General features: G+C 67.5%; 96 protein-coding genes and 1 pseudogene (1 of these 97 only partly in view). 38 read left to right on the top strand and 59 right to left on the bottom strand.

Going from position 1 to position 111,355, the window contains the following annotated elements; translation table 11 throughout:
* Positions 1–85 (top strand): annotated as a pseudogene (locus NJH59_RS17900) (RNA-binding protein); the annotation flags it as partial.
* Between the two features lie 256 nt (positions 86–341).
* On the opposite strand, the gene NJH59_RS17895 reads toward NJH59_RS17900, so the two are convergent.
* The 4 genes from NJH59_RS17895 to NJH59_RS17880 all read right to left on the bottom strand — a co-directional run bounded on the left by NJH59_RS17895 (position 342) and on the right by NJH59_RS17880 (position 6,806).
* Positions 342–2,564 (bottom strand): TonB-dependent receptor, encoded by a 2,223-nt coding sequence (locus tag NJH59_RS17895; protein ID WP_253087106.1) that lies wholly within the window; start codon positions 2,562–2,564, stop codon positions 342–344.
* Between the two features lie 241 nt (positions 2,565–2,805).
* Positions 2,806–5,244, bottom strand: a complete 2,439-nt coding sequence (locus NJH59_RS17890) for a TonB-dependent siderophore receptor (RefSeq protein ID WP_253087105.1) — start codon at positions 5,242–5,244, stop codon at positions 2,806–2,808.
* Between the two features lie 84 nt (positions 5,245–5,328).
* Positions 5,329–6,303, bottom strand: a complete 975-nt coding sequence (locus NJH59_RS17885) for a FecR domain-containing protein (protein WP_253087104.1) — start codon at positions 6,301–6,303, stop codon at positions 5,329–5,331.
* Positions 6,300–6,806: a sigma-70 family RNA polymerase sigma factor gene (locus NJH59_RS17880; protein WP_043860201.1), complete on the bottom strand. Its 507-nt coding sequence runs from the start codon at positions 6,804–6,806 to the stop codon at positions 6,300–6,302. The genes NJH59_RS17885 and NJH59_RS17880 overlap by 4 nt, the downstream gene beginning before the upstream one ends.
* A gap of 132 nt (positions 6,807–6,938) precedes the next feature.
* On the opposite strand from NJH59_RS17880, the gene NJH59_RS17875 reads away from it, so the two are divergent.
* On the top strand, positions 6,939–7,385 hold the full coding sequence (locus NJH59_RS17875) for a GNAT family N-acetyltransferase (RefSeq protein ID WP_043860196.1): 447 nt from the start codon (positions 6,939–6,941) through the stop codon (positions 7,383–7,385).
* Positions 7,386–7,464: 79 nt separating this feature from the next.
* On the opposite strand, the gene NJH59_RS17870 is transcribed toward NJH59_RS17875, so the two are convergent.
* From NJH59_RS17870 to NJH59_RS17860, 3 genes are all read right to left on the bottom strand, one after another.
* On the bottom strand, positions 7,465–8,016 hold the full coding sequence (locus NJH59_RS17870) for a DUF4174 domain-containing protein (RefSeq protein ID WP_043860195.1): 552 nt from the start codon (positions 8,014–8,016) through the stop codon (positions 7,465–7,467).
* 243 nt (positions 8,017–8,259) lie between these two features.
* A complete protein-coding gene (locus NJH59_RS17865; RefSeq protein ID WP_054916068.1) occupies positions 8,260–10,620 on the bottom strand; it encodes a DNA polymerase II in 2,361 nt (786 codons plus the stop codon).
* A gap of 54 nt (positions 10,621–10,674) precedes the next feature.
* On the bottom strand, positions 10,675–11,889 hold the full coding sequence (locus tag NJH59_RS17860; protein WP_253087103.1) for an MFS transporter: 1,215 nt from the start codon (positions 11,887–11,889) through the stop codon (positions 10,675–10,677).
* Positions 11,890–12,006: 117 nt separating this feature from the next.
* Here NJH59_RS17860 and NJH59_RS17855 point away from each other — a divergent pair, with 117 nt between their 5' ends.
* The 5 genes from NJH59_RS17855 to NJH59_RS17835 all read left to right on the top strand — a co-directional run bounded on the left by NJH59_RS17855 (position 12,007) and on the right by NJH59_RS17835 (position 15,612).
* Positions 12,007–12,960 carry a LysR family transcriptional regulator gene (locus tag NJH59_RS17855; RefSeq protein ID WP_253087102.1) on the top strand — a complete coding sequence of 318 codons (954 nt, stop codon included), beginning with the start codon at positions 12,007–12,009 and terminating at the stop codon, positions 12,958–12,960.
* 36 nt (positions 12,961–12,996) lie between these two features.
* Complete coding sequence (locus tag NJH59_RS17850) at positions 12,997–13,683, top strand: hypothetical protein (protein WP_043860192.1); 687 nt, start codon at positions 12,997–12,999, stop codon at positions 13,681–13,683.
* A gap of 83 nt (positions 13,684–13,766) precedes the next feature.
* Positions 13,767–14,465: an AzlC family ABC transporter permease gene (locus NJH59_RS17845; RefSeq protein WP_043860191.1), complete on the top strand. Its 699-nt coding sequence runs from the start codon at positions 13,767–13,769 to the stop codon at positions 14,463–14,465.
* Positions 14,462–14,785 (top strand): AzlD domain-containing protein, encoded by a 324-nt coding sequence (locus NJH59_RS17840; protein ID WP_054916070.1) that lies wholly within the window; start codon positions 14,462–14,464, stop codon positions 14,783–14,785. Before NJH59_RS17845 ends, NJH59_RS17840 begins: the two co-directional genes overlap by 4 nt.
* The gene (locus NJH59_RS17835) at positions 14,782–15,612 is read left to right on the top strand and encodes an AraC family transcriptional regulator (protein WP_054916071.1); all 831 of its coding nucleotides are present in this window, start codon (positions 14,782–14,784) and stop codon (positions 15,610–15,612) included. Before NJH59_RS17840 ends, NJH59_RS17835 begins: the two co-directional genes overlap by 4 nt.
* Before the next feature lie 69 nt (positions 15,613–15,681).
* Here NJH59_RS17835 and NJH59_RS17830 read toward each other — a convergent pair whose 3' ends face one another.
* Genes NJH59_RS17830 through NJH59_RS17810 form a run of 5 tightly spaced genes read right to left on the bottom strand, consistent with a single transcriptional unit; the run spans position 15,682 to position 20,123 of the window.
* Positions 15,682–16,434: an ABC transporter permease gene (locus tag NJH59_RS17830; RefSeq protein WP_058541148.1), complete on the bottom strand. Its 753-nt coding sequence runs from the start codon at positions 16,432–16,434 to the stop codon at positions 15,682–15,684.
* A complete protein-coding gene (locus tag NJH59_RS17825; protein ID WP_043860187.1) occupies positions 16,434–17,633 on the bottom strand; it encodes an ABC transporter substrate-binding protein in 1,200 nt (399 codons plus the stop codon). The genes NJH59_RS17830 and NJH59_RS17825 overlap by 1 nt, the downstream gene beginning before the upstream one ends.
* Positions 17,599–18,447, bottom strand: coding sequence for an ABC transporter ATP-binding protein (locus NJH59_RS17820; RefSeq protein ID WP_043860186.1), 849 nt, complete (start codon positions 18,445–18,447; stop codon positions 17,599–17,601). Before NJH59_RS17820 ends, NJH59_RS17825 begins: the two co-directional genes overlap by 35 nt.
* Positions 18,444–19,511 (bottom strand): acyl-CoA dehydrogenase family protein, encoded by a 1,068-nt coding sequence (locus NJH59_RS17815; RefSeq protein WP_229589295.1) that lies wholly within the window; start codon positions 19,509–19,511, stop codon positions 18,444–18,446. The genes NJH59_RS17820 and NJH59_RS17815 overlap by 4 nt, the downstream gene beginning before the upstream one ends.
* Before the next feature lie 51 nt (positions 19,512–19,562).
* A complete protein-coding gene (locus tag NJH59_RS17810) occupies positions 19,563–20,123 on the bottom strand; it encodes a carboxymuconolactone decarboxylase family protein (protein ID WP_253087101.1) in 561 nt (186 codons plus the stop codon).
* Between the two features lie 106 nt (positions 20,124–20,229).
* Here NJH59_RS17810 and NJH59_RS17805 point away from each other — a divergent pair, with 106 nt between their 5' ends.
* The gene (locus NJH59_RS17805) at positions 20,230–21,141 is read left to right on the top strand and encodes an AraC family transcriptional regulator (protein ID WP_253087100.1); all 912 of its coding nucleotides are present in this window, start codon (positions 20,230–20,232) and stop codon (positions 21,139–21,141) included.
* 127 nt (positions 21,142–21,268) lie between these two features.
* Positions 21,269–22,894 (top strand): methyl-accepting chemotaxis protein, encoded by a 1,626-nt coding sequence (locus NJH59_RS17800; RefSeq protein ID WP_253087099.1) that lies wholly within the window; start codon positions 21,269–21,271, stop codon positions 22,892–22,894.
* 53 nt (positions 22,895–22,947) lie between these two features.
* On the opposite strand, the gene NJH59_RS17795 is transcribed toward NJH59_RS17800, so the two are convergent.
* The 11 genes from NJH59_RS17795 to NJH59_RS17745 form a co-directional block, all read right to left on the bottom strand.
* A complete protein-coding gene (locus NJH59_RS17795; protein ID WP_253087098.1) occupies positions 22,948–23,916 on the bottom strand; it encodes a LysR family transcriptional regulator in 969 nt (322 codons plus the stop codon).
* A 54-nt stretch (positions 23,917–23,970) separates the two neighbouring features.
* On the bottom strand, positions 23,971–24,927 hold the full coding sequence (locus NJH59_RS17790) for a peptidylprolyl isomerase (protein ID WP_058541152.1): 957 nt from the start codon (positions 24,925–24,927) through the stop codon (positions 23,971–23,973).
* The gene (locus NJH59_RS17785) at positions 24,924–25,400 is read right to left on the bottom strand and encodes a YbjN domain-containing protein (RefSeq protein ID WP_043860180.1); all 477 of its coding nucleotides are present in this window, start codon (positions 25,398–25,400) and stop codon (positions 24,924–24,926) included. Before NJH59_RS17785 ends, NJH59_RS17790 begins: the two co-directional genes overlap by 4 nt.
* 17 nt (positions 25,401–25,417) lie before the next feature.
* On the bottom strand, positions 25,418–26,077 hold the full coding sequence (locus tag NJH59_RS17780) for a hypothetical protein (RefSeq protein WP_043860179.1): 660 nt from the start codon (positions 26,075–26,077) through the stop codon (positions 25,418–25,420).
* 24 nt (positions 26,078–26,101) lie between these two features.
* Entirely contained in the window at positions 26,102–27,784 is a 1,683-nt protein-coding gene (locus tag NJH59_RS17775) for a putative porin (RefSeq protein WP_054916077.1), read from the bottom strand.
* A gap of 53 nt (positions 27,785–27,837) precedes the next feature.
* Positions 27,838–28,512, bottom strand: a complete 675-nt coding sequence (locus tag NJH59_RS17770) for an energy transducer TonB (RefSeq protein WP_240619904.1) — start codon at positions 28,510–28,512, stop codon at positions 27,838–27,840.
* An 8-nt stretch (positions 28,513–28,520) separates the two neighbouring features.
* A complete protein-coding gene (locus NJH59_RS17765; RefSeq protein ID WP_043860333.1) occupies positions 28,521–28,946 on the bottom strand; it encodes a biopolymer transporter ExbD in 426 nt (141 codons plus the stop codon).
* A 10-nt stretch (positions 28,947–28,956) separates the two neighbouring features.
* Positions 28,957–30,762 (bottom strand): DUF2341 domain-containing protein, encoded by a 1,806-nt coding sequence (locus tag NJH59_RS17760; protein ID WP_253087097.1) that lies wholly within the window; start codon positions 30,760–30,762, stop codon positions 28,957–28,959.
* Between the two features lie 30 nt (positions 30,763–30,792).
* A complete protein-coding gene (locus NJH59_RS17755) occupies positions 30,793–32,331 on the bottom strand; it encodes a ShlB/FhaC/HecB family hemolysin secretion/activation protein (RefSeq protein ID WP_253087112.1) in 1,539 nt (512 codons plus the stop codon).
* 87 nt (positions 32,332–32,418) lie between these two features.
* Entirely contained in the window at positions 32,419–33,036 is a 618-nt protein-coding gene (locus tag NJH59_RS17750) for a transposase (protein WP_173925066.1), read from the bottom strand.
* Between the two features lie 228 nt (positions 33,037–33,264).
* Positions 33,265–33,891: a LysE family translocator gene (locus tag NJH59_RS17745; RefSeq protein WP_253087096.1), complete on the bottom strand. Its 627-nt coding sequence runs from the start codon at positions 33,889–33,891 to the stop codon at positions 33,265–33,267.
* Positions 33,892–34,026: 135 nt separating this feature from the next.
* Between NJH59_RS17745 and NJH59_RS17740 the strand changes: the two genes are divergently transcribed.
* Positions 34,027–34,524 carry an Lrp/AsnC family transcriptional regulator gene (locus tag NJH59_RS17740; protein WP_058541157.1) on the top strand — a complete coding sequence of 166 codons (498 nt, stop codon included), beginning with the start codon at positions 34,027–34,029 and terminating at the stop codon, positions 34,522–34,524.
* Positions 34,525–34,572: 48 nt separating this feature from the next.
* Here the strand turns inward: NJH59_RS17740 and NJH59_RS17735 are convergent, their stop codons facing one another.
* From NJH59_RS17735 to gspG, 9 genes are all read right to left on the bottom strand, one after another.
* Positions 34,573–47,205, bottom strand: coding sequence for a filamentous hemagglutinin family protein (locus NJH59_RS17735; protein ID WP_253087095.1), 12,633 nt, complete (start codon positions 47,203–47,205; stop codon positions 34,573–34,575).
* A gap of 205 nt (positions 47,206–47,410) precedes the next feature.
* Complete coding sequence (locus NJH59_RS17730) at positions 47,411–48,553, bottom strand: substrate-binding domain-containing protein (protein WP_253087094.1); 1,143 nt, start codon at positions 48,551–48,553, stop codon at positions 47,411–47,413.
* A 349-nt stretch (positions 48,554–48,902) separates the two neighbouring features.
* Positions 48,903–50,108 (bottom strand): type II secretion system inner membrane protein GspF, encoded by a 1,206-nt coding sequence (gene gspF, locus NJH59_RS17725; protein ID WP_054916085.1) that lies wholly within the window; start codon positions 50,106–50,108, stop codon positions 48,903–48,905.
* Positions 50,108–51,526, bottom strand: coding sequence for a type II secretion system ATPase GspE (gene gspE, locus NJH59_RS17720; protein WP_058541159.1), 1,419 nt, complete (start codon positions 51,524–51,526; stop codon positions 50,108–50,110). The genes gspF and gspE overlap by 1 nt, the downstream gene beginning before the upstream one ends.
* A complete protein-coding gene (gene gspD, locus NJH59_RS17715) occupies positions 51,523–53,874 on the bottom strand; it encodes a type II secretion system secretin GspD (RefSeq protein WP_253087093.1) in 2,352 nt (783 codons plus the stop codon). The genes gspE and gspD overlap by 4 nt, the downstream gene beginning before the upstream one ends.
* Positions 53,871–54,389, bottom strand: coding sequence for a type II secretion system protein GspM (gene gspM / locus NJH59_RS17710; protein ID WP_104573128.1), 519 nt, complete (start codon positions 54,387–54,389; stop codon positions 53,871–53,873). The genes gspD and gspM overlap by 4 nt, the downstream gene beginning before the upstream one ends.
* The gene (gspL, locus tag NJH59_RS17705; RefSeq protein WP_104573031.1) at positions 54,379–55,326 is read right to left on the bottom strand and encodes a type II secretion system protein GspL; all 948 of its coding nucleotides are present in this window, start codon (positions 55,324–55,326) and stop codon (positions 54,379–54,381) included. Before gspL ends, gspM begins: the two co-directional genes overlap by 11 nt.
* On the bottom strand, positions 55,323–56,282 hold the full coding sequence (gene gspK / locus NJH59_RS17700) for a type II secretion system minor pseudopilin GspK (RefSeq protein ID WP_240619902.1): 960 nt from the start codon (positions 56,280–56,282) through the stop codon (positions 55,323–55,325). Before gspK ends, gspL begins: the two co-directional genes overlap by 4 nt.
* An 8-nt stretch (positions 56,283–56,290) precedes the next feature.
* The gene (gene gspG / locus NJH59_RS17695) at positions 56,291–56,734 is read right to left on the bottom strand and encodes a type II secretion system major pseudopilin GspG (protein ID WP_054916090.1); all 444 of its coding nucleotides are present in this window, start codon (positions 56,732–56,734) and stop codon (positions 56,291–56,293) included.
* Positions 56,735–56,873: 139 nt separating this feature from the next.
* Between gspG and gspI the strand changes: the two genes are divergently transcribed.
* Positions 56,874–57,257, top strand: coding sequence for a type II secretion system minor pseudopilin GspI (gspI, locus tag NJH59_RS17690; RefSeq protein WP_058541165.1), 384 nt, complete (start codon positions 56,874–56,876; stop codon positions 57,255–57,257).
* Here gspI and NJH59_RS17685 read toward each other — a convergent pair.
* Complete coding sequence (locus tag NJH59_RS17685; protein WP_058541166.1) at positions 57,244–57,675, bottom strand: type II secretion system protein N; 432 nt, start codon at positions 57,673–57,675, stop codon at positions 57,244–57,246. The genes gspI and NJH59_RS17685 overlap by 14 nt on opposite strands.
* A 118-nt stretch (positions 57,676–57,793) precedes the next feature.
* Between NJH59_RS17685 and NJH59_RS17680 the strand changes: the two genes are divergently transcribed.
* The gene (locus NJH59_RS17680; RefSeq protein WP_236177498.1) at positions 57,794–58,237 is read left to right on the top strand and encodes a GspH/FimT family pseudopilin; all 444 of its coding nucleotides are present in this window, start codon (positions 57,794–57,796) and stop codon (positions 58,235–58,237) included.
* Positions 58,234–58,845 (top strand): prepilin-type N-terminal cleavage/methylation domain-containing protein, encoded by a 612-nt coding sequence (locus NJH59_RS17675; RefSeq protein WP_213605799.1) that lies wholly within the window; start codon positions 58,234–58,236, stop codon positions 58,843–58,845. The genes NJH59_RS17680 and NJH59_RS17675 overlap by 4 nt, the downstream gene beginning before the upstream one ends.
* On the opposite strand, the gene NJH59_RS17670 is transcribed toward NJH59_RS17675, so the two are convergent.
* From NJH59_RS17670 to NJH59_RS17660, 3 genes are read right to left on the bottom strand one after another with little or no spacing between them, the layout of a single operon-like run.
* Positions 58,838–59,749: a DUF4880 domain-containing protein gene (locus NJH59_RS17670; protein ID WP_196932333.1), complete on the bottom strand. Its 912-nt coding sequence runs from the start codon at positions 59,747–59,749 to the stop codon at positions 58,838–58,840. The two genes, NJH59_RS17675 and NJH59_RS17670, sit on opposite strands and share 8 nt — an antisense overlap.
* Before the next feature lie 39 nt (positions 59,750–59,788).
* Positions 59,789–60,319 carry a sigma-70 family RNA polymerase sigma factor gene (locus NJH59_RS17665; protein ID WP_043860351.1) on the bottom strand — a complete coding sequence of 177 codons (531 nt, stop codon included), beginning with the start codon at positions 60,317–60,319 and terminating at the stop codon, positions 59,789–59,791.
* Positions 60,320–60,339: 20 nt separating this feature from the next.
* Positions 60,340–60,969, bottom strand: coding sequence for an STN domain-containing protein (locus NJH59_RS17660; RefSeq protein WP_253087092.1), 630 nt, complete (start codon positions 60,967–60,969; stop codon positions 60,340–60,342).
* A 138-nt stretch (positions 60,970–61,107) separates the two neighbouring features.
* Here NJH59_RS17660 and NJH59_RS17655 point away from each other — a divergent pair, with 138 nt between their 5' ends.
* Entirely contained in the window at positions 61,108–61,428 is a 321-nt protein-coding gene (locus tag NJH59_RS17655) for a hypothetical protein (protein WP_054916095.1), read from the top strand.
* A gap of 359 nt (positions 61,429–61,787) precedes the next feature.
* Here NJH59_RS17655 and NJH59_RS17650 read toward each other — a convergent pair whose 3' ends face one another.
* Together NJH59_RS17650 and NJH59_RS17645 are read right to left on the bottom strand one after the other, a co-directional pair.
* On the bottom strand, positions 61,788–63,086 hold the full coding sequence (locus NJH59_RS17650; RefSeq protein WP_054916096.1) for an ATP-binding protein: 1,299 nt from the start codon (positions 63,084–63,086) through the stop codon (positions 61,788–61,790).
* A gap of 15 nt (positions 63,087–63,101) precedes the next feature.
* A complete protein-coding gene (locus tag NJH59_RS17645; RefSeq protein ID WP_043859689.1) occupies positions 63,102–63,803 on the bottom strand; it encodes a response regulator transcription factor in 702 nt (233 codons plus the stop codon).
* A gap of 155 nt (positions 63,804–63,958) precedes the next feature.
* On the opposite strand from NJH59_RS17645, the gene NJH59_RS17640 reads away from it, so the two are divergent.
* Genes NJH59_RS17640 through mobA form a run of 3 tightly spaced genes read left to right on the top strand, consistent with a single transcriptional unit; the run spans position 63,959 to position 68,916 of the window.
* A complete protein-coding gene (locus tag NJH59_RS17640) occupies positions 63,959–65,137 on the top strand; it encodes an efflux RND transporter periplasmic adaptor subunit (RefSeq protein WP_043859688.1) in 1,179 nt (392 codons plus the stop codon).
* Positions 65,138–65,148: 11 nt separating this feature from the next.
* Positions 65,149–68,277, top strand: coding sequence for an efflux RND transporter permease subunit (locus NJH59_RS17635; protein WP_043859687.1), 3,129 nt, complete (start codon positions 65,149–65,151; stop codon positions 68,275–68,277).
* Positions 68,278–68,337: 60 nt separating this feature from the next.
* Positions 68,338–68,916, top strand: coding sequence for a molybdenum cofactor guanylyltransferase MobA (gene mobA, locus NJH59_RS17630; protein WP_043859686.1), 579 nt, complete (start codon positions 68,338–68,340; stop codon positions 68,914–68,916).
* Between the two features lie 62 nt (positions 68,917–68,978).
* On the opposite strand, the gene NJH59_RS17625 is transcribed toward mobA, so the two are convergent.
* The 19 genes from NJH59_RS17625 to NJH59_RS17535 form a co-directional block, all read right to left on the bottom strand.
* Entirely contained in the window at positions 68,979–70,556 is a 1,578-nt protein-coding gene (locus NJH59_RS17625) for a diguanylate cyclase (protein WP_104573213.1), read from the bottom strand.
* Positions 70,557–70,813: 257 nt separating this feature from the next.
* Positions 70,814–72,646 (bottom strand): long-chain-acyl-CoA synthetase, encoded by a 1,833-nt coding sequence (locus NJH59_RS17620; RefSeq protein ID WP_043859799.1) that lies wholly within the window; start codon positions 72,644–72,646, stop codon positions 70,814–70,816.
* A 139-nt stretch (positions 72,647–72,785) separates the two neighbouring features.
* Positions 72,786–73,448, bottom strand: a complete 663-nt coding sequence (locus NJH59_RS17615) for an iron-containing redox enzyme family protein (RefSeq protein WP_043859798.1) — start codon at positions 73,446–73,448, stop codon at positions 72,786–72,788.
* A 69-nt stretch (positions 73,449–73,517) separates the two neighbouring features.
* Entirely contained in the window at positions 73,518–73,916 is a 399-nt protein-coding gene (locus NJH59_RS17610) for an ester cyclase (RefSeq protein WP_043859797.1), read from the bottom strand.
* Between the two features lie 38 nt (positions 73,917–73,954).
* Entirely contained in the window at positions 73,955–74,731 is a 777-nt protein-coding gene (locus NJH59_RS17605) for a hypothetical protein (protein WP_231390606.1), read from the bottom strand.
* Positions 74,732–74,919: 188 nt separating this feature from the next.
* Positions 74,920–75,366, bottom strand: coding sequence for an HIT family protein (locus NJH59_RS17600; RefSeq protein ID WP_043859795.1), 447 nt, complete (start codon positions 75,364–75,366; stop codon positions 74,920–74,922).
* Positions 75,367–75,685: 319 nt separating this feature from the next.
* Positions 75,686–76,690, bottom strand: a complete 1,005-nt coding sequence (locus tag NJH59_RS17595) for a CDP-6-deoxy-delta-3,4-glucoseen reductase (protein ID WP_123752451.1) — start codon at positions 76,688–76,690, stop codon at positions 75,686–75,688.
* 14 nt (positions 76,691–76,704) lie between these two features.
* Positions 76,705–77,739, bottom strand: a complete 1,035-nt coding sequence (gene dmpG / locus NJH59_RS17590; RefSeq protein WP_054916102.1) for a 4-hydroxy-2-oxovalerate aldolase — start codon at positions 77,737–77,739, stop codon at positions 76,705–76,707.
* A gap of 10 nt (positions 77,740–77,749) precedes the next feature.
* Entirely contained in the window at positions 77,750–78,691 is a 942-nt protein-coding gene (locus tag NJH59_RS17585) for an acetaldehyde dehydrogenase (acetylating) (protein ID WP_043859792.1), read from the bottom strand.
* Entirely contained in the window at positions 78,688–80,547 is a 1,860-nt protein-coding gene (locus tag NJH59_RS17580) for a feruloyl-CoA synthase (protein WP_253087091.1), read from the bottom strand. Before NJH59_RS17580 ends, NJH59_RS17585 begins: the two co-directional genes overlap by 4 nt.
* A gap of 104 nt (positions 80,548–80,651) precedes the next feature.
* Positions 80,652–81,434, bottom strand: coding sequence for a fumarylacetoacetate hydrolase family protein (locus tag NJH59_RS17575; protein WP_058541174.1), 783 nt, complete (start codon positions 81,432–81,434; stop codon positions 80,652–80,654).
* Positions 81,435–81,463: 29 nt separating this feature from the next.
* A complete protein-coding gene (locus NJH59_RS17570; RefSeq protein WP_043861080.1) occupies positions 81,464–82,435 on the bottom strand; it encodes a nitronate monooxygenase family protein in 972 nt (323 codons plus the stop codon).
* 31 nt (positions 82,436–82,466) lie between these two features.
* The gene (gene hcaB, locus NJH59_RS17565) at positions 82,467–83,279 is read right to left on the bottom strand and encodes a 3-(cis-5,6-dihydroxycyclohexa-1,3-dien-1-yl)propanoate dehydrogenase (RefSeq protein WP_054916105.1); all 813 of its coding nucleotides are present in this window, start codon (positions 83,277–83,279) and stop codon (positions 82,467–82,469) included.
* Positions 83,280–83,289: 10 nt separating this feature from the next.
* A complete protein-coding gene (locus tag NJH59_RS17560) occupies positions 83,290–83,820 on the bottom strand; it encodes a 3-phenylpropionate/cinnamic acid dioxygenase subunit beta (RefSeq protein WP_043861078.1) in 531 nt (176 codons plus the stop codon).
* Between the two features lie 9 nt (positions 83,821–83,829).
* Positions 83,830–85,179, bottom strand: a complete 1,350-nt coding sequence (locus NJH59_RS17555) for an SRPBCC family protein (RefSeq protein WP_043861077.1) — start codon at positions 85,177–85,179, stop codon at positions 83,830–83,832.
* A gap of 38 nt (positions 85,180–85,217) precedes the next feature.
* Complete coding sequence (locus NJH59_RS17550) at positions 85,218–85,571, bottom strand: non-heme iron oxygenase ferredoxin subunit (protein ID WP_058541175.1); 354 nt, start codon at positions 85,569–85,571, stop codon at positions 85,218–85,220.
* Entirely contained in the window at positions 85,568–86,419 is an 852-nt protein-coding gene (locus NJH59_RS17545) for a protocatechuate 3,4-dioxygenase (protein ID WP_054916106.1), read from the bottom strand. Before NJH59_RS17545 ends, NJH59_RS17550 begins: the two co-directional genes overlap by 4 nt.
* A gap of 4 nt (positions 86,420–86,423) precedes the next feature.
* Positions 86,424–86,720 (bottom strand): extradiol ring-cleavage dioxygenase, encoded by a 297-nt coding sequence (locus NJH59_RS17540; protein WP_043861074.1) that lies wholly within the window; start codon positions 86,718–86,720, stop codon positions 86,424–86,426.
* Positions 86,721–86,726: 6 nt separating this feature from the next.
* Positions 86,727–87,542: an alpha/beta hydrolase gene (locus NJH59_RS17535; RefSeq protein ID WP_088515455.1), complete on the bottom strand. Its 816-nt coding sequence runs from the start codon at positions 87,540–87,542 to the stop codon at positions 86,727–86,729.
* Between the two features lie 294 nt (positions 87,543–87,836).
* Between NJH59_RS17535 and NJH59_RS17530 the strand changes: the two genes are divergently transcribed.
* The 6 genes from NJH59_RS17530 (at position 87,837) to NJH59_RS17505 (ending at position 94,931) form a co-directional block, all read left to right on the top strand.
* Entirely contained in the window at positions 87,837–88,418 is a 582-nt protein-coding gene (locus tag NJH59_RS17530; RefSeq protein ID WP_043861072.1) for a TetR/AcrR family transcriptional regulator, read from the top strand.
* A 447-nt stretch (positions 88,419–88,865) separates the two neighbouring features.
* Positions 88,866–89,903: a branched-chain amino acid ABC transporter permease gene (locus NJH59_RS17525; protein ID WP_043861071.1), complete on the top strand. Its 1,038-nt coding sequence runs from the start codon at positions 88,866–88,868 to the stop codon at positions 89,901–89,903.
* Positions 89,903–91,669 carry an ATP-binding cassette domain-containing protein gene (locus tag NJH59_RS17520; RefSeq protein ID WP_253087090.1) on the top strand — a complete coding sequence of 589 codons (1,767 nt, stop codon included), beginning with the start codon at positions 89,903–89,905 and terminating at the stop codon, positions 91,667–91,669. Before NJH59_RS17525 ends, NJH59_RS17520 begins: the two co-directional genes overlap by 1 nt.
* Positions 91,670–91,674: 5 nt before the next feature.
* Positions 91,675–92,433: an ABC transporter ATP-binding protein gene (locus NJH59_RS17515; protein WP_253087111.1), complete on the top strand. Its 759-nt coding sequence runs from the start codon at positions 91,675–91,677 to the stop codon at positions 92,431–92,433.
* 48 nt (positions 92,434–92,481) lie between these two features.
* Positions 92,482–93,618, top strand: coding sequence for an ABC transporter substrate-binding protein (locus NJH59_RS17510; protein WP_253087089.1), 1,137 nt, complete (start codon positions 92,482–92,484; stop codon positions 93,616–93,618).
* A gap of 32 nt (positions 93,619–93,650) precedes the next feature.
* Complete coding sequence (locus NJH59_RS17505) at positions 93,651–94,931, top strand: OprD family porin (protein WP_054916110.1); 1,281 nt, start codon at positions 93,651–93,653, stop codon at positions 94,929–94,931.
* Positions 94,932–95,144: 213 nt separating this feature from the next.
* Here the strand turns inward: NJH59_RS17505 and NJH59_RS17500 are convergent, their stop codons facing one another.
* Positions 95,145–96,782: a methyl-accepting chemotaxis protein gene (locus NJH59_RS17500; protein ID WP_043861067.1), complete on the bottom strand. Its 1,638-nt coding sequence runs from the start codon at positions 96,780–96,782 to the stop codon at positions 95,145–95,147.
* 145 nt (positions 96,783–96,927) lie between these two features.
* Positions 96,928–97,815 carry an SDR family oxidoreductase gene (locus NJH59_RS17495; RefSeq protein WP_253087088.1) on the bottom strand — a complete coding sequence of 296 codons (888 nt, stop codon included), beginning with the start codon at positions 97,813–97,815 and terminating at the stop codon, positions 96,928–96,930.
* 113 nt (positions 97,816–97,928) lie between these two features.
* Between NJH59_RS17495 and NJH59_RS17490 the strand changes: the two genes are divergently transcribed.
* The 15 genes from NJH59_RS17490 to abaF all read left to right on the top strand — a co-directional run.
* The gene (locus tag NJH59_RS17490) at positions 97,929–98,906 is read left to right on the top strand and encodes a LysR family transcriptional regulator (protein WP_088515457.1); all 978 of its coding nucleotides are present in this window, start codon (positions 97,929–97,931) and stop codon (positions 98,904–98,906) included.
* A 42-nt stretch (positions 98,907–98,948) separates the two neighbouring features.
* The gene (locus NJH59_RS17485) at positions 98,949–99,653 is read left to right on the top strand and encodes a GntR family transcriptional regulator (protein ID WP_058541363.1); all 705 of its coding nucleotides are present in this window, start codon (positions 98,949–98,951) and stop codon (positions 99,651–99,653) included.
* A gap of 152 nt (positions 99,654–99,805) precedes the next feature.
* A complete protein-coding gene (locus NJH59_RS17480; protein ID WP_253087087.1) occupies positions 99,806–100,738 on the top strand; it encodes a 4-hydroxyproline epimerase in 933 nt (310 codons plus the stop codon).
* Positions 100,735–101,850: an FAD-dependent oxidoreductase gene (locus NJH59_RS17475; protein WP_317618625.1), complete on the top strand. Its 1,116-nt coding sequence runs from the start codon at positions 100,735–100,737 to the stop codon at positions 101,848–101,850. Before NJH59_RS17480 ends, NJH59_RS17475 begins: the two co-directional genes overlap by 4 nt.
* On the top strand, positions 101,843–102,079 hold the full coding sequence (locus tag NJH59_RS17470; protein ID WP_043861063.1) for a 2Fe-2S iron-sulfur cluster-binding protein: 237 nt from the start codon (positions 101,843–101,845) through the stop codon (positions 102,077–102,079). The genes NJH59_RS17475 and NJH59_RS17470 overlap by 8 nt, the downstream gene beginning before the upstream one ends.
* A complete protein-coding gene (locus tag NJH59_RS17465) occupies positions 102,076–103,332 on the top strand; it encodes an FAD/NAD(P)-binding oxidoreductase (protein ID WP_253087086.1) in 1,257 nt (418 codons plus the stop codon). The genes NJH59_RS17470 and NJH59_RS17465 overlap by 4 nt, the downstream gene beginning before the upstream one ends.
* A 74-nt stretch (positions 103,333–103,406) precedes the next feature.
* The gene (locus tag NJH59_RS17460) at positions 103,407–104,156 is read left to right on the top strand and encodes an AraC family transcriptional regulator (protein ID WP_253087109.1); all 750 of its coding nucleotides are present in this window, start codon (positions 103,407–103,409) and stop codon (positions 104,154–104,156) included.
* A gap of 248 nt (positions 104,157–104,404) precedes the next feature.
* The gene (locus tag NJH59_RS17455) at positions 104,405–105,223 is read left to right on the top strand and encodes a transporter substrate-binding domain-containing protein (protein ID WP_043861060.1); all 819 of its coding nucleotides are present in this window, start codon (positions 104,405–104,407) and stop codon (positions 105,221–105,223) included.
* A 10-nt stretch (positions 105,224–105,233) separates the two neighbouring features.
* Positions 105,234–107,015 (top strand): aconitase X, encoded by a 1,782-nt coding sequence (locus tag NJH59_RS17450; protein WP_253087085.1) that lies wholly within the window; start codon positions 105,234–105,236, stop codon positions 107,013–107,015.
* Positions 107,008–107,673 carry an amino acid ABC transporter permease gene (locus NJH59_RS17445; RefSeq protein WP_043861058.1) on the top strand — a complete coding sequence of 222 codons (666 nt, stop codon included), beginning with the start codon at positions 107,008–107,010 and terminating at the stop codon, positions 107,671–107,673. The genes NJH59_RS17450 and NJH59_RS17445 overlap by 8 nt, the downstream gene beginning before the upstream one ends.
* 10 nt (positions 107,674–107,683) lie before the next feature.
* On the top strand, positions 107,684–108,334 hold the full coding sequence (locus tag NJH59_RS17440) for an amino acid ABC transporter permease (protein WP_043861057.1): 651 nt from the start codon (positions 107,684–107,686) through the stop codon (positions 108,332–108,334).
* The gene (locus tag NJH59_RS17435) at positions 108,327–109,049 is read left to right on the top strand and encodes an amino acid ABC transporter ATP-binding protein (RefSeq protein WP_054916116.1); all 723 of its coding nucleotides are present in this window, start codon (positions 108,327–108,329) and stop codon (positions 109,047–109,049) included. Before NJH59_RS17440 ends, NJH59_RS17435 begins: the two co-directional genes overlap by 8 nt.
* 103 nt (positions 109,050–109,152) lie before the next feature.
* Entirely contained in the window at positions 109,153–110,181 is a 1,029-nt protein-coding gene (locus NJH59_RS17430) for a proline racemase family protein (RefSeq protein WP_054916117.1), read from the top strand.
* 124 nt (positions 110,182–110,305) lie between these two features.
* On the top strand, positions 110,306–111,223 hold the full coding sequence (locus tag NJH59_RS17425; protein WP_043861054.1) for a dihydrodipicolinate synthase family protein: 918 nt from the start codon (positions 110,306–110,308) through the stop codon (positions 111,221–111,223).
* An 81-nt stretch (positions 111,224–111,304) separates the two neighbouring features.
* Positions 111,305–111,355, top strand: partial view of a fosfomycin efflux MFS transporter AbaF gene (gene abaF, locus NJH59_RS17420; protein ID WP_253087084.1) — the start only. It continues 1,341 nt past the right edge of the window; 51 of the gene's 1,392 nt are visible here — the first part of the coding sequence; the start codon lies at positions 111,305–111,307; the stop codon falls past the right edge of the window.

The following is a 111,355-nucleotide window of genomic DNA, read 5'->3' as shown; positions in this document are numbered from 1 at the left end:
CAAGCCGGGCAAGGAGCCGCGGGTGGGTGACGAGTTCGTGCTGCGTACCGGTTTCGACGAACGTACCGTGGTAGTCACGGCGCTGGTTTCGAGAACGGCGCTGTACCTGTGGGAGCGGGCTTGACCCGCGATGAGGCCCTCAAGCCCGACCTCAGTTCGAACAGGCGGTGGCAACGGGGGATGCCTGCTACCTGGTATGGCCGGTGGGCAGTGCGTGGCGCGAGAGCATCGAGCGATTGCGGGTGTACCTGCTGGCCTCTTCGCCGGCAAGGCCGGCTCCTACAGACGGCGCAACCTTGTAGGAGCCGGCCTTGCCGGCGAAGAGGCCCGCAAGAGCGACCTCAGAACCGCGTCGTGGCACTCACCCCGAACGTCCTGCGATCCCCCCGCGCATCCCACGCCACATCGAACGGCAGCGGCACGCTGTCGGTCTTGTACTGCTTGTCGGTGAGGTTGTTCACGTAGGCGGTGAAGTCCAGGTCATATTGCCCGCCCACATGGTACGTGGCGCTGGCATTGCCCAGTGTGTAGCCACCCTGCGACACGCTGTGGTCGGCCTGCGCGGTGGGCAGAAAGAAGATCCGGCTCTGGTAGCGCCAGTCGGTGCCCAGGGTGATGTCGTCGCCGTTCTCCAGCGCAATGCGATAACTGCCCCCCACCGCCAGCGTGCGCGACGGCGAACGTGCAATGCGGTTGCCCGAGTAGTCCACACCCCCCGATTCGAAGTCCTGCAACTCGGTATGCAGCAGCCCCAGCGAGCCATGCAGTTCCAGGTTGGCCAAGGGCAGCGCCTGCAACTCGAACTCGGCACCGCGTATCACGCCCTGGCCGCTGTTGGTCAGCAACGACACCACCTGCCCGTTGCGCACCGACACCGCGTTCACCTGGATGTCCGAATAGTCGTAGTAGAACACGTTGGCATTGGCGATCAGGCGCTCGTCGAACCACTCGCTCTTGACCCCCAGTTCGTAGGCGTCGACGTTCTCCGGCGCCACCACCGAGGCTTCGGCCTGCACCTGCGCCCCGCCGCTGAAGCCGCCGGAACGAAAGCCCTTGGCATAACGAAAGTACACCCGCGCGTTGTCGTTGAGCTGGTATTCGGGGGTGAAGTCGTAGGTCAGCTTGTTCCAGGTGCGTTTCTCGTCCTGCACCACCGTGGTCGCCAGCGGCCCGCTGTAATGCTTCCACCAGTCGTTGCGGTTGCTGAAGTCGACACTGGCAGCATCCGGCGCGGCCACCCGGCGCAGGTCGATGTCCTTTGTTTCGCGGGTCCAGCGCAGGCCGGCGGTGAAGCTCAGGTCGTCGGTGGCCTGCCAGGTGCTGCTGCCGAACAGCGCGAAGCTGTCGGTCTTCTGGCCGATGTCGGTACGCCCGAAGTCGGCCACGCCGAAGGCCTGGTTGTAGGCTTCGGGGAACAGCGCGTTGCTGTTGTGGCTGTCGAGCTGTTCGTGGAACAGGTGGGTGCCGACGATCCAGCTCACCGGCTGGTTCTTCGCCGACGACAGGCGCAGCTCCTGCGACACCTGCTTCCAGCGGTCGTCGTTATAGCCACGGCCGAACTCGTAGATGCTCATGTTCGGGCTCTGGGCCTTTTCGTGCACGTCGTCGAAGGCGGTGATCGAGTCCAGCTGCAGCTCGCCCAGGTCCCACTTGAGCGCCAGTTGCAGGCCGTTGTGCTCGATGCGGTCATCGGCCTTGCCGGTGAAGGCGACCTTGTCGGAGGCAGGCTTGGGCGCAGGCCCGAACAGCGTGCTGCCGCCCGGCCCGGCACCCCAGGCGCGGGCCACGATACCTTGCCCCTTGTAGTCACGGGCGTGCAGCTGCAGGGTGGCCTGCAGGTCGTCGTTGACCTGGGCCAGCAGTTGCAGGCGCAGGGCCTGGTCGTGGATGTCGCCGGCGGTATGGCCATCGACCTCGTTCTTGAGCTGGCCGTCGCTGCTCTGGTCGATGAACGCCACCCGCGCGGCCAGGCGGTCCTTGACCAGGGTATCGCCGTAGGCACCTTCGTACAGGCGCGAATTGTAGTTGCCCAGGTCGAGCTTGAAGTAGCCGTTGGCGCCGTCTTCGAAGCTTGGCTTGCGCGACACGAAGTTGATCGCGCCACCGGTGGTGTTCTTGCCCCACAGCGTGCCTTGCGGGCCGCGCAGCACCTCGACGCGCTCCATGTCGTAGAGCGGGAAGCCGGTGGCCACGTGCGGGTCGATGTACACGTCATCGGTATAGATGCCCACCGGGTACACGGTGGTCGAGGCCATGTCGCCCGAGCCCATGCCGCGGATGTACCAGCGCGGGCGCTGGTGCCCGGCGAACTCGGGGGCGATGGCGTTGGGCACGTTCTGCAGGGCCTTGCCGGCACTGAAGCCGCCGCCGCTGCGGTCGATCTGGCGGTCACTGACCACCGAGATCGCCGAGGGTACGTCCTGTACCGATTCTTCGCGCTTCTGCGCGGTCACGGTGACGGTGGGCAAGGCGTCGGCGGGCGGTGCGGCGGCCAGGGCGGCGGTGCCGTGCAACGTGGCGGCAATGGCCAGCGCAAGGGGTAGATAGGCGGCAGGGGCAGGCATGGCGGGGGTTCCGATGAGTCAGGGTAAGCGGACTATCGCAAGCAGCGTGCCAATGCTTTATGTAGTTGAATTCTATGAATTTTATGGATTATTCGAACAGCGACTGCTGACCAGGCAACAGTGTGGCAGCAGCGGGTTGTGTGCTGGGCATCAGGGCTGCTTGCGCAGCCCATCGAGGGCCAAGCCCGCTCCCAAAGTGATCACCGCCACCCTGCAAGAGCGGGCTTGACCCGCGAAGCTTTTACCAGTCGTAGGTCAACTCAAGCGCCGCCGTACGCTCCTGACCGTAATAGCAGCCAAACGCATACACGCACGTCGACACATACTCCCGGTCGAACAGATTCTGCACGTTCAGGCTCGCCTGCAGGCCCTTCAACCCCAGCTGCGCCAGGTCGTAGTTGATCGTTGCGTCATACACCACGAACGACGGTGTCTTGAAGGTGTTCGCCGAGTCCCCGTAGTTCTTGCCGGTGTACCTGGCCCCTGCCCCTACTGTCAGCCCGGCCAGGCTGTCGTCGAAATGCCAGGCCACCCAGCTGCTGGCCGACCACGGTGCCTGCGCCGCGTTGCGGTTGCCCTCGTCGCCGTCGGCGCTCTTGGTGCGGAACGAATCCAGGTACGACAGCGCCAGCAGCAGGTCCACCTGCCCCATGCTGCTCTTGGCCTCCAGTTCGATACCGCGCGAGCGGATCTCGCCATCCTGGGTCTGGTACATCGGGTCGTCGCGGTCGGTGGTCAGCACGTTCTTCTGCTTGATCTGGTACACCGACGCCGTGATCAGGGTGTTGTCCTGCGGCTGGTACTTGACCCCCACTTCATACTGCTCGCCCTCGATCGGCTTGAACGAACTGGCACCACGCGCCGGTGAGCTCTTGCCCACCGACGGCATGAACGATTCGGCATAGCTCACATAGGGCGCCAGGCCGAACTCGGTGACGTAGGTCAGGCCCACTCGCTTGGTGAACTTCTTGTCCTTCTGCGGCACCTTGCGCTCTGCCGGGCTTTGCGCCAGCAGGTCACGGTTCTCGACCTCGGCCCAGTCCTGGCGCCCGCCCAGGGTCAGGATGAAGCGGTCGAAGCGGATCTGGTCCTGCACGTACAGGCCGGTCTGCTTCACCGTGTTGTCCCACTTGGTGGTCAGGGTCGGCACGCCGTCGGTGTGGTAGTTGGTGGGGTTGTACAGGTCGATGATCTCGGCGTTGTAGAGGTTGTAGCCCTGGTAGCGACGGGTGAACTTGCGGTAGTCCACGCCGCCCAGCAAGGTGTGCTCCAGCGCCCCGGTGCTGAACGTGCCCTCCAGGTTGTTATCGATGCTGTAGGTGGTGTTGTGCTGGCGCCAGTCCAGCTTGGTGCGGGTGGCGCGGGTATCGTCGACCACGCCGTTGGCATCGGTGACGAAGCGGTTCAGGTAGAAGCCGCGGTAGCGATCGTTGACGTCGATGTAGCGTGCACTCTGACGAAACTTCAGGTTGTCGTTGAACACGTGCGCCAGGTCGTAGCCGAACACCTGCTGGTCGCGGGTGTAGGCGTTCCAGTCGCTGTCGCCCAGGAACACGTCGCGGTCGATATGCTGGCCGCGGCTGTTGCGATACAGCGTGCCGATGACCGGCAGCGCCTGATAGTCCGCCGCGCCCTTGTCGCGCTGGATCTGCGCGTAGGCGGTGAACTCGGTCTGCTCGTTTGGCGCCCAGGTCAGGCTCGGCGCGATCAGCGTGCGCGACTCGTCGGCATGCTCGACCTGCTCGTTGCCGCTCTTGGCCAGGCCCACCAGGCGATAGCTCAGGGTCTTGTCGGCGTCCAGCGCACCGCCCACGTCGAAGGCACCCTTGACCCGGTCATAGCTGCCATAGCTGAGCTTGACCTGATGATGGTCCTCGGTGCCCGGGCGCTTGGACACCAGGTTGATCATGCCGCCCGGCTGGTTCTGGCCGTACAGCACCGAAGCCGGGCCCTTGAGCACTTCGATGCGTTCAAGCAGGTAGGGGTCGATCTGCGGCGCGCCGCCCAGGCTGCCGGCATACGGCAGGTAGGCGCCATCCAGGTACAGCAGGGTCGGCGCAAAGCCGCGGCTGCCGATCTCGTCGGCGATGGTGTTGCGGTCGGTGTAGCCGTTGGTACTCAGCCCCGGCGTATAGCGCAACGCCTGGGTCAGGTTGCGAGCGCCCTGGGTCTGCACTTGGGCGGCGGTGACCACGTTGACTGCCTGGGGGATTTCGAGGATCGGCGTGTCGGTCTTGGTGGCCGTGGCGCTGCGGGTGGCCACGTAACCTTCCACCGGGCCGCGCGCGTCTTCCAGGCTGCGGCCATCGATGGCGGTGGGCGCCAGGTTGAGCGCGGCGCCATCGCTCAACGGGTACAGGCTCCAGGTGCCGCCGCGGGTGCTGCCCAGCCCCAGGCCAGTGCCGGTCAGCGCCTGGCGCGCGGCCTGTTCGGCAGTGAAATTACCGCGTACCGCAGCGGCACGCTTGCCCTCCAGCAGCGCCGGGCTTACCGACAGGGTGTGCCCGCCTTCGCGAGAGATACGGCTGAGCGTCTCGCCCAGCGGCCCGGCCGGCAGGTCGAAACGGTGCACGACACTGCTGGCCGCGATGGCGTTGTCGGCCTGCGCAGGCATCGTCGACAGCGGGCCAAGGGCGATGGCCAGGGCCAGCAGCCCTGGGCGGAAAGTCATGTGTGACATGGTGGCAAGGTGCTCGTTGTAGGTTGGCATTCAACGAGCAAGACCGACGAAAACGCCAACCCCCTCACACCGGGTGCAAAAAAATCAGCGCGCCTCTATTCGGGTCAGCCAGCCGCCGTACTGCTCCAGGCGAATCGGCAAGGTCTCGGCCAATGCGTGCAGGGTGGCATCGCTGTCATCCAGGCTGAACACCCCGAACACCCGCACCTGCGCCGCCTGCGGGCTTGTGCGCAGCAGCCCCGGACGATAGCGGCGCAGCACTTCGACCACCTCGCCCAAGGGCTCGTCGTGTACCACCAGTTGCCCGCTCTGCCAGTCGGCGCGGCTGCGCAGCGACACTGCTTCGGGGTGGATACCCTGCGCATCGAAACGCGCCGCCTGGCCCTGTTCGACAACGCTGCTGGCGCCCCCACGGGTGGTCAGTCGCACGCTGTGCTGCTGCACTGCCACCAGGCTGTGGTCACGGCTCTGGCGCACCAGGAACTGCGTACCCAAGGCACGCGCCTCGCCGTGCGCCGTGGCAATCACGAAGGGCCTCGCGGCATCGGCCGCCACCCTTACCAGCACCTCACCTTCACGTATCAGCACACGGCGCTGCGCAGCGTCGAAGCGAATGTCCACGGCGCTACGCGCGTTGAGCAACAGTTCGCTGCCATCGGCCAGGGTCACGCGCTTGCGCTCACCCGTGGCACTGTGCAGATCGGCAAACAGGCCTTCGAGCGGTGTCAGACGGTTGGCGATGCCGCCTGCACCCAGCCCCAGCAGCAGCATCGCCAGGCCGCCACCCAGCACCTTGCGCCGGCCGTGCACGGGCGCCGCCAGCAAGCTGCGACTGGCGGCCTGGCGCTGGCCGGGGCTGCGCGCTTCGGCTTCTTCGAGGCTGGCCAGCGGCTGGCTGAGCAGTGCATTGACCCGCTGCCAGGCGTGGCGGTTGGCCGGGCTGGCCGACAGCCAGGCTTCGAAGGCCTGATGCCGCGCATCGCCAGGCGGTACCGACTCCAGCCGCAGCAACCAGTCGACCGCCGCCTGGGTGGCCGAATCCACCTTGGGCACGCTCATGGGCCCACCACGCTCAGGCAATGCACAAAGGCGCGGCGCAGGTCGCGCTCCACCGTCGCCAGCGACACGCCCAGTTGCTCGGCTATTGCCGGCTGCGACAGGCCTTCCAGACGATGCAGCACGAACGCCTGGCGCACCCGCAGCGGCAGGCCCGCCAGCAGACGGTCGATGCTCTCGATGGCCTCGCGCACCAGGGCCAGGTCTTCTTCAGAGGGGCTGAAGCTGTCGGGCAGCAAAGCCAGCTGCTCCAGGTAAGCGCGCTCCAGGCTGCGGCGGCGCCACAGGTTACGCAGCAGATGGCGCGCCACGGTGGCCAGGAAGGCCCGGGGCTGCTCCAGCTGTGGCAATTGCTGCGAGCCCAGAGCGCGCACGAACGTGTCCTGGGTCAGGTCGGCGGCATCCTGCGGGCAGTGCAACTGGCGATACAGCCAGCCGCGCAGCCAGCGGTAGTTGTCGCTGTAGAGCGCGGTGAACAGGGCGTTGGGGTCTGAAGGCGTGGGCACGCTGGGCAAATCCGACACGAATGGTAATTTGTCTCATTATCATGTTGATGTTTTGCCGTGAAAGCAATGCTGCCCTGCGACAACGCCTTGATTTAAGGTAGGCCCTTGCTGCCACCCACCAGGAGCCTGCCGATGATCCGCCCCGCCACCGCCCACGACGTTGCACCTGTACAGGCACTGATCGAGGCTGCCTATGCGCTGTACATTCCACGCATCGGTGCCAGGCCGGGGCCGATGCTGGAGGATTACGCCGCGCTGATCGCCCAGGGTCGGGTCGAGGTATTCGAAGAGCAGGGTCAGGTGCTCGGTGTGCTGGTGCTGATCGCCCAGGCCGATGGCCTGTTGCTCGACAATGTCGCGGTAAGCCCGGCCGCTCAGGGCCGCGGGCTGGGGCGACAACTGATGGCGCATGCCGAAGCGCGGGCCCGGCAGCTGGGGCTGGAGGTGGTGCGGCTGTACACCAATGAAGCGATGAGCGAAAACCTGGGGCTGTATGAGCGGCTGGGTTATCGCGAAACCCACAGGGCCGAGCAGGCTGGGTTTCGGCGGGTGTTCATGGAGAAGCGGCTGGGCGACTGAAGTGCCTGGCCGGCAAGGCCGACGCCTACAGGCGTAGCGCTGAACCTGTAGGCGCCGGCCTTGCCGGCGAAGGGGTGTCTCAGTCTTCCAGCGGCTTGGGCGGCGCAGCCGGCTTGGCGGGCTTGGCCGGTTTGGCATGCTTGCCCGGCTTGCCCTCTGGCGCAGGCTCGGCGGCGGGCGCTGCGACCGTCGGCGCCACAATGGCCTTTTCGCTGGCCGGCAACTGGTCGACCGCCGCGAAGATCTGCTCCGGCTCCACCGTGCCGTCATGCTCGATGATGTGCTTCTCGCCGTCCTTGCCCACCAGTACCACCTGGGTGCCCTTGCGCGCGCCCAGGCTGAGTTCGCGAATCAGCGCCATGGTGGTCTGCTGCTCGAGGTTCTTGTCGTCACGCTTGCCGACCATGCCCGCCACGCTGTAGAGCACCAGGTTGCGCTCCTCGAACTTGCTCTTGGTCGCCGGGTCCTTGAGGGCCTCGTTCAAGGTGCGCAAGGTCGGGTCGGCGGTGCTGGGGGCAATCACGATCAGGGGTCTGGACTTGCCCAGGTCAACGGCCAGGGGCGCGTCGTCGGCGAGCAGCGGGCTGGCGACTGCCAGCAGGGTGGCGAAGGTCAGTGACCGAACAAGCATGTGCATCTCCTTCTTGTTTCCATGCACCAAAGACTACAGATCAAAGCGAAAGATCCGAGCGAGCCTAAACGACTGCCCGCATGTGTGGACGTTTACAAAAGTAACTTTCGGTTTCAAGGGTAGCTGTGCATGTGCAGAGGATAGCTGAAGGTCAGGGATGTGTCGGGCCACTGGCCCCTCCGCCGGCCAGGCCGGCTCCTGCTGGTTCGCTCAATGGTGGTGTGCAGGGGCGCAACAGCCCCATCAGAACAACCCCATCTGCCGATCGATCAGGGTGCTGAAGTCATCCCCCACAAACGGCAGTATCGCATCGGCCACCGGCTGCAGTTGCCGGGTCAGGTAATGCTCGTAGTCGATGCCGTTGCGCCGGTTTTCCAAAGGCTCGGGCCCGGCCAGGGTCATCACGTAGCTGATCCACCCGCCATTCTGGTACTGGCGTGGCCGCCCCTGGCTGTCGTTGAACTCGTCGGCCATGCGCGCCGCCCGCACATGCGGCGGCACGTTGCGCTGGTAGTCGTCCAGGGGCCGGCGCAGGCGCTTGCGGTAGACCAGCTGATCGTCCAGCTCGCCGGCCAGGGTGCGCTGCACGTAGTCCTTCACATAGGCCTGGTGCGGCCTGCGCTCGAAAATGCGCTGGTACAGCTCCTGCTGAAAGTGCTGGGCCAGCGGCGACCAGTCGGTACGCACGGCCTCCAGGCCCTTGTAGACCATCTCGTCGGGCCCGCCCTCGCGGTGCACCAGGCCCGCATAGCGCTTCTTGCTGCCCTCCTCGGCACCGCGGATGGTGGGCATCAGAAAGCGCTTGTAGTGGGTTTCGTACTGCAGCTCCAGCGCACTGTCCAGGCCGTACTCATCGCGCAGGTGCTCGCGCCACCACTGGTTGACCTGCTGCACCAGGGCACGCCCGATCTCCCCGGCCTGCGCCTCGTCATGGGCCCGCTTGAGCCACACGAAGGTCGAGTCGGTATCGCCGTAGATCACCGTGTAGCCCTGGGCCTCGATCAGCTCGCGGGTGCGGCGCATGATCGCGTGCCCGCGCATTGTGATCGACGACGCCAGGCGCGGGTCGAAAAAGCGGCAGCCACTGGAACCCAGCACCCCGTAGAAGGCGTTCATGATGATCTTCAGCGCCTGCGACAGCGGCGCATTGTGTTCGCGCTTGGCCTGCTCGCGGCCCTGCCACACCCGCTCGACGATGGCCGGCAGGCAATGCCGGGTGCGCGAGAAGCGTGCGCCGCGAAAACCCGGCACCGAGTGTTCGTCATCCGGCTCGCGCAGGCCCTCGACCAGGCCGATGGGGTCGATCAGAAAGGTGCGGATGATCGACGGGTACAGGCTCTTGTAGTCCAGCACCAGCACCGACTCGTACAGGCCGGGGCGCGAATCCATCACGAAGCCGCCGGGGCTGGCCTCGTCCGGGCGCCCGCCCAGGCTTGGGGCGACGAAGCCCTGGCGGTGCATCAGCGGTATGTACAGGTGACAGAACGCCGCCACCGAACCGCCGCTGCGGTCGGCCGGCAGGCCGGTGACCGTGGCGCGTTCGAGCAGAAAGGTCAGCAGCTCGGTCCTGGCGAAGATGCGCGTGACCAGCTCGCAGTCCTTGAGGTTGTAGCGCGCCAGGGCCGGCTTGTCCTCGGCGAACATGCGGTTGATTTCGTCCATGCGCTGGTACGGCGTATCGATGGCCTTGCCTTCGCCGAGCAGGGTCTGGGCGACGTTCTCCAGGCTGAACGAGGGGAAGCTCCAGGTCGCCGACCGCAGCGCCTCGATGCCGTCGATGATCAGGCGCCCGGCAGCGGCGGCAAAAAAGTGCGTGCGGCTGCCGTGCTCGCGCCATTCCATCACCTCGCCGCCGCGCCCCAGGCGCAGCGGCACCTGCAACTGCTGGGCATGGGCGTGCAGCACGCGCAGGTCGAACTGCACCAGGTTCCAGCCGATGATCGCGTCGGGGTCGTGCCGGGCCATCCAGTCGTTCAGGCGCTCCAGCAGCTGGGCACGGCTGGCGCAGTACTCCAGGTCGAAGTCCACGCCACTGGCGTCGCCGTTGGCCGGGCCGAGCATGTACACCTGGCGCTGGCCACAACCTTCCAGGGCAATCGAGTACAGCTCGCCGCGCTCGGTGGTCTCGATGTCCAGCGACACCAGGCGCAGGTTCGGCCGGTAGTCCGGGGCCGGCTTGAGCTGGGCGTCGAGCAGCAGGCCGTCGGCATCGGGGCGGCCGCTGAACGTCACCGGGGCAGTGATGAAGCGCTCCATCAGGTAGCGCTCGGGCGGGCGGATGTCGGCTTCCAGCAGGTCGACGCCCGCGGCGCGCAGGCGTTTTTCCAGCTGCATCAGCTGGCGATGCTGGCGGCAGTACAGGCCCAGCACCGGTCGGTGGCGGAAGTCGCACAGCGCCAGCTCGCGCAGCTCGACGTCGCGTTCGGTGCGCAGCACCGCCTCGACATGGGCACGCTGGGTGGCGGCGACGAACGCCACCGACGTCTGCACGGGCAGGCGCAACTGGCGCGGGCCCTGGTCGGTCGCCAGCCAGAACTCCACGCATGTGCCCTCTGGCGTATCCCGCCAGTGCCGGGTCAGGACAAAGCCCTGTTGAACCTCCACCGCTGCAACCTCGTACCCCTGTCAATGCGCCGATTCTACCTGATAGTGCCGGGCTTACCCGGCATTGCGCCGCCCCAGCGGAAAACCGTGCCGGTGCGAACGCAGGGTCAGGGTCAACGCCAGCCCCACCAGCGCCAGCAGCAGCCACGGGAAACTCTGCACGCCCCAGTGGCTCAGCAGCACGCCGCCCACCAGCCCGGCCACGGCGATGGCCAGGTTCCACACGGTGACGATCATCGACTGCGCCACGTCCGCGCCCTCGCCCGCCGCATCGGCACTGGCGGTCTGCAGCAGGGTGCCGGCGCCGCCGAAGCTCAGGCCCCACAGCGCCACGCTGAAGTACACCAGCAGCGGCGCACCGGTAGCCAGGCCCAGCAGCACCGACGCCACGCCGAAACCGACCAGGCTGCCCAGCACCAGCCGGCGCAGGTGGCGATCGATCAGCGCGCCCACCACGCCAATCCCCACCAGCGCGGCGCAGCCGAACAGCAGCAGTACCGGGCCGGTGCTGCCGGCCATGCCGCCGGCCTGCAGAAACGGCACGATGTAGGTGTACAGCACGTTGTGCGCCAGCACCCAGGTGAAGATCACCGCCAGCACCGCGCTCACCCCGGGGGTGGCCAGCACCTGGCCGATGGCGGCACGCCTGCCGGCCGGCAGGCCGTCGAAGTCCGGCACGCTGAACAGCACCCAGCCCATCAGCACCAGGGTCGCCAGCGACACCAGCACGAACGTACTGCGCCAGCCCAGCAGGTCGCCCAGCCAGGTGCCCGCCGGCACCCCCAGCGACAGCGCCAGGGGCGCGCCGATCATGGCCACCGCCATCGCCCGGCCCTGCTGGCTCACGCTGACCATGCGCCGTGCGTACCCGGCGATCACGCCCCACGCCAGGCCGGCCGCCACCCCGCACATGAAGCGCGCCGCCAGGGTCAGGGTGTAGTGCTCGGACACCGCCGTCACCGTGTTGAACACCCCGAAGCCGAGCACCGCCAGCATCAGCACCCTGCGTCGGCGCCAGCCCTGGGTCAGGGTCACCAGCGGGATCGCCGCCAGCAGCGAGCCCAGCGCATAGGCCGTGACCAGTTGCCCGGCCATCGCCTCGCTGACCTGCAGGCCGCTGGCGATGTGCCCCAGCAGGCCGGCCGGCAGGGTCTCGGTGAGAATCGCGATGAAGCCGGCCATCGACAACGCCAGCAGGCCGGACAACGGGAACGCCGGTTCGGCCTCCACCCCTGCTGCGGCCTGGGCCGGGCAACTGCTCTGGGACATGGTGCAAACTCCTGAAATAAAAAAGTGACTGCACGGTAATCCTTCCCGCCACTGCGGAAAAAGACGGGTAGAATTCCGCACAATCCGGACACACCTGTCCGCAATCGGAGAACGACCATGGACAGCCTCAGCGGCTTCGTGGTGTTTGTGAAAGTGGCCGAAACCCGCAGTTTCGTGGCCGCCGGCAAGGCCCTGGGGGTCAGCGCCTCGGCGGTGGGCAAGCGCGTGGCGCGGCTGGAGAGCCGGCTGGCGGTACGCCTATTCCACCGCAGCACCCGCAGCATCACCCTCACTGCCGAGGGCGCGCTGTTTCTGGAGCGCAGCCGGCGCATCCTGGCCGAAATCGAAGCCACCGAAGCCGAGCTGTCCCAGGCCAGCCAGGCCCCGCGCGGCAAGCTGCGGGTGAGCCTGCCCCAGGTCAGCAGCATGATCGTGCCGCTGCTCAGCGACTTCATCGGGCAGTACCCGCAGATCGAACTGGACCTGGACTTCAGCGACCGCATGGTGGATATCGTCGGCGAAGGTTTCGACGTGGTACTGCGCGCCGGCGAACCCTCCGATTCGCGTCTCAATGCCCGCCGCCTGGGCGACTTCCGGCATGTGCTGGTGGGCTCGCCAACATACTTCGCCGAGCACGGCACACCGCGCCATCCCCGCGAGCTGGCCCGTCACGCCGGGCTGCACTACCGCTTCCTGACCACCGGCAAACTCCAGCGCTGGCCACTGCGCCGCGCCGACAACGGCGCCGACCACGAGGTGCCGGTGTCGATGGTGTGCAACCACCTGGAAACACGCATCTGCTTTGCCATGCGCGGCCACGGTATCGCCTGCCTGCCGGACTTCACCATCACTCAGCAACTGGAACGCGGCGAATTGGTGACGGTACTGGATGAACACCTGGACCACGGCGGTTGTCTGTACCTGTTGTGGCCATCGGGGCGACAGATGTCGCCCAAGCTGCGGGTATTCATCGACTTCATGGAGCAACGGCTGTTTGCCCCGGTGCCGCCAACCGCTAGAATGCCGACCCAGGAGCCCCACCCAACCATGGATAGCCGGATACCGACATGACCAGCGCTGCCCTTTTTTCGCGGATGGAACGTTAACGTGTTTTCTGCCTGTCGCTACATCAGCCTGCTCTGTCTGCTGCCCGCCCTGGCCCTGGCCGATGAGGTGCGCATCGACCCCCACGCCGACCTGCTGTACCGCCAGGCCCTGCCGTTTCTGGAGCAGGCCGATGCACGCAGCCGTGCCCTGCCACTGACCCCCGAGCCCGGCGACCAGGAGCTGATCGGCGAGGTCGAGGCGCTGGGGCGCATCCTGGAACCGGCGGTGGCGCTGCTGCGCAAGGCGGCCGAACTCGACCACCCGGTGGCGCAGTACCGCCTGGCGCTGTTCTACATCACCTACCTGCCGCAGAACGACATCGCCAGGTCCGCCTGCCCGCTGCTCGAAGCCAGCATTCGCCAGGGCTTCGCCCCGGCCGCCCTGGGCATCACCACCTGGTGCCCGGCCTTCAGCGACAGCGCCGACTACCGCCAGGCGCTGGAACGCATACCGCTGAACAACACCCTGTACGCCCCCTATTACCCGCAGCCGGCGGTGCGCCTGGAATGCAATCGCCAGCAGCCCCAGGGGCTGAACATGCAGTGGGGGCGCCAGCGTGACTTCCAGGCCGAGGTCTACCGCCTGCTGGGCACCATCGACCCGGGTCAGCGCCTGACCTACTACCAGAAGGCCGTCGACATCAATGGCTGCCTGCCGGCGCAGCGACGCCTCACCAGCCAGCGCTGAAGTACGCGGGCACCGCAAGATCGTACAAGGCAAGCGCCCACGGCTCTGGCATCCTGTGCAACCGACCCCAAGCGTGTGTTGTCATGTCCCGTTCTGCCGTTGCCCGCACTGCCTACATCCAAGGCTCGATCGCCTGCCTGCCGCTGTCGCTGGCGGTGGCCCCCTGGGGGCTGCTGGCCGGTTCCATGGCCATCGAGGCCAACCTCACCCCGCTCGAAGGCCAGGGCCTGTCGGCCATCGTGTTCGCCGGCGCCGCGCAACTGGTGGCCATCGGCATGCTCAAGGGCGGCGCCAACCTGTTCTCGATCCTGCTCACCACCCTGCTGCTGACCTCCCAGCACCTGCTGTACGGCCTGTCGATGCGCCCGGTGATCGCCGACCTGCCGCTGCGCTGGCGGCTGGGCCTGGGCTTTCTGCTGACCGACGAATTCTTCGCCCTCACCAGCCAGTACGACCGCCAGCAGTTCAACCGCTGGTACGCGCTGGGCGTGGGCCTGACCTTCTACATTGCCTGGAACCTGTTCACCCTGGCCGGCATCGTGCTGGGGCGCAACATCCCGCACCTGGACCAGCTGGGCCTGGACTTCTCCATCGTCGCCACCTTCGTGGCGCTGATCGCGCCACTGGTACGCAACCTGGCCACTGTGGTGTGCGTGGCGGTGGCCCTGTTCAGCTCGGTGCTGTTCAGCTACTGGCACTGGGAAACCGCGCTGGTGCTGGCCGGGCTGCTGGGCATGAGCGCAGGCTTCATCTGCCAGAAACTGACCGGAGCACGCACATGATCATGCTGCTGATCGTTGCCATGGGCCTGCTGGTGTTTCTCAACCGCTACGCCTTTCTCGAACCCCGCCTGCCGTTGCGCCTGAGTTCCAATGCGCGGCAGTTCCTGGGGTTTGCCGTGCCGGGCATGCTCACCGCCATCTGCGGGCCGATCGTGTTCATGCCTGACCACCAGCTCGACCTGAGCCTGGCCAACCCCTACCTGCTGGGCGCGGTCGTGGCCGTCGTGCTGGTGCTGTGGACCCGCAGCGTGCTGCTGAGCATGTTGCTGAGCATGGGGTTGTTCTTCGTGCTGCGCTGGTGGTTGAACGGCGCCCCATGAAAACCGTGCTGCGTGAACAGACCCGCCTGTGGCAGGCCCAGGCGCTGGGCGACATCGAGATGCTGCATGCGCGCTACGTGCAGCAGCGCTTCGCCCCGCATGTGCACGAAGGCTACGTGATCACCATCATCGAGTCCGGTGCACAGCGCTTCTGGCACCGTGGCAGCGAGCACCTGGCGCCCGAGGGCAGCATGGTGCTGATCAACCCGGACGAGCTGCACACCGGTGCCAAGGCGCATGCCCATGGCTGGCGCTACCGTGGCTACTACCCCGAGCAGGAGCGCATCACCTCGGTGCTGGACGAGCTGGAGCTCAAGCGCGGCGGCCTGCCCATCTTCAAGGCCAGCGTGCTGCACGACCCGCAGCTGGCGCGCGCCTTCAGTGGCTTGCACAGCCTGGCCGAGCATGGCGCCAGTGCGCTGGAGCAGCAGACCGCGTGGCGCGAGGCGGTGTTGCTGCTGGTGCAGCGTCATGCCGGGGCGCGCGAGGCGCGGGCACCGGGGCAGGAGCCGCAGTCGGTGGCCAGGGCCAAGGAGCTGATGGAAAGCCGGCTGGCCTACCCGCCGTCGCTGGAGGAGTTGGCGGTTGCGGTGGGCTTGTCGCCGTTTCATTTTGCCCGGGTGTTTCGCCAGGCTACCGGCCTGCCGCCGCATGCCTGGCTCAAGCAGCGCCGGCTGAGCCGTGCGCGGGAACTGCTCAAGGCTGATTGCCTGCCGTTCAACGTTGCGTTTGCGCTGGGGTATTCGGACCAGAGTCATCTGAACCGGCAATTCAAGCAGGCGTACGGCGTGACGCCGGGGGAGTATCGGCGGGCGTGTTCGGTGTGAGGTGCCGGGCTGCCCCCACGACCTGGAGCCAATGCAGGAGCCGGCCTTGCCGGCGAAGGGGTCAGCCCCTCACCCATGCACCCAGCGCCGATGCAGCCCTCGCGCCAGTGCATCCAGCATGAAGCCCAGCACCCCGATCACCAGCACCATCGCCATCAGCTCCGAGTACGCCAGCCGGTCGCGGGTATCCAGAATGAAATACCCCAGCCCCGCACTCACCCCGAGCATCTCGCACGGCACCAGCACGATCCACACTATGCCGATGGCCAGCCGCACGCCGGTCAGCACATGCCCCACCACCCCCGGCAGGATCACCTTGCGCAAGGTCTCCCAGCGCGTGGCGCTCAGGCTGCGGCTCAACTGCAACCAGCGCGGGTCGAGCTGACGCACACCCGCCGCCGTGTTGAGCAAGATCGGCCACAACGCGGCAAACGCCAGCAGGAAGTAGATCGGCGCATCACCCACCCCCATCAGCATCACCACCACCGGCATCCACGACAGCGGCGAGATCATGCGCAGGAACTGGAACGCCGGGGTGGTCGCCGCGTCCAGGCGCCGGTAGCTGCCCACCAGCAAACCCAGCGGCACGCCCACCAGCAACGCCAGCACCAACCCCACCAGAATGCGCTTGAGGCTCACCGCCACATGCTCGTACAGCTCGGCATGCCCCAAAAGCTCCAGCAGGCTGGCAAAGGTGGCCTGCGGCGCAAACCGCAAGGCCAGCCCGTCACCGCCGAACAGCACGATCCCACCCCACCACAGCAACAACAGCACCAGCAGCCCGGCGATACCCAGGGCCGCGTGTTTGACTGGCTTGACCATCAGACCGCGAACTCCTCGCTGCGCTCGAAGCTGTCGGGCAAGCCGAAGGCCTTGAGCCCGCCGACGGCACCGATGGCGTTGCGCACGAAGCGGTCATCCACCAGGTCGCGGGCGGTCTGTTGCGGGTCCAGTGCGGCCAGGAAGCCCTTGTCGCCTTCGATCAGGGTGTCCTTGAGGCGGCGCACCAGTTCCTCGGTGTAGCTGGGGAACGGGTACGGCTGGAAGTCGATGCGCTGCTCGTCCCACTGCGCATGCCGGATCGCTCCGCTCTGCACATACTGTTCGCGGCTGTCGGCAGCCGGCGTGAGCACCCGGCCCAGCACCTCGGGGGCATGCGGGGTGTAGCGGTTGGCACCGCTCTTGGACAGAATCTGCGCCGCCTCGGCGCGGTGGTCGCGGGTCCACAGCTGGGCCTTGACGATGGCGTTGACCACCTTCTGCGACCACTCGGGGCGGTTGTTCAGGTCGTGCTCGTGCATGAACACCACGCAGCATGCATGGTTGCGCCACACGTCCCCGGTAAAGCGCTGCACGCGCCCGACCTTGAGTTCCTCGGCCAGGGCATTGAACGGCTCGGCGACGATGTAGCCGGCAATGCGCTTGCTGGCCAACGCCGGCGGCATGTCCGAAGGCGGCAGCACCACCAGGTTGACCTCGTTGGCCGCCACCGCAGCCGCCGCCGCCCGCGACACCGGCTCCAAGCCGTTATCACGGAACAGTTGCTGCACCACCACGTTGTGAATGGAGTACCAGAACGGGATCGCCACCGTCTTGCCGCCCAGCTGCTTCACCTCGGTGATGTCCGGGGCCACGGTCAGCCCCGAGCCGCCCACGTGGTTCCAGGCCACCACCTTGGCCGGCACCTTGCTGCCGTAACGCGCCCATACGGTCATCGGCGACAGCAGGTGGATCACGTTGACCTGCCCGGAAATGAACGCCTCGATCACCTGCGCCCAGCTGCGCAGCAGCACCGGGCGCTCGGCCTTGATGCCCTCGGCCTCGAACAGGCCGTTGTTGTGCGCCACCAGCAGCGGCGTGGCGTCGGTGATCGGCAGGTAGCCGATGCGCACCGGCGCATCCGGCTCGGCGGCGGCACGCGCCTGCAGGCTGCTCAGCAGCGGCATCGCACCGGCGGCACTGAGCACCGCGCTGAGTTTGAGAAAATCACGACGAGTGTGGGTGAAGTCGTCCAGGCACATGGGCAGTCTCCGACGGCGTAGGCAAAGAATCGGTTGGGGAAGTGTGGGTGCGGCTCGCCCGCCGAAGGGTCTTGAGAATCTCGATGCGCAGCGCGCCCAGCGCCTCGACCTGCTGCTCACGCGGGTGCGCCAGGTCGATGGGCCATTGGCCGAGGGTCCGCGCCGGGTGGTCGCCCAGTAGCAGGATGCGGTCGGACAACAGCAGGGCCTCGTCGATATCGTGGGTGATCAGCACCGCAGCGGTGCCGTGTTCGGCGATCACGCTCAGCAGCAGTTGCTGCATGTCGGCGCGGGTCACTTCGTCCAGCGCGCCGAAGGGCTCGTCCAGCAGCAGTACATGGGGCTGGCGCGCCAGGCAGCGCGCCAGCGCGGTGCGCTGGGCCATGCCGCCGGACAACTGCGCCGGGTAATGCTGGCGTGCATGCTGCAGGCCCACGGCGGCGATCGCATGGTCGATGCGCGCCTCGCGCTCGGCCTTGGCCAATCGCGGCTGGCGAGCGAAATCCAGGCCGAAGGCGACGTTGCTTTCCAGGCTCAGCCAGGGCAGCAGGCTGGGGTCCTGGAACGCCACCGCCACCCGTGGATGCGGGCCGTCCAGCGGCTCGCCGAGCAGGCTCACGCGACCATCGCGCGCCGCCTGCAAGCCGGCCAGTACCCGCAGCAGGCTGGACTTGCCCACCCCGCTGGGGCCCAGGATCGACACCACTTCGCCCGGCGCCAGGTCCAGGTCGAAGCCTTCGAGCAGGGTTTGCCAGCCCTGTTCGCGGGCGTAGCCCAGGCTGATACCGCGGGCCTGCAGTACCACCTTGCTCATGCTGCGCGTGCCTGGCGTTGCAGCTCGGCGCGCAGTTGCACCAGGCTCGGGGTCACGATCGGCACGAACGCCGACTCGCGCCAGCGCCGCGCAAAGCCTGCGCCGTACTCGCTCAGGTAGGCCTTGCCGCCGCTGGCCTGCAGCTCCAGTTGCAGCGCCTCGCCAACAATCTCGGCCAGGCTGATGCGCACCTTGAACAGCGACGCCGGGTTGCCCAGGAAGCGCCCGTCGAGCAGGCCGGCCTTGAGCTCGCTCACCACATCGGCCAGCAGCTCGCGCTGCGCCTCGAGGGTTTCAGCCAGCACCGAACGCACCCCCTGCAGATGCCCCTGCGCTTCCTGCAAGGCGCGCCGCGCCAGGCCGATGGCCATGCCGCACTGCAGGCCCAGGAACGCCGGGCGCACCGCCGGCAGGAACTGCCGGGCATCCTCATGCAGCAGCCAGTCGCGGCCCAGGGCCACCTGATCGAAATCCAGCGCGGCGGTATTGCTCGACTGCAGCCCCATCAGTTGCAGGTCGGGGGAGCGCTGCACCCCCGCGATGCCGTCGGGGATCGCCACCACGAACGGTGCACCGCCTTCGGCGCGGTCGATGGCGGCGGCCACCACGAAGCCGCCCTTGCGCAGGTTGGTGACCCAGTGCAGGCGCCCGTTGAGCGCCCAGCCCTGCTCGCCGCGCGCCGTGGCGCTGACCTGCAGCGACTCGATGCCGGACAGAAACTTCATTGCGTTGGAGAGCCCGGTGGCACCGGCCAGCTCACCGCTGAGCAACGACGGCAGCAGGCGCTCGCGCAGGGCGCTGTTGGGGCTGTGCAGCAGGTATTCGATAAAGGCCCGCTGGCCCCAGAACACGAAGGCGGCGGCCAGCGAATAGCTGGCAACGCTGGCCACGGTTTCCACGGCGTCGGCCACACTGGCGCCGCTGCCGCCCTGACGCGGGTCCACACCCACACCCAGCACCTTGGCTGCGGCCAGTTGCCCCAGCACCTGCTGCGGGTCGCACCGGCCCTGGTCGAGCGCCTCGGCATTGGCCTCCAGCCAGTGCTGCAATACGGGATCAAGCATGTTCTTTCCTCCTTAGAACAGGGCGCCAGCCACACACTGGCGCCACGGGGCTCACTGAGCGACGGCCTGCCAGCGGTACTTGGCCAGCTCGTCATTGAGCGGCGTGCGCGCAAACACGTTGGCGAAATTGCACAGCGTGGCCAGGCTCACCCCCAGGATAACTTCCAGGGCATGGCCTTCGGTGTAACCGGCCTCGCGAAACTCAGCGTAGGTGGCATCGCTCACATTGCCACGGGTGGCAATCACTTCGCGGGCAAACTTCGCCAGGGTTTCGAGCCTGGGCGATGGTAACTCGCCGCGCGCACGCAGGGCCTGCACCACTTCTTCGGGCAGCTTGGCCTTGTTCAGCGCCACCGCCGTATGGCCGGCCACGCAGAAGTCGCAGCCGTGCTGGGTGGCGGCAATCAGCTGCACCACTTCGCGCTCGGCCAGGCTCAGCTCGGCCTTGCCATTGAGCGCCGAAACCGTCACATAGGTTTCCAGCGCGGCCGGCGCGTTGGCCAGCACGCCCAGCAGGTTGGGAATGAAGCCGGAATTCTTCTGCGCGTTCTCCAGGAACGGGCGCGCGGCTTCCGGGGCGCTTTGCACGGTGTGTAGAGTGATGCGTGACATGGCGTGGTCTCCTGCATACTGAAGGTGTTCGCCAAGTCTGTTGGTTATAAGAAAACCGATCCATATTCTACAGTCGCGATTACTTGCTCCTGAGTGTTTCCATTAGATGATTTCTTCCAGCGTTTTGGTCGATTGGTTATTAGAGCGTCTGGAACTGGACGCCAGCCTGTTCCATGTGGGGCGCTACTGCGGTGGCTGGCACGCCAGCACCCAGGGCCTGGCCCGGGCCAGCTTTCACGTGGTGGTGCAGGGCCACTGCTGGCTGCACATCGACGGCCAGCCCGAGCCGCAGCGGCTGGAGGCCGGCGAGGCGGTGTTCCTGCTGCGCGACCTGCCCTATCGCCTGTCCGACAGCGCCGACAGCGACACCGCGCGCTGCCAACCACGCATCCCGATGCAGGCATTCGACAGCCAGGCGGCGGATGGCGTGGGGCTGGTGTGCGGGTTCTTTCACTTCCAGCCGGGGCTGTCGTCGCTGATGGCCGAGTCGCTGGCCGACTGGATCATCCTGCGCACCGGCGACCCGTCGCTGCAGGCGGCGCGGGCGCTGTTCGAACTGATCCTGGAGGAATGCCAGCGTACCCCCGCGCCCTCCTCCACCCTGCTGGAGCGCCTGAGCCAGTTGCTGTTCTTGTACGTGCTGCGCCAGCAGGTGAGCGACAACCAGGACCTTGGCGGCCTGGTCGCCCTGGCCCGTCACCCCGCGTTCGCCCCGCTGCTGGAGCAGTTGATCGAACACCCCGAACAGCCCTGGTCGCTGGAGAGCATGGCCGCCTGCACAGGGCTGTCGCGCTCGGCCTTCTTCAAGCGTTTCAACGAGCTGGCCGGCCAGTCGCCGGGCCAGGTGCTGCTGGCGCTGCGCATGCGTCACGCCTGCCAGTTGCTCAAGGCCAACAACACCGTCGAGCAGGTCTGCGCAGCGGTGGGCTACCAGTCCATCGCCGCCTTCACCCGGGCCTTCGGCAAGGCCATCGGCGTGCAGCCCGGCGCCTACCGCCGCCAGCACGAGGGCCGCTGAAACAAAGGCTGTGCGGTAATCGAACAGAACCCGTCGTCGCCCCCTAAAGTCATGCGCCGCGCCTCCGATAGCAGCCTACCCACCGCACAGAGTGGGGGTATTTTTTACTGCCAGGAGTAATGCCCGCATGCTTGCCGACCTCAAGATCCGCACCGGAATGTTCTGGGTGCTGCTGCTGTTCAGCGCCACCCTGCTGTTTTCCACCGTCAGCGCCTGGCGGGCGGCGGTGGGCAGCGACGCGCAGATCAACGAGCTGGACCAGACCGCCCAGCAGTCCGACCGCCTCAACAACGCGCTGCTGATGGCGATTCGCGCCAGTGCCAACGTGTCGTCGGGCTTTATCGAGCAGCAAGGCGGCCACCTCGACAGTGCCAAGGCGCGCCTGGCCATGTCGCAAAAGCTGCTGGGCGACAGCCAGGCGCTGGTCGACGCCTTCGTCACCAACACCCATGAGCCGGCGCAAAAGGCCCTGGCCCAGGACCTGCAGCGCACCTTCGCCGACTACGCCACCGCCGTGGCCGGGCAGCGCGCCGCCACGCTCAAGGGCTCGCTGGACGACTACTTCACCGTCAACGTGGATGCCGGCAACGCCATGCGTGCCCTGCAGGCGCTGCGCCAGCAACTGGTGGCTGCCCTGGCCGAGCGCAGCCGGCAGATCATGGCCGAGTCCGACCAGCGCCTGGCCACGGCCCAGTGGCTGAGCGTGCTGCTGGGGCTGTTGACCCTGGTGCTGGCCGCCGTGTGCTGGGCCTTTATCGTCGCCCGTGTGCTGCGCCCGCTGCGCGAGGCCGGCGTGCATTTTCAGCGCATTGCCGGGGGCGACCTGAGCGTGCCGGTGACGGTACGCAGCCACAACGAGATCGGCCAGCTGTTCGCCGAACTGGAGCGCATGCAGCACATCCAGCGCGATACCCTGGGGCAGATCACCGCCTGCGCCACGCAGCTGTCCAGCGCCGCCCAGGCTCTGGACAGCGTGACCGAGCAGAGCACCCAGAGCCTGCGCCAGCAGGACCAGGAGCTGGAACAGGCCGCCACGGCGGTTACCGAGATGACCACGGCGGTCGAGGAAGTGGCGCGCAATGCGGTGTCCACCTCCCAGGCGGCCAGTGCCTCCAATGCCTTGGCCGAACAGAGCCGCCAGCAGGTGGCCGACAACATCGACGGCACCCAGGCCATGGCTCGTGAAGTGGCGATCAGCGGCGAGCGCCTGCAACAGCTGGCGGTGCAGATTCGCGAGATCGGCACGGTGCTGGAGGTGATCCGTTCGGTGTCGGAGCAGACCAACCTGCTGGCGCTCAATGCCGCCATCGAGGCGGCGCGTGCCGGCGAGGCCGGGCGCGGGTTTGCGGTGGTGGCCGATGAGGTCAGGACCCTGGCCTACCGCACGCAGCAATCGACCCAGGAAATCGAGCAGATGATCAACAGCGTGCAACAGGGCACCCAGGCGGCGGTGGACTCGATGCAGGCCAGTACCGGCCGCGCGCAGTCCACGCTGGGCATCACCCAGGCGTCAGGCCAGGTGCTGGAGGGCATCTACACGGCCATCGGCCAGATCAACGAGCGCAACCTGGTGATTGCCAGCGCGGCAGAGGAGCAGGCCCAGGTGGCCCGCGAGGTGGATCGCAACCTGCTGAACATTCGTGAATTGTCGGGCCGCTCGGCGGCGGGCGCCGAGCAGACCCGCGTCGCCAGCCATGCGCTGTCGCAGCTGGCCACGCAACTGACCACGCTGGTCACGCGTTTTATCGTCTGAGGTGCGGCGCCGGTTCGCCGGCAAAGCCGGCGCCTACAGGGCACCGCGCCCCTTCAGAACCACTCCCGACGCTCCTCGAACGCGGCCCGGATCATGGTCACCAGCACCTGCACCAACGCCGCCTGCGCCGCACGCTCATGCACCGCCAGCCACACCGTGCGGCGCATCGGCGCCTCCAGCAACCCCGGCAATGCCAGCAGGCCACGGTCCAGCTGCGCCGCATAATGCGGCAGCAAGCCGATGCACGCGCTGCACTTGATCAACTGGCTGAACAGGTCGTAGCCCGGCACCCGCGTCACCCCCGCCTCGCGCTCGCTCAACAGGCGGTTCCACGGCGCCAGCGCCGCCACCTGGGCCTCGCCCTGCCACTGCACCAGCATGTAGTCGCGCAGGTCGTCCCGGCACACCGGCCGGTTGCTCTCGCGCGAATAGCGCTTGGCAATGTGCGGGTGATACTCCAGCTGCGCCAGGCGCGTCGGCGCCTCGCCGGCAAACCCCGGCAGCGGCACGCTGTCCGCCTCGTCATCGAGCCACAGCACCACATCGGCCTGCGCCAATCCCTGTGCATCCAGGCCGCTGACGTCCAGGCGGATCCCGGCGTTCTGGCGCACGAAGGCCACCAGGTTGCGCGCCAGAATGTCCTGCATGATCGGTTCGGCCACCGCCAGGCGCACCAGCACCGGCGCATCCAGCGCGGTCATGGCCTGTGGCTTGCTGCTCAGGCTCGACTGCAGCAACGCCTGCAACTGGCGCCCCTCGCGGCTGAGCACCAGGGCATGGCCGCGGTTGACGAACAATGGATACCCCACCCGCGCTTCCAGCTGCGCCAGCTTCTTGCGCAACAGGGTGGACTTGAGGTTGAGGCTGCGCGCAGCCTGCATGAAGCAGCCGCACCGCGCACTGGCCAGAAAACAGCTGAGCATCTGCTCGTCCTGCACCCAGCCCAGCCCGGCCCGCACCTTGGCCAGCGGCTCGGCCGGCGGATAATCGGGCACGTAGTGCGGCATATCGAACATCGGCATCCTCGCCTCCTGCCGGGCCCCGGCCAGGGCCCGCTCTTCCTTGATCGACGCCGCCTAGCGGCTGGCGTCCATGACCTGATTGAGCGCAGCGCCATCGATACTCAGCGTCGCGCTGTTGAACATGCCGTCCACGTAGGCCCGGGCCACCTGTTCCTGGCGCTGGGCGCGCAACAGGTCACGCAGGCTGTCGCGCACCTCGTCCAGGCTGGCCACACGCGGCGGCTGCACCTCGATGAGCTTGACGATGTGAAAGCCCGCCGCACTCTGCAACGGCTCGCTCACCGCCCCTTCCTTGAGCTGCGGCACCGCATCGCGCACCTGCGGCAGCAACTGACTCAGCGGCTGCAAACCACTGTCGCCGCCACGCTGCGCGCTCTCGCGGTCCTGCGAGTTGGCCCTGGCCAGCGCGGCAAAGTCGGCATTGGCAGCCTGGGCCTGCTTGCTCAGGGCCAGCGCCTGCTTGCGCACGCGTGCCACCGACTGCTCGTCCGGCACCGCCAGGAAGATCTGGCTCAGGTGATAGCGCGTGGGCAGTTGCAGGCTGGCCTTGCCGTTCTCGTAGGCCGCCTGCAGTTCAGCCTCGCTGGGGTAGTCGGCCGGTACCTGGCTGACCGAGTTCAGGTAGTCGCGCAGCACGATCTGCTCCACCACCGCATGGGTCTGCGCCTGCACATCGGGACGCTCCGACCAGCCCTGGGCCTGGGCCTGCTGGTACAGCGCCTTTTCCGCCAGGCGCGAGCGAATCCAGCCCTCCAGGGCCTGGCGATTGCCGCTCAGTTCCTCGCGCGCCGGCGCCGGCAGCTTGGCGAACAGCGCCTTGAGCTCCTCCACGCTGACCTGCTGGTCGCCCAGGCGCGCCAGCGCCGGCCCCGCATCGCTCGCCACAGCGGCAACCGCCGGCGCTTTCGCGCTGGCTGCCACCGGGTCATCCCCCGTGCGCAGTGCCAACACCACTGCCACGCCCAGAACGGCCAGCGCGCCCGCGCCGGCCCACAGCGTACGTCGAGTCACGAAGCGCTCACCGCTTCAGCCCCGGCCACCGCCTCGTCCTGCACCTGGGCCACGTTGCGGCTGTAGTCGCGCAGGTACACGATGAACTCCTGCAGCAGGCGGTCCCACAGCACCAGGCTGCCCAGCAGGTGCTTGTGGCTGACGCCGTCGGCCACCATCACGTCCATCTCCATCACCAGGAATTCGCCCTGCACCGACAGCCGCGCGAAGCGGCGCGATACGTTCCAGCGTTCGGCCAGCCCGGCCGGCAGCTCACCCTGGATGCGCAGGGCGCAGCTGTAGGTGAAGTCGAGGAACTCGCCCTCGCGCTCGGCACGGTTGCCAAAGCGCACCGCATAGCCCACGCCCTGGCTGGCACTGAGCAGTTGCACCACGGCATTCTGCTCGCTGCGATTGACTCGGCAACCTGCATCCTGCAACAGGGTGGTCAGAGAGTCGGCGCTGACGGTTTCGATCAGTTGGTTGTCGCTCATGGCTTCGCTTCCTTGTGTCAATTGACTTGCGGTTTGCTGCCGCCCTGCGCGGCATCGAACTGGGTCTGGTACAGCTGATCGCCGTAGGCCTGGGCAAGTTCCTCGAACTTCACCCGGGCGCCCCCGGCAAAGGGTTGGCGCATCTTCATCACATCCGCCACATCGATCTTTTCGTAGGCCGCAAGAATCCCCTTGGCGACCCCGTACATCTGCTGATTCTTTGCCGAACACGCCAGCACCTGCTGCTCGCGCTCGGCCAGGCTGGCGGCCAGGCGCGCACGCTCGGCTTCCTTGGCCTTGGCCATGCCCAGCAGCTCGTCGTAGGCCTGCTTGTACTTGCCCAGTTGCGCGTTGCTGCTGGCCACCAGCGCCTGCGCCTGGCCGTGCAGGGCCTGCTGCTGGCCCAGCAACTGCTCGGCCTGGCCACGGGCCTGGGCCAGTTGCGCGGTCAGTTGCTGCACCTGGGCCTGGGCCGCATCGCGTTGCTGCTCGGCGCTCTGGCGCGCCGCCGAAGCCTGCGCCTGTTCGCTCTGCAGCGCCTGCAACTGCTGGGTGGTACTGCGCAGCTGGGTGCGCAGGCGCTCTTCCATGCCTTCGGCCGCAGCCACCCCCGCCCAGCTCACGCCCAACGCCACCAGCAGGTACGAACAACAGGCCCGATAGGCTCGCTTGTTCATGCTCTTTCTCCCTGTGCGCGCCTGCTAGAAGCGCGTGTTGACTTCAAGTTGTAGCACATCGATATCGAACGGCGCGCCGTACACCGCCTCGGTACTCATCCAGCGCGCCGTGGCGTACACGTTCTGGTCCAGGCCGTAGTTGGCACCGAGGATGTAGCCCTTGGCGTTGGTGCCGCCCAGGTGGAACGAGGAATCGTTGAAGCCGTCGGGCAAGGCATCGGGCTGGATGTGCTTGTAGCCGGCGAACAGGTTCCAGTCGCCCTGCTTTTTCAGCTCCAGCGCGTTGCCCAGGGTGAACTGCACCATCCACGCATTGGCACCGCTCTTGATGTTGCCGTCGCTGTCGAGGTTGTTGGCCAACTGGCCGGCCGAACGCTTGCGCATCTCGCCTTCGTCGTAGGCCAGGTTGTGGATGTAGTTGGCCTGGCTGCGCAGCTTGAAGTCGTGCGGCAGCTCGGTGTCCCACACCGCGTTCAGGTCCAGCAGGTTGAACTCCGATGCCAGCCCCACGAACTGCGGCTGCGGGGTGGCGGCCGGGTTGGCCGGGTTGGGCGTGATGTCGCGCAGCAGGAACAGCGTGTTGCCCTTCTGCATGAAGGTCGGGCGGCTGCCGTCACTGTCGCAGCCAGGGTCGCCGTTCCACGGCTCGCATGCCCCGGAGCGCTCGCCGGCAATGTCGTCGAAGCGGTAGTAGGCCAGCGCGCCCTTGAGCCGGTTGCTGTCGTTGATCTGCCAGTTGGCGCCCAGCTGCGCGCCGTACAGCCACTTGTTGTCGCTGCTTTCCTTGTCCAGCCCGTTGCTGCTGGCGGTGTCGGCGCTGTACTCCACCGGGAACGCGCCGAGGGTCCCGAACAGGCTCAGGCTGTCGCTCAGCGGCTGGTTGAACAGGGCCGCCACGCCGTCGAAGTTGAGGTCGTTGGAATACAGCATGTCGGTGGACATGAACGGGTTGGCGATACGCCCGCCGGTCAGGGTCACGCGCTCGCTCGCCACCCAGCTCAGGTAGCCCTGGTCGAGCCACAGGTCCTTCTTGCCGAAGCCGCCGCCCAGGGTCTGGGTGGTGGACACCGGGCCGTTGTCGCTGCCGGTGCCGATGCGGATACCCGCCGTCCAGCTCGGCGACAGCACCGCCTTCAGGCCCAGGCGCGCGCGCAGGCGCAGCAGGTTCTCGCGGTCTTCGCGGGTATTGAGCAGCGGCGGCAGGTTGCGCCCGTTGTTGGGGTTGACGTCGTAGGGGCCGTCGGCGTTGAGCTTGGCAAAATCGATGATCTGGTTGCTGTTGTTGCCCGAGAAGTAGCGCGACTCGTCGCGCAGGCGCACGTCGCCATCGAAGCTGATGCGCGAGGCCCAGTCGGGGAAGGTGTTGGGCGCGGCCCAGTTCTCCTGCCTGGCCTGGGCCATCACCTCGGCCTTGACCTCGTCGCGGATCTGGTCGCGCACGATGGCCGGCACATACTGCACGCGCACCTCGCCATTGGCCGCCGGCACCGCCGCCACGCTGGCGCGGGCCTGCACCGCCTCGCTTTCGGCCTGGTCGATCAGGGCCTGGGCCTGGTCCTGCTTGAGCACACCCTGCTGCACCAGCAGGCGGATCAGGTTGATCGTCGCGTTCTGCGACGGCGCCGGGGTCTGCGCCACGGCCGGACCGACCGCCGCGGCGACCACCAGGCCGACTGCCAGGGTCAATCGGTTCACTGAGCACATCATGGATTTACCGCTCCTGTTGGTAAGTCGTGCGTCGTAGGGATCGGGCGCCGGGTTCATCCGCGGCGCCCCTGCAAGGCGATGCGCACCGGCAGGGTCAGGCTCGCCGGCGGGCGCTGGGTCATGGCCGGGGCGGCGCGCAATGCGGCCAGCACCTGGGCGTCCACTGCGGCATCGCCGCTGGAGCGCACCAGCTCGACGCGGGTCACCTCGCCGGTTTCGCTGAGCCAAACATCGCCCTGCAGGTTGAAGGTCAGGTTGCGCAGCTCGGGGTTGTCGCGCAGCAGGCGCTGGAAGGCATACGCCAGGAACTGGCCGTAGCTGCCGCTGCCCAGCCCGCCACCGCCGCCGGCCATGCCGCCGCCCTTGCCGGCACCGATGTTGAAAGCGTCCCCGCCCGCCTGTGCATCGCCGTCGATCTGCATCGGGTTGGCCATGTCATCGGCCGGGCTCGGCGGCGCCTCCTCGGCCGGCTTGACCTCCTCGGCCTCGGGCACCGGCTGCGGCTCGACAATCTTCTCTTCCACGGGCGGCTCCGGTTCCTTGGGGGGCTCGGGGGGCGGCGGCGGTGGGGGGGGCGGCAGCGGAATGATCGCGGGGATCTTCGGTGCCTCGCGGCGCACCCCGCTCATGTCGTTGGCCCACTGCCACAGCAACCAGGCCAGGCCCGCGCCCACCAGTGCCACGACGCCCCACTTGAGCAGGCGCCGGCTATCGAACTTCTGGTTCATGGGCATCCTCAACCCTGGTTCGGCTTGCCGGTCACCAGCCCGACCTGGGCCAGTTCCAGCCGACGCAACAGGTCGAGCACCTCGACCACCTTCTGGTACTGCACCGCCGCGTCGCCGCGCACGATGATCGGGAAGTCCGGGCTGCGCGCCTTCTCGCTGCGCAGGCGCTCTTCCAGTTCGGCCAGGGTCACCGGGTAGGCGTCGAGAAACACCTGCCCGGCATCGTTGACCGAGATCGCCTTGGTCTTGGGCTGGGACAGCGACACCGAGGCACTGGCCTTGGGCAGCTGGATCTGGATGCCCGACACCTGCGCGGTGGCGGTGAGGATGAACATCACCAGCACCACCATCAGCACATCCACCAGCGGGGTGACGTTGATGCTGTCGACGGCCGCGTCGTCGTCATCGTCGTGGGAAGCATTCATGGCTGCCATGGCGCTCTCCTCAGGCCGGTACGGACGGGTGGGCAGCGTGGGCAGCACGCCGGTGGCTGGCCTCGCCGGCCTGGCCTTCGCCATGCAGCTCGGCCAGGCGCGTGATGAACTCGTCGACGAACACGCGCATATCGGCGCTGACCTCCTTGTTGCGGGTGATCAGGCGGTTGTAGCCAAACAGCGCGGGGATCGCGACGAACAGGCCCATGGCGGTGGCCAGCAACGCCGCGGCCATGCCGGGGGCGATGGCGTTGATGTTCACGTCACCGGCCATCGCGGTGCCCAGGAACACCACCATGATCCCCAGCACGGTGCCCAGCAGGCCGATGTAAGGGCCGCCGGCAATCGCGTTGGACAGGCTCGACAGCTTCGAGCCCAGCGCCTGGTTCTCGCGGGTGCGCACCCCGTCCATGGAGCAGCGAATGGCCTCGATGGTGGCCGCCGACACCGCCGAGGTGTCGAAGCCCTGGGCGCGGCGGGTACGGATCTCCTTGACCGCCACCAGGTACAGGCGCCATAGCGACGAATGCGTCAGGCGCTCGCCCAGGGTGGTGTCGTCGGCGAACATCTCCAGGCGCGTGCCGATGTTGGCGAACTGCTCGCGAAACAGCCGGTTGGCCTGGCTGACGTGGTTGAGGGTGCGGTTCTTGCGCAGCATGATCACCCACGACTGCACCATCATCAGCACCAGCACCGCGATGATGATCCAGGCGTCCAGCGGCACCGCCTTGAGCAGAAAGCCCAGGCTGCCGAAACCGAAACCGGACTGCTCTTCATCCACCCCGTACACCACCAGGCGCGACTCGGCGCCCTGGGCCAGCGCGTCGGCCTGCAGCACCGGCACGGCGCGGGCGATGCGCGACAGGCGCAGCTCGTCCATCGCCCCCACGAACGGCACATAGGCGCCGGCCGGCTGACCCTCGGCCGGCGGCAGGTCGGCGCCGATGGCCAGGGTCGAATTGAACGCCGGCACCGCCGCGGTCAGGCTGGCGACCTGGCGCCCGTCCACCAGCAGGCTGAGCGTACCGCCCTCGCCCACCAGCGCCAGGTGTTGCCACTGGCCGGCATCGAGCACCTGGCCGGCAGCGCTGCGCAGGCCGTTGACCTCGACGAACGGCAGGCCCTGGCTCACACCCAACAGCAGGCGGTTTTCGCCTTCATGGCGGGCCAGCAGCAACTGATCGCCCAGCAGTTGGTCCTGGCGTACCCAGGCGCTGAAGGTGAAGGCAGCGCCAGCCGGCAGTTGCAGCGACGGGCTGGGTGCCAGCAGCAGCGGCTGGCCGTTGAACTGGATGGCGCGACCGATGATGCCCTCGATGCTCGCCGCACTGCCCTGGGCCTGGTTGCCGTAGGGGCTGGCGTCACGCGGTGCGGCGCCGTCGAAGTGCATCAGCAGGGTGTAGTCGGCATCGAAGGCCGGTTGCGCATTGGCCGGCTGCGCCTTGGGGTTGCCGTAGTACATCCACAGGTCCTGGCGCTGGCCGCCCTGCACGTCCGGCACGTCGACCCAGATCAGCGCCATGCCCATCAGCGGGTCGAAGCTTTCGATCTGGTGGTTGAGCAAGGTCTTGTCGTCGCTGGCCACGAAGCGGATGTCCGCGCCGTTTTCATTGACCCCGTCAAAGCTGAAATTGCCGGTGTGCAGGCGTACCAGCAGTGCCGTGCGGCCCAGCGACTGGGTCAGCGCCGCGCCCTGGGGCGTGGTGTCGACGGAAATCTGCTTGCGGAACTGCCAGTCGTCCTGCCACCAGGCACTGGCGCTGCCCGGCAGGGCAAAGCCCAGGCAAATGAGCAGGGTCAAGATGAGGCGTTGCATGGAATGTCTCCAGGGTCGATGCCGATGGGGTCAGAAGGTTGCCTGTACGCTGAAGTGCAGACGCGAGTGGTTTTTCTCGGTGTTCGCGCCGTCCTTGAGCGGCAGGCCCCAGTCCAGGCTGCCGGACAGCCAGTCGTTGAGGGTGGCGCGGGTGCCCAGGCCGACGCTGGCCAGGCTGAAGTGATCGTCCTGCTCGGGCAGCGGGTCCTGCAGCGACAGCTGCGCGCCTTCGGCGAACACATAGAAGCGCCAGTCGCTGATGTAGCTGCCCACGTAGCGGCCCAGCGAGGGCGTGCGCAGTTCCTGGGAGAACAGCAGGCCGTCGTCGCCGGTGCGTTCGGCGGCCAGGTAGCCGCGCACCGAGGTGGCGCCGCCGGCAGCGAACTGTTCGTTGGACACCAGGGCCCCGGAGGCCAGTTGAAAGCCCAGCTTGGTTGCGCTCTGCCAGTCGCCGGCAAACGTGAAGGTGTAGTTCGCATCGCCCTTGAGCGCGGCGAAACTGGAGTCGGCGCGGTAGCGCTTGTAGTCGAAGGCCTCGTCGTCGCTGCCGTAGCCGAACAGCCGGCGTGTGCCGGCCACCAGGCTCAGGCCCAGCCCCAGTTGCGAGGCTTCGGTGTAGCGAAAGCCGTTGTAGGCCAGGGTGATCGGTGCGTACTTGAGCGGCACGGTATCGCGCTCGCCGCCCAGTTCGACCTGCTCGTCGAAGTCCTTGAAGTCGATGCCCACGGAAAACGAGTTGGCCCAGTTGCCGTCCGGCACCAGTGAGTAGATCGCCGACAGCCCGTAGGAATGGCCCTTGCCCAGCACGTTGCTGCCGCCCACGGTGGCCACGCTGCTGTCGGACTTGTAGCCGCTGGCCTGCAGGGTCCAGCGCGGGTTCAGGGGCGCGCTGTATGAACCGGACCACACCTGCGCGTTGTCGGTGTCCTGGGGGGCGGTGAACCAGGTCAGCGACACGCTGTGACCCAGTTGCCAGAGGTTGTTGTAGCCCACGGTGGCCACGCTGCGCAGCTTTCTGGTGTCGGCGCTGTAGTCGTTGTTCAGGCCGATGCTGGCGTGCCAGGGCTGCTTGTCTTCGACCTGCAGGTCGACGTCCAGGGTGCCGGGGCGCTGGCCTTCGCGCACCAGTGGCATCACCTGGCGCCCGGGGCCGCGGTTGAGTGCGGCCAGTTCGCCCTGGACCTTGGCAAAGTCCGGCACCTGGCCCTCGCTCAGGGCCGGCACCTGCTCGCGGATCTCCAAGGGCGAGTAATGCCTGGCGCCGACCACTCGTACCCGGCCGACCCTGGTTTCGCTGACCTGCAGGTACACCACGCCGCCTTCGACCTGCTGCTCGGGCAGCTCGACGAACACCGACTGATAGCCCAGCGCCTGATAGCGTTTCTGCAGGGCCTCGCGGGCGCCTTCCAGATCCACAAGGGTCTTCTGCGGGCCGAGGTAGGGGTACACCGCCTCCTCGATGGCGCGGGCATCGAGCACCGTGTTGCCGCGCACCACGTACTCGTTGATATCGACGCGACGCTCGGCCTGTTCGGCGCTTGCGTGGTGGGTTCCCAGGGCCAGCAGCATCACTGCGCCGGCTCGCCACCCGTTGAAAAACAAATGCTCCACACCGCCCCCTCGTTCAAGGAAATCCGTCTGGCCCAGGGCCGTGTCTTATGAATGGTTGTCTGCGCCGCCGTGACCGGCGTGGCGGGCCAGCCAGCTGTGCAGCTGGGCCAGGTTGAGGCTGAACTCGGGCATCTGCGCCAGGCCCGCGTTGCACACCTCGTTGACGATCGACTGCAGCAGGCGCGTGGCCTGCTGGCAGGCCAGCAGTGCGTTGAGGTCGTGGCTGAACAGGTTGAAGCTCCACACCCGCGACTTGAGTTCCAGGCCCACGAACCAGCGGAACAGCAGGTTGTAGTTGAGCTGTTCGTAGAGTTGTTTTTCGCTGGGGACCGAATACAGCAGCTGCAACAGCAGCAGGTGCATCAGGGTGTGCGGGGCGATGCTCATCGCGTTGCGCCGGGCCAGGTCGGCCAGCTCCTGCGCGTGGGCGGCCAGCAGTTCCTCGACCCTGGGCTTGAGCATCACCAGCGAATGGCCTGGCGGGATGCAGCTGGAGACTTCCTTGAGCGCGCTTTGCCAGTCGTCCTGGGACACGATCCACACCCAGGGTGCGCCATAGCGGTACACCGACACCGGTTGCTTGCGCGCGGCTTCGACGATCTTCGCCAGGCGTTGATCGAGTTCCTGCATTCCGACTTTTGCGTAGCGTTCCATGGTTCCCATCGCTCCACTCCCTTCGTCCCTGTGCGGCTGCGCAGTGACTGCACATACCCATGACGGGGGTGGCGCTTTGCTACCGAACTTTTGTCACCAAAGCTTCATGAAGAGAGATGCAGGGCCTGGGCTATCCAGCGCCCTCAGGGTCGTGCGCCGCCTGCGCGGCGCTCGGTTTGAAGAGCGCCACAACTTCATCGACTGGCGCCTACCGGGCCCGCCCCAACCGCCCGCCCCTCACCCCTGCTGCACCCAGACCAACCGAACCGCAAACCCCACCAGCAGCCCACCAAACACCCACTGCTGAACCTTCTGCGCCAGCGCGCGCTGCTCCAGTTGGCGCCCGACCCACCCGCCGGCCAGTGCATACACCCCATCGAACATCATCCCCATCACCACCAGCACCAGCCCCAGCAGCGCGAACTGCTCACCCACCGCCCCCTGTGCGGGGTCGATGAACTGCGGCAACAGCACCGAGCAGAACAGCAAGGCCTTGGGGTTGAGCAGGTTGGTCAGAAAGCCCTGCGCCATCGCCGCCCTCCACGTGCCACGTACCGCTGCACCCCCCGGGCCCTGCACTGCACCCGCCACGGGCCTGAACATCTTCACCCCCAGCCACAGCAGGTAGGCCGCCCCGGTGTACTTGACCACCTCGAACGTCCAGGGCAGTACCTTGAACAGCGTCGCCAGCCCGACGGCGGCCAGGGTCACGTGGCACGCACGGGCAACCGCCAGCCCCAGCACGGTCGCCAGCGCCGCCCGCCGCCCCTGGCGCGCACCGGTCTGCAGCAGCAGGATCATGTCCGGGCCCGGCATCAGGTAGATCATCGTCAGGGCAGTCAGGTAGAGCAGTTTTTCGTCCATTTCAACGACCTCAGGCTGGGGCAACAGAGTGAAAATTCTATGCCGGAAGGTCGAGGCAGGTGCTTGCGTTATGCGCCCGCAACGGGGCTATTATTGGCAGGATGTACCAATTCAATACCTAGCCACAGGCCACTTATGCCAAACCACGACCCAACCTACCCCAAGCTGGACGGTTACGACCAACGCATCCTTGGCGCACTGCAGCGCGACGGGCGCCTCACCAACGTGCAACTGGCCGAAGAGATCGGGCTGTCGGCTTCGCCGTGCCTGCGACGGGTGAGGCTGCTGGAAGAAGCCGGGGTGATCCGCGGCTACCATGCCAGTCTCGAAGCCGAGGCAGTCGGCCTGGGGTTGACGGTGTTCGTGGGGGTGAAGGTCGAGCGGCACCATGAGGTCGAAGCGGAGAACTTCCGCCTGGCCGTGCTGGCCCTGCCCGAGGTGGTCAGCGCCTTTCTGGTGTCGGGCGAGTCGGATTTCCTGTTGCATGTGGTGGTGCCGGATCTGCGCGGCTATGAGCGGTTCCTGACCGATACGCTGCTCAAGCTGCCGGGGATCCGGGATATCCGCAGCAACTTCGCAATCAAGACGATCAAGCCGCAGGGGGCGCTGCCGCTGGGGCACCTGGGGCGGTAAGCGGGTAGCAACGACCGGCCCACCCGCCCCGAACCGAACCTGGCAACCCTACAGCACCAGATTCCCGCGCTCCTCCTGCGTCAACCGCCCCCGCGCCTGCTCATCCAGCGCCCCGGCCCCCAGCACCTGCACCGGGCTCTGCGGGTTGTACTGCGGCCCCAGGCTCGCACCCTCCTTGCCCGGCACCAGGCGCTCGGTACCAAACCCCAGCACCTGCACGGTGATCACCGACGGCTGACGCTGGCGGGCCGCGGCCTGCTGCTGGCGCACCGCATCTTCGGCGGCCTGGGTCGCCGACGACGCCGCCGCACTCGCCGACGAGATCGCGCCGGTGTTCACCGCCGCCACCACCGGCATGCCCTTGGCATCACCCTGCACCTGGATGTTGGCCGCGTTCACCACCTGCAACGCGGCAATGTTGACGTTGCCCGACACCCGGATGCCCGCCTCCCCCGCATCGATGGTGCCCAGCGGCGCAATCAGGTCGATGTCCCCTGGCGGCACTTCCACCACCGGCGCCAGGGTGGCGATACCCGCACCGGTACTCGGCACCGTGGGCGACAGGCTGCTGTTGCCCCAGGTGTCGTACAGCCGGCGCGGCGGGGTGTAGACCACCGTGGTCTTGGAACCACGCCCGGCGTTGATGTCGCCCTCGGCCGACCAGCCCAGAATCGAGCCGCCAAAGGTGGTCATGATGCGGCTCTGCCCCAGCAGGATGCTGCCGCGCGCGTACAGCTGGATATCGCCGTTGCCCTGGGTGATCACCCCGGCACCGGCCGGCGGCGCCTCGCCCTCCACGCCGAACACCTGCTGGCCACCGGGGGTGAGCATCTGGATCGCGCCCCCCACCTGGGTACGCACCCCGGCCCCGCCGAACATCAGGATGTCGCCGTCGTAGCGGATCGGGTTGCCGGCCACGTCCTGCTCGGGGAACAGCGCCGCGATCGCATTGCGCCCGCGCAGGTAACTGCCCTGGCGCGGCCCGCCCACGGTGTTGTACTCCAGGCCGCCGGCACGCAGCTCGGCAAAGTACACCTGGCGCGCAAACACCGCCTGCTCGGTCGCCGGCAGGCTGGCGAACCGCGCCCGCGCCTGGGCCGCATCGCCCTCGAAGGCGTAGCGCTCGGCCAGCCATTGACGCAACTCCTCGGCGTAGGTCTTGGCCACCTTGCCCGGCTGCGCCGCCAGGCTCTGGTTGCTGTCGGCAAGGTTGGCCGGGTTCAGGTACAGCTCGGCAAAGCGCGCATACCCTGGCCCCTGGGCGCCCACACCGGCCTGCAACACCAGGCTTGCGCCGGGGCGGTTGTCGCCGGTGACGATGGCGCCCAGGCTGGTGATGGCCGCGCGGTCCTCCTGGCGCAGGTCACGCCCGGCACTGACGGTGAGCGTGCCGGGGCCGGCCACGTTCAGGCCACTGAACAGGATGTCGCGCCCAGCCACCACCTGCGAATGATCGGTGGCGTGGTTGTGCACGAACAGGTTGCCGCTGGACAGCGCCAGCGCACCGACGATGTCCGACATCATCGCCGGCACGTAGGTGGTCTCGCCAAGGCCGGTACCGCTGTACACGATGTCGCGCCCCGCCATCATCCACACCGGTGCGGCGCCCTCGTACCAGACGGCCCCATTGCGCGCATTGCCGAAGTTCAGGACCTCGCCCGAGCGCACCCCCACCAGGTCGCCGCTCACGGCGTAGATGCGCGCCGGCTGCAATTGCCCGTAGGCATTGGCGGTGCTGGTGCTGCCAAAGGCGAACAGCGGGAAGCGACCCGCTTCCAGGTCTGCCGCAATCCCGTCTGGCCTCTGGTTGCTGACGCTGTGGCCGTTGTAGCTGCCGATGAAACCCGGGTTGAACGGCGTGGCCAGGGCCGACGGTGCGGCGCCGGACTGGTTGATCGCATAGCCACCGGCGTAGATCGAACCCTGCGCCACCAGCTGCAACTGGGCATTGGCCGAAGGTGCCAGCAGCAACGAGTAGCCACTCGCGCCCTGCAGCCGGTTCTTCTCCCGGTACTGCGCGGAGTTCCCGTAGTACAGGTTGCCGGAGGCCGCCACCGCACGCAGGATCGACGGGTAGACAAAGCGCCCGTCGGTGGGCGAGGTATCCAGGCCGGACAGCGCATCACCGCTGACCGGCTGGGTCAATTCGATCAGTTGGGTGCTGGGGGTCAGGTCACCGCCCGCCGAGAACAGGTCGATGGCAGTGTTCGCCGTCCACAGGCTGAACCAGCTGTTGCCGCCCCCCGCCGCCGTGCCGAACGGCGTGGTGTTGAGCGTTGGCACACGGCCCGGGTCGGCCGCCGCCCCCAACACCAGGTCGCCCCGGGTGCTCAGTTGCACCGTGGCGTCGCCGGGCACCACCACCAGGCCGCCTTTGGCGCTGGCCAGGGTGGCCTGGAACGGGTCGTAGGCGCGGGTTTCGTGGCTGTCCTGCTGTATCCCGAGCGCGCCGTAGGCACGGTCGATACCGCCCAGGGCCGCTGCCGACACCTGCAGGTTGCCGCGCAAGTTGACCAGGGTACCCTGCAGGTCATGGGCGGCCACGCCCAGTACATCGGCGTTGTCGCCACGCCCCAGGGCCGCCTGGGTCGGGTTGACGGCGCCGCCGACCTTCAGGTTCAGGTCGCCGCCACCGCCCAGCGTCAGGCTGCCATCGCGGCCCACGCGGCCGGTGCTGCCCACCGCCAGCTGCAGGGCCTGGGTACGTGCGCTGTCGTCCCACTGCGTGCGGTACTGGTCAGCGGTATTGCCGATCACATCGAGGGTGCCGGCCTGCCCGCCCACCGTGACATCGAGGTTGCCCCCGCCCAGGGTGCCGAAGCCGGTGAAGCCGGCCACCACACTGTTGCGCTGGTAGCGCACATAGGTGCCGAAGTTGATCCACCAGGCCGTGGGTATCTGCTCGTCTGCCGCCAGCGCGTTGCCACTGCCCTGGCGCCACAGCCAGTTGCCGACCTGTGCAGTGGGCAACTGGTAGGCCAGGCGGGTCAGGCTGCCATATTCGCGGCTGAGGGAGTTGCCCGTCAGGTTGCCCCCCACCGTCAACAGCAGGTTGCCGCCCTGCTCCGGGTACCAGGCCTGGTACAGGCTCTGCGCGCCGCCATCGACCAGCGCCTCGTAGCCGCCGAGAAACTCCGGCAGCACCTGCCCGTCATTGGCCTGCCCGCGTGCCAGTTGATAGGCGGCGGGCACCGGGGTCGCCGTACCGGCGGTGTACACACCGAACAGCGTGGTCATGTCCAGGTTGCCGGCGGCGATCAGGTCCAGGTCACCGGTACCGGTACGCAGCACGCTGTAACGCGAGGCGCCGCCGGGCACCGTGTCGTGCTCGGTGTTGCCCGGCGCGGTCATCACGCACCAGGTGGGGAACTCATCGCACAGGGTGGGGTAGCCAATCGCATCGAAGTCGATCAGATCGCCCGGCCTGGCATCTGCGCCAAACCCGTCGATGCCTTCCTGGGTCCAGGCCAGGCCACCGCCGGCGGCCGGTGCCCTGGCGCACCAGGTGGGGAACTCGTCGCACAGCGTGGGGTAGCCGATGGCGTCGAAATCGATCAGGTCACCGGGCCTGGCGTCCACGCCAAAGCCGTCGATGCCTTCCTGGGTCCACACCAGGCCGCCGCCGGCAGCCGGTGCCCGGGCGCACCAGGTGGGGAACTCGTCGCACAGCGTGGGGTAGCCGATGGCATCGAAGTCGATCGGGTCGCCGGGCTTGGCGTCCACACCAAAACCGTCGATGCCTTCCTGGGTCCACACCCAGCCGGCACTGGCGCCTACCGCCAGCATGCCCACGTGGTGGTCGGCCAGGCGCAGGCGCCCGCTGGCGTTCGGGTCGGCCAGGCGCGGGTCGGCCGCCGTGGTATCGGCACCGGCCACCACGCGCAGGTTCCACGACTGCGAACCGGCCGGCAGCATGCTGGCGACCGCCCAGTTGGTGCCCTTGCCCTCGCTGCGCAGCGCCACCGAGCCCACGCCCCCCAGCTTGATATCGGTGCGCGGCGGAATGATCGCGCCGCGTTGCAGCACCAGGTTGCCCGCCAGCAGCACCAGGTCATCGGCGCCACCGTTCAGCAGGTGGCCCGGATCGGACGGCAGTGCCACGCCTTTTGGCCAGGTCATGGCCGTGACGGGCGTGTTGACCACCAGCCGCGTGCCGGCGCCCAGTTGCATGCCCGCTTCCAGGCGCAGCGGGGCCTCCAGGCGGGTGCCCGCCGCCAGTGCCTGGCTGCCGTCGGCGTTGTAGAGCGCCGCCGAGAGCACGGTGCCAGCCGGCAGCTCGATCGCGGCCGAAAGGGTTGCACGCACTGGCAGCACAGCGCCCGAGGCCAGCACGCGCGCTTGCATCGGCAGGTCGTAGTTGAGCACCTGGCCGGCCAGAAAACCGGTGCCCTCGTGCAGCTCGACCCCACCGTTGGGCACCACCACCTGGGCGCCATAGGCCAGGCGCCCTTCCAGCAGCACCCAGCCGCCGTCGTCCTGGGTCTCGGGTGGCGGCGCGAAGCCGTCGTTGATGCTGCCCAGCACCTCCACGTCGCCACCGGCACGCAGGCTCAGGCTGCCGGCCTCGCCCGAGCCGTACACCGCGCCGGTCTTGTGCACGTTGGGGTTGAGGCTGGCGTAGCGGTAGCGCGACAGGTCGAGGTCGCCGCTGACCACCAGGTCGCCGTCGGTGATCACTTCAAGCCCCGGGCGCAGGTGGAACTGCTGGGCGTAACCCTTGACCAGGCCGGCGAGCTTGCCGTTGACCAGCGCCGTGTTGGCCAGGGCGCTGTCGATGAACTGCACGCTTTGCGCGTGGCGTGCGTCGAGGTAGGCCTGGTCGATCTGGACATAGGGCTTGCCGCTGACATGCGGGTCGACGCCCTGCGGGGCCGCATGATCGCGCGCCATGGCGAACAGGTCGATGCGCTGCGCACCAAGAATCGACAGCGCCTGCGAGGCGTCGATGGCGATGTCGCCATGGGTCGGGTCGTCGGCCCGCAGCCGCGGCGCATACAGCGCGAGGGTGCCGCGCTCGCGGCCATCGTGCTGGCCGGCGGCGCCGCCGCGGGGTGCGTCGGTGCCATGGCGCAGGTCGATACGCACGCCACGCGCCAGGGTCAGTTGCCCGGCACCGGCATTCAGCTCCACGGTAGCCCGGTTGGGGCTGTCGATGATCTTGCCGTAGCTGTCCACGCGCAGCACGCTGCCATGTGCATCGAGCACCGCGCCCTGGGCCAGGGTCAGGCCATTGCCGGCGGCCAGACGAATGCTGCCGACACGCTCGCCGCTGGCATCGATCAGGCCGTTGACACGCAGATGGCCGTTGTCCAGCGACACCTGCACCTGGTTGGCGCGCACCCCGTTGCCGATCTGCAGGTTGCCCTGCTTGAACTGGAAGCGCCGGCTGCCATGCACGCCGCCGTCGTTCAGGCGCTGGTTGAGCGTGGCGAAGGCACTGCTCAGGTCACCGGCCAGCCCTTGGGCACGCAGGGTGAAACCCGCACCCGCGTAGGGCACCTGGGTGCCCCCGGCATCGTAGTGGCCGGAGCTTGCGCCCAGGAGGCGGCCTTGCAGGTCGACCTGGCCGGCACTGGCGTCCAGCGCCACCACCTCCAGGCTGCCGGCCTGGTTGTGTTCGGCGTGCAGGTCGATGATCGAGCCGGCCGCCTGGTGGATGTTGCCGTGCTGGCTGCGCAGGATCACGTCACCGCCCCAGCTGTACTTGTCCAGGTCGTTGAGGCTGACCTTGCGCCCGGCCAGGTCCAGTTGCGCCGCCTGGCCCAGGCGCAGGTCGCCCTGGCTGTCGAGGGTCAGCTTGCCGCTGGGCAGTGCCACGCGGGTGTCGAGGTCGATGCGCTGCGCGCTGAACGACCATTCGGCGCCCAGCGCCCCGGCCTTGAGCTGCGCGTCGGCGGTGCTCGGCGCCGCCCCCGCGAGCATCTGCAGGGCACCGCCGACGCGCACCTGGTTGACCGAACCGGCTTCACCGGTCACCAGCGGGGTGCGCACCAGCAGGTTGCCGCCGCTGTAGCGGTAGCCTTCGCCGGTCACATACTCGCCGCGTGACTGATACACCGACAGGCTGCCGCGGTGGTTGGCAGTCAGGCGTTCGCTGGCCAGCAGCGCCACGTCGCTGAAGCCCAGCGCCAGGCGCTCGAACGCCGGCTGGCTGCTGCTCTGCGCCTGCGGGCCATACCCCAGTTCGATGCGCCGGGCTTCGATCTGCAGCCGTCCGCTGCCGGTGCCGGCACCGTTGCCGAGCAGGGCCGGCGCGGCCTGGGTGGCGCCACTCCAGATCAGGTTGCCGGTACGAATGCTGGCCACGTCAGTGGCCGCGCCATGCCCGTAGATCGCCGGGGTGCCCAGCACCAGGTTGCTCAGGCGCGACTTGCCGGTCGCCGGGTCGAGGGTGTCGAGCGCGGTGGTGCCGAAGAAGTTGAGGCTGTCCTGCACGGTCAGCGTCAAGGTTTCCAGGGCCGGCGCGCCACGGCGGGTATCGCCCTGCAGCAGGCGGTCGAGCACCTGCTGGTTGAGGGTCAGGCCGCTGGGCAGGTAGCCCGCCGCAGCGGCGGCGGCCAGGCTTTGCGCACTGCCGACGTTGATCGCGCCCACCGCCAGGGTCAGGTTGCGGGTGCCGAAGCGCACCTGGTCGTCGAGGCTGAAGCGGTTGTTGGTGGCGGCGGCAATGGTGCCTTCGGAATACAGCTCGGTCTGGCCGCTGCACCGCGTCAGGCAGCCGCCGATCAGGATGCTGCCCGGCCCGGTGATCGTCCCGCTGGGCGCTTGCGGCGCCAGCACGTCGACCCAGCCATTGGACACGATCAGCAGGCTGCTGTTGTGCGGGTTGTAGAGGTAGCCGTCGCGGCTGTCGTAGGCGGGTGCGCCCTGCCCGAGCGTATCGATGCTCGCGCCTTGCTCTATGTTGATGGCGCCGGCGATGCGCCCGGTAACCATCAGCACTTCGGCGGCCTTCAGGTGTGCGCCACCCTTGAGCACGATGCTGGTGCCCCTGGCATCACCGAACAGCAGCTGGTTGCCACCCTGCCCGTACACCCGCTGCCCGGCATGGCCGATGCGCAGGCTGCTGGCACCCAGGGCGTTGAGCTGCGACGCGGCAATGGCGGTTTCGCCGGCACCCGCTGTGGCGGGCGCGTTGTCGCCGTGGATCACCAGGGTGTCGCCGAACAGCACCGTGGCGATGCTGCCGTGGCCCTTGTCCGCCGGTTTGTTCAACAGCACGCCCTGCATGCTGAAGCCGGGCCGCGTGGTGTCGTTATGGCCCAGGTCCAGGGTCAGGCCCTTGGCATCGATGGGCAGCGCGGCACGCGGGATACCCAGGCGTGCGGCATCGTTGAGCAGGAACTGGCTGAAACTGGTTTCGTTGTACTGCGAGTACCGACGCAAGGTGTCGGCACCGGTCAGTATCAGGTGCTGCGACAGGGCATCGCCCAGCCCGCTGCCGGCGATCGAGCGCTTGCCGGTCAGGCCCCATGAGCCATTGCGCAGCGCCATGGCACCTGCCTGCGGCGCGCCGACGCTGGCCTGGCCGTTGACCTCGACACGGTAGGCCCCCGGCAACAGCGCATAACTGGCCGGCAGCAAGGTGTAGGTGCCGGCGGGCAGGCCTGGGATCCCGGCGTCCAGGGTGATCTGCTGGCCCACCAACGGCATCGAACCCGATGGCTCGCCCGCCACCGCTTCGGGCGCCACGCTGGCCTGCACACCGGGCACGATGGCGTACACCGGGTTGTCCGCCAGGCCCGGCAGGCTGAAGCTGCCATCGGGGTTGTTGCGCACCAGCGGGTGATAGCGGGCATCGGTGGAGCCGCCGCGCCCGGAGATGAAGCCGGCGCCGCGCACATCGCCACCGCCGGACAGGTCGATTACCGCACCGGGTTGGACCGCGATGCTGCCACCGCCCAGGGTCACGTTGAGCCAGCCGTTGGGCAGACTCTGGCCCAGCACCGTGCTGTTCAGCGACTGGCCGGCGAAGTTGTACACCAGGCCATCTACCGTGCCGCCATAAGGCATCACCAGGCCGGCGGCACTGACCGAAGTCAGGCTGCCAGGGCGCAGGGTCACTTCGCGGGTGCTGGCGGTGCCCAGTACCAGGGCGCCGAGGGGCGCGCGCAGCACGCCCTGCTGGTCGATGGTGTCGGCCTGTATCGACAGCGCGCCAAACAGCGAATAGGGCTGGGCAGGCGTGGCCGCGCTGCTGCGCGCAATCTTCACATGCTCGGCCTTGATCACTGCCACGGCATTGGTGCCAGGGTAGATCTGCGCCGCGCTCAGGGTCAGCGTGCCCGGCGCCACCAGCCGCGTGTCGTTACCGCCCAGTGTCTTGAGCAGGCGCAGATCGCCGCTGCTGTTCAGGCTGACCTGATGGAAGCCGCGTCGATCGATGCTCAGCGCTTCACTCACCCCCGTGCCGAACTTCAGGGTATTGCGTACGTCGATCAGCGCCGCATCCACCTGCAGCCTGGCCTGATCGGCTTGCGACGAAAGCGCGATACCGATTTGATTGTTGGTGAGGCCCGGCCCGGCCGGCGGCAGGCTGGTGTACCCGGCCAGACGCACATGCGCAGCCGACAGGCGCACCCGGGTATCGGCGCGAGCCCCTTCGGCCAGCCCCAGTGCACCGGCATACAGGTGCAGGCTGCGCGCCGGTTGCAGCGTCACGTCGTCGGTAAAGCTGATCACGCCGCGGCTGAACAGCGTCAGTGCATCGAACCCGCCCTGCGCCACCTGGGCCACGCTGAGGTGGCCATGGCCATGTTCCAGCTTACCGGCCTGGTTGGCGAAGGCTTCCCCGCGCGGGCTGATACGCAGCTCGCGCTGGCGGATGGCCTCGGCATAGGCCGGGGTGATCGGGTAGGTACCGCTCTCCAGCGCAAGGGTCAGGCTGCCGCCCGCCACGCCAGCGCCACCCGCCGCTGCACGCAACTCGCCGTCCACGTACAGGCCATTGATCGAACTCAGGCTGATGCTGCCGCCCTGGCTGGCCAGCCGAGTCGCGCCAACCCCGGGTACATCGACGCTCATCTGGCTGCCGGACGCATCCAGTACAGCGCCACGCTCGACCACCACGAACAGGTCGGGGGCCAGCGCGCCACCCAGGTTGGGGTCGAAGGTGCTGCCGATGACGATACTGCCGCCCTGGCGCAGCTCGCCATAGCGCTCGCCACGCGCGTCCACGGCGGTGACGGCACGGGCCGATACGTCGAGCAGCGCCCCGGCGCCGACCCGGATCGCCCGTTGATGCGGCTCGAACCGCACCGCACTGGTCAAGGCCTCCTGCACAACAGTGTCAGCCAGGGTGATCTGCCCGCCGTGTGCCACCAGGCTGCCGTCAACTTGCAGGCCACCGGGGCTGCGCAACGTGATGGACTGCCCGTCATCGACCTGGATACGGCTGCCGCTGGCTACCTGCAGCCAGCGTGACGCCACCTGCTGGGCCGACTGGTCCAGCTCGCTGCCCGCCTGCAGCAGCAGGCTGGCACCGGCGCGCTGGGTCAGGACGCCCTTGGCGGCGTTCTCCAGGTACTGCGGTGGCGTCCACAGCTCCAGCGCCTCGGCCGCCGAACGGGCATCGCCACGCAGGCGATACACCGGCCGCGTCACCTGCACCTGGCTGTCGGCCGCCACCTCCAGGCGCTGGTTGCCCACCACCTCGTAGCGGGCAAAGCCCTTGGCGAAGAAATCGCTGCCCAGGTTCAGGCTGGCCGCCGGGGTGTCGGCGCCGATGCTCACGGTGTCGCCGCGCAGGGCCAGCGTGCCGGCGCCCGTGGTGCCGTACCCGCGCAGCTCGCCGCCCAGCAGCAACTGCCCACCGGCCCCGCCCGAGGTCAGGCTGGCCAGGCTCAGGTCGCCACCGGCACCCCCGCGCCAGCTGCCGTCGGGGGTGCGCGCCGCGCCGCTTTCCACACTCAGCACACTGCCCTGGCCCAGGCGAATGTCGCCGGTGCCACGCAGGGCCAGCGAACCGCCGTCCAGCCAGGCCGACAGGTCGGCGGGCTGCGCATTGACGCCGTCCTGGCGCCGGCCGCTGGCCTCCACGCGAACCCCGCCGGCCACCTCGATACGCGCGGCCAGGCCGGCATTGCCGACCCGCAGGCTGTCCGAGCCGCGTTGCAGGTTGCCCAGCAGCAGGTCGCCGCCGTGGCTGACCAGGTCGGCGTTTATCTGCACCTGTGGCGCCAGCAGGCTCAGGCCGGCGCCGTCGGCCAGGTTCAGCGCCTGCTCCAGGCGGATGCCCTCATACGCGGCCACCTGCAGGCCGCCAAGCTCGCGCAGGCGCTCGGCCTCCAGGCGCAGGACGCCTTCGCGCTCGGCCTCGACCGGGGCGTCGAGGGTCAGTGAGCCGCCCTGCACCTGCGAGCCGATCACCACCTGGTGCAGGTTGCCCGCGCCGGCGTTGAGCACGCTGCCCGTGGCGGTGGGCCGGTAGTCGCCAACGATCAGCTGCGCGCCGCGGGCCTGGCTCAGCTGGCTTTGCCGGTAGCCGTCGAGGCCGGTCTGCGGGGCCTGCAGCTGGTGGTCGCCCTTGAAGGTTTCGCCCAGGATCTCACCGCCCAGCTGCGCATTGGCGGTGCCGACCACCAGCCGCCCGGCATCGCGGCCAACGGTGTAGCCGTTCTCCAGGCGCTCGCGCGGGGCGATCAGCGGGCTGTAGAAGTAGCGGGTCTGGCCCCAGCGTGCGCTGTGCTGCTCGTAGCCCTTGTACACGCCCTGGTACAGCACGTCGCCAGGGGCACGCGAGAGGTTGTACAGGCGCCCGTCGGCGCCCTTGAGCCAGGTTTGCTTGAGGTAGCCGGTGGCCACGTCCAGCGTGCCGCCCGAGAGGTTGACCAGCGAGCCGGCCTGGGTCACCAGGTCGCCCCCGGTGAAGCTCACCGTGCCGCCCTGGGCCAGCCACTCGCCCAGCCCGTGGCTGCGCGTGCCGAGGTAGCCGCCCACTTCCAGCAGGCCGCCGGCGGTGTACCAGCGCTCGCCCTCGTAGCCGTTGGTGCCGGCGGCCACGTGCACCAGCTCGCGGATGTCGACCCACACATCGGTGCTGTTGAGCGCGCCGCTGTCGCGGTTGCCCGCCGCGTCGCGCTGCTCGTTGCCCTGGATGTTGACCTTGATGCTGTTGCTGTCCATGGCCAGCTTGACCCCGACCGCGCCCGCCACGTCCAGCACCGCGCCGTCGCGCAGCAGGCTGCGCTGGCCGGCACTCACCGCCACCTGGCCGCCGGTGGCCAGGGTCAGCGAGCCGCCCTGGAAGTCCACCGTGCCGCCACTGACGATCTCCACCCGCGACAGGCTGCGGTCATCGGCCACCGCGCTGAGGTTGTCGAACGCGCCGTTACGCTGGTTGACCTGCCCGCCCAGGTCCTTGCGCACCGCCTCGCGCTGGCTGTCCAGTGCGCTGCCGGGGTTGGCGTCGATGACGATGGCAGTGGTGCTGCCGGCGGCCAGGGTCACGTTGCCGGTGCGGTCGCTGGCCGCGTTGAGCAGGTGGATGGTGCCGCGGTTGTCGATCGAGCTGGTGGCCACGGCCACGCCCTGCTGGCGCACCTGATGCCCGGTCAGGGTGATGTCGCCCTGGCTGGCCTGGATCAGCCCGCTGTTGCGCACCGTGCCGGCCGTGCTGCCGGCCTTCAGCGTGGTGGCCACCTCGTTGCCGCGGGTGGTCGAGTACGGGTTGCCCGCCGTGCCGACGCCCTTGCGGATGTAGAAGGTATCGCCCGCCGCCAGGGTCGCCTGGCCCTTGGCGTTGATCAACCGGCCGGCGTTCTCCACCTCGTGGCCCAGCAGCAGGGTGTAGCCGCCGCCCTGGGTGGAGCTGGCCGGGGCGTGGGTCTGGATCAGCGCGCCGCGCTCGACCATGATCTTGCCGGCGGCATCGGTGAAGGTCGGCTGGCTGCCCAGGCTGTCCACGTACAGGCCGCGCTCGGTGAACTGCTGGTCGCTGATGGTGGCGGCGGCCGCCGTCAGGTTGCGCACGTTGATCTGGCTGCTGCCGCTGAACACGATGCCGTTGCGGTTAACGATCATCAGCGTACCGTCGGCCTTGATCGTGCCCTGGATCTGGCTGGGCGCGACGCTGTTGCCGACGCGGTTGAGGAGGGCCCAGTTGGCGTCCTGCTGGAAGGTCAGCTGGGTGTCGCGGCCGACGTTGAAGGTTTCCCAGTTGAGAATCGCCTTGTCGGCGGTCTGCTTGATGGTCACCTGGGTGGTGCCGCCCTTCTGCGTCTGTACCGGAGCCTCGGCGTTGGTGAACAACGGCTTGCCATTGGCATCGAGCAGCGGGTTCAGGCCATTGCCGCCCAGGCCGTTGTGGATGCTCGAGGGCGCCGCCAGCGCGGCGGCGCGGCCGGCCGCCTGGGCAGCCTGTTGCGCGGCGATGGCGGCCACGGTGTTGTTGAGGTTTTGCAGCGAACGCTGCAACTGGGCATTGGCACGCTGCTGCTGGGCCAGCGGCGGTGGCAGCCCCGGCAACTGCACCGCACCGCCCTGCCCGCCCGTACCGCCGGCCTGCGGCGCGCTGCCCTTGGCCGCGAACCAGGCCGAACTGAACGCCGCAGGCGCCGCCTGCACGCTGCCGGCCAGGGCCAGCAGCGCAATCACCTGGGCCAGCGGCTTGAGCCGCAGCAGGGGCATATCGGCCTGACGGTGGGTACGGTGGGAGGGCGAAGCAGCAGTGCCAAGGCGCATTGCAATCAATCCTTTTCTGGTCCATCGCGGTAATGGGATGCCACACGCCGGTGCGGCCGGTGACCTATGACATAGGCGGTTGCACGGGCGGCAGACCGAACCTTTGTCACGCAAAGTTCATGTGATCGGTGGCGTTCTGAAACGCAAAAGCCGGTAACGGCGCGAGCCGTTACCGACGTGGTACAGCGACAGGCGTCGACGCGGCTTAGGCCGGGCGGCCCTGGGTGTTGCACACGCTGAGGTTGTTCACGCCCAGTGCGCCGGACTGGTTGGCGAACTGCAGGCGAACGGCGTTTTTCCAGGCTGAGCTCAACGGGATCAGCTTCTGCGCGATGATGGCCGCATCGTTGTTGGTGGTGGCGCCGTAATGACGGTTCAGGAAGGCGACGACGGCGGTGCCGTCTGCGGCGTCCTTGTAGCACTGACCGAAGATCAGGTTGGTGTAGGCAACGATGGAGTAGCCGGTGGCCGGGTTGGCCAGCACCGGGGCCCAGTTCTGCGGAATCGCGCGTGCGGCGGCGGTGGCCGGTGGCGCGGCGTTGGCCAGTGCAGTCTGCACGTTGCCGACGGTTGGCAGCAGGTTGTTGACGCGGGCGACCTTGGCGTTGTTGGTGGCATCCACGTCTTCAGGGCCTACATAGCCGATGGCGTCTTCGGTGCCGTACACCGAGGTCACGATATCGCCGCTCAGGGCAACACCCTGGAACGTGGCAGGCTCTGCACCGACCTGAGCGGTGGTGAAGGTGCTGCTGACGCCGAACTGGGTCGGGCACTGGCTGTTCAGGTGACGGGTGAAGATCTCGGAGGTGCCGCTGCTGCCGCTGCGGTAGAACACCTTGATGGCCTTGTTCGGGTAGCTGGCGTCGATCTGGTTCCAGTTGCTGATCGAACCCGAGAAGATCCCGCACAGCTGGGCGCTGGTCAGGTTCAGGTCGTTGACGGCAGTGCCGTTGGCCAGCTTGAGGTTGTACGGGATGGTGACCGAGGTGGCTGCCGACGGCACCTGGATCAGCGGGCCCCACTTGTTGGCGACGTCGTTGCCGGCGCTGTTGTGGTCCAGGTTGTAGGTGTTGATTTCCGCATCGGAAAGGATCGAGTCGCTGCCTGCGAAATCGACGGTCACACCGGCGGGCTTGTTGATATCGGCGGCACGGTTGAACAGGAAAGCCGACTTGCCTTTACCGCTGCCAACACCGGTGTAGGTGTCGAAACCGGCGCCCAGTACGCCTGGGGTGGTGTACAGGCCTTGTGGCAGGGTGGCACCGCCACCGACAACCGCTGCCATCGATTGAGCCGAAGCCAGTGCGGCAATAGCCAGCGAGGCTGCGATCATAGTGCGCTTAAACATGAAGAAGCTCCTTTCGTCGTGTTCGTACGTTGAGGTGAGTCGCGCTTGCATGTCACGGTGGCGTGGCGCAGCGCCTTGATCCAGAGGGCTTGCTGGCCGATCCACGAGGCTTAGGTTGGCAGTGCGCGGTGACAGTCAGAGGAAAAAACATCGGGAGCTTGGCGGGTAATTTCTCGGGTGTTTTCAAGGCCACAGTGCGGTCCTTCGCCGGCAAGGCCGGCTCCTACAGGGGTTGGTGTGATCCTGTAGGAGCCGGCCTTGCCGGCGAAGGCGTCAGCCGCAACACCGCAGCAACCTCCCGGATTCACCACCCGGCCGACTCGGGTGTTCACCCCGCGCAAGAAACAATTCACTGCACCAGCTGGTTGATCTCGATGATCGGCAGCAGCACCGCCATCACGATCAGCAGCACCACCGCACCCATCACCACGATCATCAGCGGCTCCAGCAATGCGGTCATGCCCATCGCTCGGCGCTCGATGTCCTTGGCCAGGCTCTGCGCCGCGCGGTCGAGCATCGGCGGCAGGTTGCCGGTCTTCTCGCCGCTGGCGATCAGGTGGATCAGCAAGGGCGGGAACACCTTCTCCACCGCCAGCGCCGACGCCAGCCCCACGCCTTCGCGCACCCGCGCCGTGGCCTCGCTCACGCACTGGTCGAGGCGGTCGTTGGCCAGGGTCTGGCGCGCCGCCTCCAGGGCCCGCAGCAACGGCACCCCGGCACTGCCCAGAATCGCCAGGGTCGAGGCGAAGCGTGCGGTGTTCAGGCCCAGCACGAAGCGCCCCAGCAACGGCAGGCGCAGCACCCGGCTGTGCCAGGCCAGGCGTGCCGACGCGCCGCGCAGGTACACACGCCAGCCCCATGCCCCGGCCACCAGCACGATGAAACACAGCCAGCCCCAGGCCCGGATGAAGTCGCTGGCGTTGAGCATCGCCAGGGTCAGCCCCGGCAGGTCCTGGCGCGCCTGGGTGAAGGCGCTGACCACCTGCGGCACCACGTAGCTGAGCAGAAAGATCACGATGCCGATCGACACCAGCCCGACCACGCCGGGGTAGATGAACGCGGTGAGGATCTTGCCGCGCAGGGTGTTGCGGTCTTCGATGTAGTCGGCCAGGCGCTCCATCACCTGGGCCAGGTCGCCGGACTCCTCCCCCGCCGCGATCAGTGCGCGGTAGATCTCGGGAAAGTCCCGCGGGCGCGCCGCCAGTGCGTCGGCCAGGCGCATGCCGCTGCGCACGTCGCCGCGCACCGCGCCCAGCACCTGGGCAATGTGCTTGCGTTCGGCCTGCTCCAGGGTCGCGCTCAGGGCGCCCTCCAGCGGCAGCCCGGCGGCCAGCAGGCTGGCCAGCTGGCGCGTGGTCCAGGCCAGGTCCGCATCCGACAGCTTGCTGGCGAACAACCCGCCGCCGGCACTGGCGGCAGGCTCCGGCTCGACCTGCAAGGCGCTCAGGCCCAGCCCGCGCAATTGCCCGATCACCGCCGCCGGGCTGTCGGCCTCCAGCTGGCCACGGCTGATGCGCCCCTGGGCATCGGCGGCTTCATAACGGTATCGGCTCATCAGGCGTCCCGGGTCACACGCAGGATTTCTTCCACGGCGGTACTGCCGCTGTCGACCCAGCGCTGGCCGTCCTCGCGCATGCTCAGCATGCCGGCCTGGCGCGCTGCGGCGCGCAGGGCCTGTTCGTCGGCGCCCTGGTGGATCAGGCCGCGAATCGGGTCATCGATGCAGAACAGCTCGTGGATCCCGGTACGCCCGCTGTAGCCGGTGTGGTTGCAGTTGGCGCAGCCATGGGGGCGAAACTGGCCGGGGGCATTCGGGTCGGGCTGACGGCAGTGCGGGCACAGCCGCCGTACCAGGCGCTGGGCCAGCACGCCGAGCAGCGCCGAGGCCAGCAGAAAGGGTTCCACGCCCATGTCGAGCAGGCGGTTGACCGCCGACACCGCGTCGTTGGTGTGCAGCGTGGCCAGCACCAGGTGCCCGGTGAGCGAGGCCTGCACCGCGATCTGCGCAGTCTCCAGGTCGCGGATCTCGCCGATCATGATGATGTCCGGGTCCTGGCGCAGGATCGCGCGCAGGGCCACGGCAAAGGTCATGTCGATGCGCGCATTCACCTGGATCTGGCTGATACCCGGCAGGTCGTATTCCACCGGGTCCTCGACGGTGAGGATGTTGCTGACGCTGGCATCGAGCCGCGCCAGCGCCGCGTACAGGCTGGTGGTCTTGCCGCTGCCGGTGGGCCCGGTGACCAGCACGATGCCGTGGGGCTGGCGAATCAGCACGTCCAGGCGGGCCAGCAGCGCCGGGGCCATGCCCAGGGTTTCCAGTTGCAGACGCCCGGCCTGCTTGTCCAGCAGGCGCATCACCACCCGCTCGCCATGCCCGGTGGGCACGGTGGACACACGGATATCGATGGGCCGGCCAGCCACGCGCAGGGCGATGCGCCCGTCCTGGGGCAGGCGCTTTTCGGCGATGTCCAGCTGCGCCATGATCTTGATCCGCGACACCAGCGCCGCGTGCAGCGCCTTGCGCGGCGAGACCACGTCGCGCAGGGTGCCGTCGACCCGGTAGCGCACCACCGAGTGGGTCTCGAAGGGTTCGATGTGGATGTCGCTGGCCTCGTCGCCGGCAGCCTGGGTCAGCAGCGCGTTGATCATGCGGATCACCGGCGCGCCGTCCTGGGTGTCGAGCAGGTCGGTGATCTCGGGCATGTCCTGCATCAGGCGGTCGAGGTCGACGTCGTTCTCGGCCGCGCCGACCGCCGCTGCGGCGCCGCCGTTGTCGCTGTAGGCGCTGGTCAGCAGGCGGTCGAGCTCGTCTTCGCTGACCTGCTCGGCGGCCTGCTCGCCGAACTGGCGGCGCACCTCGCCCAGCGCCCAGGCCGGGGTCGAGGGGCACAGGCGCAGCGGCGCGGCGTGCTCGCCGGCCAGCAGCACCACGCGCTGGGCCTTGGCCCAGGCGTACGGCAGGCGGCTCACCGGGCGACCCCGACTTCATCCAGCGGCACGGCGCGGATCGCCGCACGCGGGGTGTCGATGGCCGCGCCCGCGCGCGGTACGCCCTGCTCGGCGCTGGGCAGCAGCGGCATCTGCGCGTCCGGCAGCGCCCAGGAATGGGCCGGCTTGAGCCCGCCCTGGGCACGGCGGATGAAATCGTAGCGGTTGAGGGTGATGCTGCGCCCCACCTCGGCATCGCGAATGATGTAGGGGCGCAGGAACACCATCAGGTTGGTCTTGCTGGTGGCGCGGCGCTCGTTGCGAAACAGCACGCCCACCCCCGGCAGGCTGGAAAGAAACGGAATGCCGTCGTTGGCCTGGGTGTAGCCGTCCTGCAGCAGGCCGCCGAGCACCATGATCTGGCCGTCGTCGAGCAGGATGCTGGTGTCGATGGCACGCTTGTTGGTGACCGTGCCGGCGGCACTGGAGGCGCGTTCGTCGACGCTGCTGACCTCCTGGTAGATGTCGAGCTTGACCGTGCCGCCTTCGGAGATCTGCGGGCGCACGTTGAGCTTGAGCCCCACCTCTTCGCGCTGGATGGTCTGGAACGGGTTGTTGCTGGTGCCGCCGCCATCGGTGACGTACTGGCCGCTGACAAAGGGGATGGTCTGGCCGACGAAGATGCTCGCCGCCTCGTTGTCCAGGGTCAGCAGGTTGGGCGTGGACAGCACGTTGCTGCCGCCCTTGCTGGTCAGGGCGCGGGCCAGCACCTTGAGGTCGAGCACCTCGCCGATGCCGGGGATGTTCACCGTGCCGTCCACCACGCCCACGCTCAGGCCGGGGGGCAGCGCGTCGATGCTGTTCCTGGCACCGCGATTGAACCCGGCACCGCCCAGGTTGGCGCCGCCGAACACGCCGTTCTTGCCCAGGTTGCCGGCCTGCCACTGGATGCCGAATTCGTTGGCGTCGTCTTCGCTGACCTCGACGATCAGGCTTTCGATCACCACCTGGGCGCGGCGCTGGTCGAGCAGGTCGATCACCTCGCGCAGGTTGCGGTACAGCGGGTCGGGTGCCGAAATCAGCAGGGTGTTGGTGGTGGCGTCGGCCTGGATGGTCACCCCGCCGGCGGAAAACGCGGTGTTCTGCTCGCTGCCCTGCGAACCGTTGCCATAGGCGTTGCCGGCCTGGCCGAGGCTGGCCCCGTAGGTGGCGGCTGGCGGGGTGGCGCTGGTGGTCTGCGCGGTGTTCGCCGCCGCGCCGCTGCCGTTCTGCTTGCCTGCCAGCAGGCCACCGCCACTGAGCCTGGCGCGGGCGTCGTCACCGCTGCTGCTGTCGCTCTCGCCGGTGAGCAGCCCGCGCAGGGCCTGGGCCAGCTTGCCGGCCTGGGCGTTGCGCAGGTACACCACGTGCAGGTTGCTGGGGTTGTTCTGTGCGTTGTCGAGCTTGTAGATCAGGTCGCGGGCCAGTTGCGTGCGCTCGGGGCTGCCGGCGCGGATCACCACGCTGTTGGAGCGCGGGTCGCCGATCACGCTGATCTTCTGGGTGGGGTCGTTGCCCTGGGTTTCGAGCAGCTCCGAGACCATGGCCGCGATGTCGCTGGCGATGCCGTTCTGGATCGCCACCACGTCGGTGTCGATGGCGCTGGGGATGTCGATGCTGTCGAGCAGCCGGGCCACACGCTCGAGGTTCTCGGCATAGTCGGTGACTACCACGGTGTTGTTGCCGGGGTAGGCGTTGATCGGGTTGTTGGGCGACACGATGGGGCGCAGCACCGGGATCACGTTGACCGCGTTCTCGTACTGCAGGCGGAAGGTGCGGGTGAGCATGCCGGTGCCGGCATCCTTGCTGTTGATCGGCCCGCCCAGCAGCTTGGCGTCGGCCTCGGGCACCACCTGGCTGACGCCACCCACGTCGACCACGCTGAAGCCCTGCATGCGCAGGGCCGCCAGCAGCATGGCGTAGGCACGTGTGGCCGGCACCTCGCCTTCGGACACCAGGGTCAGCTGGCCCTTGACCCGCGGGTCGACCAGAAACTGGCGCCCGGTGGCCCGCGACAGGGCGCGCACCACGGCCTGGATGTCGGCGTCGACGAAGTTCAGCTGCACCGGCTGGTCGCCCAGCGGGTTGCCCGGTGCGGCACTGGCGCTGCCATCGCTGTGGGGCCTGGCGCGGTGGGCGGGGGCACGCGGGGTCGGGCGCTGTGGCTCGACCCGCGCCTGCAGGCCGTGGCGTTCCAGGCTGGTCGGCCCGGGCTGCACGTTGGCCAGCGGTCGGCCCAGCTCGCTGCTGGCCAGTGGCTGCGCAGGCTGCTGGCTGCAACCGGCCAGGGCCAGTGCCAGTACCAGGGGAGCCAGACCGGCCAGTCGGCGCGGCAGTTGGGTGCACATCATGACGATTCCTTAGCGCCTTGCGCCTGGTCCAAGCGAACGATTCCGGAGAACGACGCCGTGGCCGAGGGGTCGGCCAGCGGGTCGCGTTGCAGGCGGCTGTGCACCACCGTCAGGCCCAGTTGTGCGGGGGCCTGCAGCAGCCAGGCGGTGGCGGCCTCGGCGGGGGCCTGGGCAAGATCGAGCTGCCAGCCGCCCTCCACCGCCTGAAGCTGGTAATGGCCGCTGAGCCCGGCGTGCTCCAGGCTCTGGCGCAGGGCCGGCGCCTGTTGCGCGGCGCCCGGCAGTGAGGGGGCGTGGGCAAGCAGGCCGTCGAGGGTCTGCGCCTGGCTGCGCAGCCTGGGCGTTTCGGCCTCCCAGTGGGCGATGCGCGCCAGTGCCGGCTGCACCAGCACCAGCCACCACAGCGTGGTGCCCAGCAGCAGTGCGGTCAGGGCCACGGCGCGGCGCTCGCGCGCACTCAGGCCGTGCCACCAGGGGCGCAGGCGGCGCAGGGGGTGCCGTGCCTTACTCAACATTGGCCACCTCCTCGCCCGTGGCGGTCGCCGGGCGCAGGGTCCAGCCGTGGTCGCTGCTGCTGGCCTCGATGCCCTGTGCCGCCAGCCGGGTTTGCCAGGCGTTGTCGGCCGGGGGCCGTGCGGCGCCGGGCAGTGGCTGCAGGTCGAGCACGCCGTCGTGGTAGGTCAGTTGCTCGACTGCGCCGGCCAGAAACGGCATGGCGCTGCCGGCGGCCTGCAGCAGGTGGTTGAAGGGTGCGACCGCGCCATTGTCGCCGGCGGCGAGCTGCTGGCGTACCTGTTGCAGCGGGTTGAGGATCACCTGCAACTGCGGGTAGGCAGCGCGTACCTGCTGGTGCATGTGCTGGCGCAGTTGCTGGCCGGTGTCGGCCAGCCGCGCGGCGTAGAGGTTCAGGCCCAGGGTCCAGATCATGGCGGCGCTGGCGCACAGGGCGAGTGCCCGTGGCCAGCCGTGCTGTGCGGCGCCAGGGGCGCGCAGGCCGCTGTGCAGGCTCGCCACCGGGCATGCGCCGGCCCTTGCCGGGGTCGGGTACAGGCCCCGGGGTTTGAGGCCGGCATTCGACAGCCACTGCGCCAGGCCCTGCAATGCCGCCTGCCCCAGCCATGCCACCGCCACCTTCCCGTCCGCTGCCCGTGGCCCGTGGGCGATATGCACGGCGCGCACATCGCCCAGTATCAGGCCCTGCGCCGCGCACTGCACCGCCGCCCCCAGGCGCGCCGCCGGCAACGGCGGCAGTACCAGCTCGGTGCACAGGCTGTCGTCCGGGTGCAGCCACGCCAGCACCTCGCGGCCCCGCGCCAGGCTCTTGAGCTGCGCCTGCGCCGCCTCGCCCTCGGCCTCGGTCCGGCCCTGGCGGTCCAGTTGCCGATAGCCGACCCGCGCCCCGTCCTCAAGCGCCGCCAGCCGCGGCAATGCCATGTGCAGTTGTGCCTTCATGCGCCCACCCGTGCCCAGACAACCTGTGCCAGGGGCGCCTGCCCGCGCAGCAGCAGCGCCTCCAGGCGCACCTCGCGCGAGCCGCTGCGGGCCACGCCGTGCAGGCGGAACCAGTCGCTGGTAATGCCCACCGGCACGCTTTCGAGCACCACGTGGGGCATCTGCAGGCGGTTGACGAAATCCCCGCGGTTGACGAACCAGCGCCCGCCGTCGCGCTCGGCGATCAGCTGGCGCGCCTTGTCTACGCTCAAGCCCGGCACCTGCGCCGCCAGCACCTCGGCCGACGCGGTGTTGCCATTGATCCAGGTGTTGGCCGGCAGCACCGTGGCCACTCGGCGCAGGCGCGCCAGCCCTTCGGCATCCAGCCCCGGCACGGCCAGCTGGTCGAGGCTGCGCAGCATCGGCCGGCGTGCCGGCACCGGGCGCGAGGCGGCACCCGGCGAGGTTGCGCGGCCACTGTCGAAGCCGTGCACCGCCTCGGCCACGGGCGCCTGCCGGCGCGGGTAGCCGTCGATCACCCGCGCCGCGATCGCCTGCGCCACCGGCGCGGCCAGGCCGATCAGTGCACACAGGCGCTCGAAGGTGGCCAGGGCCTGCGCGTCGGGTTGCTCTTCGACCACCAGGTTGCGCAGGTTGAACTTGCCCTGCTCGTCTTCCAGCCGGCCCTGAAACACCGCGCCGTGCTCGCCCACCGGCAGGCCGGCGATGGGGCGCGCCCAGCCCTGGTCGAGGCGTACCAGCGGGTCGACGCGGCGCTGCTCGGCCAGTACCTCACGGCTCCAGGCCAGGCCCGCCTGCAGCACGCCCTGCCCCTGGGCACGCTGCTGCAGGCTTTCCAGCTCACGGGTGAATACGCTCTGGCGGCTGATCATGCCCGCTGCGATCACCGCCACCACGGCGGCTATCAGCAAGGCACTGATGATCGCCATTCCGCGTTGCTGCGCGGACGGTCTCATCACGGCGCCTACAGCTGCCAGGAGCCGATATCGGCGTTCACGCCGTCGCCGTCAGGCTCGCCATCGGCGCCCAGCGAGAACACGTCGATCTCGCCGTTGGCACCGGGGTTGAGGTAGTGGTAGGGACGGCCCCAGGGGTCGTTGGGCAGGCGCTCCAGGTAGGCGCGCCAGGTGCCGGGCTTGGCCGAGGCGGGTTTTTCCACCAGTACCTTGAGGCCCTGGGCGGCGCTGGGGTAGCTGCCGTTGTCCAGGCGGTAGAGCTTGAGCGCCTGCATCAGCCCGGCGATGTCCTGGCGGGCGGCGGTGGCACGCGCCTGGTCGGGGCGGTCGAGCACCTTGGGCACCACCATCGCTGCCAGGATCCCGAGGATGACCACCACCACCATGATCTCGATCAGGGTGAAACCGCGTTGGCGACGGGGGGCAGAACGGCGTGGGCAGGTAAGCGACATCTCGGCATTCCTTGGCGGGATTCGGGGGCCGATTGTGGCAAGGGCATATGTCAGTGGTATTGAAAATCCTCGGGAGTTCCGGTCGCCAATCGGTCAGACAGACCCCCTAGGATGCAGCTTTGCCCACACCGAGATGCCCATGCGCAGACGCCGCCCGCAACAGGCCGGTTTTACCCTGATCGAAGTGCTGGTGGCGCTGGCCATCGTGGCCGTGGCGATGGCCGCTGCAGTGCGCGCGGCCGGGCTGATGACCCAGGGCAATGGCCTGCTGCGCGACAAGTCGCTGGCCCTGCTCTCGGCCCAGGCGCGCCTTGCCGAACTGCGCCTGGAAGGCCAGGCAACCCCGGGCCTGCGCCGCTTGGAGTGCGACCAGGGGCGCCTGCGCCTGCGCTGCGAGCAGCAGGTCGACAGCCGCCCCGGTGGGCTGCTGCAGGTGCGCCTGGAGGTGTTCGAGCGTGACCGTGAAGGCCCGCCGCTGGCGCGCCTGGAGAGCTGGCTGGGCCAGGCGCCTAGGGCCGAATGAGGCGCGGCAGCGCAGGGCCTTCGGGCAGTCGGGCGATGCCGATGCGGCTGCGCTCCCCGGCGCGCTCGATCACCAGCGCATCGGCTTCTATGGCCACCAGTTGCACCCCCTGCGCCAGTTGCTCGCCCACCCGCACGGCCTGTGGCGCGCCGCCGTTGAGCGAGACGATGGCCACCGCACCGGCACTGCCGGCCAGCAGCCCGCTGAGGCTGATGTCGACCTGCGCCGGCAGGTTGGCGAACCACTGCCCGGCGGCGGCCGGGGGTGCCGATAGGGTCTGCTCCATGGCAGCCGGCACCGGTTGGGGGGGGGGCGCCCAGAGCAACGTGCCCCAGGTCGCGAGCCCGGCCAGCGCCGCGAGCAGCGCCGCGCCCTGGACCAGTTGCGGGGCAGCCACGGGTTTGAATGCTAGTGCCATGGGGAACGGTCTCCGTGTGGTTCCTGGCCCGAGCATACGCGCCGATTCTCACGCTTTTGTTTCACACGACGATCATCTTCGCCGTGCACGCTGTCACCAGCCAAGGAGGCATCGCCCCATGCAACGCAGCCATCCACAACAGGGCTTTACCCTGATCGAACTGATGGTGGTGCTGGTGATCGTCGGCATCGCCAGCGCCGCCATCAGCCTGAACATCCGCCCCGACCCGGCCAGGGCGCTGCGCGAAGACGCCGAGCGCCTGGCGCAATTGCTGCTGGTGGCCCAGAGCGAGGTGCAGGCCGATGGCCGCGCCCTGGTCTGGCAGGCCGACCGCGACGGCTACCGTTTTGTGCGGGCCGGCGCGGCGCTGGACGGCGACCCGCTGCTGCGCCCGCGCCCCTGGCAGGCCGCGCCGGTGACGGTGCAGCGCACCCCGCAGCGGGCCGTGCGCATCGACCCGGAATGGATCGGCGAGCCGCTGACCCTGCGCCTGGTCAGCGGCCAGCAGCAGATCGAAGTGCGCCGCGATGCCGCCGGCCGTGTCGAGGTGCACCAGCCATGAGGCGCCACCCGCAAGGCGGGTTCACCCTGATCGAGGTGATGGTGGCGATCCTGTTGATGGCCATCGTCAGCCTGGTGGCCTGGCGCGGGCTGGACAGCGTCAGCCGCGCCGACCGCCACGTCAAGGACAGCACCGAACAGGCCCGCGCCCTGTTGCGGGTGTTCAACCAGCTGGAGCGCGACCTGGCCCTGCGTGCCAGCAGCGAACTGGCCGAGCCGGTGCTGGCGGGCATGGACCCGCCCAGCGAAAAACCGCTGCCTGCGGTGCGGGTGCAGGCCAGCGACGGGCGCCCGGCGCGCCTGGAGCTGATTCGCAGCAGCGCCGCCGACGACGGCCTGATACGCGTGCGCTGGTGGTTGCAGGGTGGCACGCTGTACCGCGCCGCGGCGCCGGCACGCGACCGCTTCCCGCTACCGGCGCCTGCCGGCCGGGTGGCGGTACTGGAGGATGTGGCTGAATTCAACCTGCGGGTGTGGGAGCCGGGCAAGGGCTGGCGGCACCTGACCGGCGAGGCCCGGGACGATCCGCCGGGGCTCGAGATCGAACTGCTGCGCCAGAGCGCGCAGGGCCCGCAGCGTTACCGCCAGGTACTGGGGCCGCTCAACTGAGCAGCACCACGCCACCGGGCAGTTCGGTGCAGCGTGCGCCGTAGGCGTCGCGGATCAGCTGCGCCACCCCTGGCAGCTGCGCCAGGCTGAAGCGCGCCTGCACCTTGCGTCGCCCCAGGCTGGGGTTGAGCAGCACCAGCATGCCGGGGCGGTAGCGGTTGATTTCGTCGATCACCTGGCTCAGCGGCGCGTCATGGAACACCAGCCGCTGCTCGCGCCAGGCCATTACCTGTTCGGCATCGAACGGCTGCGCGCTGCCGGCGCTGCGGGCGTCGTAACGCAGCTGCTGGCCGGCGGGCACGGGCAAGCTGCGGCCCTGCCAGAGAATCTGCACCTGGCCCTGCAGGCAGGTGACGCACACGGCCGAATCGGTGTGGCGCACATTGAAGCGCCCGGCCTGGGCCGACACCCAGGCCTGCCCGGCCTGCACCTGCACCGGGGCCTGGGCCAGCACCTCGACCTCGCCTTCGAGCAGGGCGATCGCTTCGCCGCTGCGGTTGATGCGGGTCTGGGTGTTGAGCTCCAGCGCGATGCCCTGGGTCAGGTCGATGCGCCGCTGCTCGCCGACGCCGGTGTGAAAGTCTGCCGCTGGCGTGCCGAGCCCGTCCACCAGGTTGCTGCGCAGCAGCACGAAGGCTGCCGAGGCCGCCAGCGCGCCGCCCAGGAACGCACGGCGCCCCAGGGTACGCAGGGGCACCACGCGCTCGGCCTGGCGCGCCGCCGGCTCCAACTGCTGCCACAGCTGGCGGGCCTGCTCGAAGGCCTGGGCGTGCGCCGGGCTCTGTGCGCACCACTGGCGCAGGGCGCGTGCGTCGGCGACGGTGGCGCGCCCTGAGGTAAGCAGCAGCAACCAGTCCTGGGCCTGGCTGTGCAGGCTGGGTTCAGCCGAAGTCTGGGGTGTCATGGTCTGAGGGGCCTGCATCAAAATGGCGCTGTGTATTGTTCAAGACGGTTTTCCCGCACCGGGACCGAACCGCTGGAACACTTTTCTTTCCAGCCGCGTGGCGCAGTAACCCAGTGCGGCCTTGAGCTCCTTCTCGACCATGCGCGTGGAGATGCCGAAGCGCTGGGCGATTTCCAGGTGCGAGGCTTCCTCCAGGCGCGCGGCAATGAAGATACGCCGGCGCCGTGCCGGCAGTTCGTAGAGTGCGCCGAGCAGGCACTGGATTTCCTGCTGGCCGCCGACAATGCGCGCCGGGTCCTGGTCTTCGGCCACCTGCAGCAGGTCTTCGACCTCGGCGCCGGTGAGCAGCCGGGCGTCGGCCTGGCGCCGGTCGGCGGCGATGTTCAGGGCCATGCGGTAGAGGTAGGCGTTGGGCTTGTGCAGCGCGTGGGTGGCCTGCATGCGGTCGACCCGCAGGTAGGTTTCCTGGAGCACGTCGCAGGCCAGGTCGTCCGAACCCAGGCGGCGTTTGAGGCGCACCTTGAACTCGTCGTAAGAGGTCAGGAACAACGTGACCAGAGGTGTATTCATACTGCCTAGCCTCCATGCGATTAAGGGCAGTCCATGCGTGTATCGGGCAACAGCAGCAGCGTCACCGGTTGCGCCAGCGCCGAGGGCGGTGGCCGCTCCAGGCGCAGGGCGCGCAGGCTTTCGACCAGCGCGCTGTCACGCCGGTGATCGCCGGTGGAGGCCAGCAGGCGGCTCTGGGCCAGCACCCCGCGGGCGTCGATCCATACCTGCACGGCGGCCCGGTAATGGCCTGGGCGTGCCAGCGCGCTGGCACACAGCGCCTGTTCCACGGCGCGTTGCAGCGTGCGCGCATAATTGCCGGCCGCGCCGCCCCCGCCTGGGGCACGCGGGTTAGGCGCGGCTGCCGGCAGTGCCACGCGCTGCACGGTGAAGGCCTCGGCGCCGCTGTAGCGGGCCATCAGCCCGGTGCCTTCGAGCAGCCTGCGCAGGCCGTCGCGGGCGCTGAACGCGCCGCTCAGCGGCATCGAGCGCTGGCGTGCGGTCAGCTCCCGGTCCACCAGCACCGCCATGCCGCTCTGCTGGCCGAAGGCGTGCAGCGCCTCGTCCAGTGGCTGGGCCGGTATGTCGAAACGGATCGGGCCTGCGCCGTGCACCGGCATCGCCAGCACGGCCAACAGCAGCACGGCGATTCTGGCAAGGCAGTGGCGCAAACCGGTGTCTCCCCCGAAAGTCGCCATCGTGGGGCCTGTGTATGAATCTGATGTGACAGCGGTAGGCAAAAAACCTTAACGATGTGGGAAGTCGCCTGGGGCTAGACTGGGGGAAACCGCTTCAGGGAGGGCATGGACATGGGCTGTCGAATCGCGGGGTTGTGGCTGGTTGCCGGTCTGCTGAGTGGCCTGTCGAGTGGCGTGGTGCAGGCGGGTCAGGACGAGGGTTGCATCGACGTGCAGGTGGGCCAGGCGCGGGCGCTGGCGTACGACTGCCTGACGCGCCAGTTGCAGAACGGCAATGGGCAGCGCGCGGCGCAGGCCAACCGCAAGGCGATGGAGGTGGATGTGAGCCGGCGCGCGCCGAACCAGCTGGGGTTGTTCAACCAGTCGGCCACGGGGCAGCGCATGGGCAATGCGTTCGGGGTGTCGGTTCGGCCGCAGCGGCCGGGGCCGTGATCGGCGCAGTTGCATTCCTGCAGGCCATGGTTCGTTGCAACCAATGTAGGAGCCGGCGTTGCCGGCGAAGCGCCGCGCGGGCGGCGCTCGGTTTTGGGAGCACCGGTGGATTCAAGACAGGCACCTTCCAGCCCGAATGAATTTCAAGGCTGATGATTGAAGGGGTGAGCGAGAAAACCAGCCAGGAATTGCGGTGGCCGACTAGAGCCAACCGATGCCCTTGCAGCGCTCTCAGGATCGAGCGCCGCAAGCGCGGCGCTTCGCCGGCAAGGCCGGCTCCTACACGGGGCGGTATTGCCAGCCTCGGTGTGTTCGACACCCGATTGCAGTGAATCCACCTGACATCAGACTTGTCGCCCCTACCGCCCCCGCGGCAAGCAGATGCGAAACTGCGCCCCCCCCAACGCCGACTGCCCCACCGTCAGGGTGCCACCCTGCCCCTCGATCACCCGACGGCTGATCGCCAACCCCAGGCCAAACCCGCCCGTGGCACGGTCACGACTGCGATCCAGGCGGTAGAACGGCTGGAAGATGCGCTCGCGCTCCTCCTGCGGAATGCCGATGCCGTCATCCTCGACGGTCAGCACGCACGCGCCCTTGGCATCCACGCTCAGGCGCAGCAGGATGCGCTGCCCGCAATAACGCATGGCGTTGCGGATCAGGTTCTGCACCGCCCGCGCCGTCAACCGCGGGTCCAGCACAAAGCGCGGCAGATCCGGCTCGGCACGCACCTCCAGGCTCACCCCGCGCCCATCCAGCTCTTCGGCATAGCTGCCCAGGATGCTGTCGACGAACTCGGGCAGCGCCACCTCCACCCGCTCGCCACCCTGGCCATTCTGCAAGCGGTTGTACGACAGCAGCTCAAGCACAAGCGCATCCAGCTCGCGCACGTGCCCCACCAGTTCCAGCAGGCGCTTGCGACTGGCCGGGGGCATTTCGTCGTACAGCAGCACCAGGCCGAAATCCAGGCGGGTCAGCGGCGTGCGCAGCTCATGCGACACCGCATTGAGCAACTCGCGCTGCTGGGTCAGCAGGCATTCGATATCCGCCGCCATGGTGTCGAACACCTTGGCCAACGCGCCGATGTTCGAGCGTGGCGAGATCAGCGTGCGCTCCGCCAGGTTGCCTTCGCCCAGGCGCTGCGCCGTGGCCTTGAGCCGCTGCAGGTCACGCCAGTGCGGGCGCACCCAGAACAGCAGGCAGCCCAGCAGCGCCGCACCGATCAGCACGGTGATGCCCCACGACAGCAGGTAGATGTCCGCCGGGTCCGGCGGGTTGCGCAGCACCACCATCCACTCGCTGTCCAGCGGCGCCAGGGCGGTTTCGTAATAGCCCCACTCCCCCAGGCGCACCACGTACTGGCCGGCCTGCAGGTGCGCCTGCTCCTCGGCGTTCAGGTCCAGGTCGGCGCGCCGGCGCAGCTCGATGCTGAGGGGGGCGAAATCGGTATTCAGCGCCTCGGCCACCTGGGGCCAGCTGTCGCGGTGCTTGAGGTGGAACTGGTTGACGATCAGGCGCTGCACGCCCCGCGCCTGGTCCTGGTTGTAGGCGATGTAGCGGTCATGGAACACATGCAGGATGAGTTCGGGGATCAGGAAGATCGACCCGGCATACGCGACGATGGTCACCAGATACAGGCGTACCAGAATTTTCAGCATGGCCGTGGCCGCTCCTCAGAATTCCCACTCGACTCGGCTGAACAGGTAGCCCTTGCCCCACACCGTCTTGATCTTGCGCGCCTCGCCGGCGCTGTCGTCGAACTTGCGCCGCAGCTTGGATATGGCCACGTCCACCGAGCGGTCGGTGCCGTTGAACTCGATGCCGCGCAACTGCTGCAGGATGCAGTCGCGGCTGAGCACGCTGCCGGCATTGCGCGCCAGCACCACCAGCAGGTTGAACTCGCCGCTGGACAACTCCACCGTCTGGTCGCGCCACAGCACGGTGCGTTCGGCCAGGTCAATGCGCAGCCCGCCGATCACGATCAGGTCGCTCTCGAGATGCGGCTCGTTGATGCTGCTGCGCCGCAGCAGGGTCCGCACCCGCGCCAGCAGCACGCGCGGCTCGCACGGCTTGCTGACGTAGTCGTCGGCGCCCATCTCCAGGCCCAGCACCTGGTCGTGGCTGTCGTCGCGGGCGGTGAGCATGAGGATCGGCAGCAGCAGCGATTCGGCGCGCAGTTGCCGGCACACCTGCAGGCCGTCCAGGCCCGGCAGCATCAGGTCGAGTATCACCAGGTCGGGTTTGCTGCGCCGCGCCTCTTCCAGCACGTGGTCCCCCCGCGCAATCACGCTGACGCTGAAACCATTGCGTTGCAGGTAGCTGGCGATCAGTTCGCTCAAGGCGCAGTCGTCTTCGACCAGAAGGATAGTGGGCATGGGTAGTTTGAAAGGCCGGGAAAGTCAGGCAGGATATAGCGCTTATTCGCAGGTCGCGAAATTCTTCACACTTTTTCACACTCGCCCTACATAGCTTAACAACTGCCTGTAGCGCGGCTGCCTTAGCATTGCCGGGTCATTTATGGAAGATCCGCATGCCCAGTTCAAGCCCCGTCCGTCTGCGTACCCTGGCGCCCCTGTTGCTGCTGAGCCTGGCCCTGGCCGGCTGCGACAGCAAGCCGCCTGCCGAAGAACAAGCCCCCAAGCCCGCCGTCAGCGTCGAAACCGTGCGCGAGCAACCCCTGGCCATCAGCACCGAGCTGTCGGGGCGCATCCTGGCGCCACGCATCGCCGAGGTGCGCGCGCGGGTGGCCGGGGTGGTGCTCAAGCGGGTGTACCGTGAGGGCAGCGACGTGAAACAGGGCGACGTGCTGTTTCGCATCGACCCGGCACCGTTCAAGGCCGACTACGACAGCGCCCGCGCCAACCTGGCCAAGGCCGAGGCCACGCGCTTTCAGGCGCGCCTGCAGGACCAGCGCTACGCCGAGCTGATTTCGATCGACGCGATCAGCCGCCAGGAGCATGACAACGCCCGCGCCGCCGCCATGCAGGCCGACGCCGAAGTGGCAGCGGCCAAGGCCGCGCTCGAGCGTGCGCGCCTGAACCTGGGCTATGCCACCGTGACCGCGCCGATTTCCGGGCGCGTGGGCCGTGCCCTGGTGACCGAGGGCGCGCTGGTGGGGCAGAACGAATCGACCCCGCTGGCGATCATTCAGCAGCTCGACCCGATCCATGCCGACCTGACCCAGTCGACCCGCGAGATCAACGCCCTGCGCCGTGCCCTGCGTGCCGGCGAGCTCAAGCAGGTGGGCCAGGACCAGGCCCGCGCCACGCTGATCCAGGATGACGGCACCCCTTATCCGCTGGCGGGCAAGCTGCTGTTCTCCGACATCAGCGTGGACCCGAGCACCGGCCAGATCACCCTGCGCAGCGAGTTCCCCAACCCCGACCTGGACCTGCTGCCCGGCAGCTTCATCCGCGTGCGCCTGGAACAGGCAGTGCAGCCCAAGGGCATCAGCGTGCCGCAGCAGGCCATCCTGCGTGACAGCGCGGGCCTGCCGCGGGTGCTGCTGGTGGACGCCGAGCAGCGCGTGAGCGAGCGCGCCGTGGTGCTGGGCAGCGTGCAGCAGGACCGCTGGATCGTCACCGAGGGCCTGGCCCCGGGCGATCGCATCGTCACCGAAGGCCTGCAGCACGTGAAGGTGGGTGACCAGGTGAGCGTGACCCCCGCCACCGACACGGCTGCCCCCATCGCCCAGACCACCGCCCAGTGAGGCCCTGATCCATGCCGCAGTTCTTTATTGACCGCCCGGTGTTCGCCTGGGTGGTCGCGCTGTTCATCCTGCTCGGCGGTGCGCTGGCCATCCCGCAGTTGCCGGTGGCCCAGTACCCCAACGTGGCGCCGCCACAGATCGAGGTGTACGCGGTATACCCCGGTGCCTCGGCGCAGACCATGGACGAGAGCGTGGTCAGCCTGATCGAGCAGGAGCTCAACGGCGCCGATCACCTGCTGTACTTCCAGTCCACCAGCAGCCTGGGCAGCGCTACGGTAACGGCGACCTTCCAGCCGGGCACCAACCCGGAACTGGCCCAGGTCGATGTGCAGAACCGCCTGAAGATCGTCGAGTCGCGCCTGCCGCGGGCGGTGACCCAGCAGGGCCTGCAGGTGGAGAAGATCTCCACCGGGTTCCTGATGCTGGTGACCCTGACCGCCGACGATGACCGCCTCGACGAAACCGCGCTGAGCGACTTTCTGGCGCGCAACGTGATGAACGAGGTGCGCCGCGTACCGGGCGTGGGCAAGGCGCAGCTGTATGGCTCGGAACGCGCCATGCGTATCTGGCTCGACCCGCAGAAGCTGATCGGCTTCAACCTCACCCCCGAGGACGTGAACCTTGCGATTGCCGCGCAGAACGCCCAGGTGGCCCCTGGCAGCATCGGCGACCTGCCCGGCAGCCCGACCCAGGAAATCACTGCCAACGTGCTGATCAAGGGCCAGCTGTCGACGCCCCAGGAGTTCGCCGACATCGTGCTGCGCGCCAACCCGGATGGCTCGCGGGTCACCGTGGGTGATGTGGCGCGGGTCGAGATCGGCGCCCAGGAGTACCAGTACGGCACGCGCCTGAACGGCAAGCCGTCCACCGCCTTCAGCGTGCAGCTGGCGCCCGGTGCCAACGCCATGCAGACCGCAACCCTGGTCAAGGCCAAGATGGACGAGCTGTCGCGCTACTTCCCGCCCGGGGCGGTGTACGACATCCCGTATGACACCTCGCCGTTCGTCAAGGTGTCGATCGAACAGGTGATCAACACCCTGATCGAGGCGATGGTGCTGGTGTTCCTGGTGATGTTCCTGTTCCTGCAGAACATCCGCTACACGCTGATCCCGACCCTGGTGGTGCCGGTGGCGCTGATGGGCACCTTCGCGGTGATGCTGACGCTGGGCTTCTCCATCAACGTGCTGACCCTGTTCGGCATGGTGCTGGCCATCGGCATTCTGGTGGACGACGCCATCGTGGTGGTGGAGAACGTCGAGCGGATCATGGCCGAGGAAGGCCTGCCGCCCAAGCAAGCCACGCGCAAGGCCATGCAGCAGATCAGCGGCGCCATCGTCGGCATCACCGTGGTGCTGGTGGCGGTGTTCGTGCCGATGGCGTTCATGCAGGGCTCGGTGGGGGTGATCTACCAGCAGTTCTCGGCGTCGATGGCGGTATCGATCCTGTTCTCGGCGTTCCTTGCCCTGAGCCTGACCCCGGCGTTGTGCGCCACCCTGCTCAAGCCGATCGCCAAGGGCGAACACCACGTCAAGCGCGGTTTCTTCGGCTGGTTCAACCGCAAGTTCGAAGGCATGAGCAACGGCTACCAGCGCTGGGTGATGCACGCGATCCAGCGCAGCGGCCGCTACCTGGTGGTGTATGGCCTGCTGCTGGTGGCGCTGGGCTGGACCTTCAGCCAGCTGCCCTCCTCGTTCCTGCCCACCGAAGACCAGGGCTACACCATCACCGACGTGCAGCTGCCGCCCGGCGCCAGCCGCAACCGTACCGTGCAGGTGGCCGAGCAGATCGAGGCGCACAGCGCAGGCGAACCTGGCGTGGGCAACACCACGGTGATCCTGGGCTTCAGTTTCTCGGGCAGCGGGCAGAACGCGGCGCTGGTGTTCACCACGCTCAAGGACTGGTCCGAGCGCACCGCCAAGGACAGCGCCGAGGCCATCGCCGAGCGCGCCAACATCGCCTTCAGCCAGTTCAAGAACGCGGTGGCCTATGCGGTGCTGCCGCCCTCGGTGGATGGCCTGGGCACCTCGACCGGTTTCGAGTTCCGCCTGCAGGACCGTGCCGGCGTGGGCCATGCCGGGCTGATGGCGGCGCGTGACCAGTTGCTGGCCGAGGCCGCGAAAAGCCCGGTGCTGGCCAACGTGCGCGAGAGCGCCCTGGCCGAAAGCCCGCAGGTGCAGTTGCTGATCGACCGCAAGCAGGCCAACGCGCTGGGCGTGTCGTTCGACGACATCGGCACGGTGCTCAACACGGCCATCGGCTCGACCTACGTCAACGACTTCCCCAACCAGGGCCGCATGCAGCGGGTGGTTGTGCAGGCCGAGGGCGACCAGCGCAGCCAGGTCGAGGACCTGCTCAAGATCCACGTGCGCAACACCAGCGGCAAGATGGTGCCGTTGTCGGCCTTCGCCCAGGCGCAGTGGGTATCGGGGCCGGTGCAACTGACCCGCTACAACGGCTACCCGGCCATTGCCGTGTCGGGCGAGCCGGCACCGGGCTACAGCTCGGGCGCGGCGATGGCCGAGGTGCAGCGCCTGGTCGATGCCCTGCCGCTGGGCTTTGGCCTGGAATGGACCGGGCTGTCGCTGCAGGAGCAGTTGTCCGGGGCGCAGGCACCGATGCTGATGGCGCTGTCGCTGCTGGTGGTGTTCCTGTGCCTGGCGGCGCTGTACGAAAGCTGGTCGATCCCTACCTCGGTGCTGCTGGTGGTGCCGCTGGGCGTGCTCGGTGCGGTGCTGGCGGTGACCCTGCGCGACATGCCCAACGATGTGTTCTTCAAGGTCGGCCTGATCACCCTGATCGGCCTGTCGGCGAAGAACGCGATCCTGATCATCGAGTTCGCCAAGAGCCTGGTGGACGAAGGGCATGACCTGGTCGAGGCCACCGTGCAGGCCGCGCGCCTGCGCCTGCGGCCCATCGTGATGACCTCGCTGGCGTTCATCCTGGGCGTGGTGCCGCTGGCGATTGCCACCGGCGCCAGCTCGGCGAGTCAGCAGGCCATCGGCACCGGGGTGATCGGCGGCATGCTCAGCGCCACGCTGGCGATCGTGTTCGTGCCGGTGTTCTTCGTGGTGGTGATGCGCGTGACCGGCTGGCGCCGGCGTGACGCCCAGGCCGACACTGCGGTGGTCGAACAAAGCTGATGGACAGCCGCGCGGCGGTCATGGGATGGTGCTAGCCCGCTTCTGGACTGGAACCTTGCAATGACCGCCGCCGTACTTCCCCCCTGCTCCATTCTTTTGCTGGCCGGCGGCCGTGGCCAGCGCATGGGCGGGCAGGACAAGGGCCTGCTGTCCTGGCAGGGCCGCCCGCTGATCGCGCACGTGCACGCCGTGGTACGTGACCTGAGCGATGACCTGATCCTTTCCTGCAATCGCAACCAGCACGCCTATCGGGCGTTTGCCGACCAGTTGGTGGGCGATGCCGAGCCTGGGTTTCCCGGGCCGCTGGCCGGGGTGCTGGCCGGGCTTGCGGTGGCGCGGCATGCCTGGCTGGTGGTGCTGGCGTGTGATGCACCGCTGATCGAGCGCGGGTTGCTCGAGCAGCTGCTGAGCGTGGCGGTGACCGGGGACTGCGCGGCGATGGTGCGCCAGGGCCAGCAGTGGCAGCCGATGTTCTGCGTGATCCCGGTGCGCCAGCAGGCGAGCTTGCAGGCGGCATGGCAGGCCGGTGAGCGCAGCCTGCTGCGGGCGTTGCTGGAGCATCCGTTGCAGGCAGTGGAGTGTGCAGAGGAGGACCGGCGCCTGAGCAACTTCAATACGCCGCAGTGGTTGGGGCAATAAGGCTTTTGTGTCGTCTGTGAGGGCCTCTTCGCGGGCCAAGCCCGCTCCTACAGAGGCTTGCGCTACCCCTGTGGGAGCGGGCTTGACCCGCGATGGGCGGCACCGCCCCCCTCGAACACCACACACCGATTACGCCCCGCCGCCTTGGCCGCATACAGCGCCTGATCGGCCGCCGCCACCAGCGTCAGGGGCGTTTCGCCCTGCCCCGCCATGCCTGCCACACCGATGCTCACCGACACCCGCCCGAACGGGCTGCCAGCATGCACGATGTTCAGCTCGGCCAACCGCGCCAGCACCGTCTCGGCCACCACCACCGCGCCCGCCACCTCGGTATTGGGCAGCACCATCGCCAGCTCTTCCCCGCCATAACGCGCCACCACATCCGTCGGGCGGCGCACGCACTCGCGCAGCAAGGCGCTCACCGCCTTGAGGCATTCGTCACCGCCAATGTGCCCGTAGGCGTCATTGAAGCGTTTGAAATGATCGATATCGATCAGCAGCAGCGCCAGCGGCTGGGCCTCGCGCTGGGCACGCCGCACTTCGCTGGCCAGCACCTCGTCGAAACGCCGGCGGTTGGCCAGCCCGGTGAGCGTGTCGTGGGTGGCCAGCACCGCCAGCTGCCGGTTGGTGGCCAGCAGTTCTTCGCGCGCCACCAGCAATTGCGCATCCATCTCGGCGCGATGGCGCATGTCACGGATCAGCAGCCGGCCAATCACCGCGATCACCCCCTGCAACGCCAGCACCAGCCCCACCGTCAGCCACGCTTCCATGCGCCAGGCGTCCAGGGCCTCGCGCTTGCCGATGGCCACGGTGGTCACCAGTGGCAGGTGCTCGTTCTTGCGAAACGCATACAGGCGCTCCACCCCATCCAGGCTCGAGGCAAACGAAGCCGTGCCCACCGAGTTTTCCACCAGGTAGCGGGTGTAGATCGGCGACCGGGAAAAGTCGCGGCCCATGTCCTGCTCGCGAAACGGGTAGCGCACCAGGATGCGCCCACTGGTGTAGGTGAGCGCAATCGCACCGTCCTTGCCCACGTCGATCTTGCCGAACAGGCGCAGAAAGTTCTCCACCCCCAGGGTCACCGCGATTACCCCGGCGAACTGCCCCCCGGGCTGCTCGAAACGCCGGCTGACGGTGATCACCCAGTCCTGGGTGGAGCGGCTGCGGATCGGCGGGCCGATGAACACCTCGCGGGACGGGTTGTCGCGATGGTGGATGAAGAACTCGCGGTCGGCGCTGTTCGCACCGTCCGGAATCGGGCCGTTGGTCGACATCAGCCATTCGCCCGTCGGGCCATAGATGGTCAGCCCATGCAGTTGCGTCAGCAGTTCGTTCTGCTCCTCCACCAGCCCGGCCAGGCGCGCCAGTTGCTGCGGCCCGCCGCCATCGACTTCGAGCCGCTCGCTCAGGCCCAGCAGCATCATCGAACTCTGGCGGATGATGCCCTCGGCATAGGTGTCCAGTGCCTGAGTCAGGTTGAGGCTGTGTACCTGAACCTCGTTCAGCGCGCGCTGACGTGCAGCCCATATCTTCCAGGCCGTCAGCGATGCCAGAGATACGCAGATCACCAGCAACAGCAGCACGGCCAGGCGCACGTCACGCTTGTGCGGCAGCGGCACCGGCAGTAAGGGGGTCGACATCATGAAACGCTCCTGCGATGCCACAACTGAAGGCATCCTGCCATCAGCTGTACTCCGGAATGCCCTGTACCGCAAGGGGCAGAGCATCAGGCGCGCAATCAAGCGGTGGGGGTCACGACGGGCTGCTGCAGAATCCGGCAGGCAGAAGTTGCAGAGCAGTGAAGCTGAAAGTGGGACGCAAGGCCGCCCGCTCCAGTGAGCAGCCTTGCGCATGCATGCAGGCAGGCCTTGCGGTGCGCCGCTGGCGCGGTTGCCCTTCAGTAGCGGAACTTGCCGCCATGAATGTCCTGCAGCACCTGATCGGTCACCCGCACGTAGGTTTCGGTGCCCGGCAGCCAGGCATACACCGGGTCTTCGCCGGTCTGGCTGGGGTCGAAGGCTTCGCTTCTGAGCTTGGTCTTCTGGTACTTGAAGGTGCCGGTGGTTTCCATGCAGGTCTTGACGCGCAGGAACATCGGCACCGCGTAGTGAGGCATCTGGCTCTTGACGAAGCGCAGCAGGTCGCAGAAATCCAGCTGCTCCAGCGGCGCCGACGGGGTGATGGCGGCCATCCCGGCGCGACCGTTGGTGTTCTTGATTTCCACCCCGTAGGCCACGGCTTCGGCAATGTGGGGGTGCTGCACCATGATGTTCTCGACTTCGGTGGTGGAGACGTTCTCGCCCTTCCAGCGGAAGGTATCCCCCAGGCGGTCGACGAACTGGGCATGGCCAAAGCCGATATCGCGAATCAGGTCGCCGCTGTTGAAGTAGCGGTCGCCCTTTTCGAACACGTCGTAGAGCACCACCTTCTTGCTCTTCTCCGGGTCGGTGTAGCCATCGAACGGGGCGTCGTCGTCGATCTTGGCCAGCAACAGGCCCTGACCGCCCTTGCCGACCTTCTGCATGAATCCGTCGGCGTTGCGCCGTGGTTCGCCGGTGTCGTGTTCGTACTCCACCAGCGACCAGGCGTTGATGGCAAAGCCGATGGTGTTCTCGAAATTGAGGATGTTGGTAAAGCCGATGTTGCCGTCACTGGCGGCGTAGAACTCGCAGACCCGCTCGATGTTGAAGCGTTTCTTGAAGTCGAGCCACACGCCCGGACGCAGGCCGTTGCCGATCATCTTCACCACCGGGTTGTCGCCATCGTTGCCGGCCGCAGGCTGATCGATCAGGTAGCGACACAGTTCACCGACGTAGCAGATGGTGGTGGCCTTGAATTTGCGCGTGTCTTCCCAGAACTGGCTGGCGCTGAACTTGCGGCGGATGGCGAAGCCCGAGGCACCGGCCAATGCCGAACCCCAGCTCACGCACAGGCCGGTGCCGTGATACAGCGGCAAGGTGCAATAGACGATGTCATCGGGGCGCATGTCCAGGGCGATCATGCCGAAGCTGCCGTAGACCTTCATCCAGCGCCCATGCTTGAACACCCCGGCCTTGGGCAGGCCGGTGGTGCCGGAGGTATAGATGTAGAAGCAGGCGTCGTCGAGGTAGACCTGCTGGGTAGTCGCCGGATTGGCCGTAGCGTGCCCCTGACTGGCAAGGGTCAGGTTGACGTAGCCCTCGGGGGCGGTGCCGGCATCGCGCGTGGTGTCGGTGTCGGCCAGGAAAAAGGTGCGCTGCCTGTCGATGGCCACCTCGTCGCGCACCGCCTCGAACGATGGCACCAGCTCCTGGCCGACGATGATCGCCGACGGGTTGACCAGGCCCAGGCTGTGGATCAGCACGTTGTTGGTCTGCGAGGTGTTGAGCATGGCGCAGATGCCGCCGATCTTGCTCACGGCCAGTACGCTGACCAGCAATTCGGGGCGGTTCTCGATGAAGATGCCTACCACATCGCCTTTTTTCAGGCCACGGGCCAGCAGGTAGTGGGCGAAACGGTTGGCCCACTGGTTGACCTGTTCGTAACTGAAGCGCGTGTCCTTGTAGAGCAGCGCCGGCCCTTGAGGGTTGCGCGCAACCGCCTGTTCGAAGGCCCAGCCCAGGCCACAGGGCTGATCGGCCTTGAGTTTGGAAACCTTGAGGCCCCTGACGAGCCGAGGAATGGCCCGAGTGATCGAGGGAATTTTGCGCAGCATCATGCCCCAGGTAATCATGTCGCTATTACTACTCATGGCACCTCCTGGTGGATTGACCGTGGCCGCCAGGCGGTTCGACAAACGCCATGACCAGCCAATCGTTTTTTTTGTTGTGCACGCCATGTGAAAAAGTCCTCGCGCAGCGGGGTGCGCGAGGACGCCTGGTGCCGATCAATCAGAACTCGTCGGCGACCGACTCGAGGATCTTGCCCATCAGGTAGACCGTGGTGCGGGCCACTTGCTTGACCGCCTCTTTTTCTTCGTCGGTCACGACCCAGCGGTCGATGGCGGCGTTGACCTGCTCGGAGTGCTTCTCGTCGATGATCGCGTGGGCGACGAAGAAGGTCAGTTGCTGGTCGGTCAGCTTGAGATGGTTCTTGCACACGTCCATCAGGGGTTCGAGGTGCTCATAGCAGTCCTCGGCCCAGAAGCTGTAGCCCAGGCGCGGAATGATGCCGCGGCATACGGAAACGAAGTCCAGGTAGCCGTAGAACGCCTCGGTGGCCGGCAGCATCGGTTTCTCGAACTCCGACGGGTCCACGCCAATGGCGATCAGGTCGTTGTACGCCATGTTTTCATGGCCCAGTTCTTCCAGCGCATGCTTCATCGCGAAACGCAGCAGGCCGACCTTCTTGTGGTCCTGGTTCCAGCACGCCACCGCCTGGTTGATCGCGTTGTTCTTGGTGTAGTGGTACACCTGGACAATCGACTTGATGTACAGCTCACGCTGCAGTTCGGGACGCTTCATCATCTGGAAGAAACGGCCGGCCTTGATCTTTTCCCATTCGGCGTCACAGATGGCTTTGAGCTCTTTGCGAAACGCGGTCACTTCAGTCATTTCACTCTCTTCCTTGGCGTGTTGATAAATCGTTCATGACACGTGTTATACGGTCAGGCAAATACGGCGTTACAGGCGCAGCACGGACTTGATGATGTAGATGAACTTGGAAAAGAAGCCCAGGCCTTCGATAGTGTCCCAGTGTTCCATCAGCACACCATTTTCAACACGGTAGATATCGATCACCTTGTAGTTCACCGTGAAGAACCTGTGCTTGGCCCAGTGCTTGGCATACAGGAAGACATAATCGCCTTCGGCGCAGACCCGCTCGATACTGGTACCCGACTCGGGGAACGTCTTGAAGAACTGCGTGAAGTAGGTCTTGAAGCCTTCGCGGCGCGGGGGAATGAACACGTTGTTGTGCTGCACGTAGTCCTCGGCAATCAAGGTATCGGCAACCGCCAGTTCACGCTGACCAAACATGCGCTCGTAAAACTCGATGACCACTTCTTTGTTCCTGGCTTCCATCTTGGATCAACCTCAATGTTGTCGTTATTGTGTGATGCTTATCCCGCCAGTGACTGCCTCGCGTGACGGGCGGCCAAGGTATGACGAATCAGGTCATCGACGTCCTTCAGGTCTGCCGGGCAGCTGGGCAGGCCGAAGAAGGGCGTCACCGACGGCATCAGATCGCCTTTGTACAGGGCGTAGTAGTGATCGCCACGGGCCTTGATCTGGAAGAAGATGCCGTCCTGATCGAACACGAAGCTGTCGAACTTCGGCGCCAGCCGTGGCTTCACATAGGTGATGAACGTCTTGTAGCCGCCTTGCAGGGCCACCAGCGAGGCACCGGTCATGGCCAGCCCGTTGACCACGTTCTTGACCGGGGCATGCTTGTCGACAATCAGGCGCGAAAGTTCGACGCACTCGTGCTCGTAGTTGGGCCCGGAGAACTGCACCAGTTGTTCATGGCTGATGAACTCACCCGACTCGTGAGGGAACGGCGTAATACGCTGAGTGCCGATGATTTCACCATCATGATAAAAGGCAAACACATAGGAACGCGGGTCGTATTCATCCAGGCACACGGTGTTGTCGACCGAGTTGCCAAACAGCGTCTTGTAATAGATCTTGCGCTGCCCATACAACCGGCTACGGGCACGAGAAAGTTCGATGAATTGCGCAGGCGTTACCACCTGCCTGACCTTTACCTTGTCAGACTGGCACAACTCCTGGAGGACTGAATCATAGAAACTGTAGATGGCCGAACCGGCGGAATCATCCTTGACCAACTGCATACTTGCCGAAGGCAAGTCAGCCTTGTTACTGGCGAGTGACGGCATGAGAAATCCCTTCTTATTGTGATCTGTAGTATTCAACTCAGCCCAGCGCACGACTTAAGTTTCCACAGGACAATACATAGCTTCGCCTCCTTGCGTAGATAGCCATAGGTTGTTGATTTACGGGCTGCGCACAGCCAGACACTCACCCGCTAGTGGCGGGCGTGCCGTTGAACCAGAGCGAGGTGCTGTCAGTTCGGTGGTAGCGAGGCCAAGGCTCGGCGGATCTGCTCGGCGCGCTCGCCCAGCACCTGTGGCGTGGCGATCGGGAGGTCCGCATGACCCAGGTTGAAACCGTCACCGACAAAGCGGGCCAGCACATGCAGGTGCGCGTGACCTACGGTCTGCCCGGCCACTGCGCCATCGCACAGCAGCAGGTTGATGCCTTCACAGGGCTGTTCTTCGAGGCTCAGGCCGCTTTCACGCAGGGCGGCCGCCATCCGTTGACCCACACGCATCATGTGGCCACAGGTTTGAGGAGGGATATCACCCAGGCCGCTTGCGTGGGCCTTGGGAATGACCAGGACATGGCCAGGAGTGATCGGCTGAATCGAGAGAAAGGCCAGGCACTGCTCGTCTTCGTAGACAACGGCAGCCGGTGCTTCTTTCTTGGCGATTGCACAGAAAATGCAGTTCACGGATAGCTCCCTCTATTGTTGTAGGTGCAACCCCGGTGGAGGCATGAAGATCCGGGATGCTACAGGCTGCATTCCATTGCAGAGTTGACCGCGCAGCTTGTAGGAGAAATTACCCCTGGCCTTCCTCAGCTGTACACGGGAGTTTTGAAATTTTTTGTATCTGAATCCCGTAAATTTCCTAATGGGTTGATTTGAATGGGTTTTCCCAAGGTAACTTTTTGTATCCAGGCTGCATGGGGGCGTCACCGGCCAGGGCCCTGAGGGCCGAGGACGGTGACGCGATCACCCACCCGCTGTGCGTGGGCTCGCCCGGCCTGAGCTACACGAACGCATCGGCATGAAAATGCGCGGGCTCCAGCCCCCGCTGCTCGACGAAATCGCGTCGCGCCGAGTCGACCACGATCGGCGCGCCGCAGGCATAGACCTCGAAGTCCTTGAGGCTATGGAAGTCCTGCAGCACCTGGCGGTGCACGAAGCCGGTGGCACCCTGCCAGTCGCAGGCCGGGCCCGGCTCGGACAGCACCGGGGTGTAGCGCAGCCACGGCAACTGCGCCTCCCAGGCCAGCAGCTGTTCATGCCGGTAGAGGTCCTCACGGCGCCGCCCGCCCCAGTACAGGTACACCGGGCGGCGGTTGTCGCCGCGCTCGCGCAGTTGCTCGAGCAGCGCCTGCACCGGGGCAAAGCCGGTGCCGCTGGCCAGCAATACCATCGGCCGTTCGCTGTCGCGCAGGTAGAACGAACCGAACGGCCCCTCCATGCGCAGAATCGCCCTGGGCTGCAACGCATTGAACACATGCCCGCTGAACACCCCGCCCGGCATGTGCCGGATGTGCAGTTCAAGCTGGTTGTCGCGCGCCGCTGCGGTGGCCATCGAGTAGCTGCGCCGGCTGCCGTCCTTGAGCAGCACCTGCACGTACTGCCCCGGCAGGTAGGCGAATGCGGCGCCCGGCGCGAGCATCAGGCGCAGCACCGCCACGTCGTGGCTGACCTTGTCTAGGCTGGCCACGCGCACGCCCATCTGCTGGATGCCGATGCCGCGCAGCTCGGTGACTTCCGGCGCGTCGATGACCAGGTCGGAACGTGCCCTGGCGCAGCAGAACAGCGCCAGGCCCTGGGCCCGCTCGGCTTCGCTGAGCACTGCCAGCGGGCTGTCGGCGTGGTCCACCTCGCCGCTGAGCACCTGGCCCTTGCAACTGCCACAAGTGCCGGTGCGGCAGCTGTGCTTGAGCATCAGGCCATCGGCCAGGGCAGCGTCGAGCACGCTCTGCCCGGCGTTGACCGGGCAGCTCAGGCCGACCGGCTGGATCTGCAGGGTGAAGCTCATGTGCGTACCCTCCGTCACTGCGCGCGTCCGGCGGCGGCCAGCAGGTCCAGCGCCACGTCGACGATCATGTCCTCCTGGCCGCCGACCATGCGCCGCTTGCCCAGCTCGACCAGGATGTCGACGGTTTTCAGGCCATAGCGCGCCGCGGCGATTTCGGCGTGGCGCAGGAAGCTGGAGTAGACCCCGGCATAGCCCAGCGCCAGCGATTCGCGGTCGACCCGCACAGGGCGGTCCTGCAACGGGCGCACGATGTCGTCGGCTGCATCCATCAGCGTGTAGAGGTCGGTGCCGTGGTTCCAGCCCAGGCGCTCGGCGGCGGCGATGAACACTTCCAGGGGCGCGTTGCCGGCGCCCGCGCCCATGCCGGCCAGGCTCGCATCGATGCGATCGCACCCCTCCTCCACCGCGGTGATCGAGTTGGCGACCCCGAGGCTGAGGTTGTGGTGGGCATGCATGCCGGTTTCGGTCTCGGGCTTGAGCACGGCCTTGAACGCGCGAAAGCGATCACGCACGTCCTGCATGTTCATCGCACCGCCGGAGTCGGCCATGTACACGCAGGTGGCGCCGTAGCTTTCCATCAGCTTGGCCTGGGCGGCCAGCTGCTCGGCCGGGATCATGTGGCTCATCATCAGAAAGCCCACGGTGTCCATGCCCAGCCCGCGCGCATATTCGATGTGCTGGCGGGCCACGTCGGCCTCGGTGCAGTGGGTGGCCACGCGCACCACGCGGGCGCCGGCGTCATATGCGGCCTTGAGGTCGTGCACCGTGCCGATGCCGGGCAGCAGCAGGGTGGTGATCCTGGCGTGGCTGATCACGTCGGCCACGGCCTCGATCCACTCCAGGTCGGTGTGGGCGGCAAATCCGTAGTTGAAGCTGGAGCCCTGCAGGCCATCGCCGTGGGCCACTTCGATGGAATCGACCCTGGCCTTGTCCAGCGCACGGGCGATGTCCTGCACGTTCTGCAGCGAGTACTGGTGGCGCACCGCGTGGCTGCCGTCGCGCAGGGTCACGTCGCTGATGTAGAGCTTCTTGGCGGGATTGAACGTCATGCGGGCATCCTCAGTTGTGCGCCATGGCCTGGGCCATGCGCTCGGCGGTCGCCATCGCGGCGGACGTCATGATGTCGAGATTGCCGGCGTAGGCCGGCAGGTAGTGGGCGGCGCCTTCGACTTCGAGAAACACCGAGGTCTTGAGCCCGCTGAAGCGGCCCAGGCCCGGGATCAACAGCGGCGCCTGGGGCTCGATCACCTCGAACTGCACCTGCTGCTTGAGCCGGTAGCCGGGCACGTAGGCCTGCACCGCCTGGGCCATCTCGTGGATGGAGGCCTGCACGCGGGCCTGCTCGCAGGCTTCGGAGAGCACGAACACGGTGTCGCGCATGATCAGCGGCGGCTCGGCCGGGTTCATCACGATGATCGCCTTGCCCCTGGCTGCACCGCCGATGGCTTCGATGGCCTTGGAGGTGGTTTCGGTGAACTCGTCGATGTTGGCGCGGGTGCCGGGGCCGGCGGACTTGCTGGCAATCGAGGCGACGATTTCGGCGTAGTGCACCTTGGCCACCCGCGACACCGCGGCCACCATCGGGATGGTCGCCTGGCCGCCGCAGGTGACCATGTTGACGTTCAACTGCGCCAGGTTCTGCTCCAGGTTCACCACCGGCACGCAGTACGGGCCGATGGCTGCCGGGGTCAGGTCGATCAGGCGGATGCCGGGCTTGCGTGCGCGCAGGTAGGCGTCGTTGCGTACATGGGCGCCGGCCGAGGTGGCATCGAACACGAAGTCGATATCGGCGAACTCGGGCATGCGCGCCAGGCCCTCGACCCCTTCGTGGGTGGTGGCCACGCCCAGGCGGCGGGCGCGTTCCAGGCCGTCGGAGGCCGGGTCGATGCCGACCATCACGGCCATTTTCAGGTGCTTGCCGTGGCGCAGCAGCTTGATCATCAGGTCGGTGCCGATATTGCCGGAGCCGATGATGGCGACATTGAATTTTGCAGGGTTCATACGGCTTCTCCGTAGACTTCGGCGAGGAGGATGACGCTCGGGTCGAGGCTGTCGGCGTACAGGCGCTGCACGGCCTCGGCGCGCAGGCTCAAGGCGGTGCGCTGGTTGATGTAGCCCTTGTCGGTGATCTCGCCGTCGTTGAGGCTGGGCGGCGAATCGAGGATCACCAGGCGCACGGCATGCTGGGACGAGGCCGGGTATTCCCGGGCCAGTGCCTGCAGGCCCGCGCACAGCGCCAGGCGCACCTCGGGCTGCAGCGCCAGCTGTGCACCGCTCATGTGCTGGCCCTCGGCGCCGAGCAGGTCGCGCAGGGCCTGGGACGGGTAGACCAGCGCGCCGATCATGTCGCGGTCATGCCCGCCGATCACACAGTCGCTGGCATACGGCGCCAGCGCGCTGACCAGGCGTGGGCGCAGCGTGCCCACCGACACCCAGGTGCCGCTGCTGAGCTTGAAGTCCTCGGTCACGCGGCCGTCGAACTGCACGCCCAGCTCGGGGCGCGCCGGGTCGACCAGGCGCCCGGCGTCGCCGATGCGGTAGAAGCCCTCTTCATCGAACGCCGCCAGGGTGCTGGCCGGGTCGCCCAGGTAGCGCGGGAACACCGAGGGGCCGCGCACGCGCATCTCCAGCTTGTCGCCGGCCGGCACGAACTTGAGCTCGGTGCCCGGTACCGGCAGGCCGATGATGCCGGCCTTGTCGGCGGCAAAATGCACGCTGGTGACCACCGGCGAGGTTTCGGTGGAGCCCCATTCGGTGGCGAAGAACAGCGGCGTGTCGCGCACCTTCCCGGCACACGCCACCAGCCGGCTCCAGCTGCTTTGCGGCAGGGCGGCAGCGGCATAGAACAGCATGCGCAGGCGCCCGAACAGGGCCTGGGCCAGCGCCGGGTCGCGCTCCAGGTGCGGCAGCAGCATCTCGTAGCCGCGCGGCACGTTGAAGAACAGCGTGGGCCTGACCGAGCGGATGTTCTCCAGCGTGCGGTCGATCTGCCCCGGCACCGGCAGGCCGTCGTCGATGTACAGGGTGCCGCCGTTGCGCAGTACCAGGTTGAAGTTGTGGTTGGCGCCGAACACGTGGCTCCAGGGCAGCCAGTCGAGCACGATCAGTTCGCCCTGCTCCAGAAAGCGCCAGCACTGGGCAATCGCCTGCTGGTTGGCGCAGAGCATGCCGTGGGTGTTGACCACGGCCTTGGGCGCACCGGTGGAGCCGGAGGTCATCAGGTAGCGCGCCGGGGTGTCGCCATCCAGGCGCGCGAAGGCGGCCATCACCGCCGCGGTCTCGGCCTTGTACAGGTGCGGCAGGGCCAGCGCACCGGGGATTTCCTGGGCGTTGCGCGCCGCCACCACCGGGCAGTCCGGGTCGACCAGGGCGATGGCGCGGCCATAGGCATCGCCGTCGTTGACGAAGATCAGCCCCGGCTTGAGCACCTCGACAATCGCCTTGAGCTTGGCGCAGCCGCTGCCGGTATTGCGCGAGTAGGCCACCGAGATGGTCGACACCGGGATGCCCACGTGCATCGCCGCCAGGGTCAGCAGCGCCTGGTCCAGGTCGTTTTCCGAGAGCATCAGCAGCGGCCGGCCGGCTGCGATGTCCAGTTCCAGCAGGCCCTGGGCCAGGGCGCCGACGCGCTGGCGCACCTGCTCGTAGGTCAGGCTGAACCAGCCCGCGCCGCGCCGTTCGGCCAGGTAGGCACGCTGCGGCGCCTGCACGGCCCAGTGTTCCAGCCACTGGCCGATGCAGCGCGCATAGGGTTGCAGCGGCTCGGGCGAGCTGAGCACGAAGCTGCCGTCGGCACGCGGTTCGTACAGCACCTGGGCGGGGGCCAGCTGGGTGGGGTCGTTGAAGAAGTCGTACATTGCACGCCCTCGTGAGCGCGGCAGGCCGTCGGCCCGCTGCTCACTGGTTTTATTGTTGTAGGTACCGGCGGTCGGTCAGGCCGCCGGGTTCAAGCCGGCACGGCTCAGGTGAAGCGACAGCTCACTTCGCCCAGGCGGGTCAGGCGCAGGCGCAGGCTGTCGCCCGCCACCACCGGCACCATCGGCCCCAGCGCGCCGGACAGCAGCACGTCACCGGCCTGCAGCGGGCGCCCGGCCAGGGCCATGGTGCGCGCCAGCCACAGGCAGGCATCCAGCGGGTTGCCCATGCACGCGGCACCCACGCCGATGGCGGCCTGGGCACCGTTCTTCTCCAGCAGCATGCCTTCCAGAGCCAGGTCCAGGCCGTGCAGGCTGACCGGGGTCTTGCCCAGCACGTAGAGGCCCGAGGAGGCGTTGTCGGCCACGGTGTCGACCAGGGTGATCTTCCAGTCCTCGATGGCCGAGTCGACGATTTCCAGCGCCGGCAGCACATGGTCGACCGCGCGCAGCAGCTCGCCCAGGGTTGTGTCGGGGTCGGGCAGGTCGCGCCCCAGCACGAAGGCGATCTCGCCCTCGGCCTTGGGCTGGATCAGCCGCGTGCTGTCGATGGCCTGGCCATCGTGGCATTCCATGTCGGCGAACAGCATGCCGAAGTCGGGCTGGTCGACGCCCAGTTGCTGCTGCACCGCCAGCGAGGTGAGGCCGACCTTGCGCCCGCTCAGGCGCCGGCCGGCGGCCAGCGCGGCCTGGGTGGCGAGTTCCTGCACGGCGTAGGCGTCGTGCAGCGACTGGATGTCGAAACGCTCGGAAATGCGCCCGCACGGGGTGCGGGTCGAGCGGGCCTGGGCCAGCGCTGCGGCGGCGGCCTGAAGGTTGGGGTGGGTCATGGGGTTGCTCCTGAACGGGTCCGGTTGGCTTACAACGCGCGCGCGCGACTCTGGCGATAGCCCTGGTGCAGTTCGTCGACCAGCTCGGCCACGCTGCAGGTGCGGGTGATCTGGCCCACGCCCTGCCCCGCCGACCACACGTGCTTCCACGCCTTGTTGGCGGTGGCGATGTCGCCGGAGAAGTCGATGCTGGGGCGGGTTTCGCTGCGCGGGTCGATGCCGGCCTTGTCCAGCGACGGCTGCATCCAGTTGGCCAGCACACCGCTGACCGCCTTGGTGGTGGTCACCTGGTCCAGCGAGCACTCCACCAGCATGTCGCGGTAGGCGTCCTCGACCAGGCTTTCGTGGGTGGCGATCAGGCGCGTGCCCACCAGCGAGAAGTCGCAGCCCAGCACCTGCGCGGCATGGATGTCGCGCCCGTTGGAGATCGCCCCGGCCAGGCCCAGCGGGCCGTCCCAGAACTCGCGCACTTCGGCGACGAAGGCGAACGGGTTGTAGTTGCCTGTATGCCCGCCGGCGCCGTTGCACACCAGCACCAGGCCATCGACGCCGGCGGCCACGGCCTTGCGTGCCAGGGCCGGGCTGATCACGTCGGCGATCACCACCCCGCCATAGGCGTGCACGGTGTCGAGCACGCGCTTGGGGCTGCCCAGGGCGGTGGAAACGATCGGCGGCTGGTAACGGCGCACCAGTTCAAGCTCGGCCTCGAAGCGGTCGTAGGTGCTGTGCACGATCATGTTGAGCATCCACGGCGCCCACTGTTCGCCACGCTGCTGCGCGGCGTCACGCTCGCCGACGATCTGTTCCAGCCATTGCTGCAGTTGCTCGACGGTGCGCGCATTGGGTGCCGGCAGGCTGCCGACGATGCCGGCCTGGCAGCTGGCGGCGAGCAGGCGCGGGCCCGACACCAGGAACATCGGCGCGGCCAGCACCGGCAGGTCGAGCCCGGCGAACAGGTTCAGGAGTTGCTGTTGCGGTGCACTCAGGCTTGTTGTTGTCATCACGCATCTCTCTTGTTCTGGTTATCAAGGCTCAGGCCTTGCGCGACCGCGTGGGGCCGGCGCTGCGAATCTCCCAGCCGCCATCGCTGTGGATGATGTTGGCGGTGGTCAACCCGGCATTCTCGCGCGAGGCCAGCAGCACGTAGTGCCCGGTGTGGTCCTCGGGCTCGGCAATCCGTTGCAGGGGCACAGCCTGCGCGGCACCGGCCTCGAACCCGGGGATCTGGTTGAGCGGTACGCTGCGGCTGTTCAGGCCATCCAGGCTTTTCATCGGCGTGTTGGTCGCCCCCGGCGCCACGCCGTTGACCCGGATGTCCGGCGCCAGCTCGTAGGCCAGCTGGCGGATCATGCCCACCAGCGCATGCTTGGCGGTGACGTACAGAATGCCACCACCGCCGGCATAAAAGGCACTGTTGGACAAGGTAAAGATCATGCTGCCACGGGTTTGGCGCAGCGCCTCGATCGACGCCTGCGCGCCGAGCAGGTAGCCCTGCACGTTGGTGGCGAAGAGTTTCTGGAACGCACCCTCGAAATCCTGCGGGGCGATGCGGTCCAGGCGGGTGAAATAGTCGAACACCGCGGCGTTGCCGACGAAGGTGTCGAGCCTGCCGAACGCCTCCAGGGTGGCGGCCACGGCGCGCTGGTTATCCTGATAGCGCGCCACGTCGCCCTGCACGGTGATCACCGCATCGCCCAGCTCGGCAGCCAGCGCCGCCAGTTGCGCCGCGTCGCGGCCCATTACCGCGACCCTGGCGCCTTCGGCCACGTAGCGGCGCACGATGGCGCTGCCGATGCCGCCGGTACCGCCGGTGACCAGTGCCACCTGCCCTTTCAACCAAGCCATGTGCAGGCCCTCATAGGAACGTGTTGATGTTCTTGCACAGCAACATCGCGTTGGGGATCAGAATCTTGCGCTTGAGCAGCTTGAGGCCCTCGGCCTCCAGGCGCAGCACGTCCTCGCGCCGCCCGGCCAGCTGGGCGTGTTCGTCCAGGCCGCGGCTGCGCACGTTGACGAAGCACGAATACGCCAGGTACTCGCCCGGCTCGGCGCCGGCGTACACCTCGATGTTGCTGACCAGGTGCACGTTGCGCGTGGGCGGGTTCTCGGCCCAGGCCGAGGGCTGCTTGAAGCGCGCCACGCGGCGCTTGAGCTCGCGCATGCCGTCATCGAAGAAGGCCATGTGCTCCAGGCGGTAGGGCCCGGACTTGTCTTCGCGGCGACGGTTCTCGATGCCGGGCATCCAGTAGTGGATGGCTTCGCTCAGGCTCAGCAGCCATTGGTCCCAGCACTCGTTGTCGAGCAGGCGCGCCTCGCGCAGCAGAAACTGTTCGACCCGGCGGGCCTCGTCGATGGACACCGGGGTGTCCTGCAGTTGGTGTGTCATCTCGCCCCCTCAGCGCAGCGTGCCGTTGCGGTCTGGTACGTCGGCCCAGGTCGGTGCCTGCAGCAGGTCTTTCCAGCGCTGGTAGAACGCCCGCGCGTTGCATTCGTTGAGCTGGCCCTTGAACACGTTGCCCGGCAGTTCGCTGTCGTCCAGGCGGGTGTGCATGCCCAGGCCCACGTACAAGTCCTGGTAGCGCGTGACCACGCCCCGGCTGGTCTTGGTGCAGTACTCCCAGTTCTCGCCGTCGTCCATCTCGAACACGCCGGTGGGCGAGAAGGTCATCATCGCGCCACGGCGCCATTTGTCCTTGATGTCCTGCGGGGCGTTCTTGTTGACGATGACCCAGGTGAACAGCTCGATCTTGTGCGGGCCACGCGGCTGCCAGATGCGCACGGTGTTCTGCCCCGGCAGGAACGAGAAGTTGGGGAACACGGTGAACGAGGAGATCGCGCCGATCAGCTTTGAGCGGAACTCGCCCAGGCGCTCGGCGACCTTGGGGCGCAGCACATGCAGGTACTTGTTGATGTCCTTTTCGCCCAGGGTGGCGGCGTTGCCGACCACGTCGGTGGCGAACTCGTAGCCGTGGCCGTTCCAGTTCACCGAGTAGGATTCGGGCAGTTCGCCGACATTGGCCACCGGGCCGCCGAGCATGGCCTTGGCCGCCGAGTCGTGGGTCCAGCCGCCGTGCAGGATGTCGCCGACGAAGTTTTCGGCGGCGATCTTCCAGTTGCACTCGATGGTGGAGCGGATGCAGCCGCCCAGGAACTCGCTGCCGCCCTCGTCCATGTCGAGCATCACGTCCATGTACCAGGTCATCGGCCCGAGGTACTCCTCCAGGGTCGGCGCATCGCTGGCAAAGGTGGCGAACACCAGGCCCTTGTAGCTGGCCACGCGGGCTTCGCGCAGGCCATGCCTGGACTTGTCGAACTGGCTTTCTTCGTAGCACTTGGATTCGTGCATGCCCATCAGGCGCCCGCCATCGGCGCCGAACGACCAGCCGTGGTAGTTGCAGATGAAGCCGCGGGCGTTGCCGGCCTCGGCAAAGCACACCTTGTTGCCGCGGTGCGGGCAGGCATTTAGGAACACCTTGATCGAGGCGTCCTTCTGGCGTACCACCAGCACTTCATCTTCACCCATCGAGGTGGTCAGGTAGTCGCCGGACCTGGGCAACTGGGATTCGTGGGCGACGAACAGCCAGCAGCGCGCGAAGATCTTCTCCAGCTCCTGCTCGTAGATCGCCTCGTCCCAGAACACCTTGCCCGACAGGCGCCCCTCCTGCATGTCGCAGAGGCGGTCGAGGTTGCCCAGGGCGGGCGTGCTTTCGAGGGTTCTGAGCGGTATGTGCTTGTTGTTATCCATGGTTCAGACTCACAGGTATGCGGTTGGACGGCGCCCGGTCAGACCGGGCTGTCGGCGTCGGCCAGCGCCTCGTCGGCTTCCAGGGCCGTGTCGGCATACACCTCGCGGTCGGTGACGATGACCTTGTAGGTGCGCAGGTGCCGTTCGCAGGGGAAGGTCACAGCCTTGCCGCTAGGGATATGGAACTGGCCCCAGTGCACCGGGCAGGTGATCAGGTCGTCTTCCATGTCGCCTTCGGCCAGCGAGGCGGTGGCGTGGGTGCACATGTCGGTGGTGGCGTAGAAGGTGCCGCCCAGGTTGTAGACGCACAGGGCATCGCCATCGCCGTTGGCGACCTTCTTCAGTTCGCCCGGCGCCAGCTCGTCACGCTGGCAAAGCAGTATGCGGCTCATGCCGGCTCCTCGTTGTTGAGTTGCACAAAGCCCAGGCCGGTGACCCAGGCGGGCACGGCTTCATAGGCGATCACTTCACCGCGCGGACGCTCCAGGGCGGCCATGGCGCAGGCGAAGTTGCGGATTTCCATCGCGCCGTTGCCGGCCCGACGCAGGATGTCTTCGTCGCGGTAGGCGCACAGTGCCTGCAGGTCGCCGTTGACCCCGTGGGCAAGGATTTCGCGGTCGAAGTCCTCGGCCACCTGGCCCATCTCGACGGTGCCTACCCAGTGGCTGATGCCGCCGCTGCCGATGATCACCACGCGCTCGTCGGCGTCGAACGCCTCGACTGCCGCGCGCAGTTGCCGGCCCAGGTCGGCCGAGCGCTCCAGCGAGATGTACGGGTCGACGCCGCACGCCAGGTACACCGGGATGCTCGGCAGCTCACGGCCCAGCAGGGCCTCGGCCGGCTTGACCACCAGCTGGTGCGGGATCGAGAACGAATGGTCGACGGTGAAGCTGCGCGCCACGGTCCAGTCCACGCCCTGCCCTTCACCGTGATGGACGATGTGCTCGGCCAGCGCCTGGTGGTTGCGCACCACCCCCCGGTCCAGGCCCGGCAGGCGGTCGATGGGGCCGTCCACGTCGCCGGTGCCGATCACGTAGCGCGGCAGGCAATGGGGGCCGAACAGGATGTAGTGATCGCAGCCGACGATGATCACCGCCGTGGGCTGCAAGGCGGCCAGGCGCTCGGCGCATTGGGCATAGGCGCCCCATACGGCATCGCGTTGTGCAGCCGGTGGCGCTTCGGGCGCCACGAACATCACCGGGTCATGCGGCATCCAGAAGCCGCCCACTATCTTGCCCATCGGTTCACCCCTTGAGCGCGGCGGAAAACCCCGCGCCTTGTTCATCGGTACAGCCCAGGCGCTGCTTGTAGACGCGCATGCTGCGTTGCGGCGAAAGCTCCTGCCAGAAGCCCATGGTCAGCATCGGGTTGACCCCGGCCGCCTGCAGGCCGGCCACGTCGAAGTCGAGGATCATCTGCGCCTCGTCGGGGGCCAGGGCAAAGCGCTGCACGAAGCCTGCGGCGTCTTCACGAAAGCGCTGCTTGGCCGCGCGCTCCACGCACAGCTGCCACAGCACCCGCTCCATCACGTTTCTGCTCATGCCGGATTACTCGCCGAGAAAGTCGCGAACCAGCGCGGCAAAGCGCCGTGGCTGCTCGCTCTGGACCCAGTGACCGCAGCGCCCGAACAGGTGCAGGTCGGCGTCGGCAATGCTGTTGGCGATCAGCAGCCCGCACTCCGGCGGCACCACACAGTCTTCGCGACCGTGTACCACCAGCGTCGGCGCCACGATCTTGGCCAGCGCGGCGGCGGGGAAGCCCTTGACCATCGTCTGGCCTTCGGCGGCGGGCTGCGGGATCAGCTTGCGCAAGGCGGCCTGGGCACCGGGCCGGGCACTGGCCTCGTAGCGGGCCTGCACCATGGCGTCGGTGATCAGCGCCTTGTCGTAGGGGAACAGCTCCATCAGCTGGCGCATGTTGGCCAGCGACGGCTCGTATTCCCAGGCGCCGCGCAGGCCGGGGGTCTGCACGAACTCGCCGGCCGGGGTGCCGAGCAGCACCAGCTTGTTGACGCGCTCGGGGGCGAACACCGCCAGGCCGATGGCCAGGGCGCCGCCGAACGAGTTGCCGATGAAGGAGGCCTTCTGGATATCCAGGGCATCCATGATGCCGATCAGGTGGCTGACCCACAGCTTGATGTCGTACCGGGCGTCATCCTTGAACTCGGTGAAACCGAAGCCGGCGATGTCCGGCACGATCACCCGCCAGCGGTCGGCGAACACCGGCACGCTGGCGGCCCAGTTGGCCCAACCCGAAACACCCGGGCCCGAGCCGTGCAGCAGGAACAGCGGCTCGCCCTGGCCGGCCTCGTGGTAGTGGGTGTGGTGCCCTGCTGCGAGCAGAGTCTTTGCAGTTGCGCTCATGTCGGCCTCCGGTTTTTATTCTTAACATACAGTTGTGTATCTGCATGCTATTTACCGTTTTGACCTGAGTCAATGAAAAAACATGACTATTTTCAAATAATGAGCAGCCGCACCTACACCTATGTACTGTCATGTATGGCAGGATGCGGACACCCGGCACTGGCCTTGTGGCCAATGCCGGCAATAGCTTCGCCGTTGCGGCGGGCGTTAGAATGACGGTTTGCTGCCAAGGCCAAGCGTCGAACCCTGCGCTGCCCTGGCGCTTATCCAGCTTGTTGGACAAGGCCCTACACAATGTCATCACGCACCAACCTCACGCGGGAAGATTGGATTCATGCGGCACAGGAAGTGCTTGTCACCAGCGGCGTCGACGCCGTGCGCGTCGACACCCTGGCCAAGGAACTGAAGATCACCCGTGGCAGTTTCTACTACCACTTCAAAAGCCGCGGCGAACTGCTCGAAGGCATCCTGGGCAACTGGCGCGCACGCGCCACCGAGGATGTGATCCTCAACCTGCGCACGGCCCACAGCTCGCCGCTGCAGCAGTTGCAGCGCCTGCTGGAGCTGCCTTCCCACGGCCAGACCGCCAAGGACGCCGCCTCGATCGAACTGGGCATCCGCGGCTGGGCGCGGCGCGACAAGCAGGCGCGCCAGGCCATCGACGAGGTGGACAGCCATCGCCTGAACTACATCGAGGGGCTGCTGATTCAGGCCGGCGTGCCCAGCGACGAAGCCCAGGACCGCGCCTACCTGATCTACGCCTACCAGATCAGCCTGTCGCTGCTGCACAGCGAAGACACCCCGCAACAACGCCTGGCGCGCAGCCAGCGCATGGCCGGCATCCTCCTCCCCGCGTGCAGCCACGCCCCGGCCTGAGCGCCTGTGCCGACCCGCTCGGCACATTGCAAATACACAAATGTATCTCTGTATATCCAATACCCGCCATCCAGCGGGTATTGGCACGCTCGTCTTGAAAAATATTTATTCAATAAATTCAAATAGATAATCGAATAAATCGGCGAATGCAGGCGCGCCGCTGCGGCGCCTGTTGACAAGCCGCCCACCTTCCCGCGTAGTCTATACATACACATGCACATGTGTATTTAAACGCCTTGCATGTTGCCCTGCCCCGGGCAGGGGCGCACCACAATAAGAATAGAAAACGAGTACTTCACTATGCACGCGCCTGCACGCTCTCGCCGGGTCCCGCCCTGCGCGCCCGACCCGTCACGCCCCCGGTACGGCACCGCCGCACCGACGCCGACCGCCCTCTGCGGCCGGCACCCCACCTCCCCCTTGCCCACTGCTCGCTGAGGCCTGCCCATGGATTTCTCGATACTGGCGTTTCTTGCCCAGGACGGCCTGACCACGGGCGCGATCTACGCACTGGTGGCGCTGGCCCTGGTGCTGGTGTTCTCGGTGACGCGCACCATCCTGGTGTGCCAGGGCGACTTCGTCACCTACAGCGCCCTGACCCTGGCCACCCTGCAGCTGGGCCTGATGCCCGGCACCGTGTGGCTGCTGCTGGGCTGCTCGCTGGCCGCCTGCGCACTGGACTGCACCGACGCCGCACGGCGCCGTCAATGGCGCCGGCTGCCGGGCCTGCTGGCGCGCTACCTGAGCCTGCCGCTGCTGTTGTGGGCGGTGCTGGGCAACCTCGACCTGGCGAGCCTGCCGGCGCTGCTGCAGATTCTGCTGACCCTGGCCCTGGTCACGCCGCTGGGGCCGTTGCTGTACCGCCTGGTGTACCAGCGGGTGGCCGAGACCTCGGTGCTGTTGCTGTTGATCGTGTCGGTGGCGGTGCATATCGCGCTGGTGGGCGTGAGCCTGCTGATGTTCGGCGCCGAGGGCGTGCGCACCGAAGCCCTGGCCGAGTCGGTGTTCATGCTCGGCGAGCTGCCGGTGGGCCTGCAGAGCCTGCTGGTGATCGGCAGCGCGCTGCTGCTGATCGGCCTGCTGTATGCCTTCTTCGGCCACAGCCTGTACGGCAAGGCGCTGCGTGCCACTGCGCTCAACCGTACCGGCGCGCAGCTGGTGGGCATCCCCACCCAGCTGGCCGGCAAGGCCGCGTTCGGCCTGGCCGCGCTGATCGGCGCGATCTCCGGGGTACTGATCGGCCCGCTGACCACGCTGTATTACGACTCGGGCTTTCTGATCAGCCTCAAGGGCTTTGTGGCGGCGATCTTCGGCGGCCTGGCCAGTTACCCGATAGCCGCGGCCAGTGCGTTTTTCGTCGGCGTGCTGGAGAGCTTCGCCAACTTCGGCGCCTCGGCCTACAAGGAGGTCATCGTGTTCACCGTGGTGATCCCGGTGCTGCTGTGGCTGTCGCTGAAAAACCCGCATCTGGAGGAGCAACACTGATGGCCCTGCGACTGATCCCCCTGTTGGCCCTGCTGCTGGTGGCGGGCCTGGCGCCGCTGGTGCTGCCCGCGTTTCACGTGACCCTGCTCAACTACATCGGCCTGTACAGCCTGGTGGCCCTGGGCCTGGTGCTGCTGACCGGCATCGGCGGCATGACCTCGTTCGGCCAGGCCGCATTCGTGGGCATTGGCGCCTACGCCAGCGCGGTGCTCACCACCCAGTACGGCCTGTCGCCGTGGCTGGGCCTGCTGGCGGGGCTGGCGATCACCCTGGTGGTGGCCACCAGCCTGGGCCTGCTGACCCTGCGCCTGGCCGGGCACTACCTGCCCATCGGCACCCTGGCCTGGGGCCTGGCGCTGTTCTACCTGTTCGGCAACCTGCCGGGCCTGGGCGGCTTCGGCGGCCTGCAGAACCTGCCGAACATCGAGCTGCTGGGCTGGCAGATCAGCGGCTCGGCCGATTTCGCCGTGCTGATCGGATTGTTGCTGGCGGCCAGCCTGTGGCTGCTCGACAACCTGCTGCACAGCCGCCAGGGCCGTGCCATCCGCACCCTCAAGGAATCGGCCGGGATGGCCGAGGCGATGGGCATCGATACCGCACGCAGCCGCCTGCAGGTGTTCATCATCGCCGCCCTGCTCGCGGCCCTGTCGGGCTGGCTGTACGCGCACCTGCAGCGGGTGGTCAACCCCACGCCGTTCTCGGTGGTGATGGGCATCGAGTACCTGTTCATGATCGTGCTGGGCGGCGTCGCCAGCCTGTGGGGCGCGCTGCTGGGCGCAGCGTTGCTGACCCTGATCAAGCAGGTGCTGCAGGACGTGCTGCCGCAGCTGTTCGGGCACGCCGACAACGTCGAGATGATCTTCTTCGGCGTGCTGGTGATCCTGGTGCTGCAGTACGCCCGCGGCGGCCTGCTGCCGGTGCTGCGCAGCGTGCTGCCGGCCAGCCGCCCGCGCACCCTGGTGCTGGATGACGCGCCGGCCCTGCCCCGGCGCAGCATGCCGGCGGCCGGCAAGCCGCTGATGGTGGCCCAGGGGCTGCTCAAGCAGTTCGGCGGGCTGGTGGCCAACAAGAACATGGGCCTGTCGGTGAATGCCGCCGAGGTGACCGCGCTGATCGGCCCCAACGGCGCCGGCAAGTCGACCCTGTTCAACCTGCTGTCGGGGGTGCTGACGCCCAATGCCGGGCAGATCACCTTCAACGGCCAGCGCATCGAAGGCCTGTCGCCGCGCGCCATTGCCCACCTGGGCGTGAGCCGCACCTTCCAGCACGTGCGCCTGCTGGGCGAGATGAGCGTGCTGGAGAACGTCGCCCTCGGCGCCCATGCCCGGGGCAAGGCCGGGCTGCTGCGCTCGATGCTGCACCTGGAACGCAAGGAAGAAGCCGCCCTGCTCGCCGAGGCCACGCGTCAGATCCAGCGGGTGGGCCTGGGCGAATACCTGCACACCCCGGCCGGCAGTCTGCCGCTGGGCCAGCAGCGCATCGTCGAGATCGCCCGCGCGCTGTGCAGCGACCCGTTGCTGTTGCTGCTCGACGAACCCGCCGCCGGCCTGCGCCATGGCGAGAAACAGGCGCTGGCGCAACTGCTCGAGCAGTTGCGTGGCGAGGGCCTGGGCGTGCTGCTGGTGGAGCACGACATGGAGTTCGTGATGGGCCTGGCCGACCACATCGTGGTGATGGAATTCGGCCAGCCCCTGGCCAGCGGCACCCCGCTGCAGATCCAGCAGAACCCTGCGGTGCTGGCCGCCTACCTCGGAGGTGTCGAATGAGTCGCCTGCTGGATGTGCGCAACCTGTCGATCAACCACGGCAAGGTCGAGGCGGTACGCAACCTCGACCTGCACCTGGAGGAAGGCCAGATCGTCAGCCTGATCGGCCCCAATGGCGCCGGCAAGACCACCCTGATGGCGGCGCTGATCGGCCTGCTGCCCTGCCAGGGCCAGGTGACCTACGCCGGCCAGGCGTTGCTGGGCCACCACGACGTGGCCCAGCGCATCAACCAGGGCATGGTGCTGGTGCCCGAGAGCCGCGAGCTGTTCGGCCTGATGAGCGTGGAGGACAACCTGCGCCTGGGCGCCTTCAGCCGCCACCGGCGCGGTTTTCGCGACCATCAGCAGACCCTCGACGAGGTGTTCGGGCTGTTCCCGCGCCTGCTCGAACGGCGCCAGCAGGCCGCCTGCACGCTCTCGGGGGGCGAGCGCCAGATGCTCGCCATCGGCCGCGCGCTGATGGCCAAACCGCGCCTGCTGATGCTCGACGAACCGAGCCTGGGCCTGGCGCCGCGGGTGATCGGCGAGATCTTCACCATCTTCGACACCCTGCGCCAGAGCGGCGTGTCGATCCTGCTGGTGGAGCAGAACGCCCGCGCTGCGCTGAAGATTTCCGACTACGGCTACGTGCTGGAGGTCGGCGAAATCGTGCTTGAAGGCGACGCCCAGGCGTTGGCCAGCAACCCCCGGGTGGTCGAAAGCTACCTGGGCCGCGCACCCGCGCCCACCGCCACCACGGAGGTGATCAGCGCTACCGGCACGTAGCGCCCCGCAGCACTTGCCACACCCATAAAAACAATATCAGGAGCTTGCATGAAACCGATTCTTCCCTTGCTGTTGCTGGCCACGCTGTCGACCGCTGCACAGGCCGACATGACCGTCGGCGTGATTCTCTCCACCACCGGCCCGGGGGCCTCGCTGGGCATCCCCGAGCGCAATACCGTGGCGCTGCTGCCCAGGGAGATTGCCGGGCAGGCCGTCAAATACGTGGTACTGGACGATGCCAGCGACAGTACCGCCGCGGCCAAGAACGCGCGCAAGCTGGTCAGCGAGCACAAGGTCGACCTGCTGATCGGCTCGACCACCGTGCCCACCTCGGCAGCAGTCGCGCAGATCGCCAAGGAGAGCCAGACCGCGCAGATCGCCCTGGCACCGTTCAGCCCCGCCAGCGGCGAGCAGAGCTGGATCTTCACCATCGCCCAGACCAACACCCTGATGGCCCAGGCGCTGATCGAGCACATGCAGCAGAACGGTGTGAAGACCCTCGCCTACATCGGCTACAACGATGTGTGGGGCGAAGACTGGCACAAGGTGCTCAGCGAAATGGCGCCGGCGGCAGGCATCACGCTGGTGCGCGACGAGCGCTTCAACCGCACCGACTCGTCGGTCAGCGGCCAGGCGCTGAAGGTGATGAGCAGCAAGCCCGACGCGGTGCTGATCGGCGCCACCGGCACCCCGGCGGCGCTGCCGCATACCGAGCTGCGCCGGCTGGGCTACAAGGGCACCGTGTACCACACCCACGGCGCGGCCAACAGCGCGTTCCTGCGCATCGGCGACAAGGCGCTCAACGGTGCGATACTGCCGGTGGGCCCGGTGGTGGTGTGGGACAAGCTGCCCGCCAGCCACCCCTCCAAGGCCATCGCCAGCCAGTACGCGCAGGACTACCAGGCCAAGTACGGCGACAACAGCCTGTCGCCGTTCGGCGCCTACCTGTACGACGCCATGCTGCTGGTGCAGGCGGCCACCCCGGCGGCGCTCAAGGGTGCCGAGCCCGGCACCACGCAATTTCGCCAGCAACTGCGCGACCAGCTGGAGCAGACCCGCGACGTGGTCGGCACCCATGGCGTGTACAACCTCAGCGCCACCGACCATTTCGGCCATGACCAGCGCGCGCGTGCACTGGTGAGCGTGCAGGACCAGCAATGGGTCCTGCTGCATGCCCCTGAATAAACCCCCACAACAATAATAAAAAAGGCAGATCCATGAGCACTCTGAAACGGGTCAACACCACCCTCGCCCTCGGCACCCTGTGCGGGCTCAGCCCGGCACTGCTGGCCCAGGGTTTCATCGAAGACAGCAAGGCCACCCTGACCGCGCGCAACTACTACTTCGACCGTGATTACAAGGGCGAATCGGCGCAGTCGGCGACGCGCGAATGGGCCCAGGGCTTCATCCTGCGCTTCACTTCCGGCTACACCCCGGGCACCGTCGGCTTCGGCCTGGATGCCCAGGCCATGCTGGGCCTGAAACTGGACTCCAGCCCCGCGCGCACCGGCACCGGGCTGCTGCCGTTCGACCCCAGGGACCGCGACCCGCGCGACGATTACTCGGAGCTGGGCCTGACCGGCAAGGTCAAGGTCTCCAGGACCGAACTGCAGGCCGGCACCCTGGCACCGTTTTCGCCGATCCTGTTCGCCAGCCCCACGCGCCTGCTGCCGCAGACCTTTCGCGGGGTGCAGTTCAAGTCCCAGGACATCGACAACCTGACCCTCAGCGGCGGGCGCCTGGACCGCATGAACCAGCGCGATTCCACCAACTACCAGAAGATCACCGTCGCCGCGCCCAACCGGCGCTTCAATGGTGCGGCCGAGTCGGACAGCTTTACCTATGGCGGCGGCGACTATCAGTGGTCCGAGCAACTGGTGCTCAAGTACTACCATGCGCAGCTGGAGGACATCTATCGCCAGGACTACGTCGGCTTCGTCGACAACCGTGCGGTGGCGAACGGGCGCCTGAAGACCGATGTGCGTTACCACATCAGCGGCGAGGACGGCCCGGCCAGGGCCGGCAAGGTCGACAACCGTACCTTCGGCGTGATGAGCACCTACAGCCTGGGCGCACACAGCCTGGGGCTGGGCTACATGCAATTGAGCGGCGATACGGCGATGCCGTACATCGCCGGGTCCGAGCCGATGGTGGTGAGCGAGGGCGCATTGAGCAGCGAGTTCCTCAACCCCAAGGAGCGTACCTGGCAGGTGCGCTATGACTACGACTTCGTCGCCCTGGGCGTACCGGGGCTCAAGGGCATGCTGCGTTACCTGGACGGCAGCCGCATCGAATTGCCGAATGCGCTGGGCGGCAGCGGGCGCAGCGAGAGCGAGAAGGACATCGAGTTGTCGTACGTGGTGCAGAGCGGCACGTTCAAGAACGTTGCATTGCGGTTGCGCCATGCGTGGTACCGCAATGACTTTGCCTCGACTGCGGCGTTCAGGGATGACAACGAGCTGCGGGTGAACGTGGATTACACCGTGGCGCTTTGGTAACGCGCTGGCATCGTGTGTAGATGAAAAACGCCCCGGCTTGCCGGGGCGTTTTGCATTCCAGGGTGGCCATGACAGTCCGATTGTCTTGCAGTGCCTGGTCAGGCCTCTCGCGGGTCAAGCCCGCTCCCACAGTCTTGCGGTGCGTCCAAAATGCTGGCGTGGCGGGTGAGATCCTGTGGGAGCGGGCTTGACCCGCGAAGGGGCCCTCACAATTTACCCCGTAACCACCTGCCCCACCTGCTCCTCCAGCTGCTGCGCCAACGCCCTCAACTCATCACACGACTGGCGCGTCTGCTCGATGGTGCGCGCGCTCACCGTCGAGGCGTCGTGGATGCGCGTGACGCTGCGGTTGATACCGTCTGCCGTGGCCGCCTGCTGCTCCGCCGCACTGGCAATCTGCAAGGTCATCTGGCTCACCGTGGACGCCGACGCATCGATCAACGCCAGCGCCTGCCCCGCCCGCGCCGAGGCGGCCACCGGCTGCTGCGCCGACTCGACGTTGGCGCCGATCTGCGCCGCCGCCTGGCTGGCACCGGCCTGCACGCGGTTGATGATCTGCTGGATCTCCAGCGTCGACTGCTGCGTACGCCGCGCCAACGTGCGCACCTCGTCCGCCACCACCGCAAAGCCACGCCCGTGCTCACCTGCACGCGCCGCCTCGATGGCAGCATTCAACGCCAGCAGGTTGGTCTGCTCGGCAATCGCGGTGATCACGTCCAGTACGCGCCCGACACTGCCCGAGTCGGTGGCCAGTTGGTCCACCACGCTGCGGCTGTGCTCCAGCGCCTCGGCCAGCGCACCAATCGCCTCACCGGCATCGCGCACCGTGGCACTGCCGGCCGTGGCCTGTTGCTCGGCATCGCGGGTGGCGCTGGCGGCGACGCTGGCATTGTGCGCCACGTCCTGCACGGTGCTGACCATCTCGCTCATGGCCGTGACCACGCTGTCGGTCTCCAGTTGCTGGGCCTGCATGCTGCGCTGCGCCGCCTCGGTGATCTGCCCCAGGCTGTCGCTGGTGCTGGAGATGCGCTGGCTGGCCTTGGCCATGCTGCGGGTGACGCGGTGCGCAGCCTCCACCAGGCGGTTGAAGCTGTGCGCCACCTGAGTCAGCTCGTCGAAGCCGTCGGTGGGCAGGCGCAAGGTCAGGTCGGTGTGGCCATCGGTGGCGCGGGCCAGCGCCTGCACGGTGTGGTTGAGCGGCCGGGTGATGCTGCGAATCAGCAGCCAGGCGCACAGCGCCATGCCGAGCAACGCCACCAGCACCAGCAACGCCGGCATGCGCAGCACCGTGTTCACTTCGTGGCGCACGTCCTGCGGGTGGATGCCGCTGGCCAGCACCCAGCCCCAGGGCTTGAACAGCACCACCTCGGACACCTTGAATTCCGGCGCCTGCCCGGCTGCCCGCGGGAACCAGTACTCGACCGTGCCGCGCCCCTGGGCCACGGCCCGGTCGATCATTTCACGGGCGAACGGCTTGCCGTTGACGTCCTTGAAATCGGCCTGCGACTTGCCCACCAGGGCGGGTGCCTTGGGGTGCATGAGCATGCGGTGCTGCAGGTCGAGGATCAGCAGGTAGTTGTCGCCCAGGTAGCGAATGCGGCTGACCATTTCTGCCGCCTGGCGCTGCGCCTCGGCGCGGCTCAGGTGGCCTTCCTCGGCCTGCTTCTCATAATGCGCCAGCAGGGTGGATGCGGTGTCCAGCGCAGTGCCGACACCGGCCATCTTCTCCTGCAGCAGGCTGCGTTGCAGGGTCAGCCCCAGCCAGCCACTGAGCAACACGACAAACAGGGTGATACCGATCACCAGCACGGTGATGCGGGTGCTGATACGCAGATGTCTCAACCCGATCATAGGGGGCAATACCTCATTTTATTGTTATGCACGACGGCGCAAGGCGCACCGCGCACAAACATACACTATTGTATTTTAAAATGAAGATTGACCCGCTTCTAATATGTCATTTACCTCTTACAAAAAGATTCAGATATGTATTCGATCAGTAGGCGAATGCAGCCCGGTGCTTGCGCACGAAATCCACCCAGCGCACCGGCTCGCGGCCGGTGATGGCCTGGAAGTTGTCGAACACCTGGTCGACCCCGGGGATGGTGCCGACGGCCATGCGCGTGAAGTTGTCGTGCACGCAGCTCATGTAGGCCATCTCGGCGCCGGCGGCGCGCATGTTTTCGAGAAACACGTCGGGTGATTGCGCGTCATAGCGAAACGGCTGGCCGAGTACCTCGCTCATCACCTGTGCCACCTCGTCGTAGGACTTCACGTCGTAGCCCAGGCGGTAGGTCTGCCCGGCATGGCGCTGCGGGTGCAGCAGGGCCTGCGCCGCCACCCGCGCCACGTCTTCGCCGTCGACCCAGCTGAACCGCGTGTGGCCGGTGTACTGTTCGATCACGCCGTTGCGCACGGCCTGGGTGCCGTCGTAGCTGAGCAGGTTCTGCATGAAGCACTCCGGGCGCAGGTGGGTGAAGCTGAAGCCGCACCATTGCACATAGCGCTCCACGAACTGGTGCCAGGCCCAGTGGCCGATGGTGGCGTCGTCATCGCCACAGGCCCCCAGGTGCACCACGTGCTGCACCCCGGCGTGGCGTGCGCGGTCGAGAAAGGCCTTGCTCTGGCGCAGCATGTCGACGCTGTAGCCGGTCACCAGCAGCACCCGGTCGACGCCCTGCAGGGCCGGCGCCAGGGTGTGCTCGTGGTCGAAGTCCATGATCACCGTGCGGATGCCACGGGCCTCGAAGGGCTGCGCCTTGGCCGGCGAACGCACGGCGGCCACCAGTTCGATGGTGTCGTCGCCTTGCAGAAAGCGCAGGGTGTCGCCGCCGATCTGGCCGGTGGCGCCGGTGATGAGGACGGTGGGCTTGGTGTCGTGCATGGTCGCAACCTGTTGTGCAGTAGAGGTTGAATCAGGCTACTCGGGAACAAACGGCGTATTGGCGATATGTTTTACCGGGTAAAGTGACTGCAATTCATCAATGGGGTGGGCACATGTATTCTTCGGAACGCCTCAAGGGCATCGACGTGTTCGTCTGCGTGGCCGACCTGGGCAGCTTCAAGGCCGCGGCCGAGCGCCTTAACCTGACCGGCTCGGCAGTCAGCAAGAGCGTCGCGCGGCTCGAGGCGCGGCTGCACACGCGCCTGTTGGCACGCACAACACGGCGCGTGGCGCTGACCGAAGCCGGGGCGGCGTTCTATCGCACCTGCACCGGCGTGCTGGCCGAGCTGGAAGAGGCGGAGCTGGCGCTGAGCACCCAAGACGCCGAGCCACGCGGCCGGGTACGCATCGACCTGCCGGCGGCCTTCGGGCGCCTGCACGGGCTGCCGGCGATTCTGGCCTGCGTGCGCGAGCATGCGCTGCTGATGCCGCACGTGACCTTCTCCGACCGCTTCGTGGACCCGGTCGAGGCCGGCATCGACCTGTTCGTGCGCATCGGCGGGCCGCAAAGCTGGCCGGCGGCGGTGGGGCACCATTACCTGGGCTCGCAGCGCGTGGTGTTCTGCGCCGCCCCCGCGTACCTGGAGCGTCATGGCGAGCCCGGCAACGAGCTCGAACTGGAACGCCACAGCTGCATCGTGTACGGGCTCAATGACGGCATGGTCGGCCCGTGGCACTTCCCTACCGCCCGCCCCGGGCATACCGAGCGTCGGATCATGCCGGCACGCATGGCGGTGGGCGATGCCGAGGGCCAGGTGGCCGCAGTGCTGGCCGGGCATGGCATCGCACAGCTGCCGACCTGGCTGATTCGTCGTCAGCTGGAAGACGGCAGCCTGGTACAGGTGCTGGCGCCGCTGGCCACCGACGGCCTGCCGATTCACCTGGCGTGGCTCAAGAGCCGGCAGGCGCAGCCCAAGGTCGCGACGCTGCTGACGCACCTGCGCCAGTGCCTGTCGGGGGACGGTTTCGAGCCGCCGTCGCCGTCATCGTGTGGCAACGCGTCGCGCTCCCGAGCGAACGTTTCCAGATAATTCGTATACCATATCCCTAAATCCCCTCGAATGATTGCCACCGTGAACCTACCCAAACTCAACGCGCCGGACCTGGGCAACACGCCCTCCACGTCCGAGATCATCACCCGGCACCTGCGCGATGCCATCGTGGCCGGGCACTTCGACGAAGACGAGCCAATTCGCCAGGACGACATCGCGCGTCAGTTCAACGTCAGCAAGATCCCGGTGCGCGAGGCGCTCAAGCGGCTTGAGGCCGAGGGGCTGGTGATGTTCCAGCGCAACCGGGGGGCGATGGTCACGCGCTTGTCGGACTTCGAGCTGGCGCAGATGTTCGAGGTGCGCATGTTGCTGGAGGACAAGGTGTTGCGCCTGGCCATCCCGAACATGACCGAGGCCACGTTCGAACAGGCCGAGCGCATCTGCCAGGAGTTCATCGGCGAGAACGATGTGGGCCGCTGGGCGCAGTTGAACTGGGAGTTGCATGCGTGCCTGTACGAGCCGGCGCAGCGACCGTTTCTGGTGAGCATGATCCGTTCGGTGAACGACAAGCTGGAGCGGTACCTGCGCATGCAGATGAGCCTGTCGGCGGGCAAGGAGCGTGCCGACCACGAACACCGCGAGATCCTCGATGCATGCCGGGCGGGTGATGTGGAGCGCGCGGTGGGCTTGCTGGATGAGCATATTGCGGGGGTGTGCGAGACCTTGCTGGAGCACTTGCCGATGGCCAAGCCCCACCCCGGTCTGGAGCCGGGCCAACAAGGCTGATCTCTCAAAACCCCCAGGCCATGGCGCGTTGCAACAGTTCGGACAGGTCATGGCCCTATGCCGATTTCGTCATCCACACCGCGCAATTCCATCAAGACGCCACCCCCCACCAACCGCCACCCTTGCGTCCATACCCCCAACGGACGCGCCCCATGAAACGCATCACCGTGATCGACTCCCACACCGGCGGCGAACCCACGCGCCTGGTCACCGCAGGCTTCCCCGACCTGGGCCACGGCAGCATGGCCGAACGCAGGCAACAGCTGGCCGAACACCACGATCAGTGGCGCGCCGCCTGCATGCTCGAACCCCGCGGCAATGATGTGCTGGTGGGCGCACTGCTCTGCGAACCGGTCGACCCCAGCGCCTGCGCCGGGGTGATCTTCTTCAACAACACCGGCTACCTGGGCATGTGCGGCCACGGCACCATCGGCCTGGTGATCTCGCTGGCCCACCTGGGCAGGATCGGCCCCGGCACCCACACCCTCGAAACCCCCGTGGGCAACGTGCAAGCCACCCTGCACGACGACCACTCGGTCAGCGTGCGCAATGTACCCGCCTACCGCTATCGCCACGCCGTCAGCGTGCAGGTGCCCGACATCGGCGAAGTGACCGGCGATATCGCCTGGGGCGGCAACTGGTTCTTCCTGGTGGCCGAGCACGGCCTGCGTATCAGCGGCGACAACCTCGACGCGCTCACCGCCTACACCGTGGCCGTGCAGCAGGCCCTGGAAGATCAGGGCCTGCGCGGCGAGGACGGCGGCCTGATCGATCACGTCGAGCTGTTCGCCGACGACCCCGACGCCGACAGCCGCAACTTCGTGCTGTGCCCCGGCAAGGCCTATGATCGCTCGCCCTGCGGCACCGGCACCAGCGCCAAGCTGGCGTGCCTGGCCGCCGACGGCAAGCTGCAACCGGGCCAGATCTGGCGCCAGGCCAGCGTGATCGGCAGCCAGTTCGAAGGCTCGTTCGAAACCGCAGGCGATCGCATCGTGCCGACCATTCGCGGCCGCGCGCATATCAGCGCCGAAGCCACGCTGATCATCGAGCAGGACGACCCGTTCGCCTGGGGCATCCGCCTGTGACCCAGGGCCTGGCCGCCGATGTGATCGTGGTGGGCGCCGGCATCATCGGCGCGGCCTGCGCCAAGGCCCTGGCCCGGCGCGGCCTCGACGTGCTGGTGCTGGATGCCGGGCTGCCCGGCGCCACCGCCGCCGGCATGGGCCACCTGCTGGTGCTGGACGACAACCCCGCCGAACTGGCCCTGAGCCAATACTCGCTGCAACGCTGGCGCGACATTGCGCGCAACCTGCCCGAAGGCTGCGCCTACCGCAGCAACGGCACCCTGTGGCTGGCCGCCAACGCTGAAGAAATGGCCGTGGCCGAGCACAAGCATGCCAACCTGCGCGCCCATGGGGTGATCTGCCAGCTGGTCGGCGCACCTCGATTGCGCGAACGCGAACCGCTGCTGCGCGAAGGGCTGGAGGGCGGCCTGCTGATCGAGGACGACGGCATTCTGTATGCCCCGGCCACCGCACGCTGGATGCTCGACCAGCCGCGCATTCGCCAGCGCCAGGCACGGGTCGCCGAGGTGGATGGCGCCCGCGTGCGCCTGGACGACGGCCAGTGGCTGGCCGCCACGGCCGTGGTGCTGGCCAACGGTATCCAGGCCACCGAACTGTGCCCCGAACTGCCGATACAACCCAAGAAGGGCCACCTGCTGATCACCGACCGTTACCCCGGCCAGGTCACCCACACCCTGGTGGAACTGGGCTACGTGACCAGTGCGCACAACGCCAGCGGCCCGTCGGCCGCGTGCAATATCCAGCCGCGACCTACCGGCCAGCTGTTCATCGGTGCCTCACGCCAGTTCGGCACCACCGACCCGCAGGTGGAAGGCTGGATGCTTGCCAGGATGCTCAAGCGCGCCACCGAATACGTGCCGGCGCTGGCCCAGCTCAATGCGATTCGCGCCTGGACCGGCTTTCGCGCCGCCAGCCCCGACGGCCTGCCGCTGGTGGGCCAGCACCCGCAACGCCCCGGCCTGTGGCTGGCGGTGGGGCATGAAGGGCTGGGCGTGACCACGGCCCCGGCCACCGCCGACCTGCTGGTGGCGCAACTGTTCGACGAACACCCGCCCCTGGCCGCACAGGCCTACCTGCCACAGCGTTTTCTCGGAGAACCGACCCATGCCTGAACTGACCCTGGACGGACGTGCCCTGCGCGTGGCCGAAGGCACCAGCGTGGCCGCTGCACTGGCCCTGGCTGGCGACGGCTGCACGCGTACCTCGGTGAGCGGCCAGCGCCGCGCACCGCTGTGCGGCATGGGCATCTGCCAGGAATGCCGGGTGAGCATCGACGGCCGGCGCCGCCTGGCCTGCCAGACCCTGTGCCGCGACGGCATGCAGGTGGAGACCCGCGCATGAGCGCCCATGCCGACGTGCTGATCATCGGCGCCGGCCCGGCCGGCCTCAATGCCGCACTGGCCGCTGCCCCCAGCGGTGCACGCATCGTGCTGCTGGACGACAACCCCTGGCCCGGCGGGCAGATCTGGCGCGACGGCCCGCAGGCCAGCGTGCCGACGCAGGCACAGCGCCTGCGCGAGCACGTGGGCGCCTTGAACAATGTGCAGCACCACCTGCAGACCCGCGTGATCGCCGCCACCGGCCCGCGCCAGTTGCTGGTGGAAGACGCCGAGCGCGGCTGGGTGATCGACTACGACACGCTGATCCTGTGCACCGGCGCACGCGAACTGCTGCTGCCCTTCCCCGGCTGGACCCTGCCCGGCGTGACCGGTGCCGGTGGCCTGCAGGCACTGATCAAGGGCGGCCTGCCGGTGCGCGACCAGCGCGTGGTGATCGCCGGCAGCGGCCCGCTGCTGCTGGCCAGCGCTGCCACGGCGCGGCACAACGGCGCGCAGGTGGTAGGCGTTGCCGAACAGGCAACCCGCGGCGCGGTGGCGGGTTTTGCCGCACAACTGCCGCGCTGGCCAAACAAGCTGCTGCAAGCGTTCGGCCTGTTCGACCGCCACTACCGCACCGACAGCCATGTGGTGGAGGCACTCGGCACCGAGCGCCTCGAAGGCGTGCGCCTGCGCCAGCACGGCAAGCTGGTCGAGCTGGCCTGCGAGCGCCTGGCCTGCGGCTTCGGCCTGATTCCCAACAGCCAGCTCGGCCAGGCCCTGGGCTGCACACTCCATGGCCAGGCGCTGGCCGTGGATGCGTGGCAGGCCACCAGTGAGCCGGGCCTGTTCGCGGCCGGGGAATGCACTGGTTTTGGGGGCAGCGAACTGGCGCTGGTGGAAGGCACCATTGCCGGGCTGGCGGCCGTGGGCGACCGCCAGGGCGCCGCCCGCCACTGGCCGCAGCGAGCGCGCTGGCAGGGCTTCGCCAAGGCGCTCAACCACGCCTTCGCCCTTGCCCCGCAGCTCAAGCAACTGGCGCGCCCCGACACCCTGGTATGCCGCTGCGAGGACGTGCCCTACAGCAAGCTCGCCGGCCAGCGTGACTGGCGCGAGGCCAAGCTGAGCAGTCGCTGCGGCATGGGCGCCTGCCAGGGCCGGGTGTGCGGCGCCGCAGCGCAGCACCTGTTCGGCTGGCAGCCCTCGGCGCCGCGCCCGCCGTTCAGCCCGGCGCGCATCGAGACCCTGCTGTGCCTGGACGACACCCCGCCCGCATGAAACGCAGCCCGGGGCTTTCGAGGCGGGCGCCGGATCTCTATGATCCCGAAGGTGCCCACCAGACCGTCAGCGCCATGTACGTATCGCTCAACAGCTTCCAGCCCTGCGACCTGCCCAGCCTGCTGAGCAGCCTGCAGCCGATCGCGCCGCTGCTCGATACGCTGAGCGACGTGGTGTTCTTCATCAAGGACATCCAGGCCCGCTACGCCTTCGTCAACCACACCCTGGCGCGGCGCTGCGGCTTCAGGCACAGCCACGAGCTGCTGGGGCTGACCGCCGACAGCGTGTTCCCCGAGCGCTTCGGCCCGCTGTACACCGCGCAGGACCGCCGCGTGCTCGACAGCGGCCGCGAGCTGGCCGACCAGCTCGAACTGCACCTGTACTTCGGCAACCAGCCGGTGTGGTGCCTGACCCACAAGCTGGCACTGTTCGACACCCAGGGCCAGATCGTCGGCCTGGCCGGCATCTCCCGCGACCTGCAGGCGCCCCAGGCCAGCCACCCCGGCTTCGATCGCCTGGCGGCGGTGGATGCGCACATTCGCGAGCACTTCGCACGGCCCGTGAGCCTGGCCGAGCTGACCGCGATTGCCGGGTTGTCTGCCGCGCAGCTGGAGCGCAACTGCAAGCGTGTGTTCCAGCTCACCCCGCGCCAGATGATCCACAAGGTGCGCCTTGAAGAAGCCTCGCGACTGCTGCACCACAGCGACCTGCCGATCACCGAGATCGCCCTGCGCTGCGGCTACACCGACCACAGCGCGTTCAGCCGCCAGTTCCGCGCCCTCACCAGCCTGTCGCCAAGCCAGTACCGCGATACCCGCCGCTAGACGCGGTGTGTTCCTTAAGGGTGCGCCGCCGCACCCACTGCTCCCATATGTAACACCGCCGGCACCGGGCAGCGTTTCCTGCGCACCGCCCGCCTGCCCTGCCGGATTCAACGCAAGTCCTCTGGCTCAAGGGCCGCAAAGCAATTGCATCGCGCGGGCAAAAACAGGCACGCGCATTGCTATAAAAATATCGTATACGAAATTCACAATACGCCCGCTACCAGCACCTTCCGACAAACGAGGCTTCCATGAAAAACCCCGCTTTTGTTGTAGCTCTCAGCGCTGTGCTCAGTACCTCCTTCATCGCCACCGCCCAGGCCGACAAGCTCGATGACATCATCGGCTCCGGCAAGCTGCGCTGCGCCGTGACCCTGGACTTCCCGCCCATGGGCTTTCGCGACGACGCCAACAAGCCGGCCGGCTTCGACGTCGACTACTGCAACGACCTGGCGAAGGTCCTCGGGGTTGATGCCGAGATCGTCGAGACGCCGTTCCCGGACCGTATCCCGGCGCTGGTCTCGGGGCGGGCCGACGTGATCGTGGCGTCCACCTCCGACACCCTGGAGCGGGCCAAGACGGTCGGCCTCACGGTGCCCTACTTTGCCTTCCAGATGGTCGTGCTGACCCGCGACAACACCGGCATCAACAGCTTCGACGACATCAAGGGCAAGGCCCTGGGCAACACCAGCGGCACCTATGAAGCCATCGCGCTGGAGAAGGACGTGAAGCAGTGGGGCAGCGGCAGTTTCCGCGCCTACCAGTCGCAGAACGACACCATCCTGGCCGTGGCCCAGGGGCACATCGATGCCACCGTGGTGACCAACACCGTGGCCGCCGCCACGCTCAAGTCGGGCAAGTACAAGAACCTGAAGATCGCCGGCAACGCACCCTACGTGATCGACTACGTGTCGCTGGGAGCCAAGCGCAACGAGTACGGCCTGCTCAACTACCTCAACCTGTTCGTCAACCAGCAGGTACGTAGCGGCCGCTACAACGAGCTGTTCGTCAAATGGGTAGGCACCGATATCCCGCCGACCGACCTGACCGTGCCGAAGGTCTACTACTGAGGTGCCCGGCATGCCCAGCCCTTCCACTGCCCTGAACGGGCGTAGCCTGGTCGATGGCGCGGCCAGTGGCGAGTTGCTGTTCGCCGACATCGGCCTGAGTTTCTGGGGCGGTGTCGACGCCTTCAGCGGCGAGGTCATCGACCGCCATCACCCGCTCAGCGGCGCACACCTGGCCGGCCGCGTGCTGGCCATTCCCAGCGGGCGCGGCTCGTGCACCGGCAGCAGTGTGATGATGGAGCTGATCAGCAACGGCCATGCACCGGCGGCACTGGTGCTGGCCGAGCCGGATGAGATCCTGACCCTGGGCGTGCTGGTGGCGCAGTTGCTGTTCGGGCGCTCGCTGCCGGTGCTGTGCATCGGCCAGCAGGCCTTTGCCGCCCTGCGCGGCAAGGCCTTCGCGCAGGTGCAGGGCGAGCGCCTGGTGCTGTTCGACCAGGCCCCCGCCGAGGCGCTGCCGGCAGCCCCGGCCAGCTCGCCGGCGGCGACGCGCCCGACCACCCTCACCCTTACCGACCACGACCAGGCCTTGCTCGCGGGCGACCTGGGCAAGGCCGCGCAGGTGGCGATGCAGATCGTGCTGCGCATGGCCGAGCTGCAGGGCGCACACAGCCTGGTGGACATCAGCCAGGCGCATATCGACGGCTGCATCTACACCGGCCCCGCCAGCCTGCGCTTTGCGCAGCAGCTGGTGCAGTGGGGCGCCAGGGTGCGGGTGCCGACCACCCTCAACTCGATTTCCGTGGACCAGCGCCGCTGGCGCGAACTGGGTATCGACGCGGCGCTGGGCGAACCTGCCAGTGCGCTGGGCGATGCCTACATGGCGATGGGCGCGCAGATGAGCTTTACCTGCGCCCCCTACCTGCTCGACGGCGCGCCGAAGCTCGGCGAGCAGATCGTGTGGGCCGAGTCCAACGCCGTGGTGTACGCCAACAGCGTGCTCGGCGCGCGCACCCTGAAGTACCCCGACTACCTGGATATCTGCATCGCCCTGACCGGCCGCGCGCCGCTGATCGGCTGCCACCTGGAGGCCCAGCGCAAGGCGCGGGTGCAGATCGACCTGCCGGCGCTGACCCAACTGGACGATGCGTTCTACCCGCTGCTGGGCTATCACATCGGCGCCATGGTCGGCAGCCAGATCCCGCTGGTGAAAGGCCTGGAGCGTTTTGCCCCGACCCACGACGACCTCAAGGCCTTCGGCGCCGCGTTCGCCACCACCTCGGCGGCGCCGCTGTTCCATATCGCCGGGGTCACCCCCGAAGCGCTGGACCCGGCCCAGGCAGTCAGCGCGGGCGAGGTGCTGCCGGTAAAACGCATTGCCCTGGCCGACCTGCTGGTGAGCTGGCGCGAGCTGAACAGTGCCCGTGACAGCCAGGTGGACCTGGTGTCGCTGGGCAACCCGCACTTCTCCCTGGGCGAGTTCGCGCACCTGGCACAGCTGTGCCGCGGGCGCACACGCAACCCGGCGGTCAGCCTGGTGATCACCTGCGGCCGTGCGGTGCTGGAGCAGGCCCGTGACGCCGGCCACCTTGCCCCGATCGAAGCCTTCGGCGCGGTGCTGGTGACCGACACCTGCTGGTGCATGCTCGGCGAGCCGGTGATCCCGCCCGCCGCCCGCACACTGATGACCAACTCGGGCAAATACGCCCACTACGCCCCCGGGCTGGCGGGCCGGGCGGTGCATTTCGCCAGCCTTGGCGAGTGCGTCGAGGCCGCCTGCACCGGCAGCGCCAGCGGTCGCCTGCCGGCCTGGCTGCAACCGGCCGCCCCACAGGAGAGCCCCGCGCATGTTTGACTACACCTTCCAATGGCGCTCGGCCCTGCGCGCCCTGCCCGACATGCTGGCCGGTGCCTGGGTCACCTTCGAGACCGCCGCGCTGTCGATGATCTTCGGCGTGCTGATCGCCCTGGCCTTGACCGTGATGCGTGAAGCGCAGCAGCCGGTGTTGCGCGGCATCGGCAATGCCTGGGTATCGATTGCGCGCAACACCCCTTCGCTGTTCCAGATCTACATCCTGTACTTCGGGCTTGGCTCGCTGGGGCTGCACGTGAGTTCGTGGTTCGCGCTGCTGGCCGGCATCACCTTCAACAACGCCGGGTACCTGGCGGAGAACTTTCGCGGCGGGCTCAAGGCAGTGCCGACCACGCAGATGCGCGCGGCACGCTCGCTGGGCATGAGCGCGTTCCAGGCCTACCGCATGATCATCGTGCCGCAGCTGCTGCGGGTGGTGTTCTACCCCTTGAGCAACCAGATGGTGTGGGCGGTGCTGATGACCTCGCTGGGGGTGATCGTGGGGCTCAACAACGACCTCACCGGCGTGACCCAGGACTACAACGTCAAGACCTTCCGCACCTTCGAGTACTTCGCCATTGCAGCGGTGCTGTATTACCTGATCGCCAAGCTGATCGTCGCGGTGGCCCGGCTGATGGCCTGGCGGCTGTTCCGTTACTGAGGAGCTGTCCATGTTTTCTACAAGCTTTACCTGGAACGACATGCTGTTCCTGCTCGACGGGGCCTGGGTCACCCTGCAGCTGACCTTCTGGTCGATCATGCTGGGCTCGGTGGCCGGGCTGGTGTTCGGCCTGCTGCGTGCGCTGCTGCCACGCGCCAGCCTGCCGCTGGCCTGGGTGCTGGATGTGTTTCGCAGCGTGCCGCTGCTGATCCAGTTCGTGCTGTTCAACTCGTTCAAGAGCATCGTGGGCCTGAACATCAGCGCCTTCAGCGTGGGCTGCATCGTGCTGGGGGTGTACGCCGCGGCGTACTTCACCGAGATCGTGCGCAGCGGTGTGCTGGCGGTGCCGCCCAGCGTGCGCCGGGCCAGCCGGTCGCTGGGCCTGAGCTACCTGCAGGACCTGCGCTGGATCGTGCTGCCGATGGCCTCGCGGGTGGCCTTTCCGGGCTGGCTGAACCTGGTGCTGAGCGTGATGAAGGACACCGCGCTGGTGATGTGGATCGGCATCGTCGAATTGCTGCGCGCCTCCCAGACCATCGTCACACGGATTCAGGAACCCCTGCTGGTGCTGTGCATCGCGGGCCTCATCTATTACGTCATGAGCCTGGTGGTCGCACGCCTGGGCGCCCGACTGGAAAGAAGGTGGCAAGAAAATGATTGAGATCGACAACGTACACAAATCCTTCGGCGACCTGGAAGTGGTCAAGGGCGTGAGCCTGACGGTGAACAAGGGCGAGGTGGTGTCGATCATCGGCGGTTCGGGCTCGGGCAAGTCGACCCTGCTGATGTGCATCAACGGCCTGGAGCCGATCCAGAAGGGCAGCATTCGCGTGGACGGCATCGAGGTGCACAACCGCGCCACCGACCTCAACCGCCTGCGCCAGAAGATCGGCATCGTGTTCCAGCAGTGGAATGCCTTCCCGCACCTGACGGTGCTGGAGAACGTGATGCTGGCGCCGCGCAAGGTACTGGGCAAGAGCCGCGAGGAAGCCGAGGCGCTGGCGATCCAGCAGCTGACCCACGTGGGGCTGGGCGACAAGTTCAAGACCTTCCCCGGCAAGTTGTCCGGTGGCCAGCAGCAGCGCATGGCGATTGCCCGGGCGCTGGCGATGTCGCCGGACTACATGCTGTTCGACGAGGCCACCTCGGCGCTCGACCCGCAACTGGTGGGCGAAGTGCTGGACACCATGCGCATGCTTGCCGAAGACGGCATGACCATGGTGCTGGTGACCCACGAGATCCGCTTTGCGCGGGATGTGTCGGACCGGGTGGCGTTCTTTCGCAACGGGCTGGTGCACGAGATCGGCTCGCCGGACCAGGTGATCGGCAACCCGCAGCAGCCGGAGACGGCGGCGTTTCTCAAGTCGGTGAAATAGCTTCAGACCCCTTCGCCGGCAAGGCCGGCTCCTACAGGGTTCTGCGCAGCCTGTAGGAGCTGGCTTGCCAGCGAAGGCCACACCATCAATCAGGAGCCAGGCAATGCGTTCATCAAAGGTGATTCATGTAGTCAGCTGCCACGCCGAAGGCGAGGTCGGCGATGTGATTGTCGGTGGCGTCGCGCCGCCACCGGGCGACACCCTGTGGGAACAGTCGCGCTGGATCGCGCAGGACGACACCCTGCGCAATTTCGTGCTCAACGAACCGCGTGGCGGCGTGTTCCGCCACGTCAACCTGCTGGTGCCGCCCAAGAACCCGGCCGCGCAGATGGGCTGGATCATCATGGAGCCGGCCGACACCCCGCCGATGTCCGGCTCCAACTCGCTGTGCGTGGCCACGGTGCTGCTCGACAGCGGCATCCTGCCGATGACCGAGCCGCAGACCCGCCTGGTGCTCGAAGCCCCCGGCGGCCTGATCGAGGCCGTGGCCGAATGCCGGGACGGCAAGGTTCAGCGCGTGGAGGTCAGGAACGTGCCCTCCTTCGCCGACCGCCTGGACGCCTGGATCGAGGTCGAGGGCGTGGGCTCGCTGCAGGTCGACACCGCCTATGGCGGCGACAGTTTCGCGATTGTCGATGCCCAGCGCCTGGGCTTTGCCATTCGCCCCGACGAGGCCGCCGACCTGGTGGAGGTGGGTCTGAAGATCACCCGCGCCGCCAACGAACAACTGGGTTTTGTGCACCCGCTCAACCCCGGCTGGTCGCATATCTCGTTCTGCCAGATCGCCGCGCCCATCGTGATGGAGAATGGCGTGGCCACCGGTGCCAACGCGGTGGTGATCCAGCCCGGCAAGATCGACCGCTCCCCCACCGGCACCGGCTGTTCGGCGCGCATGGCAGTGTTGCAGGCCAAGGGCCTGATGCAGGTGGGCGAACGCTTCATCGGCCGTTCGATCCTGGGCTCGGAGTTCCACTGTCGCATCGATTCGCTGACCGAAGTGGCCGGCCGCGCCGCCATCTACCCGTGCATTTCGGGGCGCGCCTGGATCACCGGTACCCACCAGTTGCTGCTCGACCCCGCCGACCCATGGCCACAAGGCTACCGACTGTCGGACACCTGGCCCGGTGCCTGATCGCTAAGCCCTTGATTCACAAACCCTAAGCAGAAAGACCAGCAAAAACCCCGAAATAACGCTGGTCTGCTTCACACACATAAAATATCGTATACGAAATACTAACAACCACCGGAGACAACCAATGAGCAAGCGCATCAACTGGAGTGGCGTGTTCCCTGCGGTCACCACCCAATTCAACGACGACTTCTCCATCAACCTGGAAAAAACCCACCAGGTGATTTCCAACGTGATCCGCGACGGCGTGTCGGGCCTGGTGGTGTGCGGCTCGGTGGGCGAGAACACCTCGCTGACGGCCGAAGAAAAGATTGCCGTGACCGAAGTGGCGGTGGATGCCTCGCGTGGGCGTGTGCCGGTGATCTGCGGCGTGGCCGAGTTCACCAGCGTGCAGGCCGCCAAGGTGGCCAACGCGGTGCGCAAGGTGGGCGTGGACGGGGTGATGCTGATGCCGGCACTGGTGTACGGCTCCAAGCCGTTCGAGACCGCCGAGCACTACCGTTACGTGGCCAAGCATGCCGACGTGCCGCTGATGGTCTACAACAACCCGCCGATCTACAAAAACGACGTGACCCCGGACATCCTGATTTCCCTGGCCGACTGCGACAACGTGGTGTGCTTCAAGGATTCCTCCGGCGACACCCGCCGTTTCATCGACGTGCGCAACGAGGTGGGTGACCGCTTCGTGCTGTTCGCCGGCCTCGACGACGTGGTGCTCGAAAGCATCGCGGTGGGCGCCGAGGGCTGGGTGTCGGGCATGTCCAACGTGTTCCCCAAGGAGGGCGAGACGATCTTCCGCCTGGCCAAGGCCGGACGCTTTGCCGAGGCCATGCCGATCTACGAGTGGCTGATGCCGATCCTGCACCTGGATGCCCGCGCCGACCTGGTGCAGTGCATCAAGCTGTGTGAAGCCATTGCCGGTCGCGGCAGCGCGCTGACCCGTCCACCGCGCCTGGCCCTGCCAAAGGACGACCGCGAGTTCGTCGAGCAGATCATGGCCAAGGCCCTGGCCAATCGCCCTGAACTGCCGGATGTCGGCCTCTGAGTGAGTGCCGGGCGGGCCTCTCTGCGGGGCCCACCCGGCGCGCCTGTTTTTCTGTCTTGCGCCTGCACAGGAAACGCCAGCATGAGCACTGCACACCCCTCTCCCCGCGCATCCACCGCCCCGGCGGGCCTC

It is taken from the genome of Pseudomonas sp. VE 267-6A (assembly GCF_024126555.1).
In the GTDB taxonomy this organism is placed as follows: domain Bacteria; phylum Pseudomonadota; class Gammaproteobacteria; order Pseudomonadales; family Pseudomonadaceae; genus Aquipseudomonas; species Aquipseudomonas palmensis.
Note: the sequence above shows the minus strand (reverse complement) of the source record. Positions and strands in the feature narration are given on the sequence as shown.

What these genes read in the sequence shown, in the direction of transcription:
- NJH59_RS17455 (WP_043861060.1), top strand. Translation starts at nt 104,405, where the DNA reads ATGAAAAACCCCGCTTTTGTTGTAGCTCTCAGCGCTGTGCTCAGTACC.
- NJH59_RS17785 (WP_043860180.1), bottom strand. Translation starts at nt 25,400, where the DNA reads ATGAGCGACAACCAACTGATCGAAACCGTCAGCGCCGACTCTCTGACC.
- NJH59_RS17815 (WP_229589295.1), bottom strand. Translation starts at nt 19,511, where the DNA reads ATGCTTGATCCCGTATTGCAGCACTGGCTGGAGGCCAATGCCGAGGCG.
- NJH59_RS17895 (WP_253087106.1), bottom strand. Translation starts at nt 2,564, where the DNA reads ATGCCTGCCCCTGCCGCCTATCTACCCCTTGCGCTGGCCATTGCCGCC.
- NJH59_RS17525 (WP_043861071.1), top strand. Translation starts at nt 88,866, where the DNA reads ATGGATTTCTCGATACTGGCGTTTCTTGCCCAGGACGGCCTGACCACG.
- NJH59_RS17835 (WP_054916071.1), top strand. Translation starts at nt 14,782, where the DNA reads ATGAAAACCGTGCTGCGTGAACAGACCCGCCTGTGGCAGGCCCAGGCG.
- NJH59_RS17805 (WP_253087100.1), top strand. Translation starts at nt 20,230, where the DNA reads ATGATTTCTTCCAGCGTTTTGGTCGATTGGTTATTAGAGCGTCTGGAA.
- NJH59_RS17640 (WP_043859688.1), top strand. Translation starts at nt 63,959, where the DNA reads ATGCCCAGTTCAAGCCCCGTCCGTCTGCGTACCCTGGCGCCCCTGTTG.
- NJH59_RS17595 (WP_123752451.1), bottom strand. Translation starts at nt 76,690, where the DNA reads ATGAGCTTCACCCTGCAGATCCAGCCGGTCGGCCTGAGCTGCCCGGTC.
- NJH59_RS17885 (WP_253087104.1), bottom strand. Translation starts at nt 6,303, where the DNA reads ATGAGCGTGCCCAAGGTGGATTCGGCCACCCAGGCGGCGGTCGACTGG.
- NJH59_RS17655 (WP_054916095.1), top strand. Translation starts at nt 61,108, where the DNA reads ATGGGCTGTCGAATCGCGGGGTTGTGGCTGGTTGCCGGTCTGCTGAGT.
- NJH59_RS17430 (WP_054916117.1), top strand. Translation starts at nt 109,153, where the DNA reads ATGCGTTCATCAAAGGTGATTCATGTAGTCAGCTGCCACGCCGAAGGC.
- NJH59_RS17460 (WP_253087109.1), top strand. Translation starts at nt 103,407, where the DNA reads ATGTACGTATCGCTCAACAGCTTCCAGCCCTGCGACCTGCCCAGCCTG.
- NJH59_RS17545 (WP_054916106.1), bottom strand. Translation starts at nt 86,419, where the DNA reads ATGGGCAAGATAGTGGGCGGCTTCTGGATGCCGCATGACCCGGTGATG.
- NJH59_RS17540 (WP_043861074.1), bottom strand. Translation starts at nt 86,720, where the DNA reads ATGAGCAGAAACGTGATGGAGCGGGTGCTGTGGCAGCTGTGCGTGGAG.
- gspM (WP_104573128.1), bottom strand. Translation starts at nt 54,389, where the DNA reads ATGTTGAGTAAGGCACGGCACCCCCTGCGCCGCCTGCGCCCCTGGTGG.
- NJH59_RS17560 (WP_043861078.1), bottom strand. Translation starts at nt 83,820, where the DNA reads ATGACACACCAACTGCAGGACACCCCGGTGTCCATCGACGAGGCCCGC.
- NJH59_RS17890 (WP_253087105.1), bottom strand. Translation starts at nt 5,244, where the DNA reads ATGTCACACATGACTTTCCGCCCAGGGCTGCTGGCCCTGGCCATCGCC.
- NJH59_RS17760 (WP_253087097.1), bottom strand. Translation starts at nt 30,762, where the DNA reads ATGCAACGCCTCATCTTGACCCTGCTCATTTGCCTGGGCTTTGCCCTG.
- gspF (WP_054916085.1), bottom strand. Translation starts at nt 50,108, where the DNA reads ATGAGCCGATACCGTTATGAAGCCGCCGATGCCCAGGGGCGCATCAGC.
- NJH59_RS17605 (WP_231390606.1), bottom strand. Translation starts at nt 74,731, where the DNA reads ATGCCGTCACTCGCCAGTAACAAGGCTGACTTGCCTTCGGCAAGTATG.
- hcaB (WP_054916105.1), bottom strand. Translation starts at nt 83,279, where the DNA reads ATGGCTTGGTTGAAAGGGCAGGTGGCACTGGTCACCGGCGGTACCGGC.
- NJH59_RS17875 (WP_043860196.1), top strand. Translation starts at nt 6,939, where the DNA reads ATGATCCGCCCCGCCACCGCCCACGACGTTGCACCTGTACAGGCACTG.
- NJH59_RS17550 (WP_058541175.1), bottom strand. Translation starts at nt 85,571, where the DNA reads ATGAGCCGCATACTGCTTTGCCAGCGTGACGAGCTGGCGCCGGGCGAA.
- NJH59_RS17745 (WP_253087096.1), bottom strand. Translation starts at nt 33,891, where the DNA reads ATGGACGAAAAACTGCTCTACCTGACTGCCCTGACGATGATCTACCTG.
- NJH59_RS17795 (WP_253087098.1), bottom strand. Translation starts at nt 23,916, where the DNA reads ATGCCGATGTTCGATATGCCGCACTACGTGCCCGATTATCCGCCGGCC.
- NJH59_RS17770 (WP_240619904.1), bottom strand. Translation starts at nt 28,512, where the DNA reads ATGAACCAGAAGTTCGATAGCCGGCGCCTGCTCAAGTGGGGCGTCGTG.
- NJH59_RS17730 (WP_253087094.1), bottom strand. Translation starts at nt 48,553, where the DNA reads ATGTTTAAGCGCACTATGATCGCAGCCTCGCTGGCTATTGCCGCACTG.
- NJH59_RS17870 (WP_043860195.1), bottom strand. Translation starts at nt 8,016, where the DNA reads ATGCTTGTTCGGTCACTGACCTTCGCCACCCTGCTGGCAGTCGCCAGC.
- NJH59_RS17860 (WP_253087103.1), bottom strand. Translation starts at nt 11,889, where the DNA reads ATGTCCCAGAGCAGTTGCCCGGCCCAGGCCGCAGCAGGGGTGGAGGCC.
- NJH59_RS17775 (WP_054916077.1), bottom strand. Translation starts at nt 27,784, where the DNA reads ATGATGTGCTCAGTGAACCGATTGACCCTGGCAGTCGGCCTGGTGGTC.
- gspG (WP_054916090.1), bottom strand. Translation starts at nt 56,734, where the DNA reads ATGTCGCTTACCTGCCCACGCCGTTCTGCCCCCCGTCGCCAACGCGGT.
- NJH59_RS17470 (WP_043861063.1), top strand. Translation starts at nt 101,843, where the DNA reads ATGCCTGAACTGACCCTGGACGGACGTGCCCTGCGCGTGGCCGAAGGC.
- NJH59_RS17735 (WP_253087095.1), bottom strand. Translation starts at nt 47,205, where the DNA reads ATGCGCCTTGGCACTGCTGCTTCGCCCTCCCACCGTACCCACCGTCAG.
- NJH59_RS17675 (WP_213605799.1), top strand. Translation starts at nt 58,234, where the DNA reads ATGAGGCGCCACCCGCAAGGCGGGTTCACCCTGATCGAGGTGATGGTG.
- NJH59_RS17620 (WP_043859799.1), bottom strand. Translation starts at nt 72,646, where the DNA reads ATGAGTAGTAATAGCGACATGATTACCTGGGGCATGATGCTGCGCAAA.
- NJH59_RS17615 (WP_043859798.1), bottom strand. Translation starts at nt 73,448, where the DNA reads ATGACTGAAGTGACCGCGTTTCGCAAAGAGCTCAAAGCCATCTGTGAC.
- NJH59_RS17765 (WP_043860333.1), bottom strand. Translation starts at nt 28,946, where the DNA reads ATGGCAGCCATGAATGCTTCCCACGACGATGACGACGACGCGGCCGTC.
- NJH59_RS17825 (WP_043860187.1), bottom strand. Translation starts at nt 17,633, where the DNA reads ATGTGCCTGGACGACTTCACCCACACTCGTCGTGATTTTCTCAAACTC.
- NJH59_RS17780 (WP_043860179.1), bottom strand. Translation starts at nt 26,077, where the DNA reads ATGAACAAGCGAGCCTATCGGGCCTGTTGTTCGTACCTGCTGGTGGCG.
- NJH59_RS17450 (WP_253087085.1), top strand. Translation starts at nt 105,234, where the DNA reads ATGCCCAGCCCTTCCACTGCCCTGAACGGGCGTAGCCTGGTCGATGGC.
- NJH59_RS17570 (WP_043861080.1), bottom strand. Translation starts at nt 82,435, where the DNA reads ATGACAACAACAAGCCTGAGTGCACCGCAACAGCAACTCCTGAACCTG.
- NJH59_RS17555 (WP_043861077.1), bottom strand. Translation starts at nt 85,179, where the DNA reads ATGGATAACAACAAGCACATACCGCTCAGAACCCTCGAAAGCACGCCC.
- NJH59_RS17445 (WP_043861058.1), top strand. Translation starts at nt 107,008, where the DNA reads ATGTTTGACTACACCTTCCAATGGCGCTCGGCCCTGCGCGCCCTGCCC.
- gspD (WP_253087093.1), bottom strand. Translation starts at nt 53,874, where the DNA reads ATGATGTGCACCCAACTGCCGCGCCGACTGGCCGGTCTGGCTCCCCTG.
- NJH59_RS17480 (WP_253087087.1), top strand. Translation starts at nt 99,806, where the DNA reads ATGAAACGCATCACCGTGATCGACTCCCACACCGGCGGCGAACCCACG.
- NJH59_RS17495 (WP_253087088.1), bottom strand. Translation starts at nt 97,815, where the DNA reads ATGCACGACACCAAGCCCACCGTCCTCATCACCGGCGCCACCGGCCAG.
- NJH59_RS17855 (WP_253087102.1), top strand. Translation starts at nt 12,007, where the DNA reads ATGGACAGCCTCAGCGGCTTCGTGGTGTTTGTGAAAGTGGCCGAAACC.
- NJH59_RS17830 (WP_058541148.1), bottom strand. Translation starts at nt 16,434, where the DNA reads ATGGTCAAGCCAGTCAAACACGCGGCCCTGGGTATCGCCGGGCTGCTG.
- NJH59_RS17435 (WP_054916116.1), top strand. Translation starts at nt 108,327, where the DNA reads ATGATTGAGATCGACAACGTACACAAATCCTTCGGCGACCTGGAAGTG.
- NJH59_RS17580 (WP_253087091.1), bottom strand. Translation starts at nt 80,547, where the DNA reads ATGTACGACTTCTTCAACGACCCCACCCAGCTGGCCCCCGCCCAGGTG.
- NJH59_RS17740 (WP_058541157.1), top strand. Translation starts at nt 34,027, where the DNA reads ATGCCAAACCACGACCCAACCTACCCCAAGCTGGACGGTTACGACCAA.
- NJH59_RS17520 (WP_253087090.1), top strand. Translation starts at nt 89,903, where the DNA reads ATGGCCCTGCGACTGATCCCCCTGTTGGCCCTGCTGCTGGTGGCGGGC.
- NJH59_RS17500 (WP_043861067.1), bottom strand. Translation starts at nt 96,782, where the DNA reads ATGATCGGGTTGAGACATCTGCGTATCAGCACCCGCATCACCGTGCTG.
- NJH59_RS17800 (WP_253087099.1), top strand. Translation starts at nt 21,269, where the DNA reads ATGCTTGCCGACCTCAAGATCCGCACCGGAATGTTCTGGGTGCTGCTG.
- NJH59_RS17755 (WP_253087112.1), bottom strand. Translation starts at nt 32,331, where the DNA reads ATGCTGCTGGCCCTGGGAACCCACCACGCAAGCGCCGAACAGGCCGAG.
- NJH59_RS17530 (WP_043861072.1), top strand. Translation starts at nt 87,837, where the DNA reads ATGTCATCACGCACCAACCTCACGCGGGAAGATTGGATTCATGCGGCA.
- NJH59_RS17535 (WP_088515455.1), bottom strand. Translation starts at nt 87,542, where the DNA reads ATGAGCGCAACTGCAAAGACTCTGCTCGCAGCAGGGCACCACACCCAC.
- NJH59_RS17575 (WP_058541174.1), bottom strand. Translation starts at nt 81,434, where the DNA reads ATGACCCACCCCAACCTTCAGGCCGCCGCCGCAGCGCTGGCCCAGGCC.
- NJH59_RS17665 (WP_043860351.1), bottom strand. Translation starts at nt 60,319, where the DNA reads ATGAATACACCTCTGGTCACGTTGTTCCTGACCTCTTACGACGAGTTC.
- NJH59_RS17425 (WP_043861054.1), top strand. Translation starts at nt 110,306, where the DNA reads ATGAGCAAGCGCATCAACTGGAGTGGCGTGTTCCCTGCGGTCACCACC.
- mobA (WP_043859686.1), top strand. Translation starts at nt 68,338, where the DNA reads ATGACCGCCGCCGTACTTCCCCCCTGCTCCATTCTTTTGCTGGCCGGC.
- gspL (WP_104573031.1), bottom strand. Translation starts at nt 55,326, where the DNA reads ATGAAGGCACAACTGCACATGGCATTGCCGCGGCTGGCGGCGCTTGAG.
- NJH59_RS17820 (WP_043860186.1), bottom strand. Translation starts at nt 18,447, where the DNA reads ATGAGCAAGGTGGTACTGCAGGCCCGCGGTATCAGCCTGGGCTACGCC.
- gspI (WP_058541165.1), top strand. Translation starts at nt 56,874, where the DNA reads ATGCGCAGACGCCGCCCGCAACAGGCCGGTTTTACCCTGATCGAAGTG.
- NJH59_RS17635 (WP_043859687.1), top strand. Translation starts at nt 65,149, where the DNA reads ATGCCGCAGTTCTTTATTGACCGCCCGGTGTTCGCCTGGGTGGTCGCG.
- NJH59_RS17650 (WP_054916096.1), bottom strand. Translation starts at nt 63,086, where the DNA reads ATGCTGAAAATTCTGGTACGCCTGTATCTGGTGACCATCGTCGCGTAT.
- NJH59_RS17510 (WP_253087089.1), top strand. Translation starts at nt 92,482, where the DNA reads ATGAAACCGATTCTTCCCTTGCTGTTGCTGGCCACGCTGTCGACCGCT.
- NJH59_RS17840 (WP_054916070.1), top strand. Translation starts at nt 14,462, where the DNA reads ATGATCATGCTGCTGATCGTTGCCATGGGCCTGCTGGTGTTTCTCAAC.
- NJH59_RS17810 (WP_253087101.1), bottom strand. Translation starts at nt 20,123, where the DNA reads ATGTCACGCATCACTCTACACACCGTGCAAAGCGCCCCGGAAGCCGCG.
- NJH59_RS17585 (WP_043859792.1), bottom strand. Translation starts at nt 78,691, where the DNA reads ATGAACCCTGCAAAATTCAATGTCGCCATCATCGGCTCCGGCAATATC.
- NJH59_RS17845 (WP_043860191.1), top strand. Translation starts at nt 13,767, where the DNA reads ATGTCCCGTTCTGCCGTTGCCCGCACTGCCTACATCCAAGGCTCGATC.
- NJH59_RS17625 (WP_104573213.1), bottom strand. Translation starts at nt 70,556, where the DNA reads ATGTCGACCCCCTTACTGCCGGTGCCGCTGCCGCACAAGCGTGACGTG.
- NJH59_RS17680 (WP_236177498.1), top strand. Translation starts at nt 57,794, where the DNA reads ATGCAACGCAGCCATCCACAACAGGGCTTTACCCTGATCGAACTGATG.
- NJH59_RS17685 (WP_058541166.1), bottom strand. Translation starts at nt 57,675, where the DNA reads ATGGCACTAGCATTCAAACCCGTGGCTGCCCCGCAACTGGTCCAGGGC.
- NJH59_RS17490 (WP_088515457.1), top strand. Translation starts at nt 97,929, where the DNA reads ATGTATTCTTCGGAACGCCTCAAGGGCATCGACGTGTTCGTCTGCGTG.
- NJH59_RS17645 (WP_043859689.1), bottom strand. Translation starts at nt 63,803, where the DNA reads ATGCCCACTATCCTTCTGGTCGAAGACGACTGCGCCTTGAGCGAACTG.
- NJH59_RS17750 (WP_173925066.1), bottom strand. Translation starts at nt 33,036, where the DNA reads ATGGGAACCATGGAACGCTACGCAAAAGTCGGAATGCAGGAACTCGAT.
- NJH59_RS17440 (WP_043861057.1), top strand. Translation starts at nt 107,684, where the DNA reads ATGTTTTCTACAAGCTTTACCTGGAACGACATGCTGTTCCTGCTCGAC.
- NJH59_RS17670 (WP_196932333.1), bottom strand. Translation starts at nt 59,749, where the DNA reads ATGACACCCCAGACTTCGGCTGAACCCAGCCTGCACAGCCAGGCCCAG.
- gspK (WP_240619902.1), bottom strand. Translation starts at nt 56,282, where the DNA reads ATGAGACCGTCCGCGCAGCAACGCGGAATGGCGATCATCAGTGCCTTG.
- dmpG (WP_054916102.1), bottom strand. Translation starts at nt 77,739, where the DNA reads ATGACGTTCAATCCCGCCAAGAAGCTCTACATCAGCGACGTGACCCTG.
- NJH59_RS17465 (WP_253087086.1), top strand. Translation starts at nt 102,076, where the DNA reads ATGAGCGCCCATGCCGACGTGCTGATCATCGGCGCCGGCCCGGCCGGC.
- NJH59_RS17610 (WP_043859797.1), bottom strand. Translation starts at nt 73,916, where the DNA reads ATGGAAGCCAGGAACAAAGAAGTGGTCATCGAGTTTTACGAGCGCATG.
- NJH59_RS17505 (WP_054916110.1), top strand. Translation starts at nt 93,651, where the DNA reads ATGAGCACTCTGAAACGGGTCAACACCACCCTCGCCCTCGGCACCCTG.